Source organism: Pseudoalteromonas sp. PAB 2.2 (genome assembly GCF_001938575.1).
Classification (GTDB): domain Bacteria; phylum Pseudomonadota; class Gammaproteobacteria; order Enterobacterales; family Alteromonadaceae; genus Pseudoalteromonas; species Pseudoalteromonas lipolytica.
Window position 1 is genome coordinate 115,344 of record NZ_LYPI01000007.1, and the last position, 115,343, is coordinate 230,686.

Consider the following 115,343-nt stretch of genomic DNA (forward strand, 5'->3'; position numbering starts at 1 on the left):
TGTGCTTATTTGCTTCGCGAGATGTGTGGTTTGTAGTGGCACTGCCTGTGTATTTGGCAACGCAGTTTGGTTGGCAACACTGGTGGGTGAGTGGCTTTTTAGCGTGCTGGGTAATTGGCTACGGTTTAGTGCAAACTCAGGCACCGCGTATCACAGGCCATAAAAAAGTAGGTTTTTTGCCAACACGCCAAGCTGCAATGTGGGTAACGGCATTAACACTATTCACCTGTTTGTTGGCTAAGGCACTGACATTAAACGTGTTTATGCAACTAAGCTTATTGATTGGTTTATTGATTTTTGGCTTCATTTTTGCGGTCAATTCATCGTTGCACAGCTACTTAATTGTTAGTTTCGCTGACAACGATGGCGTGTCGCTCGACGTGGGCTTTTATTACATGGCAAATGCGTTAGGACGACTAGTGGGAACGGTGCTCTCTGGCTGGGTGTTTCAGGTGTTCGGGCTGGTTGCGTGTTTATGGGTGAGTGTGGTTTTATTAGCAATGGCATCTGTTACGACCTGGTCGTTGAATAAAAAGTAAAAACTCATACTTTTTTTTATGTTTGTTGCTGTTAGTTTAGCAAGATAGTCTAAACTATTATCAAATAAACAATAAAAACGGGAATATTCAATGCGGCAGTTAGCATTAGCAAAAAAGCTTTTATGGCTTACCGTAGGAAGCATTTTTATTACAGTGTTTGTACTTTCTAGTGTGCTCTGGTGGCAGCTTTCACAAAGTAATGAGCAACTTGCTGGGCAGTCTGAAAAATTAATTGTTGCCGAGGTTGAAGATAAACTTTCTTCCAATGCGGCAGCATATGGCGAACAAGTCGCTGGCTTTATAAATGAAGCTTACCGTGTGCCTTATTCATTTGCAGCTATCCTCGGTGATGAACAAGCTGCAAATGCCATTACGCGTGATGCTGTGGTTGAATTAAACCGCGCATTATTAGAAAAAAATACACTTCTTTCATCTATCTATACCCAATTCGAACGCAATGGTTTTGATGGCCGTGATGCGAATTTTATAAGTGGTTATGATCATTCAGTTGCAGGGGCAGGTACCCTAGAAATTTATTTTACGCGTAATCGTGATGGTGCTATTGAGCAGCAAGTGGTTGAAGACGAAGAAGAAAAATATGTAGATAAACTGAGTGAATTCGGTCAACGAGAAGCCGAATGGTACCTTTGTGCAAAAGACACGAAAGTCCCGTGCATTATGGAGCCGTACCTATACGAAATTTCGCCAGGTTATTCAGAAATGATGACCTCACTTACGGTGCCTATTATTAGAAACAGTGAGTTCATTGGTGTTGCAGGGGTTGATTTAACGTTACCTGTGTTCCAAACAATGACAGAAAAACTGTCAAAAGAGCTGTATAACGGAAAAGCGCGCGTAACCTTATTAAGCTCGCTTGATTTGGTTGTAGGGAGCAGTCATCACAAAGATAAATTAGGCCGACCACTTAAAGAAGTCGTGCCTAAAAATATGCTTGATAACTACAACAGATTAAAAAAACAAAACGGAATTTTTAAGGTCGAGGACGAGTATTTAGTTAACTACCCCATCACTATTAAGCTTGCTAAAAAGCAGTGGAATTTATTAATCGAAGTGCCGACTGAACTTGCTCTTGAAGGGCCGCAAGCATTAGCTGACAGCATGAGCGAAAATGCTAATACGCTTGGAGGATTGATTTTAGTCACCGGAATTATTATCGCAGGCGCTGCTTTTGTGATCATGTTGCTGGTGATCCGTACGATCGTTGCTCCTCTTCAGCAAATACAGCAACGGGTTGATAATTTGGCAAGTTCAGAGGGCGATTTAACACAAACATTGCATGTTGATACCCATGAAGAGTTGATTGCGTTGGCAACAGGGTTTAATGCTTTCTTAGCTAAGTTAAGAGATCTTATCTGTGAACTGAAAAATGTTTCTGCGCAGACAAAACAACAAGCTGAATTAGCGACGCATGTGTCGGTAGATACAAAACACAATGTTCAATCACAGTTCCAAGAGATTGAAAGCGTGGTTACAGCCATGAACGAAATGAGTGCGACTGCCCTTGAAGTGGCACGAGCTTCTGAGCAATCGGCACTGCAAGCAGACGAAATTAATAGCCTTGTTGTAAACAGTGAGTCGAGCTTATCGTCGGCGGTAACTCAAGTTAAAACGATGTCGAGTGAGATTAAACAAGCGAACCAAGCCGTTGAAAAAGTGGCTGCGCGAAGTAATGACATTACACAAATACTCGATGTGATCAGAACCATTGCAGAGCAAACCAACTTATTAGCGCTCAATGCCGCAATTGAGGCTGCGAGAGCGGGTGAGCAAGGTCGAGGCTTTGCTGTTGTTGCGGATGAAGTGCGTGCACTTGCATCAAAAACACGCGCGTCAACTGACGATATTAGTGGTTTAATCGACAGCTTACAGCTAGAGGTCGGCAATGCGTCAAAAGTCATTGAGCAAGGGGTTGTGCGTGCTCAAACTGCGGTAGACGAAACGTCTGTTGCATTTGATGCGCTGCATGAAGTAGTTGTTAAAGTAGATGAAATTACGCAACAGATCACCCACATTGCGACAGCAGCTGAAGAGCAAAGCTCAGTAACCGAGGAGATTAACCGTAATCTAACCCTAATCTCAGATGCTGCATCGCAACTAGCCGAGCTCTCGACTCAAGCCGGCGACGGTAGTCAAACGCTCAATGCGCTCGTGGCACAGCAGGATGATGAGCTTAATAAACTTAAAACCAAATAGCGGTTGAGTCGCACACTTCAAGCCGTCAGATTACTGAGTAACTGACGGCTTTTGTTTTTATACCGTACTTTAGCGTTTACTATTTAGGCAATTTATTAGACTAATAGTTAATGTGTTCAATTCTGACTTTTTACTGGGTATTAAAATTTAAAAACACTGTCTCATATTAATTTAATCCATTTAAAATCAATTGCTTAAGTTTACTTTTTCTGTTGTGCTTTTTGCTTGAAAGGTGTTTTTCAAAATTCATACCCTACCTTTTGCCTAATCGTGTTTTGTGTCTTGCTGCTTTACCCTAAGTACAAAATAAATACTCACACAATTTTTCAAGATAAGTAGTAGGAGAAGTCATGAATATGAGGCAGCATGAAGCGTCAAAAACGCCTGCTGATCAGGAATCAGAGACGCTTAGTGGACAAAAAAGCTATCAAGCACTTCATAAACCCAGCAGTGAATTTTCAAGTCGCGATGAATACCTAGAACACGAACTACAAATTATGCAGCCAAAGCGTTGGCGTCCAAACTTACCCTTTAGGGATTATCGCTTTGAGCTCGAAGATTCAATTCCAGCAATGGCCGGTACAATCGGTAAAGTAGTGATGGTGGGAGCCATTGCAGCTACGTTTGCAGCACCACTTGGTCTTGGCGAAGGTTTTATATTAGAAAATGTGCGCTACGAGCTATTAATTGTATCCATCTTTATTTTATTGTTTTCAGGATTCTTTTTACCAACGGCAAACTTAGCTGGAACGCATGGACCACTTATTCCTTTAATTCCAATTGTTGTTGCTGCGGGAGGTCATCCCATGGCATTTGGTTTACTAATTGGGGCGTTTGGCTTGCTATTAGCGCTCAGTAAAGGGGGGAGTTTACTCGCTGGGTTAACCAGTCGCGGTGTGTGCGGTGGTTTGCTTCTTTACCTTGGTTTTATTGGCACTATTTCACAGGTTAAAAAGCTGTTTGCGTGGGCCGAAGGCATTGATATGACTCATATCGCATTTATCGTGATCTTATCAACCATTGTGCTTTATGCATTACTTGAGCATTATAAAAAGCGTTGGCTTGCTGTGCCATTAAGCTGTTTATTAGGGGGGTTACTTGCCTTTTCACTTGGCGCACCTTTTGAATTTAAAACAGCGCCGGGCTTGCCGAATATGAACCCAATGTATTGGTGGGGTGAAAATACAGGCTGGATGTTAGGCCTACCCACACTCGAAAGTTTTGTGGTGGTATTGCCATTTGCTGTACTGGCTGTGGCGATGTGGTCTCCCGACTTTTTAGGCCATCAAGTGTTCCAAAAAATTAGTTACCCAGAACGTACTGAAAAAGTACAAATGAATATTGACGACACAATGTTCAGTGCGTCAATTCGTCAAACGTTTGGCTCGCTTCTCGGTGGTTCGAACTTTACCTCTTCATGGGGCACCTATATTGTGCCAGCAGCCATTGCGAAACGCCCAATCCCAGCGGGTGCAGTTTTAACTGCATTATTTTGTATTATTGCCAGTATTTGGGGTTACCCAATGGATTTAGCTATTTGGCAACCCGTATTGTGTGTAGCCTTGATTGTTGGGGTATTTATTCCCTTACTTGAAGCAGGCATGGAAATGACCCGAGAAGGTAAAACCACGCAATCAGCAGCCATAGTGGTGTTTTCATCAACCTTGGTTAATCCAGCATTTGGCTGGTCATTAACGATGTTGCTCGATAATTTAGGTTTAATTGGGTGTAAAGAGCGAAGCGCTGAATTAAGCCAAATGAGTCGTTGGATTATTCCATTAGTGATGTTTATTATTTTAACGGGGGTTATGGCTCTTGTAGGAATGTTGCCTGGGATCCCTGCATTAATGGCTGATTTTAGACACTAACTGATTTACGGGGTAAGGCTAAGTCGCCTTACCCTAGTTTCTTTTAAATACTTAAATACGCGTTACTTAAATACCACCTGTTTATTACTACGGGTATAAGTGCGTGTTTCAGGTTTAGTCCATTGCCCTTTCTTAAGATACGATGTCGACACCACAAACTGGTTATCTTTAAATTCGCTGGTTGATTTAACTTTTGTAATTCCCTCTTTATTGCCAGTCACATTCTCGTAGGCAACAAACTGTGTCGGGCTCAAAACATTCATCGTACCTTGCGTGTAAAAACCTGCGGTGGTGAAGTAATAAAAAACCAGCGATTGTTTCTTGCTGTCCCAGAAAATCATCGATTCGCCACCGTATTCACCCTCGTTAATTGAGTGAAGTGTTTTAATGGCGGTGCCGTTTAGTGCTCGTTGCCACGTACTTACATCTTGTACTGCTGGTTTGCCAGCTGTTACGTTGAAGTCTGATTGCCAAGTGCCTAAGTAAGGCTCAAACACTTTTAGTTTTTCATCGAGAGGTTGCTCTGTTGCAAGTGCTGTTAAAGAGCAAAAGCACAGTGATAGTAAAAATGATTTTATATATGCCATAATACAGCCTAATAAATTTCGTTCGTTTAGCTGAGTATAGGCGATAGTTCATTGATTAAGAAAACATTAATTACATTTTCATTGTTGTTTTTAGCCTTGTTATGGCTCGCCTGTTGGCTGTTAAATATGCCATACCTTATCGCTGGGATTTACAGCGGTATAAGCTTAATTAGCTTTTTAGTGTATGGCTGGGATAAACGATTAGCAGTGCAACATGGTGAAGATGTGATCCGTGTGCCTGAACGCACATTACACCTCTTAGGTGTGTTTGGTGGCTGGCCTGGATCATTAATTGCGCAACAATGGTTCAGGCATAAATCAAAAAAGCGCAGCTTTATCGCCGTACTGTGGTTAACTATCATCGTTAACTGTAGTGCGCTGTTTTCACTGTATTATTTACAGTTAATTTAAATAGTCAGCGTAGAGAAAGACCATTGGCGTTAAAAACTTTAATCTCTTTCTAACAGCACAGCGCCGCTGTGCTCTTCGCCTAAATAATCGTCTTTATTGTAGATAGGGCATTTGGCCATTGATAAGCAGCCACAGCCGATGCAGCCATTAACGCGTTCGCGTAATCGCTGCATGTATTGAATTTTTTCATCTAATTGAGTTTGCCAGACTTTAGAAAGTGCTGCCCAATCTTGCTTTGTTGGCGTGCGTTGTTCAGGTAGAGTGCTTAATGTTTGCTTGATGTCTTCAAGAGTAATCCCCATGGTTTGCGCTGCTTTAATAACCGCAATTCGGCGCAGTACATCGGGCTTATAGCGGCGTTGATTTCCATTATTTCGCCAGCTGCGAATAAGTCCTTTTGATTCATAAAAATGCAAAGTCGATACTTTTACACCGCTGCGTTTTGCTACAAAGCCAACGGATAGGTTCGCTTCAACAAGTTTTTTCTCACACCCTGACATATTTTACTCCTAAGTATTGACCTAAAGTTAGCTTGAGGTTTTACGCTGCACCCATCATAAAAAAAGGAGTGACAGTAATGCAACAAAAACCGACTACAAACACGGTAATTATCTATTCAAGTGCCCGAAAACAAGGTAATACAAGTTTGCAAGTAAATGATTATAAAACACAATATGGTGGCGATGTGGTTTGCCTTGATGATTATAGTATCTCGCCATATTGCTATGACAAGCAGTACAAAAATGATGATTTTTATGCGGTGTTCGAGGCGTTATTAGGGTACGAGCATTGGGTACTTGCATCGCCTGTTTACTGGTATAACACGACACCCCAGTTCAAAGCATTTTTAGACCGCATAACCGATTATATGGATGACGAAACACTCAGACCAAAACTGAGAACACTGCGTGAAAAACAGTTTTCACTGTTATCAAATGCAGGCTCTGCTAAAGCGCCGAATGCGTTTATTGACATGTTTAAAAACACCTTTAATTATTTAGGTATGAGCTTTAAAGCACATCAACATATTGAGGCTAGTTAAACGCAGATAAACAGGGTAGGCTAGAGTAAAAAAGTAACAGGATTCTTTATGAAATCAACGCTATTAGGCTTATCGCTTACCTTGTTAACCACGTTTAGCCATGCCGAGCAAACTAAGCCTGCAATTGAAGGTTTTGGTTTTTATTATGATGTACCAAATCATGCGCCTATCGCAGAGCAAGCGACCTTCAAAGTCGTGTTTGATGTGGCCGATGCTGCACAAAAGGGTAAGCAAAATAATAGTATTAACTCGTTAGCACGCTTTATTAATATGCATATTGCCCATGGTGTAAAACCTGAAAATATTCAACTGGCTTTAGTTGTACATGGCGGGGCAAGTGTCGATCTACTCGAGAACAGTTTTTACAAGCAGCGTTTTAATAGCGACAATAAAAACCAGCAATTGATTTCACAATTATTAGCGCATAATACGGTTGTCTATGTATGCGGCCAGTCGGCAACCCATATGAAAGTTAAACAAGAGCAGCTGATCCCCGGTGTACAAATGGCACTATCAGCCATGACAGCGCATGCACTCTTACAGCAACAGGGTTATACCCTGAATCCATTCTAATGAATATTCTCTGTTTTGGTGACTCAAATACGTATGGGATCTCGCCTGTAGATGGCAAGCGTTTCAACGATAATGAGCGCTGGCCAAGTTTGCTGGGCATTAAATTAGGGGCGGGGTATCAGGTTATCGAAGCCGGACAACCTAACCGTACACTGACCAATGAGCCCCCGTTTAGTGGTGATAAATTAGGTGTGAAATATTTAGAACCTTACCTACGAGCCTATCATGTTGATACGCTTATTATTCAACTAGGTACGAACGATTTAAAGCGCCGATTTGCATTGTCGGTTGCTGATATTGCAAACGCACTCGACACGCTAATTATCGAAATAAAAAACCACTATCTGCACCGTGAATTGCCAAAAATTGTGGTGTTGAGTCCGCCAAAGATTTACGAGGTAGGGGCTTATCAGTCTATTTATGCAGGGGCTGCTAATAAAGTTAGACAATTGACTGCTGAGTATAAATTGATTTCTGAACGTCATAACTGTCATTTTATAAATGGCTATGAACTTATTTCCCCTTGCCCCACTGAGGGCATTCATTGGCCACAAAAAGAACATAAGTTACTTGCAGAACATTTATTTCAACATCTTTAAAGTAATGTTTGAGCAATTTCTTTAAAGGACTTACCAATTTTTAGAGTAGTGCCTGTGTTTAGCTCAACATGATCATGACTTATACTAATCACATTTTGATTGTTGACTAGTAATGATTTATGAATCTGGGTAAATGAATGAGATAGCTGTTCACTAAGCTGCTTAAGAGTGGCTGTCGCAAGTGTGACTTGCTGTGCTTGATGCAGCTTTACATAATTACCGTATGCTTCAATGTATTCAACAGAATTTAAATCAAACTTGCGCTTTTCTCGATCTACTTTAAGAGTAATATAGTTTGCGTTTGTAGCGCTGTATTTAGGCAAGCGATCACGCACTTTATTAAGCGCTTGATCAAGCCTTGGCGCCGACACTGGTTTCAATAGATAATCTGTTACATTCAATTCAAAGCCAGTTATAGCATACTCATGATAAGCACTCACTATGACGATTTGAGGTGGTTTAGCAAGTGCTTTTATCAACTCAAGCCCAGTAACTTCTGGCATATTAATGTCTAGAAAAACCATATCAACAGATGATTTAGCGAGTGCACATAAGGCATCTTTAGCACTATAAAATTGAGCAACTAACTTAATATCGGGGTGTTCTTGTAAGTGATGCTCAATAACTTGGTGGGCGAGAGGTTCATCGTCAATGATGATAGCTCTTATCATTTGATAACTCCAATATCAGTGTCGTTTGCCATAAATTTGATTGCTTTATAGTCGTGAGAGAATGTTTATTTGGGTAGAGTAGTTGAAGCCTTTTTTTTAAGTTGTTTAGCCCCAAACCCTGTTGATTTATTTTTTCTTTAACATTTATAGCGTTCTCACAGAAAAGTGTCAGCACATTGTCATCTACTGTGATTGAGAGTGTTATTTTTGTTTTATCTAATGCTGGTTCTACGCCATGTTTTATCGCGTTTTCTACGATTATAATTAGTAATAGAGGGGCAATATGCAGTGTTTCTAGTTTATTTGGCCATGTTAGGTTAAATGAGCATTTGTTTGAACTTCTAATTTTTTGTAGCTCAATAAAGTTCCTAATGTAGTTTAGCTCTTTCTCTAACAGAACATATGGTTTTTGGCCTTCGTATACTGTGTATCTTAATAAATCAGCCAAGTGCATCACCAACTGTGGGGCTTGCTCTGATTTTGTGAGTGTTAGCGCATATAAATTATTCAAAGTATTAAACAAAAAATGTGGATTCACTTGCTGTTGAAGAAGTTTTAATTCCATTGTGGTTTGTTGTTTTGCTATTTCATTAAACTTACTCTGCTGTTGTTGTCTTTCAAAAGCTAGGATTACTGGTGTGCTAATAAGTAAAAAGAAAAACATGAATTGATAATTATACTTAGAAAAAATGTTTTGGTTGCCACTCGGGGTCAAGTTTGCAATGTTATTTGGTAAATCATTAATGGGTAATGCTAATAAAATTGCAATAAGTAATGGGGTGAGAGTTACCATAAAAATAACGGATGCAACCACAAAAGTGAAAACGCCATAGTTTGCAAGTAAGTGGCGAATAAGTACGTAACGGTTGATTAAGTAGAGGCTATAAATAATGACTACATAAACGATAAGCTGAAGAAAATAAAATAAAAACTGATCAAATTCAGACAATAACTTACTGAAATCAAAAATTAATTCAAAAGGTTGATTTAATAATGGTTCTTCGTGACTATTTAGTATACCAGCTAGCAGGAAAGCCCAACATATGAGAATCGTTAAGGTTACGTTATCTAATGAAATGAAAGAGTTAAACCATTTTGTAAGGAAATCATTGTTCTTTACCATACCCTGTTGAGAAATAAGCCAAATCAGACTGGCTAATGTGCATAATAGCCAACATTCTACTCCGAGGTAATGCCACTGTGCATAGAGCGAAGAAATCATGCTAAGTGCATATACACTTAACGGATATAAAATGAATCCAGTAAGCCACACTAAAGTAGAGTTTTTAAATGTCTGCTTAAAAGTTAAAAAGTGAGCAGCTAAAAAGGGGGTGCATTCCAATAGTAACTGCATATTTATTTGCAAGTATAGAACTGGTGAGTCGAGTCTTAATGACAAGTAACGAGTATGACCTTCGAACAATATAGCTGCGAATAATGGCAGTAAGGCAATGAAGTACTTGCTATTAGTGCTATTCGACAGAAATGATAAAATAGCCCGCAAATGTCACCTCATTATCTTGTTTTAGCTTTTTAGTAATTACAATCTAGTAAACCTGCTTAGTACATCACGCCATACTAATATAGTCAAAACCATATTCATTTCAAGGCTTTATAGACTTTAAATCGAGTTTACTATTTTTGACCTTTATTGCACTAGTGTAATGATGAAAGTGTTATTTTTACTGATGAACGTCAAATATTGACTTTTATCCTGTGTTTTCTTGGGTTGATCATTACTTCCTCGCTAGTTTAGTAGCTGTTACTTAAGGTAACAGTCCGTTAATTAAGGAACGTAACTATGCTAGCACTAAAAAATATTAATAAGCGATATGCTGATGGTACACACGCATTAAATGACGTGACGATTCGTATCCCTAAAGGAATGGTAGGTTTACTTGGGCCTAATGGAGCTGGTAAATCGAGTTTGATGCGAACATTAGCGTGTTTACAAAACGTTGATAAAGGCCAAATAAACTTTGATGGTTTAGATGTTCTGAAGTATCCAAATGATATGCGTAAGCAGTTAGGTTATTTGCCGCAGCAATTTGGTGTGTACCCAACGATGAGTTGTCGAGCTCTGCTGGAACATATCGCTATTTTAAAAGGCCTTAATGCAAAGCAACGAAAGCAACAAATAAACGATTTACTGTCACTTTTAAACTTATCAACATTTGCAAATAAAAACGTAAGCCACTTTTCGGGTGGGATGAAACAGCGCTTTGGAATTGCGCAAGCCTTACTCGGTAACCCCAAGCTTATTATTTTAGATGAACCCACTGCGGGGCTCGATCCTGCTGAACGCGAAAGTCTTAATAATTTGTTAGTGGCTATTAGCAAGGAGCGTTTAGTCTTACTCTCTACTCATATTGTCGAAGATATAGAAAATCAGTGCCGATTTGTAGCAATGATCAATCAAGGTCATCTCATTCAACATGGAAATGTGGATGATTTAATAAATCAACTGGCTGGTAATGTCTGGTTATTGAAAAGTCTCCCATCAAATTTAGCTAAAGGTTCATTCGTATTAAGTCAAAGCTATCGATATGGTGAGCCTATTTTTCGTGTTTTTGCCTTGGAATGCCCCTCAGCCGAAGCAATAGCAGCAAAAGTGACGCTTCAAGATAAGTATTTTTATGAATTAAAATCACAAGAGGTAAAAAATGCTACTTCGTAATGACTTAAAGTATCTTTTTAGTCAGCCTATTATTTGGTTATGTAGTGTTTTTTCTCCATTATTTGCATTTACACTGTCTTCTGGTTTGGCTATTGAAGAGGGAAATACGCTTAAGCAGTTTTCTTTACACTTATTATCAATACAAATGATACAGCTCACTGTGCTGGTTGGAGTAATAGCCCCAGTTACTTTTTTGCGTGATCAAATACATAATATGGATGAGATTATCAGTACTACGCCTATCACATCTAAATATAGATCACTGCTTCGTGTAGGTAGCTTACTTATATGTCTTTTGATTATTTCAATGATGAGTTCGTTGGTAATTTGGCTCTATCAATGTCAAGTGCATGGCTTTGATTGGCAGGCAGTTAATCATCTATTTTTTAATAGCTTTTTTTTACTAATTCCAAATTGCTACCTTCTTATTGTGATTGCTTTTTGGATCTGTGACAGGTTTCAAAGTGCCTTGGTTAGCTATACTACTTTTGGCATTATATGGGTTGGTTACTTGTTTTTCGCTAGCATTACTGGCAATCCCATTTTGGCGGGTAGTGGGATCGTTAGCGAGTCTTTGTATCAGATGTCTTTATGGTTTGATCCCTTTGCATACACCGCTTTTATTGCTGGCTTTGCTGAGCCCCACCATTGGGAGCTTATAATTAACCGTTTGGTAATAATTGTACTTACAACGGTTATATATATCTGGGCAATACGCACCACTAAAAAAAATATAAATAAACCCGTACAGATCCGTGAGCCAGTATTGAATTCGGTTATGCATTACAGGTCCGTAGTGCCCAGAGGGAACGATTGGTTTATGCTGGGAACACTCTATCAGCTATCACTTGCATATATACTAAAACAACCAATAACGTCACTCATTTTATTTCTCTGGTCTGTCGTGGTATTTAACAGTGTCGCCTCATCATTTGAATATGCTGAAGCGATGAGTATTGTTAGCCCGACGAGTATAGATGCAATCAATCACTACGCATTTGATATGCATATACTTTTTGGTTGTTTACTGCTTGCTCTTTGGAGTTGGCAGGTAAGTTGTTATGCAAAACGATTTAATATGGCGGAGCTTATTGCCGCATTGCCTGTAAAAACAGTGACACTTTTATATAGTCAATTATTAGTGGTAGCTACTTTAGCGATAATATTTTCCGTGATGAGCTTTATCGGCACCTCCTTGGCAGAGTGGTTCAGTGGCAGTGAATATCAGCCTAGTCAGCATATTTATATATTAGCTTTAATGTTATTACCGCTTATTTTAGTTGCTTGGGTGACAGTATGTATTTTCAACATATGCTCTTCTTTAGTTGCTGGCTTATTTGTCATTGTTATCTTGTTGCTTAAATTTACGCCAGTAATGACTTTCTTTGGTTTCACTCATACTTTTTGGAGTTTAGCTTGGACACCTTTACAAGCGCCCAATGAATTTTGGGGATATCGTGCTAGTTTAAATAATTACTGGCCGTACATGAGAGTTTGGCTTATTGCAGTGTTTAGCTTTGTTGCTGTTAGTCAAATTTTTAACCACCGTGGTGTAGGGGTTGGTCGGCGACAGATAAAAGTAAAAGATACTTGGGTATTGGTTCCCATTTTTCTATCACTTAGTTTATTTGTGCAATTACACATAAATTTAGTTTCTGAAAAGCCGCTAACTAATTCTCATAAGCGAGAGTCATTTAAGGCAAACTACGAAAAAACTTTTGTTGATTGGAAGCATAAAAAGCAACCAGTTATTAGTCATATTGATGCTAATGTTGATTTTTACCCCTACAAGCAGTTTGCGCATTTTGAACTCACATATACACTTACTAATCCTCATTCAGTTGATATAAAACACGTTTTAGTTGGTAGATCTGGCTTTTATAAATGGGCAAACATAAAAATTGCAGGTGCAAGGCAAGTTCGCTTTTATCCAACATTGAATCAAGCAGTGTATGAGTTTGAGCGTGCTATTAAACCAAATGAAATACGGCAACTTTCGTCTCGATTTGAGGTTCGGCAAGCAAAGCTGTGGCCAGCAGTAGGACATCATATGTTAACTCCTGAGTTTAATTATATTCGCTCTGTGCCTATGCTGCCAACGGTTGGCTACCAAGCTAATTATGAGCTAATAGATATTAATCTTCGAAAACAATATGGCTTACTTGATAGGAACGTATCCCTCCCTTCTAAGCAGTTTGCTTCTGAGAAAAATAGACCAGATAGATATGATCACATAACAATGTCGAGCACAGTTTCAACTGCGGTTGGTTACCACGTTGTTACACAGGGCAAACAAATCGCTCATCAGCGTGAAAATGCTCGGGAAATTTTTAAGTTTGAAGCGGCATCAGCATTCAATAATTTACCAGCCTGGCTGTCTATTCCTTACTCACCAGTAATAGAGCAGTTTGGGGATGTTAAATTGCAGGTATTTGCAAAGCAAAAAACGTTACAACAGTCGCCAAATTCAATAGTCATTCATTTACAGGCAATGAAAGATACACTGACTTGGTTCAAAGACAATGTCGTTGCTTATAAAGCAAAACAATTGAGTTTGGTTGCAGCCCCTAAGTTTGGAGGAACTGGTTTTGCCTTACCGCAAATTATACTCATTGAGAATAAAGTAGGCTTTAGGGCAAGCCCAAGTATTGATGCAGGTTTTGATCAGCGATATCGACGTGCAGTGCATGAAACGGCCCATCAGTGGTTTGGTCACGATATAGGCAATAGCGTAAATGAAGATAGTGCCTTTTTAGTCGAATCAATGGCTAAATATATTGAATTAGTGATGATAGAAAAACGCTTTGGGAAAGCCGCTATGAATTCTCTTATTGAGTATGAAACTAGGCGATATGAGCAAGCTTTACGTGTGGACATTTCAGCTAAACAGTCGCTTGTAGACTCAACTAAAAGTTATGATCAATACTCTAAAGCAACGATAATCTTTGCAAAACTAAGAGATAGGGTGGGTGATGAAATCATTATTAAAGCACTCAAGTCAGTCTGGGAAAACTATGCATTTCCAAACCGACCTGCGACTTCTATGGATTTAATACGGGCTTTACAGTTACAAGTCAATACTCAGGATAAGGCACTGATTAATCAATTTTTCTTAGAGCCTTAAACACAAGATTTTATGGTCTTAAAATAACCCATTTAATTATGAAAATTTAAATAAATTGAGCAAAAAAGCCACAGGTAATGAAACACGGTGGCTTGGGCTTTAACCTTTAAATTGAAAGGGGAATAAACCATAAACCCAGATAACACTTTTTCTTCTGTGATATGTAATTACGATAGCTTATTGTTGGATAACAGTTAGAAAAATGACTTATTTTAGCTATCAATCTTTTATCCATAACTTTCTACTCAGTCGTTATATTTAGTTTTTTACACTGCTTATTTGTAATACAAAATGAAATTCACCTAAAAGCCATGTATAATTTGCGCCCTTTAAATAACCTCTGTGGCTTGTGTAACGTCATAGTGGGTTTTTCATTATATGGGGTCTTTTCGTGAAAACGTTGCTCAAGCAGCATGGTGTTATTTTTATTCTTCTCAGTATGTTAACAGGCTTAATGGGCGCGTTTGTAAACCCATTAATGAGTTTATTTATTGTTGAAGGCCTTAATTCGCCCCCTATATATTTAGGTGTTTACATGGTCGCGGTTACCTTAACGGGTATAGTGATTAGCCAATGGCTGGGCGGTTTGGCTGATAAAGGCACAAGCGCACGTTCACTGTTTATGGTGGCTGTTTCAGGAATGGTGTGTGCGCTCATTACATTTGCCAATGCAACCGCATTTTGGCAAGTAATGCTTGCTGGAGTGCTGTTTTTATCGATGGGTAATGCTGCAATACCGCAAATGATGACCGTCGCTAGGCAATGGGCAGCTCGACAAGATAACATTGATATAACAAGCTTTAATTCGCGTCTGCGTGCTGCCATTTCATTTGCTTGGGTCGGTGGGCCGCCCCTAGGTTATTTGTTAGCATCGGGTGGGCAATTTAGTTTGTCTTTTTATTTTGCTGCTGGGTGTGCATTACTCGCACTCATTTTTGCTTTTCTATTTATTCCAGACTACAACAACAAAAAGCGCACCGGCCTTGGTGAGCAAGCACCAGTGACCCCCAGTTCGTTTTGGTGTTTAGGTTTAGCCATTATGTTGGGTTCTACAGGCAACATAATGTATTCCTCAGCGCTGCCTCTTTACAGTATTAATGAACTGGGTTTTGCACAGCACACACCAGGCATATTTATGGGGGTGGTGGCTTTTTTAGAAATTCCAATTATGTTGTATAGCGCTAAACTTGCTAGAACACACAATAAAATAACATTGCTTGCAGGGGCTTTTTGCTGTGCGATCGTGTTTTATGTCGGTGTATTTTTTGCCTTTGAAGTATGGCACTTAATCGCTTTGCAACTGTTAAATGGTGTGTTTTACGGTATTTTTGCGGGGATTGGTTTAACGGTTTTACAAGACCAATTACCAGATCGTATTGGCTTTACATCTGCATTTTATACCAATGCAATTAAGCTCGGGGTAATGTGCGGGGCGGGTGCTACAGGTATTATTGCACAGTTTTATAGCTTCCGGTTTGCAACACTTGGCTCCATTACAACCGCATTGTTTGCTATGTTATGCCTAGCGCTTTTTAGGTTGCTGAAACAAAAAGAAGCGCAGACCGAAAAGCGGTTTGTTGAACACTCAGCAATTTAGTTAAGCGTCATGGTATTAAACTGAAAAAGCCCAGTAAATACTGGGCTAAAACAAGGGAGTGTTTATTAATTAAATAAATATTTTAATGTTAGTGATGTTGTACGGCCATTGATTGTACGAGCACGAATAATGTCGTTATCAGGCACTGACCCTTCTTCTGCTTCGGTAATACCCACTGTATCAAATAGGTTATTTACATTTAGCGATAAGTTTAAGTTTTCAGATAAGTCATAGCTTACAAAGCCATTTACTTGCGTGTATCCATCAAACTTCAGGTCGTTATTATCTTGTGCGTACGCATCCGTTGTGCCGATAAAGCTTAAGCCAGCAGAACCTTTATCAAAGTTATAACGCGCCATTAAAGAGTAAATTAGATCTGCTTGGCGACGCGGTGTATTACCAACAAGTTCTGGCGAAAGCGCGTCTTTTGCAATTTCGGCATCAGTCCAAGTTAAATTACCACGGAAATCCCATGCATCGATAAAGTAAGTCGATTCAATCTCAATCCCTTTAGCCTCGTATTCGCGGTCAAAGAACTTTTGTGATGTTGCTTCAAAGTTTTGCTCTTCGGTTTCAGCATAGAAAGCGGTTGCAAAGATTGACAGTGAATCAAAACGTTTTTTAACACCGATTTCGTACTGGTTTACTTCATCAATCGCGTCTTCTTTTGCAACTGAACCATCAGCTTGAACCTTACCAAATAGTAGACGGTCAGCATTCGCACGTCCGCCTTTGCTCAGGCGGGCAAAAGTCGCAAAACTTGGATCAATTTGATAGTTCGCACCGACAGAATATGAGCTGTAATTCCAGTCATAGTTAACGATGCTTGGGTTTGCGTTATCGATACCCGCTACATTTTGTTCTGGAATCGAAATAACGCCGTCATTATTCATATCGACAGTAGATGTTACAGCGCCGGCATAGTTACCACGAGCTTCACCGCTGTCATAACGAGCGCTTGCGTCAATACTTAAATCACCGAACTTGGTAGCAACGTTTATATAAGGAGCACGCGTTTCGTACTCGGTATCGTAATTACGTTGGCAGCAATTTCCCCAATAGGGTGTCCCGTATGCGTATAACCCGTTTTCTGAGTAATTGTCGCCATTGGCTGCTACCACATCAAGCAGGGCTGCATTATCGCCTTTAAGCTCCATAACATATGAGTTCCAAAGCCACGACATGTCAATTGACTGGCTAGATGCAAAGTAACCAAAAGTAACACTGGTGTCATCAGAGAATGACTTCGTTAGTTTTAGGTCATTAACGATAGAGCCCATGTCGTTAAGCGTTACATCAAATGTGTGGATACGCATGGCCAGATTATCACCATAGTTTTGACCAGCTGAGCCACCATTAGCATAAATCAGTGATGCTCCGTCGCCTGCAATGCTTGAAGCGATTGAGCTTGCGCTGGCAACTTCGGCAGGAATAAGAGAAATAAAGTTACCGCTAACAGATGATTTTCTAAAGCGATTTTCAATACGCCAATCGTTTTCTAAATCGAATGCAGCTTCAAACCCTAGCGATGTTACTTCAGGGTTCATACCATTTGTCATGTCACCGGTGCTAATTTGGTTATCACCATTTAGGCGCAAGGTTTGTGTAAATAATGCTGAATGTGGTGTGTCTGATTGTGCGTCAAAGCCTGGGATTGAGTCGCCATTTGAATACATTGGCATTGGCAGGTAACCCACGCTTTTATCATCTAAGTGCTTAAAGTATACACGCACGTACCCTGTATCAAACTCTTTGGTTAGGTTAGCCTTGATTTGACCGCCTTTGTTTGATGTGTAGCCAGTTTCTCGCGGACCTTCACCTTGGCGAATAAAACCACCAATATGATAGCGAACACTGTCACTTAGATAAGTACCGTATTCAAAGTCTGTGCGAATAGAGTCGTAATCAAGGCCCACTGTCGTTGACACGCTGCCTGACTCATTTTCACCTGTTTTAGAAATAAAGTTAATAATACCGCCAGGGGCGTCACTTGCAGCGGTAGAGGCTGAGCCACCACGGATAGATTCAACGCTTTGTACGGTAGAATCTAAGCGCATGAAAATGTCTGCGTTACCAAAGGCAATATCGCCAAACTGCATAACGGGTAAGCCATCTTCTTGTAGTTGTAAGAACTTAGCACCCCCCGATGCGACAGGTAAGCCGCGAACTGCGATATTTGCATTACCTTCGCCACCCGTTGATTCAGAGCGCACACCCGGAATGGTTCTAAATGCTTCTGCTGTTGAGCGAGGTGTTGATACTTCAATTTCAGCCAATGAAACACTGCTGACCGAAGAGCTAGATGCCATGATGGTTGTGCGGCGGGGTACACCCGTCACAACAATTGTTTCAAGGCCTGTTTTTTTTGCTTCCTGCGGTGCTTGTTGCTCTTCAGCATACAGATTGTGGCTGATAGCAAGCGCTAAGGCGCTTAGAGTGTATAGGGCGTGTTTGTGTGTTGTCATAATGTGCCTCATCTCAATCCAAAGGTGACTTTGTTGTCTTAAAATTTAATCTTAATCGATTAAGTTAAGATAGCAATTAATTTACATAGTGCAAGTATTTTTAAACAAAAAGTTGCACGTTTTCTATTCAAACGTTGATTTTAAATAACTTTTTAATGGCTCAACGCGCTGTGTTGAGTTAAAGCGTGCTCTGCAGGGTTGCGTAAATAGTTATAGAGCATGGCTAAAAATAGTAAACATGCGAACCCTGTCGCTAAGTAAAAGCCATAGCGGATATGCCCGAAGTAATCACTGATCATGCCCATTAAAAGGGGGGCTGCGGCGGCTGATAGGGCGGTAAAGAATAAAATAACGCCAGCCACAGCTCCATGCTGCTGCACTGCAAAACATGAAATTCCCTTAGAGTTTAAAGTAGGGTAGATCATTGACATAAACAGGCCTGATAGTGGTAATAAAAACACAGCCCACTCAACGCCGCCTAAAATTAGCCCTATGTAACACAGTGCTATTCCTAAGCTTAAGTACAGCATTACTGCTTGCCAGCTAAAATGATTTAATAACCACACTGCCATAAAGCGCCCTGCGGCACGCAAAATAAAGAACAATGTAAGTGCATAGGTCGCTAACAATTGCCATGGACCCTGATAGTCACCTAAAAGTGTCGGCATCCAAACGTAAATCGCCACCTCGGTTGCAACATAAAGTGCAATCGCTAGCGAAAATCCTAGTGCGTATGGGTTTTTCATCATTTCCATGGTTGTCGAAAGTGAGGCTGGCTTTGCATGCTTGTCTTGCTTTTTAGGTTTAGGGTAGTCAGCTCGCCAAGCGGTAATAGTGAGTATTAAGCACATTATACCCGCGATAAGGTATAGATAGGTCCAACTGACTTTCTGGGTGATTAAAAAGCTAACTAACGCAGGGCCGACAATGGCGCCAACACCAAAGAAACCTTCGACTAAATTCATTGTTTTGGTGTGTTCTAAATTATTTTTAGAAATATCACCTAATAAAGCCAGTGCACCTGTTTTAAATAAGCCTATGGCAAGGCCAATACAGCTTAACAACAGGACAAACACCATGAAACTACTGCTCACTGCAAATAAAAAGCAGCTAATTGTAAACAAACCCAGTCCTAGCATAATTGTTTGTTTACGGCCTAAACTGTCGGCAAGAAAACCTAAAAACAGTCCGCTAAACGCAATTAAAGCCATCGGTGCATAATGAAAAGCACTGGCTTGCGTCATACTGAGATCAAATTCTTTAATAAGCTCTGGAATGATCATACCGACGGCATCTGATGTCATAGCAAACATAAAAAACATCATATATGTCAGCCATCTAATCGTTTGCAAAGGATCGTGTGTTCTATTCATGGTTGTATCCTCACATGAAGGCTTGCGCCTTTACTATGTATCTTAGTGTATAAAAGTTATAAAAACTGCTTGAATAATTTGCTGTCGTGGTTAAAGATATAACTTAATCGATTAAGTTTCAACTTGGTATTAACAATTATGATCAACAATAAAGTGCAATTAATCACCTACGCAGACCGGATTACTGGTCAAGGTATTGATGAATTAAGTAATTTATTAAATGGCCCACTTAAAGATGTGTTTGCAGGTGTACACTTATTGCCATTTTATAACCCGATTGACGGCAGTGATGCTGGTTTTGATCCCATTGATCATAGTGAAGTGGATTCACGCCTTGGCAGTTGGCAAGACATTCAAGCATTAGGTGCAAATTATGACTTAATGGCTGACCTAATCGTCAATCATGTGTCTGCTCAGTCATATCAATTTAAAGATGTATTAGCGAAAGGCAAAGAGTCTGAATTTTGGGATTTGTTCTTAACCAAAGACGATGTTTTCCCAAATGGAATGTCTGAAACAGAACAAAAAGCCATTTATCGTCCACGCCCTGGTAGCTGTTTCACACCTATTAAGTGTGGTGACGGTAATACGTATGACTTTTGGACCACGTTTACCGATAACCAAATTGATATAAATGTTAAGTCATTAGCAGGTATTGAATACTTAAATAATGTATTAACTAAGTTTTCAGAAAACAACGTCAATATCATTCGTTTAGACGCTGCAGGCTATGCAATTAAACAAGCTGGCACAAACTGCTTTATGCTCGATGAAACGTTTGCTTATTTAGACAAGTTGTCTGCTCAGGCAAATGATTTAGGCATGGAAACCATTGCTGAAATCCACAGCCATTATCAAACACAGGTTGAAGTCGCTAAACGTGTCAATATGGTATATGACTTTGCTCTTCCTCCTTTGATTTTACATAGTTTATTCAGTAACAACGCTGATGCACTCGTAGACTGGTTGGCTATTTCACCGCGTAATTGTTTAACCGTGCTTGATACACATGACGGTATTGGCATTATTGATGCGGGTCCAATGGGTGAAAAGCCAGGGCTATTAGATGCTGAACAAATTGATAATCTTGTTGAAACGATACATGAAAAAAGCAAGGGTCAAAGTCGCTTAGCAACCGGTGCGGCTGCAAGTAATGTTGACTTATATCAAGTGAATTGTACTTATTACAACGCACTTGGCGCAGACGATTTTGATTATTTACTCGCTCGTGCCATACAGTTTTTTGCGCCGGGTATTCCACAGGTTTACTATGGCGGATTATTTGCGTGTGAAAATGACATGGATTTATTGGCTAACACCAATGTAGGCCGTGATATTAATCGCCCATATCTGAGCGCGGCTGATATTGATAAAGCGCTCGCTAAACCGGTTGTTAACGGACTTATCAAATTGATTAAGCTGCGTAACGAACACCCTGCATTTAATGGTGAGTTTAATGTTAAAGGCGAAGGCACTAGTTGCTGTTTAAACTGGCATAAAGATGATAGTTCAATTGAACTTAAAGTGAATTTTGCCAGCCGAGAAGTCCTCATTATTGATCAGCATGATAATGAGCAAGTTTTAATTTCTCTGGCTGACTTTATCGCTTAACCGCTTTGGCCTATTTGCAGCTGGTAGTCAATCTGCGCTACTTGCTGTTCTTTTGATAAAAATAAGGTCGCTGCTAAGCGGCCTTTTTCTTCGCTATTTTGATGTACTGTTGTAAGTTTTGGCACAAATCGCTGGCCTTCATCAATACCATCAAACCCGACAATTCTGACATCGTTTGGAATAGAAAGCCCCATTTTGATAGCCTCACGCATGGCTGCTAAAGCAATTAAATCACTCATGCATAACAAGACATTAGGTCGGGGAGTGCTGCTTAATGCCTCTTTAGCTGCAATACTGGCGAAGCGTTCACTGCTTTCAGGAATATTCCACGTTCTATCATCGCTAAGTGTGACGCCCGCTTCGTTAATCGCTTGGTGATAACCCCGCAAACGTTGGTGCGCGATAGATTGCCCTGCTTCAAACTCATGATGTTCATATACTCGGCACAACACATTATCATTAAGGAGTCTGAGCCCTAAAATTGCCACCCGATCATCACTATTTTCGAGGGCATGCATGGCAATATCAAAACTTGCTTGTTGATTATTCACATTGACCGACGCTTCACGGCCAATGTCAAAGTCTACAGTAACGACATGTTTTGGTACTTTTTTTAACTGTTCGACTAGCTGTTTATTTCGGGGTCTACCATAACAAATAAAGCCGTCAACAAAGTCAACGACGCTGTTAAGGTTGTCGCTGTTGCCAGAAAATAACAGCAAGTTAATGCCATTTTTCTCGAGTACCGATGACACACCGCGCATAAAACTACTCGCCACTGGATCTGACACCATATACTCAACGCTATCAGGTAGCACTAAGGCAACAATATTAAAGGTGCCACGGCGCAATGATTGCGCGGCTTTATTTGGCCCGAAATACCCGAGTTTTTTACACGCTGCTAAGATTTCTTCTCGGCGTGCTTTCGACAGTTGATCTGGACGATTAAACGCATTTGATACGGTGGCATTTGAAACCCCTAATTCATTGGCAATACTTTTTAAGGTCCAGCTTTTAGGTTTTGACATGGTGGCAACTTAATCGATTTACTTATCAGTAAATTACCATAGAAAGACCCGAAAAAAAGTGTTTTTAACGATAAAAATAAGCGTAACATACAGATTAACTGACTTTTTGTTTACGAAGGTGATGAGGTTTGATTTCAAAATTACCAAAATGGGTAGAAGTTGGCGCATTGATCCTTGCGTTAGTCGCGGGGTTTGTCAATGCGATTGGGTTGCTTAGTTTTGAACATCAGGCAGTCTCGCATTTATCGGGTACGGCCACCTTACTTGGTGTAGGTATGATTAAGGGCAGTGTATTGGGTCTTGTACATGTGCTCGGCGTACTTGTGTCTTTTTTAGTCGGATCATGCATTGCTGGTTTTTTACTGAACAGCTCGGCATTAAAGTTAGGGCGTCATTACGACACCGCGCTATTTATTGAAGCTTTTTTATTATTGGGAGCGTTATGGTTGTTGTCAGAGGGATCTGGCTATGGGCACTTTTTGGCTTCGGCGGCGTGTGGTTTGCAAAACGCACTAGCGACCACTTACAGTGGGGCTATTGTTCGTACGACCCATGTTACGGGAATTTTTACTGATTTAGGTATTATGTTTGGGCGCTTTTTTCGGGGGGAGCCGTTAGATAAACGAAAAGCCAAACTGTTTTTGCTGATCATCGCAGGTTTTATCATCGGCGGCTGTTTAGGGGCCTGGTTTTTTATCCAGTTTGCCTTTTTAGCTTTGCTGGTGCCGAGTACGATTTGTATTTTGTTGGCAGTGACTTACCGAGTATATTCGCACCGTATTACAGAGTAACTTAATGGCTGGCAATGCTTTTAGGTGTTGCCCCAAAGGTTTGTTTAAACAGCCTGCTAAAGTGACTAAGGTTATTAAAACCAAGTTGATAACACACACTACTAATAGACTCACCTTTTTCTATGCGTTTATAAGCCTTTTGTAATCGCAGCTGCTGTTGCCAAAGTGCGGGAGTAGAGCCAAAGGCTAGCTTAAATTGTTGATAAAATTTACTGCGACTCATACAGGCAATTTTACACAGTACATCAATGTCGATAGTGTGCGCTAAATGTTGCTCAATATACTGGATAACATGGCTGAGTGGTGTTGCAAGCTTGCCCTGTTTGCAACTCGCAATCATTAAATCACGGCTTTGTTGTTGTAATAGTCGAGTGATAAGTTCATTCAGTGAAAGATCGATTAAGTAGTCTCTGTGCTGCTCATTTTCACTAAATAAATTGATCATGCGTTCGAGTAGTTGTTGGGTTTGAATGTTGTGTTCTGCATGGACTAACTTAGGCTCATAATGAAAAAAATCATCATGGCTAATTTGCTGCTCAACATTCAAAGCATCAACCACTTGGCTAATTTTGTCGGTACTAATTTCAATAGCTAAACAGGTCGTAGGCTGATTAAGAGATGCGTTTGGAAAATCAATTAATACCCCTTGCTTTGGCGCTAGTACAAACGACTGGTGTGGTAAAAACTCTTTGTGGTAGTCACTGTCGGCAACATGCATAATTTTTTTACCGCTGATCATGCCGCAAAATAATAGTTCGCTGGAATGCAGCGCGACTTTTTGTGCATCAAGGTAGGTGTCGTAAATGCTTAATTCGGCATGCTCACCGGCAAAACTTACCTTATTTTCAATTAGCACATCAATACGTTGGCGTTTTTTATCTAAGCGACTGTTGATTAGTGATGTGTTCATTGTTACCTCGTGTTTTCCCTTAAATTTGGACAAATAGTCAAAAAATCTGGACTGGGAATCAAATGTGTTTTGTTGAACTAGGCTAACTTCACTAGTTAGCGGTTAAATAAACAATAACCTACCGCCTAAATAAAATACAACAATTTGAAGAGAGAACACATTATGATCTATGCAAATCCAGGCAATGAAGGTGCCAAAGTTAGTTTTAAAGCGCAATATGAGAACTATATTGGAGGCCAGTGGGTCGCCCCCGTTAACGGTGAATACTTTGACAATATTAGCCCAGTAAACGGAAAGGTATTTTGTAAAGTACCTCGTTCAAGTAAAGAAGACATCGAACTTGCACTTGATAAAGCCCACGACGCAAAAGCAGCATGGGGCACAACATCGGTGACAGAGCGTAGTAATATTTTGTTAAAAATTGCGGACCGTATTGAGCAAAACCTCGAAATGCTCGCAGTGGCTGAAACGTGGGATAATGGTAAAGCTATTCGCGAAACCCTTGCAGCAGATGTTCCGCTAGCGGCGGATCACTTTCGCTATTTTGCGGGGTGTGTGCGTGCTCAAGAAGGATCAATTGGTGAAATTGATGAAACCACAGTGGCGTATCATTTTCATGAGCCTTTAGGGGTTGTCGGGCAGATTATTCCATGGAACTTTCCACTATTAATGGCTGCGTGGAAACTCGCTCCAGCACTTGCAGCGGGCAACTGTGTTGTTTTAAAACCTGCCGAGCAAACACCCGCATCAATCCTTGTTTTGCTCGAAGTGATTGGTGACTTATTACCAGCAGGTGTATTAAATGTAGTGAATGGCTATGGTAAAGAAGCGGGTGAAGCGCTGGCAACCAGCACACGCATTGCAAAAATTGCTTTTACTGGATCAACGCCTGTTGGTTCACATATTTTAAAATGCGCCGCCGAGAACATTATCCCTTCGACTGTAGAGCTCGGTGGTAAATCGCCCAACATTTTCTTTAATGATGTGATGGAAAAAGATGATGCATTTTTAAGTAAAGCCATTGAAGGGGCTGTACTTGCTTACTTTAACCAAGGTGAGGTGTGTACATGCCCATCACGTTTGTTTATCCAAGAAGATATTTACGAGCAATTTATTGAACGTGTACTGGCGCGCACATTACAAATTAAACGGGGTAACCCGCTTGATACCGAGACCATGGTAGGGGCGCAAGCATCACAAGCGCAGTTTGATAAAATTTTAAGCTATATTGAAATTGGTAAAAAGGAAGGCGCCGAAGTACTTACCGGTGGTGAAGTAGAGCAGTTATCAGACGAGCTTAACGGGGGCTATTATATTCAGCCAACGCTATTAAAAGGCACCAATGATATGCGTGTATTCCAAGAGGAGATTTTTGGACCAGTGATTTCTATGTCTACTTTTAAAGATGAAGATGAAGCATTAGCGCTGGCCAATAGTTCTGAATTTGGTTTAGGAGCTGGTGTTTGGAGCCGAAATATGAACCGGGCTTATCATTTTGGCCGCAAGATTGAAGCTGGCCGTGTTTGGACAAATTGTTATCACATGTACCCGGCACATGCGGCATTTGGTGGGTATAAAAAGTCAGGGATTGGTCGCGAAACACATAAGTTAGCGCTTGACCACTACCAACAAACTAAAAATCTATTAGTAAGTTACAGTGAAAATCCACTGGGCTTCTTTTAAAAGCAATTTCTTATTGTTGTCGAAACTACCCAAACGCCACTTTAGTTAGTGGCGTTTTTTTATCTATTTGTAATGCGCTTTTTCTGCTATTAATCAATTATTAATAGCAGGGAGTAAGTTAATAATGATAAGAAATACGACAATAGATGATAGCGAAGCGATTGCTGAAATTTATAATTTTTATGTTCTTAATAGCACCGTGACCTTTGAAGTTGAGCCGGTTACTGGGGGCGAAATTGCAAAACGTATACAGGCCAGTCTTGATTCTCATTTACCATGGTTGGTTGCTGAGGTTAACGGCAAGATCATTGGCTATTGTTATTCAACACCGTGGAAAGCGCGTAAAGCATATCAACACTCCGTTGAAGTCTCGATTTATTTAGATGCGCAGTGTCAGGCACAGGGAGTGGGAACACAACTTTACACTGCACTTTTCACACATTTAAAGACGCGTAATCTGCATGCTGTTATGGCAGGTATTGCACTACCTAATGCTGCCAGTATTGCATTACACGAAAAGTTTAGTATGAAAAAGGTTGCACATTTTCAACAAGTTGGAAAAAAATTTGATGATTGGATTGATGTTGCATATTGGCAGGTTATTTTAGCTGACATAAAAAAGCCCAGCGAACACACAAGCTAGGCTTTCGACAACAATACGGCTGAGTGACCACGTGTGCAGTCACTCACAATAAAAAAGCCCAGCGAACACACAAGCTAGGCTTTCGACAACAATACGGTTGAGTGACCACGTGTGCAGTCACTTACAATAAAAAAGCTTAGAGAACACACAAGCTAAGCTTTCGACAACAATACGGTTGAGTGACCACGTGTGCAGTCACTCACAATAAAAAAGCTTAGAGAACACACAAGCTAAGCTTTCGACAACAATATGGTTGGGTGACCACGTGTGCAGTCACCCGGAATAAAAAAGCTTAGAGAACACACAAGCTAAGCTTTCGACAACAATATGGTTGGGTGACCACGTGTGCAGTCACCCGGAATAAAAAAGCTTAGAGAACACACAAGCTAAGCTTTCGACAACAATATGGTTGAGTCACCGCGTATGCACTGACTCGGTATAAAAAAGCTTAGAGAACACACAAGCTAAGCTTTCGACAACAATATGGTTGAGTCACCGCGTATGCACTGACTCGGTATAAAAAAGCCCAGAGAACACACAAACTAGGCTTTTGTGACAACAATTCGGTTAAAGAGCTAAGTTTTGCTTAGCGCGGTTTAGGTTGTGATTAACTAAATCATTACCTGAGATTTTCACCGCTTCATAAAAATCTGCTAGAGCAGCCGTGTCGTTTTTCGACATAATGCGCGCAATACCACGGTTACTAAAAGCGAATGATGTAAGTTCACGGCGCTTATAGCCGCGTACTTCGCTTTTGTTAAGAAGCTCAATTGCTTCTGTGCAAAGTGATTCTGCGTGACTGAAGTTCTTTGACTTCACGCTTGCTGCACAACGATTAAATGCAAGTTCATATTGACGATTTAAGTCAGTTGATTGTGTTGTGTCTGCTAACACAGCATCATACTGGCCTTGCATAATGGCTTGCGATGAATCTGAGTCATTGATAACCATTAATTTATAGTCACTCTGATCAGCGATTGCGAAAGCTGAACAAGTAAGTAATGAGCTAAGGGCAAGTCGTTTTAAAAGTGGTTTAAACATGGTTAGTTTCCTCGTTAATCGCAGCATCGTTTGCTGATGAGTTAAMTTTAGAGTAATCCATCTAAACCGACAAACGATTAAAATAAACCTGATAGATGAATTTTTTTAACTCATAGCCTGCTTGAGTAAAAGGGCGAGCGACATGAGTGTGTTTGATTTAAAGGTGAAATAAATAACGCTTGCAATTTCATATTTTAAATATACGATCTGTATATGTTTCATATATTGGTGATGTAATGGGTATTGTTAAAATTAGTGATGAACTGCATGAAGAAATCCGTAAAGCAAGTACGGCGATGGTGCGTTCAATAAACTCGCAATCAGAGTACTGGATTAAAATAGGTATGTTAGCCGAGCTCAATCCAACCATGACCTACAGTGACATTATTAAAGAACAGTTACGGCTAGCGGATGTTGCCGTTAAGGAAGGAATCGATGAAAAAAGTGGTAATTAAAACACAGGACGAGCTGGCGCTCATGCGTGAATCGGGGCGCTTATTAGCCAAGGTGTTCGCGTATTTAGACCCTCATGTCAAAGCGGGGGTAACCACAATGCAAATTAACAACCTTGTTGAGCGCTATATTGTTGATGAATTGCAGGCAAGGCCGTCGAGCAAAGGCCAGTACGATTATCCTTATGTGCTAAATGCCTCTGTTAACGAGGTGGTATGTCATGGTTTTCCAAATGAAAAGTGCGTTTTAAAAGATGGAGATATCGTCAATATAGATATCACACTTGAAAAAAATGGCTTTTTGGCAGACTCCAGTAAAATGTACATGATTGGGGCGGTTTCACCGCTGGCAACGCGTCTGGTTAATAAAACTCAAGAGGCGCTGTGGCATGCAATCAACATGGTAAAACCAGGTGTGCGGCTTGGTGATATTGGTAACGCCATTGCAAATTTTGCTCACCAACAAGGCTATAGCGTGGTGAAAGAATACTGTGGACATGGCATAGGGCAAGAAATGCATGAAGGACCCGATGTGCTCCACTATGGTAAAAAAAATACCGGATTAGTGCTTAAAGAAGGTATGACATTCACCATCGAACCTATGATAAATCAGGGAACGGCTAAAATAAAAACCAAACCCGATGGGTGGACGGTTGTTACTCGCGATAAAAAACTTTCTGCACAGTGGGAGCATACTTTGGCGGTGACATCTGCTGGTGTGGAGGTGTTGACCTTACGTGAAGAAGAGCAACACTTTTTAAATCGCCTAAGTTAGAACGACACTTCGGGTGTTGGCTCTTCGGATAACCAATTTAAGGCAGCCGTTTTTGATTTGAATATGTTCATTGTCATTCCGGCTTTTTTATATAAGTTGCGGTACGTTTCTCGAAGCAGGTTTGCGCCTTCAAGTTCATCTGAAATCACCAACGCGGTTTTTTTTGAGGCGACACCTTTACGTTTTAGTTCTGATAAATACACCATCAGTTTTTCAAGTGCCCCCGGTGTTGCCATACATGAGTTTTCAAATTCAACCAATTCATACCAGCCTCCGTAGGTATCAATCAATTTAGTAATGTAGGCTTGTTGTATAAATGAATGCGCGTCGATAATTTCTTCGTTAAACGGTCCAGTCGCTGTTGCAAAGAGTGTGTGCTGATGTTGATAAAACTCAACTAATCCATGAGGTTTAAAGTTTTTATACGGAAAATGTTTGGTCGAGGCTGTGCTGCGCATAAATTCAATCCCTGAAACACGAATATACTGATTTATTATTAGTTTATTGATAGTAGCAGTTAATTATCCAACTTCAACCTTTGTGATTACACCATTTTAAAACGTTAGATTTAAATTTTAGGTATAACTACCATGTTGAACCCGCCTGAATATAGATAGCATTTTGTTCTGGGCCATGCGCTACATCTAAGCCAATACTGATACCATAATGCTCGTCAATTAAGTAACGAAAGCCCGCGCCTACTATATTTACGGTGTCTGCTTTTGATAAGTCAGAAAAATTATCGGCAGCCCAGCCCATACCCGTAAATGCATTTAATTTTATTTTATGAGTGACCTTATAACTGGCTTCTGCTTCAGTGACAAATACATTAAGCCCTTGGTAACGCGTAGCCGATACACCGCGCAAACCAATACTGGGTGGAATATATACGGGTAAGCGTTTTTCGCCTCGGTTATTAACCGAATCGTATTGCATACGTAATGCAAAGTTAAACTTATCGGTATAACGCCAGTAATTAAGAGCGGTTAGTTTTAAACTGGTGTAATCGACTTTACTGCCAATCGCCTCATCGAAATATAAGTACTCGGCTTTATAGTTAAAGCCACGCTCAGGGTTAAGCGGGTTATCTCGGCTATCGTACTCTAATAAGGGGCCAATACCTGAAGTATTTACATCGAGTGAAAGGTGTTCTTTGATGATGCCATTCTCAAGCAAAAAATCTTCAATGGGGTTCTCTGCCAAGCTAATGTCCACCTGACGATAAATTTGTTTGAAGCCATAAAAAAAGTTGCTGTCTTGATACCGAAGTTTTAAATTTTGAAATAGGGCAGGGCCTTCAATATTGAGAGAAAGTGGTGTGAGTAGTTTTATTTCGTCAAAGGTGTAAAAGTCGAGGTTTATACTCGCCCAACCAATAATACCTTGGTAGCGAATACGGTCTTCATCCCAAAAGGTAATATGCCCTATAGCGGCTCCTTTGGTGCCATTTTTTGTGCCCATAAGGCCCACTAAGCTGATGCTTTGTGGCAAGGTCGACCCTTCTTTTTTCTGCTTTTTTTTCTTCTTTTCGTTATCGTGAAAAAATAGCCCAACGACACCTAATCCTGGCCCGACGGCAGGCTCTGTAATAAAAGTTGGAATAGGTAAAAAAGAAATCGGTTCATCCACTTTTTGTTGCTGATTACTTAATTGCGTTTCTGCTGGCTTTATCGCGTAGTCATCATAGCTGGAAGCAACACTATGGGTACTCACGAACCATGCAGCCGCTAAATTTATTAGTACAACGTTTCTCACTTCTTTTTTACCTCAGTTTTGTGTTTTGCTTCCTTGGCGTTCGATTATCAATGTTTTTATAGCTGGTAGTTAAACTCCAAGCGATGGTCACCGTCCATGAAATCGACATTTTCATTCCAGTTTGCAAAATACCGCAGATTCATGCGTGGATTAATTTGGTAACTTGCAGCAAATTCGTGGGTTAGGATATGACTTTGATCAAGGCCATAATAATGGTCTTTGTAGGTATCACTTCCTCCAATGGTTGTTAACCAGAAGGGGTTGTAGTTCAGCCAGATTTTGTCGGAGATAGTGACTTTCGCGTACATACCTATTAACCCATACGCTCCCATAATTGAGTAGCCACTGTCTCGAGAACCATCGTCCTCACGTGCATTTTCACCCAACGACGCACCAACCCCAGCTAATGGATAAAACGAGAAACGTCCCATAGGTTTGAGTGCCTTAATATAGCTGTAAGATATATCCATACTTTCGTCGGCAACCAAATTCGCATTCAGGTTATAGGTTGCGTCTATTTGAGTGGCACTCATGGTGGTTAAATCAACAGAAAAATTACGGAAACGAAATGAATCGATTGAGTCTGTAGTTTTGCTATCACTGTCCCAACCTAATGTATCTCCGTAGATCCCTTTTACTTCAATGACATTCATTCCTGCGGTAGTTGCAATACCGGTGTCGTATGCTTGACCTATTTTAAGGTTAAGGCCTTTATTGGTTGCACCTATACCCACCTGCGTATAAACAGCGAGTGGATCCGACATATCCTGTACTGCTTTTTCTTCAGCGGCAACCACGCTAAGTGGCACACTCAATGAGCATAAAAGAACAGAAAAGTACTGTGAGTTCATGTGTTGTCCTTACACAAAATAGAGATAAAAAATAGGTACTTTAAGTACTTATAGTCTATTTGCTCGATGAGTTCAATAATCGAGCTGATAAAGTTAGTCGGTTACAAGCGAAGCATGGGATAGATCAATTTAGGGCAATTTATTCATGTAAAGAGCGTAAAAAAACCAGTAAAAAATCCCCTCACCACACTGCCTACACCAGAGCCTTAAGTGCACGTTTAGCCGTTTATAAATTTACAAATAAGGGCTGCTAGCAGCGATATCCACTGTGCTGTCTCCTTCATTTCATACTTGATTGCTTATTTGGTTGCTGAATAGGCATTTATAAATATTTAAAAGTTAATAAAATCAACTTATTAATAAGGGCTGTGTGGGTAAAAGAAAAGTTGATTTAAATCGTGTTTGCCTAATTTAGAAACTAGAAATGGTGGCTTTTTCATCTATACTGATTGTTGATTCATCATGAGACTATGATGTTATTAACAATGAAAAAGGATGATTTATGAAAAAACTACTCGCGGCGGTTATTTGTAGCTTGGTGTCCACCGTAAGCCTTGCTGCAGATAAACCAAACGTGTTGGCCATTATGGTTGATGACGTTGCCCCAATTTCACTTAGTGCATATTCGCATGGTATGACTTACCCGACCCCAAACATCGACCGAATTGCTAATGAGGGTGCGCTTTTCACAGATCATTATGCGCAACCCAGTTGTACAGCAGGGCGAGCGGCATTTTTAATGGGTCAGTTACCAATTCGTACAGGTTTAACAACGGTAGGCCAGCCCGGTAACCCGTTAGGAATTAAAGAAGCCGATCCTACATTGGCTGAATTCTTAAAAGACCGTGGTTACATGACTGCTCAGTATGGTAAAAATCATTTAGGCGATTTGGATGAACACTTACCAACTAAGCATGGCTTTGATGAGTTTTACGGTAACTTGTATCATTTAAATGTTTCTGAAGAGCCAGAACAAGCTGATTACCCTAAAGATCCGAAGTTTATAAAACAGTTTGGGCCACGAGGGGTTATTGAGTCATATGCTAATGGTAAAATTACGGATACAGGACCACTGACGCGTAAACGAATGGAAACGTTTGATGAAGAAGTGTTAGAGCGTTCGCTCAATTTTATGGAACGCGCTGTTAAAGCTAAAAAACCATTCTTTATTTGGCATGCCACTAGCCGCATGCATGTTTATACGCACTTAAAACCAGAAAGCCGTCATTTAGCAACCGATATTAGCTCGGAAGAAGATATTTTTGGTAGTGGTTTAATGGAGCATGATGGACATGTTGGCAAACTGCTGGACAAACTGGATGAGCTAAAAATTGCAGATAACACCATTGTTATTTACACCAGTGACAATGGTCCAGAGCAATCAAGCTGGCCTGATGCAGGCACAACCTCGTTCCGTGGTGAAAAAATGACAACCTGGGAAGGGGGTGTTCGCGTCCCATTTTTGGTTCGTTGGCCTAACAAAATTCCGAAAGGCTTAAAGCTCAACGGTATTTCATCACATGAAGATGTTTTTCCGACTATTGCCGCTGCGCTCGGTGAGAAGAACTTACGTGAGAAACTGAAAAAATCAGATAAAGTTTATATCGACGGTGAAAATAACCTTGATTACTGGACTGGTAAGGCTGATAAATCTGCGCGTAACTTTTTCTTTTATTACTATGAGTCGCAGTTAACTGCTGTTCGTTTTGGCCCTTGGAAAATGCACTTTGCAACGAAGCCAAAGGGGATTTACTACGATGATATGATCACTCACAGTATGCCCAAACTATTTAACTTACGTAAAGACCCTTTAGAGCATTACGACGGGGTAACGGGTTTTCACCAAATCATGCGTAAGAGTTGGTTATTGCAACCTATTATTGCCAAGTTAAATGAGCATGTAAAAACGTTTGTTGAGTTCCCGCCTCGCCAAGAAGCAGCCTCACTGAATGTAAACGAAGCAATAGAAAAAGCGAAGTCATTAAATTATGGCCACTAAAGCCAAACAGAGTCTGTAATAAATAGGGCCTTTTTAGGCCCTTTTTATGGCGTGTTTATTTACCAATACTGTTCATCATTTCTAGTTGTTGAATAAACTGTTGAACTTGCTGATTGCCCGGTACAAGGCGCGCTAAGTTTCGTGCATAGAAGAGTGCTTGAGCGTAGTTTTCTTCACCAGCATACCACTGGGCTAAACTGTAACTGATGTCTGGGTTATTTGGTGCGAGTGTGAATGCATGTTCAAGGGCTGAAATGGCATGTGGCATGTCACCCAAGTCTTGCAACAACAACGCATAAGTAAAAGAGTAATTGGCATTGTTTTTTGCAAAATTAGCGGCATTTTTTAAGTGACCTAACGCAGCCTCTTTTTGCTTGGTGCGAATTAAGCTCATTGCCAATGCATAATGCAAATCGGCACTTTCATTATTTACAGCTAAGCCTTGTTTCAAGGTTTTCTGGGCGGCCTCCTCATCTCCTTGATTTCGATATAAGTCGGCTAAGTTAACATAGGCAGGTGCAAAAATTGGCTCAATGCTGATTGCTTGCAGATAATGTGCTTTGGCTTCCTCTGGTTTTTGTAGAGTAAGGGCGAGATTACCTAAGTTGGTATGTGCGTACCCGCGCTCAGCTTGATACAGCTGGGTTTGTTTATATTCATTAAGGGCTTTATTCAGGCGCTCAGAGTCTGGTTCATTCAATCCACTTGGAAAAGCCTCCATTAGCATAGGCGCTAAGGCGCGGGCTGCTTCTGCTCTTATGGGAAGGTGCGTGTCATCAAGCAGTGGATTGAGCATTCGCCAGCGTTGGTTGATGTCAAAAGGCATTGCCGCTTCAATAGCTGCTTGGCGTTTCAGCGGCTCAGGATCTTTTACTGATCGCGCAATCGCAACTACGGCATTGTTATCGGGGCTGCTTGATAAACGGCTCAGTGCCGATGCGCGAATAATGTCAGGAAATGATTTGTCTTGCACAATTTTTGTCAGCATGGCTGATGCATTGGGTAACCCATTATCAGCGACATGGAACGCCTGTGAAAAGTGCTCTTTGCCTAAATGTGCCGAATTTGGGTGCCAGTTTCGTATCTGCTTTTCTGCCCACTGAGGTGTTTTATCTTCATGGCAGCTATTACAGGCATTGGGTGCATTGGTTTTAAGAGTTAGGTCTGGACGAGGTACGCGAAAACTATGATCGCGTCTGGCATCAACTTGCATGTACGTAGTAGCGGGCATATGACAATCAACACATTGGCTACCTTCACTTTCGAGTTTATGACCGTGGTGCTCGGGTGTGTCGAAATCGACTTGGCTGTGACACTGTGTACAGGTTTGGTTGCCGGGTAGTTTTAGCTTTCCTGAATGCGGGTTATGGCAATTACTACAGGTTACGCCTGCATTAAACATTTTACTTTGTAAGAATGAGCCCCACACATAATTTTCATCCCACACTTGGCCATCAACATGATAGAGCTCAGGCGTAAGCAGCGATCCGCGAAAATCCTGTAAAAAGCTATGGGGATCACTTCGGTCGTTAAGTTGCGAACGACGAGCATGACACGTTGCACAGACTTGAACTTGGTCGCTTTTTACGAGAGGTTGCACGCTTTTCATGCTGCCGTCTTTTTGGGTAGTGAACAACGGCGTTTGCGTATTTATATTGTTAGCAAAGCCTTTATCTGTTCTTTTTTTATCACCATTTGCCCATTTTAAGTGTTCAGTTGTATCGCCATGGCACGCTTTACAGCTGACGTTGATAGCGCTGTAGGTTGAATTAAAGCGGTTGGTGTTAAGATCGAATTGCTTTTTAAATTCAGTTGAATGGCAATCGGCACACATGTGATTCCAGTTTTGTCCTTTTTGTGACCAGTGAAATAAATCATGTTGTTTTTGCTCAGGATGAAGCACAAACCAGCGCTGCCCGCCGTTTTCCTTACTACGAGAATCCCACGCAAACGGAAAAAGCTGAATGTGGCCTCCTCCCATATCAAACATATATTGCTGCAGTGGCTCGTAACCAAATGTATATAAAACGGGATAGTCAGTCAGTGTGCCGTTAAGGTTTGGCATAGCAATAAATAGCTGTTGGTCGCGTGTATAAAAGCGTGCTTTTTGATCTTGGTATTCAAGTGTTTGATCATCAAAGTTGCCAAGCACTGTGGCCGGTGTGGCTTTTTCCATTGCATGAAAATGGTGTGATGTTTGCCAATCCTCGACCTGACTTTGATGACAATTAATACACGCAGGTTCTGCGAACACTTTCACAGCAACGAGACTGATAAAAATCCAGATTAGGCGCATCACTGAACAATTCCTTTTTATTTTTTTAGTAAACCTATTAATGAGTTATATCAGTTTGAGCTGCATAATCAAAGTACAGTATTAAATTAAAAACGCCCTGCTTTTTAAGGACAGGGCGTATAGGGAAGTGCTTTATTCTGCTGCTTGTTTACGTGCTTTTAATTTTGCAGCATGGTCAATTTCAAATTCAGGCATGTCTTTATTACCCTTCATTAAATAGTTATCCATCCAGCGCATTAATCGTAAGCTGTAATCGTATTGAGCAGCCACTTTTCGGTTGCCGTGGCCTTCGCCTGGGTAATACACCAAACGCACATCTTTACCTTGTACTTTCATGTAGCGATATAGCTCCATTGATTGAGCAGGGTGTACGCGAGGATCATCTTTACCGTGCATAATAAGTAGCGGTGTTTTAGATTGACCAGCCCAATATATTGGGCTGCGCTCTAAGTACCACTGCCATTTATCCCACGGGTAAGAACGCGCGTGAACAAGGTTCATTTCATTCGAAATATCAGTTGTACCAAACTTAGAGAGTTGATTTGAAACACCCACAAACATGACGCTGGCAGCAAAGTGCTCGGTGAGCTTAGTTGCAGCCCATGCAGAGGCATAACCACCGTAAGAGCCACCGGTAATACCCACACGTTTGCTATCAACTAACCCCATTTCAACTAAATGGTTTTTAAAGTCGACAAGGTCATCAAACTCTTTACCTGCATAGTCGTTTTGGCCAAGCTTAGAGTAGTCAACCCCTTTACCTGTTGAACCGCGGTAGTTTGGATAAAACACTGCATAGCCGCGTGCTGCACCCATTTGCCCTGGGCGAGAGTAATTGGTTAACCAGCCATTTTTGTCATGACTTTCAGGCCCACCATGCACCGACATAATGAGTGGGTAACGGGTTCCTTCTTGGTAATCTAGTGGGTAAATTAGTACCCCTTCAATGTCTACACCGTCGCGCGCTTTTAGCGAGATAGTCTCTTGCTTTGCAAAGCGTTTATCGCTTAACCAGCTGTTTGAATCGGTTAAGCGGGTGGCTTTATTACCGCGAATAATAAAGACTTCGTTCGGGTGCTGCGCCGTATTAGCGCGAACAGCAAGTGTTTTGTCTGAGTCAGATACGCTTAGGTTTGTGGCAATAAATTTGCCTTCTTTGATAATCTTTTTGTACTTATTGCTACCAGTTTTAATACTCGCAATAAAGCTTTCAGTGCCCACATTGGCTATAAAATTAAGTGTATTGCGTTTATGAGACCACTCAAAGTCAACAACATGCCCCATAAAGTTTGGCAGCCATTCAGTGATTTCGGCTGTATCAGTGTCGGCTATAAATAAGCGACCTGTGGCTGGGTCGTGTTTGTCTTCGGCCCCTAAAATAGCAATATATTTACCATCGGCAGACAGCTCAGCATCGCCTAGCTTGCCTTCTGTTTTAAAAGACAGAGTGACTTCATTGCTTGCAATATCATACAAGTGCCACATTGATTTAGTGTATTTATCATCAATAAGCGCTGTTGGTTGGGTTTTAACAAGTAGTTTTTGACCATTTGCAGACCAATTCATATCACTGACGTAGTCATTTACATTCAGTGCTGTAGGCTTTAATGGGGTGTTAGAGTTCGCTAAATCGACAATAAACAGCGCTTTATTATCCAGACCTAACTCATAAACTTCAGCCATAAAACCAAGTTTTTTTAGTTCTTTTTCAGACTTGTCTTTTGCTGGTAATGCCAAAATAGCCACATGTTGGTTATTTGGGCCTAATTTATAGCTTGAAATAGATGTGCCTTTTAACGACAACACTTTTTGCGCTTGGCCACCATCAACAGGGATTTGGTACAGTGAAGTGTATTCGTCATCATTCAATTTAGCTAAAAAGTACACCGTTTTGCTGTCGTTAGACCATTGAATGCTTTTGATATTGACCTTACCTGTAATGTAAGGACGTTCAACGCCTTTGTCGTCAACAATGAAAAGCTCACTGTAATTGTGGCCATTTTTATCTTTATATAATGTGCGCGGGACCGAGCGTGTAAAGGCAACATTATCGCCATCTGGGCTGACACTGGTTTGAACGACAGATTGAATCAATGGGATATCATCAATCGTGATAGTATCGTTGGCTACAGCAAATGTGCTAGACAAACCAACGGCTAAGGCTAAAACTGACTTTAGCATAGTGTTTTCCTTCGCTTGTTTTATTATTGTCACCGATTATAGCAATATGAAACAGGATTAGTAACGAATGCGGTTAATGACTATACCGAATGCCTAAATAGAAGCGACGACCATTTTTGTATATGCCTGTTGGAGCATACTGATTGCGCTCATAGGTATAGGTTGTTTCATTGGTGAGATTGATAGCATCAAAAATAATATCAAACTGTGTTGTCAGCTTAATAGTTAAGTTACCATCGAGTTGCCCAAAATTGTCCATTCTCTTGAATTCGAACTTATGTTTTATTATTTAGTTTTAAGTGCTTAGTTGCATACACAGAGCACTTAACGGGTGTCAAACTAACGCAACGTATAGCGTGTTAGTATTAATGAGTTAAATTTACTTATTGTTTTTTAGATAATTAAATAGCGGACATTCACAACTTTCAGATGAAAAAGTGGGCAAATTTAAAAACGATTCGATACTGATTAAAAGAAGCTGAGAATAAACACGAAGAAGGAAATTTTAAATTGTCGCGGGGCACCTAGGTATTTTGTTTGTATCAGTTATGCAGTAACCTCGTTTTTAATGCGAAGCTTTAATCCATGGCGAACTTGGTTTCCTTTAGAAGGGGGGGGGTCTTGACTTTACACGCTTGCTTACGACTGCCGATAACCAAAAAGCCCGAGTAAACTCGGGCTTATATAAATTACAAACTCTTTTTCGGTGGCAGCGCAACGTTGGCGAAAATTAAACCCGCTACTAACGACATAAAAATCAAGAATGTTTGCTGACCTATGTGCTCGGCGTACACAAAATCTTGACCTTCAATCAGCGAGTTTAGGCCAATGTAGGTCTTGCTCCCCGGGACTAACACGATTAATCCTTGCATGGCGACGATAGAAGCAGGTGCATTCGCAACACGGTTAAACAGGTTACTAAAAATACCAACCGATAATGCCCCTACAAATGTACCCAAGGTGTAGTCAAGATACATTGCTGAGCCAATGCTTGTACCATATGCAATAAAACCTGATGCAATTGACCATAGCGCATGTTTAAGCTTGGTTCTAAATATCACGATTAAGCTGCTACATAACATGAAAATAGCCAGCCATGCGGTCCACTTGGGTAATGGTTCTGGTTGCACAAAATCGGCTTGTCCGAAAATCGCAAACCCGATACCAATACCAATAAAAGCACCAAAATAGAGTTTAAACAGCAACATAAAGGAATCCATGACTCTGGCTGTTCCCGACACCAAATGCCTCGCTGCAAGTTCGGCAAAGCCTAACGCTAAAGCAAGCCCCGGTATAAACACAATAATGGCAGAGAGAACAACTAACCGAATATTAATTTCGGCATCGAGGTACACACTCACTGCACACGCTAAAATAGCGGAAACAATGGCCACTAATGGTTCAAGCATATGAGCAACGCGCTTAGAACGTGTTGACCAAAGAACAAATAAATACACCACTAAAGTCAGCAGTGCAGACCAAAATACATCATTCCAACTGGTGCCCATTAGCATTGCAAATGCACCACCTGATGTTGCAAACGCAACGCCAGTGGTAAATTTGTTGTAAGGGTTTGGCATGGTGTAAATAATGTCGAGCTGTTTATCAACCTCTTGCAAGGTTAAATCGCCATTGAGCATTTTATTTACCAGATCATCGGTATCAGCAAGCGAGCCTAAGTCATGATCACCCGGATCAACGCGTGCAACATGGGTGTACTCTTCTTCGTGGCCATCTGTCCAGATCACAAACGTCACTGAAGTAGGCGACATGACGAAGGAGGATTTTAGGCCAAGATATGTTGCGACTTCCATTAAGTGCGCTTCAAGTCGATATGCTGGTGTGCCATATTTATGGAGCATTTTACCCAGCTTAACGATAAATTTTCGTTTTTCAGTAAACGTTGCGTTTTTCAAAGGCGTTTTGAACCAAAGGTTAAATTGTTCAGTTAAGGATAGACCAAATTTCAATAAGATATAGTCTGCAAAGCAGACTATAAAGCTTAAATTTACCAGCGCGATTTTAGCGACAAACGCTACTATGTCTAGTGTTATTTAGGGGTAATTTACTTATTTTTTGCTTCAATCCATTGCGCCATATATTGTGTTGAACGCATTGTGTGATGTTTCAGCATTTGCCCTGTGAAATTGTTGTGTCTATGGCTTATCAGTGACTCACTGACGTGTTCAATTTTAGCCATTAATTGCGCTTCAAGTTTTGATTTATCATAATATTTTTGCAATAACTGTTTGCCATATTGCTGAGCTTGAATAAACGCAGATTCATCTTTGTAAAGTGCTACGGCGGCGTCGGCAAATTGCTCTGCATTTTCGCAAACTGTACCTGGCCACGGCTCGTTTAGGTGCATGCCTTCACTGCCAATTGGGGTGGTGACACTCGGCGTTTGCATGATCATCGCTTCCAGTAACTTACCTTTAATACCGGCACCAAAGCGCAGTGGCGATAAGCATACGCGAGCATCTTCCATCACTTTATAGGCATCATCTGCCCAGCCTTTTATTAAAAATCCTGTTTTAGGGTTATTAAGTGCCGTTGCTTTAGGCGGTGGGTAAGAGCCATAAATATGTAATTCGGCGTCAGGTAACTGCTTGCGGATCAACGGCCAGATTTGTTGTAAGTAAAGGACTGCATCCCAATTTGGGGCATGGCGAAAGTTACCAATCGTCATAAAATGCTGGCGCTCATTAAAGGGTTTTGTGTTGGTCGGAAGCGCTTTTAAGTCGACTAAAAATGGCAAGTGATGCAATAACGCACTATCAACGTTGAATACATCGTTTAGTAATTGCATTTCATAGTGCGAGATGATCAAACTAATATCTGAGCGCAAAATAGCGGCTATTTCACGTTTGGCAATATCACTGTGTAAGTCTGCAAAGCTGAATGCACGTCCTGCTTTATGTGCCTCGTGGCGAGCGTTTCTTAAGCATTGCAAGTCTTCTGTGTCGAGGATTTTTAAAGCATTGGGACAGTATTTATCTACACGCCAACCAAATTGCTCTTCCATCATGAAGCGATCAAACATCACGATATCGGGATTATAAGCTTGTACATACTGATCAAAGCTGGCGCAGTTTAGGGCAATGACTTGGCTGGTTATGCCTTCGTTTGCAAGGTCAATCATGTGCTCTGTTTTTTGCGCTGGGCTGGCAAACTCGACCTGCCAGTTTTGTGCTCGAAAGGCGCGCAATAGCGACATCATGTGGGTGCCGGCGGCAGAGGAGTTTGGCTCTGGCCATACATAGCCGATCACTAACACTTTTTTCATTGACTTGAGTCTCGTATTTGTAAATTGACATCCACCAAAGTGCGGACAGGTGGTGTCGATTGATTAAGAAGTTCTTTTAAAACTTGGCAAGTGCGCTTACCAATTTCATCGGCATTTATTGCAATGGTTGAGAGCGATGGTAGCATTAATCGCGAATCTTCAAGATCATCAAAGCCAACAACTTTAATGTCTTTGCCCGGTTCTAATCCATGTTGGCGCATTGCTTCAATGGCACCATAAGCAATCACATCGTTAAAGCAAATAATCGCTTTGATATGCGGGGATTTTTTGATCAAACTGTTGAAGGCTTCGCGGCCACCTTGACGATTTGTTTGTGCCTGAATAACACGTTTGTCTTCGCTTATATTAAATTGTTTAAGCGCCGATAAAAAACCACTCAGTCGCTCATGGTAGTCTGATATTTCATCTACACCACCTAAAAAAGCAATTTCTTCAATACCTTGCGACAGGATATGGCTGGTAGCAATATGAGTGCCTTTTTTGTTGTCGGGTAAAACGCACGGAGCTGCCGAAAAGGGAACCTCACGCATTATATTAATTACAGGAAAGCCGCTATTAATCAGGTCATCTTGCCAGCTTTGTTCGGTGCCAGGGGCCGGGCACATAATAAAAGCAGACACATTGTATTCTTTTAGAGTTTTTACAACTTGCTTTTGTCTTTCTACACATTCGGCAATATTTACCAACATAGGCAACATCCCTAAATCGTAAATATGCTTCTCCAAGCCTACTGCTAGTTGCGCTGAGTAGGGGTTGGTTAGGTCATTAATTACCAGTGCGACAAGATTCGAGCGCTTACTTCGAAGTGCTGCGGCGTCTCGGTTATATACATAACCAAGCTTATCGATGGCAGTCAGCACTTTTTCTTTACTTTTATTACTGACTTTATCACTGTTAGTGAGAACCAAAGACACGGTAGATTTTGATACTTGCGCTTCTTTGGCTACGTCCCAAATAGTGACTTTGCCCGTTAATTTTTTCATTTTTGTCTAGCGAAAAGTAGCGAATATAGTGTGCTTATATTAGCGTAATTTAGTGATTTAAGTCACTGATTAGCTGCCAAAAGAGTCGAAACTCTTTATAAAATGTCTTAAACTATTTTCTTAGTCGGAAATAAAAACGAAAAAAGGAACTAACATGAAAGCATTAAAATTGCTTTTTACGCTGATGATTGGCGTGTCAGTTTGTACTTCAAGTTTTGCCAATGAAGGGTATCAAACACCTTCACCTGCCTTGGCTTCGGTTGTTGATGCTAAATTAGCCCCCAGTAGTTATTTATCAAATGATGCCGAGTGGTTGGCATTATTTGATAGAAAACGTATTGATACCCTGCAAGATCTTGCGAAAGAAGAACTAAAACTCGCCGGAATTAAACTCAATCCTGCCAATTTTTCGCGCTCACGTGAGCGCGCTATATTTACGTCTCTGGTGCTAAAGCATGTTGAAACAGGGAGTGAAATTACGGTATCGGGTTTACCCAATGGTTTAATTCGCTCGCCCAGTTGGTCAAGTGATAGTCAATACTTAGCCTTTGTAATTGAACAAAAAAATAGTGCCAATTTATGGGTTTATAACGTCAGTACAAAACAAGCAAGGCAACTCAGTGATACGCCGTTAAACTCAGTATTAACGCGTACTCCTTACATGTGGTTACCCGATAGCAGTGCTATCGTTGCAAATGCGGCTGTTAATTTAGGTAAAACTCGTTTAACCAATGACAGCACGGCTGTCGTGCCGGTAATTCAACAAAGTACAGGTGAAAAAGCACCTGCGCGCACTTATCAAAATTTATTAAGCAGCCCCTTCGATGAAGCGCAGTTTAAGTTTTTTGGCCAAAGTCAGCTTACTTATATTCCATTGAGCGGCCAAGCGCAGCCAATTGGTCAAGCTGGGTTAATTAAGTCGTTTTCAGTATCGCCCGATTCAACCAATATTTTGGTGGGTATGATCGATGAGCCTTTTTCGTACCAAGTTCCATACCAACGCTTTGCTGCTACATGGCAAATTTGGGGAATGCGCGGTTACACCTTGGCTGAGCTGGCAAAACAGCCGCTAGCCGACAATATTCCCCAAGGTTACGACAGCGTTCGTACTGGCCGTCGAGATTTTCAGTGGCGTTCAGACCAAGGTGCCGAAGTCATGTGGGCAGAAGCACAAGACGGTGGCGATATGAAAACAGATGTAGCGCACCATGACTACCTTTATAGTCTGCGCGCTCCGTTTAAACGTGAACCTAAGCTATTTGCTAAAGTAGAGCGTCGCTTCGACTCAATAGAGTGGGGCAGTAACAATGTTGCCTTATTATCTGAATGGCGTTTTAGCGACAGACAAATACGCACATTTGTTATACAACCTCGAAATGCCGATAAAAATCGCGTGCTCTTTTCTGAGCGCAGTTACAATGATGCTTATAAAGATCCGGGTTACCCAATCTACGAGAAAAACGACTTAGGTGAAAGTGTCATCAAAGTGGTTGGCGGTCGTTATATTTATTTCCGTGGTAATGGGGCGTCTGAGCAAGGAAATATCCCATTCTTAGACCGTTACGATGTAAAAACAAACTCAACAACCCGTGTTTGGCAATCAGCTGCACCTTATTACGAGCGTGTGCGTGCGATGTTAGACGATGAAGGCGAGCGTTTGATCACCATACGTGAATCAAAAACGGAGCAACCAAATTTCTTTATTCGTGATTTAGATAACGACAAACTCACTCAATTAACTACGTTTGAGCATCCTTACCCTGAATTTAAAGGCGTAACTAAAGAGCTTATTCGTTATAAAAGAGAGGATGGTGTTGAACTGAGTGGCACACTTTACTTGCCGCCGGACTATGACAAAACCCAAGGAACGTTACCTGTACTGATGTGGGCTTACCCGCTTGAATACAAAGATAAAGCGGTGGCATCGCAAGTGCGCGAATCACCGTATGAGTTTACTTACATTGGGTATTGGGGGCCTATGCCGTACCTTGCAAAAGGGATTGCGGTATTTGATGACCCTAAAATGCCAATCGTAGGTGTCGATGGTAAAGAGCCGAATGACCTTTTCCGTACTCAGCTCGTATCGAGTGCGCAAGCCGCTGTTGATGTATTGGTTGAAAAAGGCATTGCCGATAAAGACAAAATAGCGATTGCTGGTCACTCGTATGGTGCTTTTATGGTGGCTAATTTACTAGCACACAGCGACTTATTTAAAACGGGTATTGCCCGCAGTGGTGCTTACAATCGCACATTAACGCCATTTGGTTTTCAAGGTGAAGAACGTGATTTTTGGCAAGCTCAAGATGTGTATGCCGCAATGTCGCCATTTTTCCATGCTGAGAAAATCAATGAACCTATGTTGATGATACACGGCCAAGAAGATCCAAATTCAGGCACGTTTCCAATGCAAAGCGAGCGCATGTACGCCGCATTAAAAGGCCTTGGCAAAGAGGCTCGTTTAGTTATGTTGCCTTATGAGGCGCACGGCTACCGTGCCCGTAAGAGCTTATTGCATGTGCTTTGGGAGCAAGAGCAATGGTTAGATAAATACTTATTAAGTGATGAAAAGCAAGTAGAGCCTGTTGCTGCTGAAGGTGTCACTCAGTAATTAGCAAAATACGTATATTAAGAATCCCCGCCTTTTAGCGGGGATTTTTTTGAGCGGCTAAAGCTGAAGTTAATGGTGGTCAGTATTACCAATTACGATTTAACGAGTTTGAGCTGCATAGAATTAATTGTTGAAAAAATTAATCACTAATTTTTTAATTTTTATCAACGAGATATTTTTAAAGTCGCTAACTTAATTAATACAATTTATATAACGGTCGTTTTATATTTTTGGCGAACTTATCTGAGCTAAAAAATAAATTGGTTAATAGCGTGTTGAAAAAATAATGCCGCTTAGAAAGCGGCATTGACTCTTTAATTGTTATTTACATAAAGTTGTAATCTAAACGTATGCCAATGCTACGCTCGGGTAAAAAATCTATGTATTTTTGAGCGGTTGTTCTATTACTACGACTTCGATCTCTTTTATACTTAATCGCATCATTATCGAAGACATTATTTAAGTGAACGCTTAATTTCACGTTTTCGTTGACCTCATAACGAGCTGATAAGTTAAATACTTCATAACCAGGCACTTCATCTCCAGGTTTGGTATCAAAGTGCGTGTTGTATTTACCATATGCTGAGACGTCACCACGAATAAAGAATGGCTTGTTATTAATGTCAAATTCCTTATCAATTGCGATATAAGCATTATATTTAGGCACCATCGTCATTTCTTGACCTTTAACGCCACCGATTGTTTCATTATCTTCAGTAAGTTCAGAGTTGGTATAAGAGGCATTTACAATTAATGCTATAGTATCTGTTAAGCTTGCTTTTGACTCAAACTCAAGCCCTCTAGAACGTGCTTTTCCTGCATTTGCGGTATAAGAGAACCCACAAGAATCCATGTAAATACTCGTCTTAATATCACTCCAGTTTATTTGATAAATAGCAGAGCTAAAGTTGAACTTACCATCGAATAATGAGCCCTTTAAGCCAACTTCATAGTTATCGATTGAATCAGATGTGAAGCGAGCTTTACGATTTTTAGCATTAACATCATTTACACACGCTGCGGCTAGTGGGCTATTGTTACCACCTGGGCGGTATCCTTCAGAGTAAAGAGCATAAATTGAATAATCATCAGTAGGTTGCCAAGAAGCGCTAAATTTAAAGCGATTTCCTTGTTCTTCACCGCCTATCAGTGTTTTATCGTTTGACCACACACCAATTTCTTCAGTGCGTTCAAAATCTTCTAAATTGAAATGGCGAATACCCGCATTTAACTCAATATTGCCAAAATCGTCTGTTTCAATTTGGTACGCTACATCTGCAAACAGCGCAAACTCTTTTGCCCACTCGCTGAACACATGATAATTCCAAATTTTATTAGGATCGTCAAAGTTATCTAAACCGATTTGCTGGGCATCGTCCCCCCACCAGTAAAGTGCAGCAGCTGCTGTCCTGTCACCGCTTTCAATATATTGCCATTGATGACCTGGAGAGTCAGGTCGCCATGATTTATCCCAATAAGCACCGACAGTCCAACTTAAATTGCTATTTAAATCGAAGTTCTGAAGCCTAATTTCATGGGTAACGCGGGACAGCTCTTGATCGTTTATTATCCATGTTTTAAACATATCAGAAGCATCTAAACGAGACCAATCATCCAGCGAATCAGATTTTACTTTTCGGTATGAACCAGCATAAGTTAATGAAGCAACGTCGGCTATATTATCAACATCAACAGTTAAGCTATATAAATTTGTAGACTCTTTATCCCAACCATCGAGTAAATTATAGAGAGCATATTTATCATCAGCATCATGAATAAATCCACCACCTTGAATACAATCTGGGCGATTAAATGTCGGATCACATGTTATTTTAGTGTCTGAGATATCATAACCGTACTTAGCTGAAGCATCTTCATCATAAGATAATTCATAGTAATATCCTGGCTTTGAGGTATCTCCCAATGTTGCGCCATTAGCAGAATACTCATCATGCACATAGGTGAAGTTAAGTGCTAAATTATCAATTGGTTGCCATAATAATTGACTTCGAATAAAACTACTTTGACTTTTACTCTGTTGGCCTGTTGCTTGATTGACATAAGGACGGACATCGTTGGTTATATTACCTGTCACTCTTAATGCAAGGGTATCTTCTAATAGAGGTACATTAACACCCAAAGATAAGCTGCTGTCAAAACCATCTACATTATTTTCACTTGAGCCTTCAATCGTACCAAATAACTCAAATTCATCTAATTGTGGTTTTTTAGTGATAACGCGAACCGTACCACCGATTGCATTCGAACCGTATAATGTACCTTGTGGGCCGCGTAATACTTCAACTCGCTCAACATCTGTGAGGTTTGTAAATTCATACGGGATATCATCAGTGAATATGGCTGTTGTATCTGGCGATGCGCTATTCCCTCCGCTTAACCCTCTTAAAATTAACTGACCACGAGGTGCTGCAGCACCAGCTAAAGTACGGTAAATATCAGATGCATCAAGGTAGTTTCGATTGGCAATCTCAACTGCAGATACCGCTGAAATACTCATAGGTATTTCTAGGATTGTTTCAAGTTTTTTACGCGAAGTAACCGTTATTACTTCTAGATTTTCCTCTTTTTCAATTTTATCTTCTGTATCCATGGCTATTGCTGGAACTGCATATAAATGACCTAAAATCACAGTGGTTAAAATAGTTTGTTTTGTTAATAGAGTGTTTTTCATTGATGTTCCCAGTGTTTTTTTTGTTGATATTCTATTAACGACGTTAATTTAAATATTGGTATTGTTCAATCTATTTAACCCTTTTTTGGGGAATTGTTTTTCTAATTGGTTTTTATTCTGGAATTAATTATGTCTTTTTGTTTATTTTTACATGCTAAATAATGAGATTGACCAACGTGTATATTGTTTTTGTGAGTCGTTAGTCGTGCTTACGGAATTGCTCATCAGGCAATGGTCTTTTTTAGGTGATGAGTTTTTTTAATTGTTCTCTCAAACTGCACATTCGAGTCTTTCTTCAATTAAATTATCCCGTCAGATAAAGCTACAGAGCACTCATAGGTATTTTACAGAGAAGGTAAAAGCTCAGCGCAACAAGTTTGCAGTGATCACAGGGGTCATTGCTGTTTAGGTAAAATACTAAATTCAGTTTCACGTGGAAAATTAGTTATAGTGTCTGTACTTATCGAAGCTATAAAGTAGAGCTGAGTTAAGCAAAGTTGACTGAAGATGAAGCGCTTGTGCAATAGCCATCGCTATCACAATAGATGGAGTCCGATACAATGACTACTCGTGGTCGCGCTGTACGTAATAATGATCTGGCTTGATTATTTGCTGCAATAGAATGTGTTGCCCAACCTAATGGTATAGGCTTTTTTGTAGCTTATATTTTAGTAACGAAGATCGTGGGCTAACTAGCTCCCTATATTAATATTGCATTACCAGTTTTCATGAGCTTTAGCGCATTGAAATGTGAGTAATCGCGTGTTTGTTTATTTAATTGAATGTGTTTAAATCGCTTTTCTATTTTTTCAGTATTCATGATGTGATTGGTTTATGCTCGATTTAGCAGTACTTGCGGTTTTTATTCCTACCTTCTTTTTTGTGTCTATTACACCAGGTATGTGCATGACTTTAGCGATGACTCTGGGTATGAGTGTGGGGGTAAGGCGCACATTGTGGATGATGGTGGGTGAAGTGCTTGGCGTGGCAACGGTGGCAATTGCGGCTGTTGTGGGGGTTGCCAGTATTATGCTTAATTATCCTGCGTTGTTTGCGATACTAAAATATGTTGGCGGTGCGTACCTTATTTATCTTGGAGTCAATATGTGGCGCGCAAAAACCAGTTTTAAGCCCGAAAATGAAACCGAGCAGCAAATAGGGCGCGGACAACTGTTTTCACAAGGTTATATCACTGCCATCGCAAACCCAAAAGGGTGGGCGTTTATGATTTCACTCTTGCCCCCTTTTATAAATGTAGATTTAGCCGTTGCCCCGCAGCTTGCTGTATTAGTAAGCATTATTATGCTGAGTGAGTTTATCTGTATGTTAATTTATGCCACGGGTGGTAAAAGCTTGAGGTTATTTTTAGATAAAGGCGACAATTTAAAATGGCTAAATCGTATTGCCGGTGCGCTTATGATGTGTGTAGGTGTTTGGCTCGCACTTGGATAATACCCACGCGCTTATTTTAGCGAATTGGTATTATCCATACTGGCCTTAATCAACAAATTCAACCTGTTTCGATACATCATTAAAACAGTGTTTTATGGTTTCTATCGCTGTTTTGGTTTTTGCAGCTAAGCTGTCTCTTGCTGGGGTAACTGCATACACGGTGTAGTTTGGCATGGCCCATTCGGGCGCGATTTCGATGAGTTCTTTTGTTCTTAATAAGTGCCTCACTTCAGGCTCTGGCAACACGCCATAACCGACCCCATCACAGACCAGCGCAATTAAACTTTGCATGTTATTGACGTTTATTTTTGCCTTGGGCAGCGGTTTACTTTCAAGCGTTAGTGGATTAAATGCATTGCTGTCGGCGTATGTATGTGAAATACGGGAGAACTGATGTAAATCATCCCAACTGACTTTTTTAAACTTAGCGATAGGATGATCTCTGTGGGCGCAGAGCTTTAACGGCCAGGTTGCGAGCTTTCGTGCAATCAGATTTGAGTTTGTTAATGGGCCTATTGCAATGGCTAAATCTGCGCCACTTTTTATCATATCGATTGGCTCATCAGTTAAAATTAACTGAATACGTAAATCATCAAACTCGTTTATTAGGCGCTCGAGCGGTTCACTTAAAAGCCCTCCCCCAAAACCGACGGGGGCCACTAACTTTAATTCGCCACTGGGTTTACTTTGTAAGTGTTGTAATTGCGTGCTGGCTTGATCTGCAAGTGCCAGCATCTTTAAACAGCTTTGATAATACAAATGACCGGCTTCGGTCAGCGTCAACTCTCGCGGGCTGCGATTAAATAAACTTAACCCGATTTCCTGTTCTAATTGCTTTATATGTTGGCTTACAGCCGATGTCGTCATTGATAACTCAGCAGCAGCACTGCTCATATTGCCTGTTTCAACAGTACGAGAAAATACGCGTAGTGTTTTGATTAGCTTGGAATTCATTGTTCAGGCCTTCTTAATTCAGTTTTAAGAAATCGTAAATTGTTAAAACGGGGACTTCTCATTAATATTGCAAACGCTAATTATTATCATTTATAAACAAAAAGTCACGGAGTATTATTATGACGAGGGTTGTTCCTTCTGTTTTACCTCTCACCGCTGCTGTCTTAGCAGGCCTATCTCATTTTGCATACGCTGATGATAAAAAACAAGACATGGAAGTGATTGTTGTTTCTGCATCTGGGTATGAGCAAATGCTAAAAGAGGCACCTGCAAGTATTAGCGTGATTGATCGTGAGCAGCTAGAAAAGCGTTTTTACCGTGACTTAACAGATGCCATGACCGACGTACCCGGTGTGGTTGTGACCGGTGGTGGTGATAGAAAAGATATCAGTTTGCGTGGTATGGCAAGCCAGTACACTTTGATTTTAATTGATGGCCAACGTCAAACCTCTCGCGAAACTCGTCCAAATAGTGATGGCCCAGGTGTTGAAGGGGCATGGACACCCCCTATTTCAGCCATTGACCGAATTGAAGTTATTCGTGGCCCTATGTCATCACTGTATGGCTCTGATGCCATTGGTGGGGTTATCAATATTATAACCCGTAAAACACCCGAAAAGTGGTATGGCGAACTGCGTTTAGACAGCACCATTCAAGAATCAAGCGAATCTGGCAACATTAATCAAGGTAGCTTTTTTACCGCGGGTGGCTTAATTCCAGAGTTGCTAGGAGTTCAGCTTTCAGGGCAGTTCTCTGAGCGTGATGAAGATGACTTTGTTGCTGGCTTTCGAGGTAAAGAGCAAAGCAATATCAAAGCGAAGTTTATTTTAACGCCATCAGATAACCACGAAATTATGTTTGAGGTGGGCTCGGCAAAACAAAAACTGGATGAAACTTTAGGTAAAACTGTCGCGCCTTTAGCGCAAGGTGAAAGCTGTGGCCGACGGGGGTGTCCTGAGTCGTCAACCACAGAGTACGACCAAGAAACTTATTCGCTTAGCCATAATGGCTTCTACGATTTTGGCTCATCGCGCAGCTATCTAAAATACGATAAGTTTGATAACACCTCGCGTGAAATGTATGTCGAAAATACCGACGCGCAAACAAGCTGGACACTGCCATTTACCAATCATAATGCAAGCGTTGGTGCGGCGTATTTAAAAGAAGAACTGGATGATTATACGAGTAATAGCATCAGTGATTTAACGCATGTGGAAAACGAGCAATGGTCGGTGTTTGCAGAAGATGAATGGTCTGCATCAAAGCAATTTAAACTGACCACAGGGCTTCGTTATGATCATGATGGTAACTTTGCGGGTCACCTTAGTCCGCGTTTATATGGTGTATACAATGCCACTAAGTCGCTGACTGTGAAAGGGGGAATTTCAACAGGCTTTAGAGCACCGAATATTCGCCAATCTACTCCAGCGTGGGGACAGGTAAGCCGTGGTGGTAATATTTATGGTAACCCAGACTTAATCCCTGAAAAGTCCGTAAACTACGAAATGGGGATTTATTATGATATCAGTCGCGATTTATCGCTCTCAAGTACGGTGTTCTACAACGAGTTTAAAGATAAAATTACGCGTATTTCTTGCCCATTAACGCAATGTACAGATGGTCCGAATCAGTTTGGTTCTCTGCCTACAACTTATATCAATGTTGATGAAGCAGTAACACAAGGGTTTGAGCTGTCGGTTTCTTACGAAATTACCAGCGAGCTTGATGTGAGTGCTAATTACACCTACACCGATTCTGAGCAAAAAACCGGTGAATACAAAGGCAGTCCACTTAATCAATTACCTAAACACATTTTACAAACCTCACTTAATTGGCGCCCAGTAGATAAACTAGGAACGTGGCTGCGTGTGCATTATCGCGGTGAAGAAAGCCAACCTACGACAGGTCCATCACAAAGTAGCTTAATTGCGCCAGACTACACTTTGGCAGACATGGGGGGTAACTATGATTTAAGCCGACGAATTACACTTGGCTTTGGTGTGTATAACCTATTCGATAAAGAAATATCAGAGGCAGAGTATGGTTATGTAGAAGATGGTCGTCGCTACTGGTTGTCAGTGGGTGTTAACTTCTAAATGTGATGAGTAATATGAGTGTGGCGTAATTATGCCACACTCATATTTATCGAACGAGGTTGAGTGCATACCTGTGAGAGGTGAGTAACGATATAACTTACAGTGACATTGAAACCCAAAGCATGCACTCTAAAGTTAACGCAACTTATTTCAACTGAAATGCATCAGTTTTAAAATTTTGAGTAGCCAGCTGTTGTTCCAGCATCTGCAATTGTTGCTTGGGCTGCCATTCGCCTTTGAAAACCCAGTCAACAAGGTTGTTTTCTTCTATATTGAGCTGTTTCGGTTGGAAGTTATCATCTAACCAAGCATACGGGGCTTTGTTATTGGCGAAGAAATAACGGGATCCCCAACGATTTGGTTGGTCTCTTTGCTTATCCGCATAGGTTTTTTTAAAGATAGGTTTATCTGCCAAGTTATCAGAAAACTGATTTCCTAATAAATAAAACTGGGCATCATAATGATGTCTGCCAAGCCAAAAGCCTTCTACGCCATTAAATTCACTATTAGCAACAACAAACTTTTGTTCGCTACTCAATTCGCCATCATGCCAAAGAGTCGCGGTTTGTTTTAAGTTGTAAAATTGAGAATGCTCAATGAGGGCGGTACCTCTTGGGCAAACCATATCTGTAGCCCCAGTGAAAGAGCAGTAAGAGTGGTAATAAAGACCCTCTTTTTTGTTCCAAAGACTCACTGTATCAGCACCATAGGCCTGTACGTCACATTGATGAAAGATGATTCGTGATGCGTTTTCAAAGCCGCGGATCGCAAACTGATGTTCAAGTGTGTTATGAATTTTTCCGTAATCATTGATAACGGAGATATTGGCGAGTGTTATGTCACTGCCAGTGATATTAACCACGGCAGCTCCCCAGTCACTGTCATTGTGTTCTCGCCAACTATTCCTCAACTGTGCGTAACGAATGATAGTATTAGCGGCGGATTCACCGACAATACTGAGGTTACTGCGGGTGATATACAGTTTTTCGTTGTACTCACCAGCTGCAACAGTGATCACCACCTCTTTATAGGGGCTACTCGCATTAATTGCAGCTTGAATGCTGTTATAGGCATGCTTATTATTTTTTTCTACATGCATAAATGTGACAGGCTCGGTGCCAATTGCAGGCGTCGCAGCAAAAACACTCTGCGCAATAGATAACACCACGAGCAATGATAAAAATAAACGCATACTTGTCTCCTAAAGTGTGCTGTTTAGTATTGAGTTATCTATTGGGACGATGGCCCCTCGTTGTTGAATAACCTGTCCTGCAACGAGATTTCCAGCCTCTGCACAGCTTGCAATGTCATGGTCTAGCAACCAATAACTTAAAAACCCCGCATTAAATGAATCACCTGCTGCAGTGGTATCAACAACATTATCTACCAGTCTGGCATCATACTGATTGACAATACTGTGACTATTTTCACTGTATTGACATCCCTTTTCACCGGTTTTAATGACCAGCTGCTTTACACCTTGTTGATGCAAGTGCTCACGACATTCTGTGAGGTTGTTAAAGCCCCAAATTTGGGCTTCATCTTCAAATGTCACCAAGGCTAAATCAGCAAGCTGATACATACGGTTGTTGCTCTGTTGGCAATGAGATTGAGATGCCCAAAGCGTTGGCCGGTGGTTACTATCGTAGATAATTTTAACACCATGAACTTTTAGATCAGCCAATACATTAAGTAAAATATTACAATCATCGATGGGCAAAATTGCGAGTGAAATACCCGACAAATAAACTGCATCGACTGCTTTTAACTGGCTAACAATATCAGCAAATTTAGCGTGGCGAACGAGGTATTTTGCCGCAGAATCATTGCGCCAATATTGAAAAGTGCGTTCGCCATGGGCGTCAGTTTGGATCATGTATAAACCAGCATGCTTGTTACTGTCGGTTAATACGGTGTCACAGTTAACCTGGTAGTCTTGCCAGCGAGCAATCATTGCTTGGCTTAACGCATCCTCTCCCATCACAGTGACGTAATTGACATCAATGCGTTCGCTTGCCAATTTTTTCATGTAAATGGCTGTATTCATGGTATCGCCACCAAAGTTTTGTTGCATTTCGCCAAAAATAGCCCCTGACAACTCCACCATACATTCCCCAATAATGGCAATTTTCTTTTTTGACATTAGAGGGTTACTCCTTTTTTCCAGATGGCTACTTCGCGAATATCATTTACTTCATTACAGGTCGGTTTACCATTCACTACATCCACCAACAAATCGACAAATTCTTGATGAACTTCAGGCATGGATTTGCCATTCACCAGCACACCAGCATCGAAGTCGATCCAGCGGGTTTTCTTTTTCGCAAGCTCTGAATTAGTGGCTATTTTTAAAGTAGGCACAAAACCACCGTAAGGCGTACCTCGCCCGGTGGTAAAGAGCACAATATGACAGCCCGCAGCTGCAAGTGCGCTGGTGGCAATGGGGTCATTGCCGGGGGCGTTGAGTAAATTGAGTCCTGGAGTACTTAATCGTTCACCATAATCAAGCACGGCCTGTACTTTGCTGGTACCTGCTTTTTGAGTACAGCCCAACGATTTGTCTTCTAATGTAGTTATGCCGCCTTTTTTGTTACCCGGAGACGGGTTTTCATAAATGGGTTGGTTATGCGCTTTATAGTAACCTTTAAAATTATTTACCATGCTGACAAGCTGGTTAAAGGTGTCTTCATCTTTACAGCGAGACATTAGTAAGGTTTCTGCACCAAACATTTCGGGTACTTCGGTCAGTACGGTCGTTCCACCTTGAGCAATTAAGTAATCAGAAAAATAACCTAGCATTGGGTTTGCTGTGATACCGGATAAACCATCACTGCCACCACACTCAAGACCAAACTTTACTTCACTCAGCAGACCGGGTTCACGTTTATCATGTTTAATTACATCGTAAATTTGTTCTAGCAGCGCGACACCATCTTCTACTTCGTCATCGGAATGCTGAGATACTAAAAATTTTATTCGATTCTCATCAATATCACCTAACCCCGCTTTAAAGGCGGCAAGCTGATTATTCTCGCATCCTAAACCGACAACTAATGCACCACCGGCATTAGGGTGTAATGCCATATCTTGCAGTAAAATTCTCGTGGTTTCTAAATCGTCACCTAACTGTGAACACCCAAATTGATGAGGAAATATATGAACCCCGTCAATGCCAAGATCGGGGTGATTTCGTAGAAACTCATCTTTCATTTGTTTGATCATACCGTTGACGCAGCCAACCGTTGGAATCAACCAAATTTCGTTACGTATACCAATTTCGCCATTCGCTCTGCGATATATATTCACGGGTGGAGAGGGCTCAGCAGGAGCTTGACTGACAAATTCAGGCTGATATTGATACTCTAACTCATCATGCAGGGTCGTTTTAATGCTGTGGGTATGAACCCAAGCACCTTGCTTTATATCTTCAAGAGCAAAACCAATTGGAGCGCCATATTTTATAACACGGTCATCTTTTGAAATTGGCTTTAACGCAATTTTATGTCCTTTTTCGATGTCGTCTAATGCGGTGAACGAGAAGTCTTCAAACTCAATGTGTTCACCCGCACTAATTGGGCTCAGGGCAATAGCAACATCATCAGTATTATGAAGTCTTAATAACTGTGCCATGATTATAATTCCACTTGTTTTGATAGTGTCTCTTCAACAGAGGTCGTAAGCATGCTGTTAAGCTGTTCTGTTACTAGGTCAGTCAATCCTGTCAGTTCATTGAGATCCTTATCCCAATGCCACTTAGCGCCAAGCACACTGCTGACAAGCTCTTTCAATGTTATCGCACCACCTTGGTGCTGTTGCCACAGGGATTTGAATAAAGTGATCCACTCAGGACTATCTGAAAGCTCAATGGGTTGACCATTCCGCTCGCCGCGGTAAAACAAAATTTGCCCCGCAATTGCTGTCGCAATGAGTGCTGGAACGGTTTTATTATCTACAATATATTGCTCTAACTGCGGCAGTAATCGCGTTTTAAATTTGGTCATACTATTCAGTGATATCGACATAAGTAAATGACAAATATACGGATTTCTAAAGCGATTAAGCACATCATTGGCAAATACCTGCAATTCATCTTTAGGTAAAGATAGTGTGGGAATAATCTCGTCAAAAATCAGTTTACTTACATATTTCTCGATTAATGGTGAGGCGAGCGCTTCGCCCACAGAGTCGATATTTGCCATATAGGCCAAAGGCACCATCGCAGTATGTGCACCGTTTAAAATGGCGACTTTACGTTGTTTGTAAGGGGCTATATCGTCAACAATTTTAATATTGACATCACTGCCTTCTAAACATAATACGTCAGCTAAATGTTGCGGCCCTTGAATAACAAATAAATGAAAATATTCAGCTGTGACCATGAAGTTGTCGTAGTAGCCAAATTGTTCTTGCAAGTGTTGATGTTCATCACGTGGGAAGCCCGTCACGATGCGGTCAACCAACGACGAGCAAAAATAATTATGCTCGTTAAGCCAGCTAACAAACTCGCTGGGTAAATCCCATAGTTGGCAGTACTTGAGGACAATTTCTTTTAATTTTTCACCATTATAATCAATTAGTTCACAAGGAATGATGATCATGCCGCGATCACTTGCACCGTTAAAGTGATTAAAGCGGTGAAATAACCATTGAGTTAATTTCGCAGGGAAGGCTTTTGCTGGCTTATCAGTGAGTGAGTCTTCGCTAATGTACTCGATGCCTGCTTCGGTTGTATTAGAAAAAATTAACTTTAGATCTTCACTTTCTGCGAGCTGTAAATATTTATCGAATTCTTTATAAATAGGAATTTCTTCGTTTACACAGCTAATAATGCGTTCATTAGATACCGATTCACCTTGCTCATTAATGCCTCGAATAATACTGGTATAGAGACCATCTTGAGTATTAAGTAGCGGTAATGTGTCGTAATCAATTGGTCTAATAATGGCGACACCCGCGTTTAAACCTGTTTGTTCATTTAATTTGTCGATTTGCCAATCCACAAAAGCGCGTAAGAAATTCCCCTCACCGAATTGCATTATAGTCGTCGGGTATTTGTTTTTATTGACGTTTTTTCTATTTAGTGTGTACATACATTTGACCCATTTTTAACCTTAATTGGCGTGTTGATTTTTACATCTTAGACATATTTGCCACCGGTGGCAAATAAAATTTGACAAATTGCCACCGGTAGCGAAGAATGGCTATTAACAACTTTGTGAATGTTTTTACAACTTGTTTATTAAAGTGGTGTTAAAACAGGCATTCAAACTTTTGTATCATCTTATTTGAAGAGGCTGATACAGAGAGTTAGCAGATAAAAAGGTTAATTTTATGACAACACAGCTATTCGATTTAAAGGGGAAAACGGCTTTAGTAACAGGCGCGAGCCGTGGCTTAGGAAAGCAAATTGCAATGGGATTAGCCGCTGCTGGGGCTGATGTGATCTGTAGCAGTAGTCGTGAGCATGGTTGCGAAGAAACATGTAGCGAAATAGCTAAAAGCGCATCGAAAACATGGGATATTGCCGCTGATTTGAGCGATGCCAAAAGCGTGTCAGCATTAGCAGAAAAGGCGTTGTCGGTTAATGATGGCATCGATATTCTGGTCAATGTGGGTGGCACCATTTTTAGAAGTCCCGCTATCGATTACCCCTACGATGAATGGCAAAAGGTGATAAAGGTTAACCTTGATGCCAGCTTTTTACTTGCTCAGGCATTTGCACCGAAAATGATCGAAAAGGGTCAAGGTAAAATTATCAATATTGCATCCATGCTGTCATACAGTGGCGGAATGACTGTGCCCGCTTACACAGCAAGTAAACATGCTATTGCAGGCGTTACCAAAGCCTTAGCAAATGAATGGGCACAATATAACATTCAGGTTAACGCGATAGCACCTGGGTATTTTAGAACAGATAACACGCAAGCGCTTCAGGATGATCCTGGGCGCAATAGCGAAATAGAAAAACGTATCCCAGCAGGGCGCTGGGGAGAAGCTGAAGATTTAATTGGTACCGCAATCTTTTTATCATCACGAGCCAGTGATTATGTCAATGGACATATTTTGGCAGTTGATGGCGGATGGTTAGCACGTTAGTAGGAAAATAAAACAATGAACACAGAAATTGAATCACGTTACGCAGTAGGCCCAAATGAAGTAAAAGGGTTTGACACTGAGCAATTGAGAAACGAGTTTTTAGTCGACAAATTAATGCAAGCCGACAAAGTGTATTGGCTTTATACCCACTATGAACGTTTTATGGTTGGCAGTGCAGTACCTTTAAATAACGCATTAACGCTTGAAACATTAGATAACTTAAAAGCGGCCCATTTTCTTGATGGTCGCGAATTGGGCATTATCAATGTTGGGGGCAAAGGCAGTATTACAGCGGATGGTGAAACTTACTCATTAGACTATAAAGATGCACTTTACTTAGGTCGGGGTAACAAATCAGTGTCTTTTCGCAGTGATGATGCTAAAAACCCAGCTAAATTTTACTTAAATTCAGCACCTGCGCATCACAGTTACCCAAATAAACACGTTACTAAACAAGATGCTAATGTACTTCATTTAGGAAGTTTAGAGACATCGAATGAGCGTAATATCAACCAAATGCTCATCAATACAGTGGTACAAACGTGTCAACTGCAAATGGGCTTAACTGAACTTAAGCCCGGTAGTGTGTGGAATACCATGCCAGCTCATCAACATGATCGTCGTAACGAAGTGTATTTTTATTTCGAAATACCTCAAGAGCAAGCGGTCTGTCACTTTATGGGTGAGCCAACAGAAACGCGGCATTTATGGATTCATAATGAGCAAGCTGTGGTCTCGCCACCGTGGTCAATCCATTCTGGTGCAGGGACACAGAATTACAGCTTTATCTGGGGGATGGCTGGTGAAAACTTAGATTATGACGACATGGACAAGTATCAACCGCAACAATTGAGATAGTCCACATTTAACAGAACACACAATGAAGAAATAATAATGAATAGAAATCTTCTTTACAGCGTTTTTGTGGTTTTTACGCTTGGTTTTATAACCAGCTGCAGCAATGACAACAAAACCACACGCTTGACGCTTGCCCACACGCTGGATACCCGGCATGTGGTGCATCAAGCGATGGAGTATATGGCAAAACGTTTAGATTACTATTCCAACGGAAGTATGGAAATAGTGATCTATCCCGGTGGTCAATTAGGGTCAGAACGAGAGCTTATCGAGTTGCTACAAATAGGTAGTCTCGCTATTACCAAAGTGTCTGCGAGTCCGCTTGAGGGTTTTGTGCCAGAAATGAAGGTGTTTGGTATTCCTTATCTGTTTAATGACAGTGCGCATTTTTGGCGCGTATTAAACAGTCAGTTAGGTCAAGACATGCTTGATAAAGTATCTTCAGCAAGACTCAAAGGGTTAGGTTATTACGATGCAGGCAGCCGAAGCTTTTATACGACCCAAAAACCCATTCACACGCCTGAGGATTTAATTGGTCAGAAAATTCGTGTATTAAATAGCCCCACGGCCGTTGCGACGGTACAAGCTCTTGGCGGTGCTGCAGCACCTATTGCGTGGGCTGAGCTGTATTCGGCTCTGCAGCAAGGGGTTGTTGACGGCGCTGAAAATAACCCACCCAGTTATTACTTATCTCGCCACTATGAAATTGCGAAGTACTACTCGTTAGATGAACATACCTTTGTACCTGATGTTATTTTGGCCAGCCAAGAAGTGTGGGAGTCCTTGAGTGAACAACAGCAAACATGGCTAACTAAAGCCATGGCTGATTCTGTTGAATACCAACGTTCACTCTGGCAATCAGCATCGGATGAAGCGCTTAAAGCGGTTATTGAGGCCGGCGTTGAAGTTACCTACCCCGACAAAAAAGCGTTTCAGGATAAAGTCGCCGATTTTCATGCTTCATTTGCAGGTACGCCTGTTGAGCAACATATCAAGGCTATCAAAGCGATGGGGGAGGCAAAATGACAAAGCTAAATTCACATCTTAACTCATTAATAGAACGGATTTTGATAGTAGCGATGATCGCCATCGTGGCCGTCGTGACTTGGCAGGTGTTTTCGCGTTTTATTTTGCGTTCGCCAAGTTCATACACAGAAGAGTTAGCACGTTTTTTATTAATGTGGATTGGGGTTTTAGGCGCATCGTACGCATACAGAACTCGCGCCCATTTAGGACTTGATCTGTTCTATCAAAAAATGGTTCCGACACTACGCAGAAAATGCACCTTTATTATTGAATTATCGGTATTGATAACCGCATCTTGCATTTTAGTGTATGGCGGCAGTTTGTTAATGATGCTGAGTTTTGAGCTTGAACAAAGCTCGGCAGCTCTGGGTATTAATATGGGCTTTGTTTATGCTGTATTGCCGTTAAGTGGCCTATTAATTGTATTTAACTGCGTTGAAAATATTGTTAATTGCTTAATGAATGTGATGGAGGAATCATAATGGAAATGACAGCCATAATTCTAATTGTGTGTTTTTTCATCTTACTGTTTATTAATGTCCCTATTTCTATTTGTATCGCATTATCTACACTGATTGCGCTTACGCTACATATGGATTTTACGCCAGCAAGTATTACGATTTCCCAACAGATGATGGGCGGTCTGGATAGCTTTGCCTTGTTAGCCATCCCATTCTTTATTTTGTCTGGTTTAATTATGGGCCAAGGAGGCATAGCCAAGCGTTTAATTGAGTGTGCTATGGCAATGATTGGCTTCTTACCCGGTGGTTTAGCGCTTGTGAATGTAATGTCGTGCATGATGTTTGGTGCTATTTCGGGTTCTGCTGTTGCAGCTACGTCGGCTATCGGTAGTTTTATGGTACCAGAAATGAAAAAGCACGGTTACAGCGAAAACTTTGCAGCAGCAGTCACAGCAAGTGCGGCAACAACAGGTATGCTAATACCCCCGAGTAATATTCTTATTATTTACGCTATTGCGAGTGGGGGAGTATCGATTGCAGCCTTATTTATTGCGGGTTATTTGCCGGGTATTTTACTCGGTTTAGCACTGATGATGGTGTGTGCAATTTATTCTATTAAGAACAATTACCCTGTGACAGCGCGACTGCCTTTTTCGGTCATGTTCGAAAAGATAATCGCAGCATTGCCCAGTTTATTACTTGTTTTTATTGTGATTGGGGGCATTATTGGTGGTGTTTTTACGGCGACAGAAGCCGGGGCCGTTGCCGTGATTTATGCTCTCGTCCTTGCTGTGTTTGTGTATAAAGAAATTCGTTTAAATGAAATGCCTCAGTTATTACTTAAGGCCTGCGAAACAACCGCCATTGTGATGCTTATTATTGCTGCATCTTCGGCAATGTCGTGGCTTTTGTCCTATACGCATATTCCACAAATGGTCAGTGAATTCTTTTTAACATTAAGTGATAACCCAATAATTATTTTGTTATTAATTAATTTAATTTTGATACTTGTGGGCGCATTCATTGATATGACGCCAGCTGTACTGATATTCACACCGATATTTTTACCGGTGGCAATGCAATTTGGTATGTCTCCTGTTCAGTTTGGTATCATGATTGTTCTCAATTTATCGATAGGATTAGTGTCTCCGCCAGTGGGGAGTGTATTATTTGTAAGTTGTGCAGTCGCAAAAACAGCGATACATAAAATAATAAAACCCATGATGCCACTCTATTTAGTGATGTTTCTGGTACTAATGTTGGTTACGTATGTACCTGCAATTAGTGAATTTTTACCACGCTTATTCGGTTTATTAGATTAAAATCACCAAAGAGGTGCATGTCGCCTCTTTTGTCATTTATAATGTAACGAATTTGTGTACTTTTAATAATTAAAAGCTGAACACTACTGTCGCTAAGTAGTTGACTCTGGAATTTTATATGTCTGTAACAATCAACGATATTGCTCGTTTATCAGGGGTCTCTAAACGCACTGTTTCGAGAGTGATAAACTGCTCACCGGCGGTCGGTAAAGCAACCCGTGAGCGGGTGTTAGAAATTATTAAAGAAACAGGGTTCTCGCCAGATAAGCAAGCGCGCGGTTTGGCGTCGAGTCGTTCTTACTTACTGGGCTTAATCTATGATAACCCAGATGCACTGTATATTGATGAAGTGCAACGTGGCGCATTGAGTGTTTGTGCTGAGCTTGGCTATGAGCTTGTTGTGCACCCTGGATCATCAAAACGCGATGACTTCATTAGTGATTGCCTTAGTTTTATTTCGCGCTCAAAACTAGATGGCGTGATTATTTTACCTCCTGTCTCTGAAAATAAAGCATTGGCAGCAGCGCTTCGAGAAATTAATTGTCCTTATGTTCGTCTTGCGTCAGTTGATTTAGATGATGCAGACAATATTGTTGTGTCTGATGAGCGTGCTGCCATGCGTGATATGGCGACACATTTAGTCGAGTTAGGTCATACAGATATTGGGTTTATTTCGGGCCCTCAACATTACCGCTCGTCGATTGAACGTTTAGCAGGCTTTTTGGCTGAGTTGCAGGTATATAACGTTAAGCTACCAACAGACCGCATAGTTGAAGGTAAAAACAATTATGACAGTGGTTTGGCGTGTGCTGAGCAATTACTTAATACTTTACCAAGACCCACTGCAATCGTTGCAAATAACGATGAAATGGCTGCAGCGGTTCTTCGGGTTGCAAACAACTTAAATATTAGAGTGCCCGATGAGCTCTCAGTGGCTGGATTCGACGATAATATTTTGGCATCACGTATTATTCCCTCATTAACAACTATCCGACGCCCAGTGTTTAATATGGCGTGTTTGGCAGTCCAAAAGCTGATCAATAAATCCCGTAATAATCAGGAAAAGTTAGCCTTACAAAAAACAGTGACACCTAACCTCGTTACACGCGAGTCAACGGGAAGAGTCAACGGCTAATTGTTTATTAATAAACTCACTGATTAATTCAACCGTGTTATTTTGCCAAGGGTGAAATAGCCAAAAGCAATGGGGAGCCTCTTTAAACACATGCTCCTTGTTTGTAATGCCACGCTCAGTTAATTGTTCTTGAACTGCTTTTTTTCCTGCATAAAATCGCGCAAAGCCACCGTTGATAAATAAAGTCGCAGGGCTTGTGTTTGAGATGTAATTAATTGGGGATGCATGTTGCCAAATTGCAGGGACTTCTTCATAACGACCTCCTAGCCACTTACTGGCAGATGTAACCGCCTTATTTTTATCATTCTCGTAGCGCAGTGCCAAAGGGGTAGTGAAATCAGACAGGCCATCAATGTTGATTAACACGCGCGCATTCACTGCCAATGAGGCACTTTGATTCGATAACTTGCCATGACTATAAGCCAGTAGGGCAGCTATTTGCCCGCCTGCTGAACTGCCTGCAAGGGTCAGTTTTTCAGCGTTTAAGTGAAAGCGTGAAGCGTTACTTTTTAACCACTGTGTTGCTAGTGCAATATCGTGAATCGATGCAGGGTATTGCGCCTCATCCGAAAGTGTATAAGCAGGGGTTGCCACAACAAAGCCCTTAGCGGCAAGTTTTGCTGCGAGGGTTTGTAAAATGGCCGGTGAACCCGAGCCCCATCCACCACCATGCACCAATACAATCAGTGGTAATACGGTGTTGTTATTAGGTCGAATAATAGTGATTGACTGGGAGCGCAATTTACCTGGGTACGTATGTTGTTCGACGTTTAAATTACTTATTGGGCTGTCATCTGGTAGATGCAACTCGCTGTAGCGTGGTTTTAACTTTTTATATGTGTTTTCAAGAGTATAAGACGCACTATGAACGTGGTTTGATATTCCACTTAATAGAAAAGCGATAAGGGGGAGTGTGTGTTTCATTTATCAGCTACCTTAGAAAAGCGAATATAATCGTAATGTACAGAGTGAGAATTGCGACTGAACAACTTATTGACATTGAATAAGCCCACTTTGGCACCAACCCAACGGCCTTTTTTGGCACTAAAATGCTCTCCGATGGCCCGATATTGTGAGGCTTCTGACGTTTTATAACTAAATACCGCATGAGCGCCAGGTTGCACCAGTAATCTTAAATACATTGTCTCAGTGGTGACCTCTGTAATGATTGTTTTATGTTCTGTACATCCTTTTCGTGCTCCTTTGCATTGGCTATAAACAAGGTGGAGTGCGCCTTCATCTGAACGCGATATACCGATCCACGCATAGTCTTCGCCAAACAATAAAAGACCGCTGTCGCCCTGGTAAGTTTCTGGATTAAAGACTAATTTTGTTTCAACGAAAAAGCGCTCTGCCGGTAGTTTTTGCAATAACAGCGAAGGAGTAAGCCACAAACTGTCTGCTACTTTTTGCTGTTGGGATAGTGTTAAATAGCCAGCACTGTCAGTTAAAGAAAACCAGTGTGGCTGTGGATTTGCGTTCCATTGCCATTGTAAACCAAGTTGCTCAGCATTAAATTCATCGCTGTTGGGTATTTGAGTGCTTAAGAACCGTTTAGCTTTGGGTTTTCGATACTTTAAAACCGGCTCGCCGATGCCATCTTTATCGGGATCTCGGCCAATCACGGGCCAATCATTAAGCCATTGAAGCGGTTGTAAATGCACGATACGGCCGTAGGCATTTTTAGATTGAAAATGAACAAACCAATCTTGGCCATATGGCGTGTTGATCCAACTTCCTTGGTGTGGGCCGTTGGTTAGCGAGTTTCCTTGTGCCATTACAATTTTGTCTTCATACGGGCCTAGTATGTGTTTACTTCTAAAAACCGACTGCCAACCTAAATCGACTCCGCCTGCAGGAGCAAAAATGTAATAAAAGCCATTACGCTTGTAAAACTTAGGACCTTCTAGGGTACGATATGAGGGCAGGGTATTGCCATCGACGATATGCTGGTATTCGTCACTTACCCAACTGGCGTCAGCACTCATTTCACGAATTGAGAGAACATTGTTAAATCCGGCCCTGCTTTTTGCCCACGCATGAAGCAAGTAAGCTTTGCCATCATCGTCCCATAAGGGGGTTGGGTCGATAATTCCTTTCCCTTTTAGAATTAATGTGGGTGTTGACCATGCTTTAGCGGGGTCTTTGGCTGTAATAACATAGATCCCAAAATCTGGGTCAGGGTAAAAAATCCAAAATAAGCCATTATGATAACGAATATTGGGTGCCCAAACGCCATTACCATGTTGTGGCGTGTTGTAGTGCTCACGCGGTTGTTGAATAGGGAGTGCGTAATTTATGAGTTGCCAGTTAACTAAGTCGTTTGAATGTAAAATAGGCAACCCCGGCGCAGAGTTAAAACTTGATGCCGTCATGTAATAATCATCACCCAGGGCAACGATATCAGGATCTGAAAAGTCAGCATGAATGATAGGGTTTTGGTAATACCCATTTTCTAAATCTGCCTGCCAAATGAGCGGCATGTTATTTTTTTCAGTGGGGAACTCTATCAGTTCAATAGCCGGTAAAGTAACACTGACAAAAAAAAGGGTATTTATTAAGACATAAATCGCTTTCACTTGATTTCCTTATCTGCCTAATAAAAGACTCGCTAAAATAAAAGGCCCAACTGCTTTAGGGTCATTATCTCGGATATTTTCGCTTAAGTAATAATCATAGCTACCATCACGATATGGCTTGCCGCCAAGCCCTGCGACTTCACAGGCTGATGTGATTGAAATACGTTTTGTTTTTTTGTCGACAGCAATGAATTCATCGATTAATCCAGCATAACTTTGTTCTGCGTACACTAAGTAATAGGCTGGTAAGGCGTTATCTAATACTCCTTTGATGATTGCGTAGGTAAACATGCTGCTTCCAGAGGATTCAGGATAATTACCAGCTTCACCGCCTTTATCTGTGACTTGATACCAAGTTCCAGTGTCATTTTGATAATGTAATAAGCGATCGATTAAGTGTTTAAAGCGGCGAGATAACCATGTTTTTTCAGGATAATCATCTGGCAATTGCGCTAACACATCAACCATCGCCATGGCATACCAACCTATTGAACGTGACCAGTGATTTGCTGATTGTCCTGTGATTGGGTCAGCCCATTTTTGACTCTTTAACTCATCCCAGCCGTGAACAGGGAGTTGGGTATCAGGTCGGTATAAATGCTTTTCAATAAGTTGGAATTGCTTGATAACATCGCTAAATTGCTCTTTTTGACCATAACGACGAATGTACTCAGCGTAGAATGGTGCGCCCATGTATAAACCGTCGAGCCACATTTGTGAGGTGTAGCGTTTTTTATGCCAAAATCCCCCTTCTGTAGTGCGGGGATGCTTTTCTAATTGCTTTACTAGTATGTCGATGGCGAGTCGATATTTTTTGTTGCCTGTTTCGTCATACATGAAAAACAATAACTTACCAGCATTAAGCATATCGATGTTGTATTTACTCTGTTGATAAGTCTTAATCGTGCCATCGTCCATAACGAGGCTATCAACATACTCTTTTATGTAATTGAAATAGCGTGTATCGCCTGTTTTTTGATAAAGCTTAGCAAATGCCATAAGTTCTAAGCCATGGGTATAGTCCCAGCGAGCAGCAGTGCGCCAGTCAATCAAATAGGCATGCGGATGACGTTGCATTTCTGATTCAGCCATCCATATCGACCACATAATCGGGGGGGGTTTAACATTGCTTGCAATGCTGTTTACTGACCAAAAAACGCTTAAAATACAGGTTAATAAAATCGATAAGTAGCGAAATGTTTGCATGATTATTTACTTTTCTGACGAAGCAATTTTACCATTTCTGTGCCAGCTAAAATATACGCCGCGTTGCCTTTAGGGTCGTTTGCAACAACAGGTTCACTCATGTAGTAGTCATAGCTCCCATCACGGCCAAAGCCAAGCCCCGCTACATAACATTGGTTAGTCATAGACACAGTGCCATCTTGGTGCAATAAGGTAAATTCGTTTAATAATCCCTGATAGGCCTTATATACAGTCGCAAGGTAATCGGTGCTTAAGTAGCCCTTATTTATTGCTTTTGCATAGAAGTAGGTAAACATCGCCGTTGCTGATGACTCTCTATAATTACCTATCGCATTGGGTTTATCCATTACCTGCCACCAAGTGCCGGTTGCTGGGTCTTGCGTTTTTTCTAGACTGTCGGCAATTTCTTCCACCATGGTAAGTAAGTGTTTTCGTTGCTGACTATTTTGTTCAGGAATATAATCAAGTACATCGACAACGGCCATCGCAAGCCAGCCCATTCCGCGAGCCCATACCTCGTGTGAAAGCCCCGTTGATTTATTAGCCCATGCCTGTTGTTTAAGCTCATCCCAGCCGTGATAGTAAAGCCCTGTTTGTGTATCTTTTAAAAACTCGCGGGTTAAGTTAAATTCGTTCACCACTTCGGCAAAGGTTTCTTGTTGTTGGTGACCCGATTCAAATAAGGCTGCGTACTCAGCTAAAAAAGGCATACCCATATACACACCATCAAGCCATACTTGGCCTTGGTATTTTTTCTTATGCCAAAATGCCCCTGTCGACGTGCGAGGGTGTTTATGTAATTGCTCTCTTAGCGCATGAATTGCTTTTAGATACTTTTGTTCATTTGTTTGCTGGTATAGCGTAATTAAATTGCGACCAGGCGGAATATTATCAATATTAAAATTGCTTTGTTTATAGGCTGAAATAAGGCCATCTTCAGAAATAAAGCTTCCGGTTACTTTTTCAATGACTTGTTTATATTCCGCATTATCTGTGAGTTCACCGAGTGTGTAATAAGCATACGGTTGAATACCAATAATGTCATATTCAAACTTTGGAGATCGCTTACGGTTAACATCCCATCCATTATAGTGGTAGCCTAGCGTTTTACGCGCCAGTTCAGAATCTGCGAATGCTTGTGTCCACTTAAGTGCAGACTCTGCGGAGATAGACGCTTGCATTGCATTCTGTGTCAACGATGTTTTGAGCTGAATTCGAGGCTTAATGGTCAGCTTTTGCGCTTGTTGTTTAATATAATGCTCAAATTGTTCTACGGTATTAATACCGCTTTGTGCTTGCCATAAAGATGCAAAATAATAGTGAACTTGCTGACTGCCTTGCTGGCCTTTTGGCGTTAATTCTACTAAGTAGTTTTTATCATCTTGGCGTACTGTTTTTACATCCCCTTTTTTGAAAAAAACCACCATGCCTAGCGCCTTACCGTCGAGACTTTGTTTGCCCCAACTAGCAATATACCCATAGCCATAATTGCTCATGCTTTGTAAATCGGCTTTTAAAAAGGTCGTATCGGGATGTTTTACAAGGCCTGCGGTGATGTTATCAAGTGGTTTGTCGAGTTTTAAGGTGACTTCTGCCAGTGGAGAACCCGCTTGCATACTGATAAATGCACTGAGGTCTTGTTGCTGTTCGCTGTTTTGCCAGCCATGGTAATCAAGTTGAATTTGGGCGAATAGATCGCCATTCGCAGTGATGCTTGCAGTACGAGTATCTACTTTGCTGACATGTTCAAGCTTACCTTTCTCATTGGTATAGGCAAAACCACCTGCACCTAGCGATCCTCCTACTTTTAATAAGTCCATTCCCCAATCTTGCAGCGAATGATACGACTTATAACCATCTAAACCAACGTTGTGCAATACGGGTTCTGGAGTCAGTTTTCCGAAGATATCAAAACCATTACGCCAATCGAGGTAAATGCGATAACCGACCTTATCTGATTCGATCCCCGGTCCTTCATAGCGGATCCAGTTTGAATGGTCTGTGTAATATTCAGGAGGGGTTATGGATTGAACATTTTTAAACTGGCCACCGACATATTCTTTCATTCCAGCATTTTGTTGGTGTTTTGGTGGGCGAGTATGAGGTACCCATTCACCACCCACTTTATGGGCTAAATCTGCTTGTACACGCTTTTTGGAAGGTGCGAGACGTGTTGTTGAGATTATCTCTGCGTGTATATTTTCACCTTTAGAAAGATCAGTAACGAACAAAATACCATCGTTCTTTCCATCCAAATCTTTATCAATCGCTTGATTGGCAACTTGATTATCGCCGATATTTACCGCAAGCGTTGTATTAGGTGCTACACCTAAGTCGTAGTAGCTTAAATAAATAGCTTCATCTTCGCGATTAAACGGGCTGGGATTAGCAATATCAACAGTGGCAACAGAACCTGTCTGTGCTTCTTTTATGCTGTGATGCTGGGGTTGTTCTGCTTGTTGGCAAGCGGTAACAGACAAAGCAGCGAAAGTAATCAGTGATGTGTGTATCAGGTGACGTGAGGGTAAATGTTTCATTGTTGTTCTCCCCTGAAAAGGCCAAAGCAAAGCTTTGGCCTAAGTGTTTTTATTATAAGTTGTATGCTTTTTTCACTAAACCATAGGTTAACTGATAAGCGAGTTCATGCGCTGACTCAATACTAATTTGGTGATTAGCAACAAGTTCAGCTAAATAGCGACAATCCACACGACGCGCGACATCGTGGCGGGCCGGAATAGATAAAAATGCACGCGTATCATCATTAAAACCAACAGTATTATAGAAGCCCGCTGTTTCAGTGGTTTGTTGACGAAAACGCAGCATACCAGCCGGACTATCATGGAACCACCATGCAGGCCCTAGTTTTAGGCTAGGGTAGTGGCCTGCAAGTGGCGCAAGCTCGCGGCTATAGGTGGTTTCATCGAGGGTGAATAAGATGATTTTTAACTTTGGATGATTACCGTATTTACTCAATAGTGGTTTAAGCGCGTTTACATATTCTGTTTGGCTTGGGATATCTGCCCCTTTATCACGACCGAATTGATTGAAAATCGGTTGGTTATGGTTGCGGTGTGCACCTGGGTGGATTTGCATTACTAAACCATCCTCGATACTCATGCCTGCAAGCTCGGTCAGCATTTGTCCACGAAACAGTTCTTGTTCTTGCTCATTTGCGTGACCAGTTCGGCATTTTTCGAACAATGCTTCACATTCACTCAGTGACAAGTCGGCAGTTATTGCACTGGGGTGCCCATGGTCAGTGGCTGTTGCGCGACCTTCTTTTTTAAAGTACTCACGGCGAATACGTATAGCGTCTAAATACCCTTGCCATGTTGTGGTATCTTGCTCGGTTAGCTCCCCTAGTTTTGCGACATTATCAATAAAGTCTTCGCGACTTGCATCAACCACATCATCTGGTCTAAACGTTGTAATAACTCGCTTTGCCATGTTTGTGCCAGCCATGCCACGATGATGTTCGAGCGAGTCTAGCGCACCTTCTGTGGTTGCAATTAGCTCAATATTGAAACGGTCCATTAGCGCATGCGGTTTATAGGCATCAGTCGCCAGCTCTGCGGTGATTTTGTCATAATAGTCTTGCGCATTGTCTGAATTTAATTTTTCAGTAAAACCAAAAACATCGCTAAATACAGCGTCTAGCCAATAGCCACTGGGTGTACCTGCGAACAAGTAATAATTGTCCGCAAAAATTTGCCATGCTTTTTTTGGATCAACGCTTTTAGAACGCGCCATATCACCTTCTAAGCCATGCTCAGGAATTCCTAACGTTGTTAAGTCGATGCCTTGGCTGTAGAGCATTCTAAACACATAGTGATCTGGTTTTATGAAAAGCTCAGTAGCGTTACCAAAATGAGGGTTTTCATTAAACCATTTAGGGTCTGTGTGGCCATGAGGGCTTACAATAGGGAGATCTTTAATTTCATTGTAAAGTTCACGGGCAATGTTTACGACAGCGGGATCGCTTGAAAATAGGCGATCAGGATGTAGTTTAAGAGACTGTGATTGACGAGTCATAGTGTTTCCTTTATTCATTTACTTATTAGCCACCGGTGGCAAAATAGGCCAATTTATTTTGTTAGTACGTTAGCGCAGGCTTGAGTGATACTTTGCCAGTCTTTTGTATTCACCCAATCAGGTTTTGCGACCCACGTTCCACCCACAGCAAATACATTATCTAATGCTAAAAAATCTTTGAAATTTTGAGCATTTACACCGCCTGTAGGACAAAAGCGTACCTCTTGAAAAACACTCGAGACAGCGTGTAAAAAATCGATTCCGCCACACAATGAAGCTGGGAATAACTTGTGTTCTGTAAAGCCATATTCACTGGCGAGAAGAATATCGGCATTATTCGATACGCCTGGTAAGCATGGTTTGCCACAACTTGCTAAAGCATCTAGCAGGCGAGGCGATACTGCTGGCGTTACAATGTAATCAGCGCCTGCATTAATGGCGTTATTTAATGTGTCACTACGGGTAATTGTCCCCGCACCCACGATGAGATTTGGTAATGCCGATTTTATCGCTGTTATTGCAGCTAATGATTGCTCAGTGCGAAGTACAACTTCGACTAAATTAATACCAGCATCTTGCATAGCCCGAGCAACGGCGACTCCTTGCTGTGGATCATGTGCTTGGATGATTGGCAAAATCGGTTGTCCTGCCATTAATTTAGAAAATGCGCTCTGTGCCATTAGATTGACTCCGCTAATAATTGTTTTGCGCTAATTGATTGATTGTTCAAGGTGACGTTTTCAACATTGAAATCGGTGATATTTTTAACGATTGACTGTTTTGCGACGTTATCAAAGTGGCTATTTATAATTGTAAAATCTTTGATAGGTGCCCGCTCAAATCCATTTAAATAGAACGCTTTATCAAGCACGTTATTACAGTGCAGATTGTCTATAACGATATCGCGTACGGTGGGGTCAAATTGGCCTGCATCACCTTCTTCGTAAAAGAAATTAATAACAATTGCATTTTTTACTGTGCCAACTTCAACATTACGAATGCGAATATGCTCAATTAATCCACCGCGGACAGAATTGGTTTTAATACGGATGGCACGTTCTAAATGTGGACTGTCCATCGTGCAATCTTGTACGTAAACATTGTTCACACCGCCTGATATTTCACTGCCAATGACGACACCACCGTGACCTTCTTTCATGTGACAGTTTTCGATCACTATATTGGCAGATGGCGTGTTGACGCGACGACCGTCAGCATTTCGCCCTGATTTAATTGCAATACAGTCATCACCTGTATCGAACGTACAGTCTTTTATATGCACATGATTGCAGCTTTCTGGATCGCAACCATCGGAATTTGGCCCATGGCTTGAGAACGTGACACCACTGACTGTCACACTGTTACATAACACGGGGTTTACTAACCAAAAAGGAGAGTTTTTGATAGTCACTCCCTCAATTAACACATTATTACAGCGGTAGGGTTGAATGAAAGGGGGGCGCAGATATGCACCATCAGCGTAGATTCGCTCAGTAACAGGTAAGGCGTTTTCAGCATCAACCATTAATTGTTTACGTGCTGGTTTTTGATCCATCAATTGACCATTTTCTTGGTATTGTAATTCCCAGTGTTTTTCTTTGTGTGGACCTTTCCATGGCCACCAAGTGGTATTATTCGCATTACCCTCTAGTACACCTTCGCCAGTGATAGCTATATTTTGTTGGCCATACGCATAAATTAAAGGGGAATACCCCATCATCTCGAGGCCTTCCCAACGAGTGAATACTGCAGGTAGGTAGTCATCTGGATTAGTACTAAAACTTAGCACTGCGTTTTTTTCAAGGTGTAAATTAACGTTCGATAATAAGTGAATCGGGCCGGTATAAAATACACCCACAGGAATAATAACTTTTCCACCACCTTGCTGGTGGCAGGTTAAAATAGCCTTTTTTATAGCATGGCTATTATTAAACGTACCGCCACTTTGAGCGCCAAAGTCAATGATATTAAAAGCACTCTCGGCGAACTGTGGTACTTTAATGTTCTTTTTAATCGCTTCGGCTGCTGACCAATCATTATTATCTGTTGGCGTCAGTAACGTATTTACACTCGCACTTTTGCAGCCCATTAATGCAGCAGTACCTACTAAACTACTCGAGGCGAAGGCTTTAAGAAAAAATCGGCGATTATTGTTCATACTCAAGGTTCCTGTAGTCACAACGTGTGTGCTAATTGTTTTTATAGTTGAAGTACTCTAGCAACAATTGCCACCGGTGGCAATTGTTGCTAGAGATTTTATAAAAAATAACCAACCACACAGTATTGGTTATTTGGAGGGGAGTCATTTGTTAAAATGATCCGCGCAAGCCGACTAAAAATTGGCGTCCTGATGATAAGCTTTCGTATGGGCGAGGTGTGTAAATATCATTCCACATCTCTTGCTTTTCATCAGTTAAGTTAACTGCTTCAAACGACAAGCTCATATTTTCTGTCAGTTCATAGCGAGCAGAGAAGTTGAGTTTTGCTTTGTCATCATAGCCACGTACAAACGTTGATTCATCTTTGTATTCATCGAGGTATTGTTTGTTATAACCACCACGATAGTTGTATGAGAAACGTGCTGACCAATTATCTACTTCATAATACATCGTTACATTGAAAGTGTTTTTAGACGTTTCTTCTTCGACTAAATTCAAAGGTGTACCATAAAAAGGATCTTCGATATCGCGGGTATAGTCGATATATGTGTAGTTTGCTTGGATCCCTAAGTTATTAAAGGGCTCAGGCAAGAACGTAAATGGCTGCTGATAAATAAACTCAGCACCCCACATATCTTCAGCGTCGGTATTAGTAAGTTGGGTTACGGTCCAGGTAATATCTTCTGCGTTCATATCACCAATGTCGATACCCAAGCGATCTAACTCAGCCTGACTTAACACTTCATCACTACTTTCAGATGAAATACCGGTGATATTTTTAAAGAAAACAGAACCCGCAACCAGAGATTCATCTGCAAAGTACCACTCTAGACCTATATCGTATTGTTTTGCTTTGTACGGCTCAAGTGACGGACCCGCACCACGTTTAATTGTTGCGGTAGGGTCTTGCTCATCAGGGGTATTAACACTTATTGATGAACGTAAGTCAGATAGTTTTGGTCGGGTAATAGCGTGTGAGTAACTAAAACGACCGACTAAATCTTCAGTGATATCATAAGCTAGGTTAAGCGAAGGTAACCATTCATCACCTGTGCTAATCGATTCTCGCCAACCATAACCATTTTCAAAGTTAGCGCCATCACCTTTGCCTGCTGTGTAGCCATCTTTGTAAATATGATCCAGATTTACAATTCGGCTCGTGTTTTTGTTATCAACATAGCGAAGACCTAAATTACCCCTTAGTTCTGAATTGAATATATCTTTTCTAAAGTTAAGTTGAAGGTAGGCTGTGTTTACCTCTTCTTTTATATAATAGGCACGTTTGTACTCTTCCTTCGCTTCAAAAAAGGCGGCATTAGAAAATGCATCCATCATGGCATTGTAGTCAGGTGTTAGCCATGTAGAGCCAAATAGTGTTGAAGTGCTCGGTACTGAGGCATTATTACCAAAGTGAATACCGGTCTCATTAAGTGTGGTAGAAAATAAGTCTCCCGCTATTTGATCGGCATCTAAGTCAATAACTTGTGTTTCAGCTGATTTACCGCTGGTTTTGTTCGTTTCTATATCTAGGTTTTTCCACGCGTTGCGGAAGTCGTGTTGTTCAGTTTCAAAGCTACGCTGCCCTACACCAAATTTCACTGTGTATTCATCATTAAGTTCGTAGGCAAAATCAAGTTTAATGGTTGAGTTTTCGCTCTCAATAGTTTGTGCGCGGTTACGAACGAGCCCAGCACTGTAATTGCTAGCGTCTAGCATGGTGTTTTGTAATTGCTCTTTGGTAAACGCGTTTCCAGGAGCTTGTCCTGCTGCAAAAGCAAATGATGGCATTGTTGTGTTTAACTGCGCACTGCCTATCGCTTCACCACCGGGATTATTAATTAGAGAAAGTGGGTCAATATTACTGTCGTAACTGTAAGCAACGGTTGAGCCCTCTGCATCAAGTGCAAAAGTGCGAAGATAAGGTACATCCAAATCAGATTTTCCTTTACCTACTAAAAAGCTCATTTTTAAACGATCATTAATGTACCAATCACCCGTAAAGCTTACTTGATCAAAGTTTGATTCAGAGGAATCTTGTCGTGCTTCTGAACGTATAATTGCATTTGAAAATGCACCAGCAACAATTGTATTGTTAGGATCTGTATAGATGTTTTCAGGTACGATATTTTTTTGATCACGTAACAATACTGAGTATTGATATTCATCCATTGTCGTGTCTAGCTCTGCATGGAGAATATCTAAGTTCATTGAAAGATTATCAGTAGGAGCGTACTGGAAGGCGACGGTTGCACCTAGGCGTTTTTGCTCTTTTGAAAAGATAGAATAACGAGGTATACGGGGTAAATATAAACCATCCAGATTATCGTTTATGTAATTGCCATTTTCTAACAAAATGGTCTTAGGTGCAGCTGATAGGTAGTTTGTACCTCCTTGACCAACAGGTGAACCGCCATCAACATAGTTTGGATTATTGACGGTCCAGCGAACCGTTGATGAACCTTCACTTTGGACGGTCCCATCACTGTATGCAACAGAGGCAAGTACACCGAATTTATTATCCCAGTTATTACTGAGCATAAATGACACGCGCGGCGATACATCCTCAGAAATATCGTTATAGCGGGCATTGACATTGTATGAGCCTTTAAAGCCTTCATATTGGAAAGGGCGCGCAGTCTGTAAATTGACATTACCTGAAATCCCGCCATCTTCTCTTTCTGCAGACACGGTCTTATCGATGTCTATTTGTGTAAAGAGTTCTGAAGCAAACACGTTATAATCAAAGGCGCGTGAAGTATTAGAGCCACCAGCCGCATCGGTTGCTGCTCCTGCTGAAGCTGATTCCATGCCATTAATCGTTGTTTTTACAAACCGAGAACCAAGACCCCTAATTGTTATTTGACGTCCTTCGCCAGCATCTTCTTCAATAGAGATACCGGGTACTCGAGCCAGGGAGTCGGCAACGTTTAGATCTGGAAACTTACCAATATCTTCAGCAATGATAGTTTCGCGTGTGCCTACCGCCTCACGCTTAGACATTAGCGCTGCATTAATACTGCCACGGTAGCCTTTAACCTGAATAATTTCGATGCCATCATCTTCTACTGCATTATTTTGTTGCTCTTGTGCATTAGCAGCATAACTTCCCATTACGCCACTGAGTAATAGTGAGGTCATAAGACAGCTTAGTTTGAATGTTTGCTTACTTGTTGTCATTGCTGTTCCAGTTGTAGTTTATTGTTATAAATTACATGACTTTCAAACGGCATAAGTCATATCCTGTTATTTTTTTATGCGATTGTGTGTTCAATTACGCAAAGAGTAAAATGCCACTTTAATCCTTGTTTTGCTACCGGTGGCATTTAGGTAGAAATTATACGTAAAAATTCGTGCTGTCAAACCAAATAAACCAAAAATATTAATATTTCCTTTACAAATTAACGTTTTTAAAACCGCCGCAAGTTACATGGTGGTGCAATAGTGGGTTGATTTTATTTATTTATTTGCCACCGGTGGCAGTGTGTGCTAGGGTCATTTTTATTGAGTTAATTTTCTACAGTGAGAGTTCAATGTTTAAACATTTTTTAAGGTTTCTATACGTCGGTGTTGCGCTTTCGTCTACTGCTCAGGCTGATGAACAGATCAACGTTTTTATGGCGGGAGACTCTACAATGTCAATAAAAGAAGTGAAAGATTACCCAGAAACAGGGTGGGGAATGCCTTTTCAATACTTCTTTAATGATCAAGTACAGGTAATTAACCTGGCTAAAAATGGTCGCAGCACACGGACTTTTAAATCAGAAGGTCGTTGGCAAATGATTATGGACGAGATTAAGCCAGGGGACTATGTCATCATACAGTTTGGTCATAATGATCAATCAAAACAAAAAGTTGACCGCTACACATCCGTACCCGACTTTAAAGCAAATTTACTTGGCTTCATCAAAGATGTGCGCGAAAAGCAAGCTCACCCCCTGTTAATGACACCGATAACGCGCCGCTATTTTAATGAAGACGGAACGATTAAAGAGACGCACCCGCTGTATGCAGATGCGGTAAGAGATGTTGCTAAACAAACAAAGGTTGATTTTATTGACATGGAAGCAATTACTAAACGCTACTTTCAAGCGCTAGGTGATGACGGCTCTGCATTACGTTTCATGCATATTGCCCCTGATTTGCACCCTAATTACCCGTTAGGTGTAACAGATGACACCCATTTGAACCAACTAGGTGCAACGGAGGTTGCTCAACTTGTGTTAACAGAATTAAAGAAGATGAATCACCCCTTGGTTGCAAAAGTTAGGAAGCCAGACCCTAAACACCTAAAGCGTTAAATTTGAGCGTTAAGTTGTATTTTTTACTGAAAGCCTAACAATAAGATTGTGAGGCTTTTTTATTGGGTTTTGTTAATCGGTTTTGGTGTAATTTCACATATTGATATTATAAACGCGTTGCTTCTTTTGGCTTTATTGTCCTTAATTTTATAGCACTATAGTTATGGTTCGCTTTTTTAATTGCTCTACCACATTGGATTAGTCATCAACTGACAGCATTAGTTTTGTCATCGATGCTGGGGTTACTGGCGATTATATGTGTACAGAGACGACTTCAAGTAACTATGCACATGTACAGGCTAATCGTGCGACGACGAATGGATCATACGCTTATGCGTTGGGCTCAGGTGATAACTTAGGTCTTTACAACACTTTTTATACCAGCACCTTAGCGCAAACTAGTGCGGGGTATTACGAGTTAGGCAGTTGCCCTAATTAATAAAATTGTGTCGCCCCGATGGGCGACACATCCACCCAGTTAAAACTTATAAGTTAAGGTTAGGCTGCCGTTTGTAGGCGCACCATAATAACCCACGGTTTGTAAACTATTAATGTACTGCTCGTCAGTGATGTTGTTGACGTTTGCTTGTATGTCAATGTTGTCGTTGATATTCCATCGAGCAAAGGCATTAAGTAAGCCATAACTCCCTTGTTTTACATTGTAGTCAGTGCTTTCGATTTTAGATTGCCAACGGCCATTTAAGCCCACAACCACCGCATCGGTCACCGCATAATCTACTGTTACACCTACAACATCACGAGGCGCCCATTTATTGGTATCATCACCATTTTCATCAGTTACATCAATATGTGTATAAGAAGCGACGATATTGATGTTGTCGGTAATCTTTCCAGTGACTTCAAATTCATAGCCTTCTGACTCAATAGACACGCCTTTATAGTAATAAATACCATCTTCTGTCAGGCCCGCGTATTGAGCAAAGTTATCTTGCTCAGCAGTAAAATAGGCAAACGTTGTCATTAGTGCATCGTCAAACCAAGAAGCCTTAACACCTGTTTCAAAGTTAGTGCCTTTGGTGGGGGCTAAGTATTGGCCGTTGTAATCTGCTTGCTCTTGCGGCTGATAAATATCAGAGTAACTTGCATATAAGTTTAAATCGTCGTTTAACTTATAAGTAAAACCAACATAGGGGCTCGTCTCGCTCTCGTCATTATCAATTGATGCACCGGCATTCATGCCTGAGCGCTCAAATTCAATAGTGTTAAAACCAACTACGGTAAATAATTTATCAGTAATGTTTAACTGAGCAGAGCCAAAGTAACGCGTTAGCTTTTGTTCGATATCAGAATATAAAACAGGCGCTAACCAATCTGGCTCAGGTATAGCATCTAAGTCATATGGAAATGCTAGGATTGGACCATAGGCCGGTGTGTTTGCAAAATCAAATGGGTGTTGATACATCACGTCATCACTTTTTGCATGGCTTACACCAACGCTTGCCTGATGTTCTTTACCAAATAATTCAAAGGCACCAAATGCTTTGATTTCAAATAAGTCTGCATCTATATCACTGTCATAACGACCCGGCCAACCACTTAAGCCTAAGTGCGTGTCTTTATCAATCTTGCCGCTGGCATAAAATAGCTTGTCTTGCTCTTCAAAACCGCGGAAGTTATAGCTTGCTTGCAGTTGCCAAGCGTTAGCAAAAATATAGTTGTATTCAATAAATGCAGAAGTGTTGATGGTGTCCCACATTGTCCATTCTTGGGTGGTTGTGTCGCTCACATCCCATTTTGCTTGGCTGCCATCAGTGTAGTTATACACCAGCCCACCCCATGTATTACCATCGGTATCAGCATCTTGATAAGAATAACCAGCGGTAACAGTGGAGTTATCTGTTAATTGACCATCAACAATAACAGAGAAAAACTCACGGTTATTTCCAAGCCCGTCAAGGTAAGATTCTTTATCTTCAGCAGCCGCAACAAAGCGGGCTGCCCAGCTCCCCGAATCAGTTAAAAGCAAAGAGTAATCTGCTTGAAGACGTTTAAAGTCCCATGAGCCAAATGAAACACCTACTTCACCACCATTTTCATTTTTTGGGCGCTTACGAACATAGTTAATCGTGCCCGATGCATTACCAACACCCGTTAAAAGGCCATTTGCTCCACGGATAACTTCAATGTTTTCGTAGCCATAGGCTTCCATAGCCCCGGTTACAATGCCCCAATCATTTGGCAAACCAACCCCATCAATTTGGGTGTTTTTAATTTCAAAGCCACGCGACGTGTAGTTAGTACGATTTGTTTCCCATTCTTCAACATTGATGCCTGGGGCTAAACGTAGCGCATCGTTGATATTAAAGGCTGAATAGTTTTTTAGTTGCTCTGCGGAGATGATACTGATTGATTGTGGTGTTTCATCAATCTCTAGTGCAAGGCCAGTTGCGCCTTCACTTATACGATTTTGGCGAACACCCACAATCTCAAGTGTTTCAATATTCGCTTCAGCCTCAGCAGTTTGCTGTGCGAAACTGAGTTGTGGATTCAATGCATAAATAATAGCGGTTGCAAGTGGCAACTGAGTTAATTTCATTCTTATCTCCGCGTGTTGTGAGCAGTAAATGGCAATGGTTGATTATTGTTTTGATTAAAATAATTCGCGGTAAACCTATCACAACTGATAATAATTATCATCAAGATTTAAATCTAAAGTGTTATGTTAATACAAATAAATGTAACAAAATATGTCAGTTTATTTTGTAAGAGGGCAGCTTATAAGGCGTATTTCATTTTGTGCTTACCGTCTATTTTAATAGTGGCTTATCGCTGCTTAGCAACATGTAAAATTATGAGTAATTTTAAGGAGATATCACCATTTTATTCTTGGTCCAAATGGTTAGCGGAACAACGTGTGGAAGAGGGGGTATTGCGTGTGCTAAATGATGACATTATAAAATAAGCCACTGGCATAAAATCGAAGCCGTTGTGTAGGCTAGGTAAATAAAGTGCGGCGTCCAGAGTCGCTATTTTAAAGTTAATTCAGTATGCGTTATAAGGTTAATAAAGTGGGGTCATACAAAAATTGGGTATTTGAGGAGTAAAATCGTCTTTATGTACTAGTATGAAATAACAATCTTCATTATAAAAGGAATAGGCATGCTCAGCGCTTATCAAAAACAGTTAGTTCAAAATAGCTTTAAAAAGGTAGCCCCCATAGCCGACGACGCAGCAGCCATTTTTTATGCCAAATTATTTGAGTATGATCCTAAACTTAAAACACTCTTTAAAAGCGACTTAAGGTCACAAGGAAAAAAATTAATGATGACCTTAGGTATTGCAGTTAAAGGGCTCGATAATTTAGATGAGCTCGTGCCAGTACTTGAACAACTTGCACGAAAACATATTGACTACGGTGTAAGCGTGGATGATTACACACCGGTAGGAAATGCATTGTTATATACGCTAAAAACAGGCTTGGGGGATGATTTTACCCCTGAATGCAGAAAAGCATGGGTCATTACTTTTAAGGCCATTGCTGATGTAATGCGAACTGCGGCATACCCCAGTTTTGACCCCGCAACTTACAAAAATGTTAAGTATTATCACAAATAATTTTATTGAATCGGGTGTATTGATATAAAGCCCATTGCTCATGGGCTTTATAGTGAAAGTTTTAAGCGTTACTTTCAACTTTTGTTTGTTTTGAGGTCGACATTGAGCTTCCGACCGATGCGGTGATAACGAGCAAAATGGCTAACCATTGCCATACACTTAAAAACTCAGCCAAGATAATAAAGCCAGCGAGGGCTGCTACCGCAGGCTCCAAACTCATCATGATACTGAAACCCTGTGCGGGCATATTTCTAAGTGCAACCATTTCAAGTGTATAAGGCAGGGCACTTGACATAATGGCAACTAGAATACCTAAAGGTAAAACGTCCCAACTTAATAGCGCCATGCCTTGTGAAGCTGCACCATAGGGAACAAGTACAATAGCTGCAATGCTCATACCTAAAGCGACGGTCATGCCACCTGAGCCCTGATTGCCCGTTTTTTTACCGAATAAAATATAAAATGCCCAACAGGCTCCTGCCGCTAGCGCTAAAATGACCCCTACAGGGTCGAGACTTTCCTCACCTTTCATATCAGGTAATAACAGCACAATACCTGCTATGGCGCAGGCAACCCAAAATAAGTCGCGCTTTTTACGAGATGATAAAAGTGCGACCGCTAATGGACCAGTAAATTCCAGTGCGACACCAATACCCAGCGGAATACGCTCGATAGCGTAGTAAAAAAGTATATTCATACCCCCTAAGCTTAAGCCGTAAATAATAATCGGCATGCGCTGGCCAATAGGAGGAAAGGCTCTCCAAGGCTTAAAAACTAAACACAGAATCGCCGCCGAAAAACCGAGGCGCAATGCAGTGGTCCCTTCAGGGCCAATCAATGGGAATAATTGCTTAGCGACAGATGCACCTGACTGAATGGTGACCATGGCTAATAACACGCAAATAACAGCAATCAAAAACGGGGGGATGGTACGCTGCATCACTGTCCTTATGAATAAATAAGAGCTGAAGTTTGGGGGCGATTTTACTGATGTTTTGATGATTAAGAAATGTTTTTCGTTAAACGGTAGCCGATTTTCGATGAAACCTAAGTTGTGAGGCATTCATAACTGTAATGTATTGATTATCAGAGATAAAGTGCATTTTAAGGTGCTCAGTCGCAACGGACTGAAAAACGCACGTCAGGTGCGCAAAAATTTACCTCAAAACACTCGGCAGTATTTATTGTGATTATTTACTCGTGAACAAGCGATGTCTGAACAATGCGTCATTTCTAATTATAATATGCTAGTAAATTGGTATGAGGTTTTGCTTTGTTTGAGGGTGTTGATGCCAGTGCGGGTTCTTTAACAATTGATGGTATTACCATAAGCAGCGAAAATTTAGCGCAAAATGCAATAACGAGAATAGACACCGCATTGTCACGTATTGGCGGCTTTAGGGCTGAAATAGGCGCAAAAATAAATGCGATTGAATCGACCATCCGTAATGAATCAAACCAGTCGTTGATGCTAAGTTCAGCGAATCAGCGTATTGAAGACACCGATTTTGCAAAAGTCATGGCTGAGAAAATATCACTCGATATCGTTCAGCAAGCGGGAGTAAGTGTTGCCATGCAAGCTCGCAATATTACAAAAGAGGGTATTTTGAGTTTGCTAGGGCAACTAGAGTAGTTGCCCTCAGACTTATTAGTCATTATCAGCAGGATACACGACACCTAATTGAGCTCTCGCTGTATCCAGCACGTCCATAACCTGTTTTGATAAGGTGTGTGTGTTTACAGCAGACTCAATGTGTCCGGCTTTGGCTGCTGCTATAAAGTGACTTACTTCATAGCGCATAAAATGCTCGTCAAATGGCTGAGCAAGTTCTTCAACCGTGCCATCATTACCAATAAACTGCATACGTTTTAACAAAGAAACCGCTTCGATTCTAATGCGGCCTTTTTCACCTTGAATTTCGGTAAAGTTGTCGCCTTGAGAGATTTTAGAATAACTAATAACTGCTTGTTTATCTGCATAATTTAATAGTACATCACCCGCACCATCAACCCCAGTTTCCAGCAAAACTCCACTAGCTTGCACACTCTGTGGGGCGCCCCAAAGAGCTAACAAAACATACAAAGGATAGATCCCTAAATCAACCAAAGCGCCGTTAGCAAATTCAGGCAAAAAGGTATTGGGTCTGTCCCCATTTTTGTATTTGTCGTAACGCGAAGAGTACTGACTATATTGACCTATATATTTGCGCGGCGTGCCTATTTTGGTAAGTGCGTGTTTAAGAATGGCGAAATTAGGCAGGTGAGTGGTCATCATCGCTTCCATATACAGGTGCTGATGCTTTTTTGCCGCGAGAATAATTTCATTTAACTCAGTACTATTTGCCGCTGATGGTTTTTCACCCAGTACATGTTTGCCTGCGGCTAAACACATAACCGCGTAGTGTTTATGCAGACTATTTGGCGCAGCAATGTAAACAGCTTCAACCTGATTATCGTGGCACACTTCGTCGATACTCGTGAAAACTTTGGCATTATTGCTGGTATGTTTAGCTAAAAACGAACGAGCAGTGCTCTCTTCACGAGAACATACACCGTATAAATCGAATTCTTCAACATGGGTTGCTGCGTCTAAAAAAGTGTCGCTGATAAAATTAGTACCCACAATGACAAATTTCATGTTTACTCCTCGCTATTAAGTGCAAGCCAAGCCTGCCAGTCTTGTTCAAACTTTTCCATTTGCAGGTGTTTTTTGCTGCGCAAATGTTTGTCTTCGTCTTCTTTTGCCATGTAGGGACCCACACGACACAATGCACAGTGTTTTTCACCCAAGTATGGCGGAATCGTTAGCATTGAGCAGATGTCGTTGTCTTTTTTACTGCTAAACACATACGTGATGCCGCTGGTGTCTTTTACATGCTTATCACGGTCGACGTTGCGAATTTTGTAACCTGGGAAACGGCTAATATCAAACGGCATTTGGCCAATATAATGACACGGTAAACCTTGGTTTAAACTCCCTTCAATGTTCCATTCTCGGTAAGGTTTAACGTCTTTTGAAGTAATAAAACACAGCATAGGGCCGTTTTTATCAAGTGCAAAGCGATGCGCATATTTTAAGTATTGATAAAGCAATGCGCGATTCAGCACATTCATGCTTCCAGAGCCTGTTTGTGCTTTAAAGGCGGCTTCACCTTTGAATGCAGGAATGAGTGGAAATTGAAAAATAACCACATCAAAACGTTGTTGGTCAAGGCGTTGCCAAGCACTGGGTTTCGTTACATCAAACTCTGTGAGCACACGAATACCTAACTTACGCAGTTGTGAAAGGGCGTTGTCGGCGTATTTATCTTCTATTGTCTGTGCTGCATCATAGGTTGAAGCAGTAAGCTGTGCTGGTTTTACATGCTTGGCAATGGCATGCGAAAACGATAAATCGCCATCACCGACCGTTAAAATACGCCACGTTGGATCCAAAAACATTGACTCAGTGACCTTGCTCAGCGAGGTCGCTATTTTCTAGTTTAGGGCACAAGGCTAAACGTGTTTTTAAACCCTCAATAGCGATTTGCTTTAAGATGAGGTTAAAACTTAACAGCACCGCAATCACGATATGAATAGGCCCGTGCGTAAATCCTGCATCAGTATCGAAGAGCATTAAGCCAAACAATAAAAACATAACGGCTAAGAATATTTCGATAAGTTGATTCGAGTAAAAGGTGATGAGCCCCTGATTTTTATGATCTTTCTTTATATGGATTGCACAAAAAAAAGGGATCACCTTTATTTTAAAGTGTGCACCTTTTTCAACGTAGTTCTCACCAAGATGGTCTAGTTTAGCGCGTAGTTGATCTATCATACCAAGTCCTTAAACAACTGAGCCGCGGATGTTACCGCAAACACACTGAAAGGGCTACTCAGGATAGACGCTAATACCAATTACAAATATATGGCAGACAAACACCACGCCGGTAAGTACAAAGCGCATTTTTTGATAGTCAACGTGGTAGTTTTGCCATTGAGGTGTGCTCTTTTCAAATAATAACACCAGCCAAAAGCTGGCTGCGAGCCAAGCCAGAATCCATGCTGGCGGTAGAAAGCTCAAAAAGGCAATAGGTATAATAGGCAAAACGGCTTTGATGGCATCGGCATAAGTTTGCTGGCCCGCATGCCATAAATTACCGGCCATAAATGCCAAAATTGCTATGCTGTAGAAAGTGAAAAATTCTAAATTAATGGCACTACTGCCCGTGATCAGCGGCCAGCCTACGCAGCCTAAAAACGGAAGTAGACCTAAGTAACCAAGTTGAATGTGATTGATGAACTTTTCCATAATTGCCTTTTAAACCGACATAAAATAAGTAAAAGCATACCTGCGGGTATGCTTTTTCTTTTAATCAAACTCGTTGTATTTTATACCAGTTAAGCGCCTAAAACGATCGCTTTATTATTTACGTAATTCACGACGCAATATTTTGCCAACCGTTGACTTGGGCAATTCTTCCATAAAAATAATCGACTTGGGTACTTTATAAGCACTTAAGTTTTCACGGCAATAGTCTGTTACTTGTTGCTCATCAATTGGCTCTTTTAAAGTGATGTAGGCACACACTCGCTCACCTGTTTTTTCGTCTTGAGCGCCAATCACAGCCGCTTCACAAATGGCTGGATGCTGACAAAGTACGTTTTCAACCTCGTTAGGGTAGACATTAAATCCAGAGACAATAATCATGTCTTTCAAACGGTCGACTATTTTGTAATTACCACTTGGCAGTTGTAATCCCACGTCACCGGTTTTGAAAAAACCACCTTTCATACACTTATCTGTTTCATCTTGGCGTTGCCAATAGCCCATCATGACTTGTGGGCCTTTCACAACAATTTCACCTGATTGACCTTCAGCCACAGGCTGATCGTTTTCATCCCAAATCTCTACAACGGTATTAGACAATGTACGGCCGATACTGCCGATTTCTTCTTTCTTGAAATCATTTAAGGTCGCAACGGGTGATGTTTCTGACAGTCCATACCCTTCGGTAATTGTGCAGCCAGTGACCTTCATCCATGCATCTGCAGCAGCATGGGTCAGCGCAGCTCCTCCGGAAACGGTCATTTTTAATTGTGAAAAATCAAGCGCTTTAAAGCCTGGATGCATGCATAAACCAATAAATAGCGTATTAATTCCTGAAAAGTAATTAATGGTGTGAGGCTCTACTTGTTTAACTAAAGCATCTAAATCACGAGGATTCGGGATCAGTACGTTAAACTGACCCATCGCGAATAAGCCAATCATATTCACGGTGAATGCGTAGATGTGATAGAGCGGCAACGGACAAATTCCCGTTTCTTGGCCTGGCTGCATGATCTCAGCAAAACGCTCATTCATTTGTTCAGCGTTGGCTAAAATATTGCCGTGACTAAGCATGGCTGCTTTGGCAACCCCAGTGGTTCCACCTGTGTATTGAAGTACCGCTATATCATCGCGGTTTGCGTTGTGTACTTTAAGGGGGGCTAGTTGTTCACCTTGCTCAATAAGCTCAGGGAGAGAGAGTTGTGTGCCTTTGACTGCTGGTAAGCCAACCGCTGCGGTCACTATGACGGTATTAATGGATGTTTGGTCAATGATAGTCGTGAGTTTATCTGCTAAGCCGTCGAGGAGCACAATCGCTTTAACGCCCGCATCATTAAATTGGTGCAGCATTTCTCTTGCTGTGTAAAGTGGGTTGGTGTTTACAACAATTAAACCAGCGCGAAGAGCTGCATAGGTGACGATAGGGTAGTCGACAATATTGGGTAACTGAATCGCAATACGGTCACCTACTTGCAGGCCGCTGTGTTGTTGAAACCATTGTGCCAAATAGCGAGATTGCTGCTCTACATCACTAAAAGTTAATGTTTTACCTGCACTATTGTAGGCCGGTAAGTCAGCATAAGTTTGACAGGTATGGTCAATTAGCTGTGTGAGATTATCGTGTGTGTTCATTCGGACTCCTTAGCATATTGTTCTTATTAGAGTGTTTGATGATGCGCTTCATTACAGGGGTCATCATCCAAGAAGGTAAATAACGGCTTAAGCTATAAGATAGTCTAGATTGAAAGCCGAGTATCACCATAAATTTTTGCTTATCTAATCCACGCATCAGTCTGGTGACGCGACGGTCTTGTGTTAAGTAACGACTTACTTTATTGATGATTTTAGTGTTTGTGTGTGCGCAGTTGTGTTGGTCACACTCACTTAAATAAGGGGTCTCTGGTGCATAAATTACACTGACTTTAATGCCATCCGGTTTTAATTCTTGGCGTTGTGTTTTGGCAAAGTTCAAGATTACATCGTCAGCAATACGTTGATCTTGCACGTATTCAAAAGGGGTCATGGGGGCATGTGAAGTGATAAGTGCAAGGTGGCTATTCATGGTGAGGTACTGACGAATTACGGCGCTAAAGTTAAGAGTGCGAATGATATTAGCTTGTAGGCTACAATGATTGTTAGTGTCAGAGTGCTTTGCTAAAGACTCGATATTCTTAGTTCTGGGGCAGTATATCGCAACCTCAGGCTCACCAATGGCCACGACCGCATTGTTAACTTGAACAGCCAACGTTTGCGTATCGGCCATATCAACAGCAAAAAATTCAATGTATTGAGAATCATCGCTCAGTGTTCTAAGCGCATGTTTACTTTGCTGGCTAAAGCGTATATCAAATAATGCGACATCATCACCACGCTTTATGTATTGTTTAGCAAGTTCAAAGCCTAAACCACTATTTGCACCCGTAATAAACACCCTTCTTATCATTGCACGACCGCTTATCAGTGAAGTTAGCGAATCAATATATATAAATTGTTAACGCAATAATTAGCTTTTAGCGACCTATTTTTAACTTTTTACGCCATTATGCAGTAATGACTTACGGTAGTCTTTCGGAGGTACGCCATACCAACGCTTAAATGCGCGGGTAAATTCACTGTAGTTCGAAAAGCTTAAAATATCTGAAATATTCGACAAGCTTAAACTTGATTCTGTTAAGTACTGGTGCGCAAGATTACAGCGTATGTCATCAACAAGCTCACGAAAGGTTGTCCCTTGCTGAGTTAAGTGCCTTTGCAGGCTGCGGGAACTCATAGACAGTTTTTCAGCAATTAAGTTAACGCCAAATTGTTCGTGTAATAAATACTGTTTTATTAACACTTCAACGTGATCAGAAATATTTTCTCTTTTTGAGTCATTAAGGTGACCAAGTTGTTGGCTCAAAATTGAAAATAGTTGTTTATCAGAGTTCTTGATGGGTAGCTTTAGGTATTTTCTGTCAAAGATTAGCGCGGTGTGCGGACAATTGAACACTGGCACTTGCCCGAGTGCTTGACGATAAACACTGGTATTTGTATTGGCGCTGTGAGGGAGCTCGAGGCGGTGTAACTTTATCTGATCATCCGTAAGCTGTTTAAGTAAGTTAACGCCAACACTTAATGCTAAATCGGCTCCATGATACACACTGACCTTCAGTTTGCTGCGTACTAAAAACGACAGTTTCACGTAATCTTGGCCGATTTCGAGCAAAAGATCGGCGCTATTTTGATGGACATGATAATACTTAGTTAAGTTTTTTAGTGCCATTTCTAAGCTGTCACAGTTACCCATTAAATACCCAACCGAGCCGAGTATGTTTAAACTCTGCCAGCGACCAAGTTCTAACCCAAAATAAGGAAGGTCGAGCTCTTTTGCTGTGATTTCTAGCAGTTCGATTAATTGCTGATACTGAATGAAGTTGTTGGGCTCTTGTAATTGTTTTCTGTCTAACCCAACGCGCGATAATAGTGCATCAGGGTTAATGAGCTTGCTTTCAATTATTTCGATGTATCCATGTAGAGCCGATACTCTAATTAGGTCAGGTGTGTGGGGTGAACGGGGCATAATGTGCTCTTTTTTAGTGCGCTGGCGTAAAAAGTAAAAAAAATTGCGTGAAAAGTAAAGTAAATACAGCGATTAAAGTTTAACAATGTATTAACGATGATGGTCTACTATTTAAAATTAGGTCATTAACAGTACTTATAGGAATACGCAATGAATTACACAAAAGTCTTTATAAGTGGCGGTAATGGTTTTATTGGTCGCAAACTTGCGCAGTATTTTAAAGATAGAGGCGTACAAGTATGCGGTGTTGACTTGATGCCGTGTGATGAATTTAACATTGTGTCGGGTAATTTAAGTGAGCCAGCGAGCTTTAGTCACTTGATCAAAGACTGCGATTTAGTCATTCACACTGCGGCTATTGTGTCTAATGCATTGAGTTACAAGCAAACATGGCAAGCAAACGTCGGCTGGACAAAAAATTTACTTGATGCCGCAGTACATGCTGGCACGGTGATGCGCTTTATTCATATTTCTTCAACGGCCGTTTACGGCAGCGATTGGCAAACAGCGATCAGCGAAGATGCGCCATTACTCCCTGATGGGCGTGCTTATAACGATTCTAAAATGATGAGTGAACACTTATCTTTAAGTTATCACGCCAGTAAAAAGTTGAATGTAACAATTATTCGACCTGGCGATGTCTATGGTCCAGGGTCAAAACCATGGATAGCTTACCCCTTGCAAGAAATTGCAAAAGGAACCTTTATGGTGCCACAGGGTATGTTTGGGCCGGTTTATATTGATGACCTCGTTAAAGGAATTTATTTAAGTGCGATGAGTGAGCAGGCTAGCGGCGAAATTTTTAATTTGTCAGGGCCTGAACAAGTAACAAATCAAACATATTTTAACTATTTAGCGCAGGCACAGGGTCAAAAGCACGTGAAGGTTGTTAATTTAAAGCTGGCATTGAAACTGACCGGCTTCATTGAGTGGTGTTATCACTTAGTTGGTAAAACGACAGATATTAACCCGTCGACAATGCGCATGCTTAGCCGTAAAAGTGCCGCTTATAGTAATGAAAAAGCAGAACGTTTATTAGGGTATAAACCTGAATTTAGTTTGCAGCATGGTATGCAGAGCGCACTGCAATGGGCATTTGAGCAAGGACTTTGTAAAGCGGCTCCAGAACAGCCTGCTGTCAAAGTTAACTAAACAATTAACAACATTTAAAGCAAGTGAAAAGAGGACACACACATGGCATTACCAGATATTATTAATCATCAAGACTTTCTATTAACGATTCATACCAATGATGAAAAACTTATAAAAAATGCATTACCGGGTGTTCATATTTACCCATTGATGCTTGATTCTGAAAACGGGGTATGGGTATTACGCGTTTTATTTGAACCCGGTACAGTATTACCAAAGCATTTTCACACTGGTGTTGTACATTTATATACTTTGTCTGGTAGCTGGCATTACACAGAGTACCCAGATGATGTGCAAAAAGCGGGTAGCTATTTATTTGAACCAGGTGGTTCTATTCACCAATTCCAAGTGCCTGAAGAAAACACCGAAGTTACTGATACGTTCATGGTGGTTATGGGCTCAAACATTAATTTTGATCCCGATGGTAACTACATGAACATTATGGATGCAGGCTGGATTGAACAAGTCATGTTAGCGGCTGCAAAAGAACAAGGTTTTGAACCTAAATATATTAAACCAAAGAGTTTGTACGGTTTTAATAAGTAATTTCGTTCCCACGAAAAGAAGCCCTCATTCATGTAAGTGATTGAGGGCTTTATTCTTTTTAAAGAATTTAGGTTTGCAATCTAAAAAATCAATTAATTTAATCTAAACAATCAATTTTATTTTAATCGCTCAGACCTCTATTGTATTAATCAAGCAGACGCAAGGCTGCGTTAATTAAACTTTTAAATACATCAATGAGGAAAACTATGAGCACTTCATTAATCAACACAAAATTACAACCATTCAATGCAACAGCTTACCACAACGGTGAGTTTGTAGAGCTAACAGAAAAAGATGTGCTAGGTAAATGGTCTATCTTCTTCTTCTACCCAGCAGATTTTACGTTTGTATGCCCAACAGAGTTAGGTGACGTTGCAGACTACTACGCACAACTTCAAGAAATGGGCGTAGAGGTTTACTCAGTATCAACAGACACTCACTTTACTCACAAAGCATGGCACGATACATCTGACACGATTAGTAAAATCAAATTCCCAATGATCGGTGACCCAACAGGTCGCATTACACGCAATTTCGGTGTGATGATCGAAGATGAAGGTCTTGCTCTTCGCGGTACATTTGTAATGAACCCTGAAGGTGAAATCAAAGTGATCGAAACTCATGACCTAGGTATCGGCCGCAGTGCAAAAGAGTTAGTACGTAAAGTACAAGCTGCACAATACATCGCGAACCACGACGGTGAAGTATGCCCTGCATCATGGCAGCCAGGTGAAGAAACATTGGCTCCTTCACTAGACCTAGTTGGCAAAATCTAAATTGCGACTGCACGTAAGTGCTTAAGCGAAGCCACGCTTCGCTTAAGCGAGCAATACGAATTTAATTGCCCATCACAACTCACACACATTAAGCACATTAGCGGGTGGTGGGCAGTTAATCCTGTCATTTTTCGAGATTATTTATTCTGAACTCAAGGGCTAAGCCATGTTAGATACAAATATCAAAAACCAATTAGCAAGCCACTTTGCTTCTATTACCAGCCCTGTTGAGCTGCTTATCGCCTTGGATGACAGCAATAAATCAACAGAACTAAAAAGCTTAGCGACTGATTTAGCATCGTTAAGCGACAAATTTTCGGTGCGAGACAACCCAGACCAAGGTGTACGTCGTCCTTCAATGGTGGTGTCTTCACCTGTAAACAATACGCAAATCATTTTTGCCGGTGTGCCAATGGGCCACGAATTTACTAGCTTGGTTCTTGCATTACTGCACACAGGTGGCCACCCAAGCAAAGCGTCAGACGCTGAAATTGAACAAATTAAATCATTAACTGGCCCGCTTAATTTCGAAGTATATATTTCATTAAGCTGTCAGACGTGTCCGCAAGTAGTACAAGCACTTAACTTAATGGCGGCGCACAATCAGAACATAACAGCCACAATGATTGATGGTGCTTTGTTCCAAGATGAAGTGAACGAGCGCAATATTCTGGCGGTACCGGCTGTTTATTTAAATGGTGAATTGTTCAGCCAAGGTGCTGTGAACTTAACCGACATTTTAAATAAAGTAGACACCAAAGCTGCAGCACGACAGGCTGATGCGCTGAACGACAAAGCGTTATTCGATGTATTAGTTGTAGGGGGCGGCCCAGCGGGGGCTTCTGCGGCTATTTACTCAGCGCGTAAAGGTTTAAACACCGGAGTGGTCGCAGAGCGATTTGGTGGTCAGGTTGCAGACACATTAGCCATTGAGAACTTTATCTCTGTAAAAGCAACTGAAGGCCCTAAGTTAGTTGCGCAACTTGAAGAGCACGTTAAAGAATACGGTGTTGATGTGATGCAAAACCAACGTGCTGCGTCATTAACTAAACAGGATAACTATCAAATTACCTTAGAAAATGGTGCGGTATTAAATGCCAAATCGGTTGTATTGGCAACGGGTGCCCGCTGGCGTGAAATGAATGTGCCGGGCGAGAAAGAGTATCGCGGCCATGGCGTTGCATACTGCCCGCATTGCGACGGCCCGTTATTTAAAGGCAAAGCAGTCGCAGTGATCGGGGGGGGTAACTCAGGCATTGAAGCAGCTATTGACCTTGCTAACATCGTTGAGCATGTCACCGTGCTTGAATTTGCTGACACATTACGCGCCGATGAGGTACTTATTCGTAAAGCGAAAAGCTTAAGTAACATCACAATCATTAAAAACGCGCAAACAACCGAGGTTGTTGGCGATGGCAAGCGTGTAACAGGTTTAAGCTACATTGATCGTGTCTCTGGCGATGAAAAGTCGCTTGCACTGGCTGGCATTTTCGTTCAAATCGGTTTAGTACCAAACACTGAGTGGTTAAAAGACTCAGATGTGTCATTGACTCGCTTTGGTGAAATTGAAATCGACAGTAAAGGGGCGACTTCTTTACCCGGTGTGTATGCTGCGGGTGATGCCACGACAACACCGTTTAAACAAATCATTATTGCCATGGGCAGTGGTGCAACGGCAAGTTTAGGTGCATTTGATTATTTAATTCGCCACAGTGATGAGGCTCAACACACTGAAAATGCAGCCTAAATGGATAAATAAAGACTCTTGATTAGGCAGCTCAACACCCATAGCTGCCGCTTTAAAGCCGCCCTCTCCAAAGGCGGCTTTGTTTTGCATACTATTTATTGATAGCGCGCTGCGGTAATGAACTCATTAAAGCTTTCGCACCAAATAATGACGGTGTTGTATTCGCTAATATTTACGCCTTGCGGAACACGTATTTTAAAGCCATTAAATGAGCGTACTTCGGCTATTCGTTGCATTGTGCCTTTATAGGAAAGGAAGTCTTTTTCGTTATCAATAAATTGGTGAGATAAATACAGTTGATAATCAGGCCCAGGGGCAAGTTTACCTTGCATAGAGATTGCGTCATTACTTAAATACACCATCCCATCACCATAATGCAGGCTGTCAGAGCCTTTTAGATTAGTTTTAAACTCACCCTTAAACAAAGCACGGTTAGCATGCTGTTGTAATGTGGTGATAGCGGGGGCTGGTGTCGCCGTAAGAATAGGTAAGGTATAAATACCCACCATAAAGCCTGCAATAAACACCGCAATAAAGCTAAGCAAGAGAATGAGCTTTTTAATCATTGTAGTGCCGTTTTTTCAAGTGTAATGGTAAGGCGTTGTTTGAGTTTAAGCCTTTTTTCGACGTCGCCAAAATAGTGCAAATAAATACGCTCTAATTCACCTGAACGCTGAAGTTTTTGCATTCCTTGCTCGAGTAATTCCGCGATATGTTGGTTTTCTTTACTCAAATAAAAGTAGTAATTGCTGGGATATTGCAGCATGAGAGAGGGTTCAATGATCAAATGAAATTGCTTTAGTTTGACAAGCTCAGATTCTATAGCCAACACCGAACGCGGGAAGTAATCGCCTAAACCTGTTTCTAGCGCCTTGATCATGCCTAAATAGTCCAGATCCCCATTAACAGTTAAGCCGTTGTTTTTCATAACCGTGTAATCGTACCAACTCTGTTGTTGTAATCCGATTAACTGTTTTAGAGTGTCAAGGTTATTCACTTTGTGAAAAGTCGCTTCATCGCCTTCACGAATAATTAGCAGACGCTTTCCATGCAAGCCTTTGTACAAGGGAGTAGTTGTTCTAACCAAAGAGTCAGGTATTTCGCCAGGGAGCGATAGCCACGCTAATGTAACGGCTTTATTATGAGTCAACTGCTCTACTATTCGTTTATCATTCATAGGCTTAACGTTGTAAAGTAGGGTGGCATCTACTTTCATTACTGCAAAGCTCTTTTCTAGAACATCATGAATATACTCATTTTTTTGAACTAAAGGGTAATCGGGCCGAGCAAGTTTTATAACAAGCTGCTCATCTGCATAATTTGCAAAACTAACCATGACACATAGTATAAAAGACACACGTCTTAGGGTATTCATCTGTGTATTTCTCTATTAAGTGCACTGTGTTTACGTTTACACTTTAAAAACATGTACCTGCTGTTGTAATCGAGAAGCAAGCGATGCAAGCTCTTGGCTCGCTTGAGCATTTTGTTGTGAGCTTTCGCTGACCAGTGAAATACTGCTACTAAATTCATTAATATTACAACTGAGTTCATTAGCAACGGTCGTTTGTTCATCCGTTGCAGTAGATACTTGATTGTTCATATCGGCGATTTGTGCCATTTCTTGTGTTATTTCAATTAGCAACTGCGATGACCGTTCAGCAAATTCAACACTTTGCTTGGCGCTTTCATCGGCATTGCCCATTGCTGTAACTGCTTGCTGTGCCATTGATTGCAGTTTACTAATCATTTCATTGATACTGGCTGTCGCTTTTTGTGTATTGTGCGCAAGTTGCCTCACTTCATCGGCAACGACCGCAAAGCCGCGCCCTGATTCGCCAGCACGTGCCGCCTCAATTGCTGCATTTAATGCCAGTAAGTTTGTTTGTTCAGCAACACCTTGGATCATCATCACCACTTGGTTTATGTCGGTCGATTGGGTGTTAAGTTCATTGATTAGCTGCGTATTTGCATTAACGATATGTGACAAACGATTGATTGAATCAATGTTTTCTTGAACTGATTGCTGCCCCATTTTTGCTGTTTTGTCGGTGTGTGAGGCTTTTTCTGAAGTAGCAAGTGCGTTAGCTGCTACTTGCTCAATCGCACTACTCATTTGCGTAATTGCTGTTGCTATCATTGCAGATTGGTGCTCTTGTTCCGTGGCTGTACTGGCGACTTGATCACTAATTGAATTCATCTCTTCGGCCGCCGAAGACAGAGTGAGTGTTGCACTTGTTACGTCATTCACTAGCGTATGAATACGTTCCATCATGGCATTAAAATGGCTGGCTGCTTGGGCTATTTCATCGTTACCATGGGTTTTTGCTCTGAGCGTTAAATCTGCATTTTTAGAAATTGAGCCAATGGTTCCACTCAATGAAAGTAATGGATTATGAATCGAGCGATAAATCATAAAAGCGACAATTAGCAAAATAATGATGAGAATGATGACGGAGGCCGTCATGGCAATGCTGACTTTTTCAAAGCTTTTGTCTGCCGTGTTTTTAAACTTATAAGCCTCTGATAGTTGTAATTCAATTAACCCTTGATAACTCTCGCTAAGGGGATCGAATACAGCGTAGAGTCTTTTCACAAACTGATCGTCTGGAATTGACTTCAATTGATTATTTTTAACCGCAGTGAGAAGCGTATCGAGTTCTGATTTAACATTGTCTAAGTTCTTTTCAACATTGTTGACTAAGCGTTGCTCTTCGCTGGTGAGTTTAGTGCTTAAGTAGCTCTGCCATTTACTGTCTGCTAAGGATTCGGCTTCGTTTACAGACTGAAGAAATGCTGTTTTAGAAATTTGTTCTGCTCGGTATTTATGAAATAAATCGACAATACTTACGGCGTAATTGTCCGATACTGTTTTTATTTGTTCTAGCGGCACAACGCGATCGTCATACAAGCTGTCGATACCTTTTACCATGCTATGCATCATGGATATGGTAAAAATAGACGTGATCACAAAAATCGACACGGGTAACAGCGCTAACACAGCGAGTCGAGAACGAACAGAGTAGTTATTTAACATGATAAAATGAACTTTTATAGTGGCTTAATATTAAAGCTAATAAGAGAAACGTATTTAAGCAAGTTTTTGCAATAGTTTATAGTTATCTTTTGCTTGAATTTGTGCAAATAGTTGATTTACATCATTGTGTGTAACGTTACACATAAACGCTTGAGTCTATAACAGCTTATTTTTCTGTGAGTGTAATTATTAAGTTTTAAATAATAATGAAGCCCGAATATTAAATCGGGCTTCATTTTAAAGGGGGTATTATTAGTGACCTCGGTTGGGCATTTGTCGTGGCATTTGTTTAGGTAAATTACGACGCATTTGTTGCCTTTGCATGCCAAGTTGGCGAGCACGGTTAGCTTGATTTAGTTGTTGCATGCGATTTGTTTGCTGAGTATGTGATTGCTGGCGCTGCTGTAAAGTGTGTTTAGCTTTACTCTTATCAATGGTTTGCAATTTATTCTGCACATGTTGTCGGTCAGTATTTTGTATGCGGTCTTTAATCTGCTGTTGTTTATCGCTAGGTACATCTTGCCACTTATCTGAAACACGTTGTTGCCACTTTCCGTCGTCATGTTTCAGTACATTCCCATTACGATCGGCAAATATATTGTTCGCTTTATCGCGCTGACTGATGGCTGTTTTTAAATCGCGCTTTACCTGCGTTTTTGAGGCTAAGCGTGTTTTTATTTGACTGCGTTTATAAATATTATGAAGCGGACGTTTGTTGTTAAGGTTATTTAATTTATTGCCAATATTAACGCTATTGCCAATGTTTATATCACCAGTATTAATGACTACGGGGCCTCGGTAGCCGCCGCCATACCAACCATTACAGCAATGGTAAGGACGGTAATGTGTGGGCCAACCTAAATCCCAATTCATTCCTAAGCTTAAAAAACCATTGCTCCAACTTACGCCGAACGACCAGCCAGTCCAGTTGTTATAGCCAATATTAAAGCCCCATGTTGACGGCCTAGGGTAATAGTAACCACCTCCCCAATATGCTGGGTAATACCACCCAGTGCCATAAACAGGCGCGCCGTAATAAGGATAAGACCATACATAACCCGGGTAGTAACCTGTGTACACAACGTCTGGGGTTGATTCATAAATCTCGACATAGGTAAGGTTATAAACGGGTGAACTGGGTGGGATTTTGGCGATTTCATTTTTTGGAATGCTGTCAGCCACTAACCACGGCCCTTGCGCTGAATCAGCTTTAAACCATACTGCGTTATCGACAGCATAATATTTTCCTTTTATTTGTAGCACTTGTGCATCGGTATTGATGGCGTACGACACGTTAGTTCCTGGAATGCGCTCAAATTTAGGCTTACCATCATAGTACACGGTCAAACGCGCGTCTTTACGACTGATCGCTGCTGTTTGTGGCACTTTTGCATCAAGCACCGCTTCATTTGCCTCTTCGGTGCCCGCGACAGAGTCACGTAAGCCACCAAGGTCTGATTCTGGTGGGATACTTGCGAAGCTTTGAGGCAGCTCGTCTGCTCGTACAAATGTCCAAGGGCCAGTGTGTTGTTTCGCCCTAAACCAACGTCCAGAAAGCAATACATACATGTTATTGGTTTGCATTTCTCTTAGCCACGGAGTTTCTGTATTAAACACGTACATTAATTCTCCACCGCTTAGGCTCTTCCATTTGGCTTCGCCATCGGTTACTACAAGCTCAGTGGGCTTGGTAGCAACAACAATCTCAGGGGGGGATGAAAGTGGTGATGTACTTGTGTTTTTGGGGAGCATGTTTGCTAAATCGGCAGGCACAGATTGGGTATATTTATAAGGGCCTTTTGCTTGTTTTGCCTGATACCAAAAGTGTCCATCGGTTAGGTAAAGCGATTTGTTCTTTGTATCTTTAATAACGGTCATCGCTGTATTTAATGCACGTTCATAGTGTGTGTCTTTAATAGCACTAAATTTAGGTTCACCGTCAAAGCTTAATAACACCGCAATTTTGTCTTTAAAAATAATGATCGGAGGGTCTGTTTTTAATTGCGCTAAGCTTTGCTCTGCAACTTCTGCGTTTTCTAAACTGGCGGTCAGTTGCGACAGCGAGGTATTAAATTGACTGGTTTTAATCGCTTGATTTACGACGGTGGTAAAGGTTTGTTCTCCCGCATCTTTAGATTCTGGCCAACGCACATCAATGACGCTCATATCGCGTACGGTGACGCTATCGTTTTCTCTGTCGGTATCAATTTTTGCGGTAAACCAAAAAACACCAAATATGGGCTCTTTGTTTTGTGTAAATGACATGGCTGCTCTGGCAGTAAGCGCATTGCCAATTAACTTTTCTGGTTGCGGCTGATAAACAATCAAAGTGCCCTCAGTCGTATGCACTTTTTGAGGCCACTCAATTGCATTGCTAGGAAAGCAGTATATTACACTGCTAAATAAGATGAATAATTTGAAAAAACGATAAAAAGGCGCGTCATGTTTCATGTTCAATCCTTGTCGAATACACGTCAAATAAGTGTAGCTCAACAAGAAAAAACAGCGTTAAATTTGTTCCGTTTATCGTAAAATTTTATCAACAATGCTCAGCAACAAATTGCGCCCCCGCATCGACCCCCATGTCATAGCCCGCTGATAATTTTGCAAATGACTTTGTTGTTCGCCCAACAGCAAACTGTGGCGGTGGGGCAATGATATTTATGTTGCAGTCATTAGGTGGGTTCATAATAAAATCAATGCTTTGATTATAGTTATTTGCTCGGCGCAACGTTGCTTCAGCAAGGGCGGGCGTGTCTTTGTATAACCGCTTAACGAGCCAAGGGGCTTTTGCAGGTTTCTTTTTATAACCCAGCGGTTGCGATAAAACGACCGTGATATCTTTATTACCCATTTCATATGCTTTTTGCACGGGGATTGAGTCTGCAACACCGCCGTCGGTCAGTTGAATATCATTAATAACGGGGTAGTGCCGATAGGCAATGGGTAAAGCGCATGATGCTTTAAGTTGCTCTTCCATTAATTGAGCATTTGCTTTTAAATACTCTGCGTGACCGGTTTTGATATTGGTTGCGACAATGTAAAACTCACTCGCTTGATTATTGAATGTATCTAAATCGAGGCGTATATCCCGAATAGTTTCTTGCCATAACCAATCTAAATCAAACAGGTGGCCGCCTTTAGCAAATCGGATAAAATTTATAAATTCGGGGCGACATGAATAATCGGTGATTACGGCATGGTTTCGTTTATATTGTGAGCATAAATACGCGGCGATATTGGTAGCGCCAGCAGACACACCATAACACTGTTGAAACGGCTGATAACAGGCTTTTAAAAAAGCATCTAGTACGCCTGTGGCAAAAATACCACGCATTGCGCCGCCTTCTACAACCAGCGCTTTGTTCTGTGTCATTGTATTCCATTTCCCTTGTAATCGTGTTTACTAAACCATAGCAAACACGATTACAAAACAAAATAGAGTTTTGGCTCTAAGTGTTAAATTGCTTCAACCCAGAGCACGCCTACTTGCTTTTCTGTTACTTTAACAGTACTACCTGCTGCAATAGGGGTATGGCTTTTGAGTTGCCATTGGATACCAGAGTATGGATGTGTCGTTAAACCTCTGTCATCAACATCTGAATTAATAACAAAGGTGATGTCGGCAAAGTCATTGTGCAATGGTTTGGTGTCTGTTTTATCTTGCAAACGTTTGAGTGGTTGCCAAAGCACCACGGCAAAACCAAGGGTAAACACAATATTGCTCCACAGTGCAGTAGTGTAGTTGCTATCAAGCAAGCCAATATTCATCAGTAGACCACTGGCAAATAAAGACAAACCTAAAAAAAGTAACACATAGGTGCTCATTCCAAGCACTGCAACTTCAATAATTAGCGCAAGCACGCCTAAAATCATCAGTGTTTCGGCTAAATAAGTATCTAAAAATGCCATAGGGAAACCTAACTTTTTTGTTTTTGGTTCAAAGAGTTAATAATAGACATGCCTTGTGCTACTAATGAACTGGCATCGGTGCCGCTATCAGGGAGTAATACCACTGATGATTCACGTGCAATAGCTTCTTTTGCCGCAATGGCTTTGGTTGCAAGATCAAGCTGAATTGCTTTTTGACCTTGCTCGGTATCGGCTGCTTCACCAACCTTGCGCAATGCATCTGCTTGGGCTTCTGCTACTGCAATAATGGCTTTTGCTTCACCTTCGGCTCGTAATATTTGCTCTGCTTTATCGGCTTCTGCGGCGAGAACTTGCGCTTGTTTTTTACCTTCTGCAACGTTGATATTTGCTTGTCTATCACCTTCAGACTCTAATATTTGTGCACGTTTTACACGTTCAGCTTTCATTTGAGCTTCCATTGCTTCCATAACGGATTGAGGAGGAACAATATCTTTAATTTCGTAGCGTAAAACCTGAATACCCCAAGGTTCAGCAGCTTGGTTAATGGCTGATACGATATTGGTGTTTAATAGGTCGCGCTCTTCAAATGTTTTATCAAGCTCCATTTTACCAAGCTCAGAACGCATTGTTGTTTGTGAAAGCTGAGTTACTGCGAACACATAATCATCTACGCCATAGGTTGCTTTGTAGGGGTCTAACACTCGGAAATACAATACGCCATCAACAATCAATGAAATATTATCCTTCGTGATAGCTGACTGTGAAGGCACATCTTGTGCTTGTTCTTTTAAACTACGATCAGCGGCTATGCGGTCAATAAATGGCACAATAAAGTTAAGGCCGGCTTCTTTTGTTGATTGGTATTTACCAAACCGTTCTATTAACCAAGCACGGTTTTGAGGCACGAATTTAACGCTACTTTTCAATAGCACTAAAATGAAAATTAGAATAAAAACTTCGACATTCAATAGTAAATCGAAAATTTGCGATAGGGGATCCATGTACTTTCCTTAGAGACTGTTAATGTTATTTTTTTCCAATAACTACATTATCACTGGGAAGCATGTCGCGCCATAAATTTGTTAAATGAACAGCCAGCACCACACTCAGTTGTGAGTGGCTGGCTGTTGAGGGAGTATTAAACGTTTTTTATGAGCCGTGCTTGTCTATTGCTATGGGCGCTAAATAGGTAACAAAAAATATACCCTGTTAGAAACATAAATAAGCTGTATGTCGCACCGGGTATGGCCATCGTGGGATTATTTATGAGGGTGCTAGCAATTAAAATAGCAAGCGTACCATTTTGCAATCCAACTTCGATTGCAATACTCATTTGCTGTGGCTGCGATAATCCGGATATTTTGGCAAAGAACAGCCCTAGCATCAGTGTGGTTAGGTTTAAGGTAAGTGTAGCAAGGCCGCTGGTGGCAAAAAAACTAAACATTAGATCAGCATTTTTATGAATAATTGCCACGACAATAATGACTAAAAATACGCTCGAAAGTCGGCGAATTAATGGTTCAATTTTACTGCTAAGGTGGGGTTTAAGGTTGTTGAATAGCATACCAATAGTGACAGGCAATAAGGTAATAGCCAGCATTTGTATAATCGTTTTTACTATTGGTAACGTGAATTCATTCCCCGGCACACTAAATGATGACATAGCAAAGTGTACAATAAACGGCAAAGTAAAGGGGGATATAAAGGTTGCTAAAGTGGTTAAACTAATCGATAGGGCCAGGTCACCTTTAAATAGATAAGTATATAAATTAGATGTTACGCCGCCTGGACAACATGCGACTAAAATTAAGCCAATCGCAAGTTCAGAAGGAAGCTTTAAACCCATGGCAAGTAAAAAAGCCACCATAGGGAGTAATAACATTTGGCATGTTAGGCCTAAAATCAGTGCTTTGGGGCTTAAGAATAAAGCCCCAAAATCCTTCTTTTTGAGTCCTAAGCCCATACCAAACATAATGATAAACAGTGCTAATGGCAGCACTACTTTAGTCAAAATATCTATTTGCATGGTATGCCCTTATTGGTCGTAGCCTGGACTTTTAGAATCTAATAAGCGCAGCAGAGCAGGCCAAGCAATTGCACCGCCAAGTCCTTTAGTTGCGATTTCTGTTTGTCCTTTTATGCCATCAACAATGGCTTTAGGAACCCGTACTAAGTGTTCTGTATTTTGGGTCGTACGGGTTTGAACAGCGCAGGCCGCTTCAAATATATACATAAACAAAAAGGCGTCGGCAACGGTGCTGCCCACGGTTAACAAGCCGTGATTACGCAACATTAAAAAGTGATTGTTACCTAAATCATTGACCAAGCGACTTTGCTCCGCGGGATTAAGTGCTATTCCTTCATAATCGTGATAACTGAGACCTGAGTGAACAACCACAGCTTGCTGTGATATGGGCAGTAAGCCGTCTTTATTTGCAGACACTGCTGTGCCATTTAATGAGTGAGTGTGAATAACGCAATGAGCATCTTCACGTGCCATATGTATACAACTGTGAATATTAAAGCCCGCAGGGTTGACGGGGTATTCACTGTCGTGCAGCTTATTACATTGTTGATCAACTTTTATTAAGCTTGATGCTGTGATTTCGTGAAACATCATGCCATAGGGGTTTATTAAAAACTCGTTTTCAGTACCTGGTACGCGCATTGATATATGCGTAAAAATTAGGTCATCCCAACCATATAAAGCAACGAGGCGGTAGGCAGCTGCAAGTTCCACACGTGCATGCCATTCTTGTTCTGAGACTGAATGTTTCATGGTCATGATGATTTCCTAAAATGGCACTTTACGAACGATAATGTCTTTAAACATAACCCAGTCACCAATAAAGCTATAAAAAGGATGGGTAAAAGTGGCTGGGCGGTTTTTTTCAAAAAAGAAATGACCAATCCAAGCAAACCCATATCCAACAACAGGGCATAACAGCAACCAACTATAGTGCTGTTGGTATAAAGCAGCGAACAAAATAGCTAACACTAACCAGCTACCAACGAAGTGTAAGCGTCGGCAGACTTTATTTTTATGCTCTTGAAGATAATAGGGGTAAAACTCTTTGAAGCTTGTGAATTCACGTTTACTGGCTACAGTGCCCATAATACTTTCTCCGTTGTTAATTACAGGTTAACAATAGGCTTTTATTTTTTAAATTACTTGATAATATGGGTCATTGAATTGTTTTTTGAGGACAGTGTGTGCGTACTCTTTCAAGCTGGTGGTTACGGGCTATGGCTGAGTCTTTTAAATGGCAAGGCTTACCGATTAACGAGTTATTTGAAAACGCGAATATTCGACTCACTGATCTGAGCAGTCAAAGTGCTCGGTATCCGCAAGCTCATGTCAGTTTGCTTTGGAAGCAAGCGCAAGCCATGTTGCCAAACACACACTTAGGCGTATATGTTGGTAGCAATATGAACGTACGCGCTATCCCTGTTGTGGGAATGGCTATTATTCAATCAACACAGTTACTTAGTGCGTTTAGACTTATATTGCGTTATCAAAAGCTGATGGGAGATACTCATAATGTGTCGTTAATTGATCATGGTGATGAGTATGAGCTGCGCTTTAACTTTAGTGACGGCGAGCGTGATATGTCATTATTAAGTTACGAAGCCCCCATGGCTTTTTGTTTAAAAATAGCCCGTACAGTGAAGGGTAAAGACTGGTGTCCAACACGTATTTGTTTACAGCGTAAAGAGCCTAACGCTGAAATTGACGAACACTTTAATTGCCCGATTGAATACGCTGCGAAAACACATAGTTTGTTTTTTAGCGAGCAAGTACAAAGCCAGGTACTTTTATCGAGTAATATAAAGTTAGCATCACAAAGTACAGTAACTCAGATTTTGCGTATTCTGTTGGAAGAGCATTTAATTCAAGGTCAGTTTAGTTGTGCTGTGCTCGCTAAAGCATTGAATATGAGTGAAAAAACATTACAACGTCGGCTAGCTAAGGAAGGCACTAATTTTAGCAAAGAATTGGCGTTACTCAGAAAGCAAAAAAGTGTGTCTTTACTGACAGAAACGGATTTATCACTGACTGAAATAGCTTTTTTATGTGGTTATTCTGAGCTAAGTGCATTTCATCATGCTTTTAACCGCTGGTATGGTGTGTCGCCTAAAGTGTACCGAGAGCAAATGATAGCCCTTGCTTAATAAGAAAATAGGTTATTAGTTTACTGAAGATAATTTACGTAATAACAATTGTAAAAATATAAATAGTAATTGCTTAACAAAGGGTTATTGCCTAAAATCACCCCTAAGACGCAAGGATGATCTTAACTATTTAATTTACATATAAAGTCTGAGGTCTACTCACATGCGTAACTTGTCACTTCGCACCATTTTTATAAGCTTTGTTTTCTGTACTTTGCTTATTGTTACAACGATAAGTGCATTGATAAATACAAGCCAATTTTCAAAACTGTATTATCAGCAAACAGAAACCCAATTGTTACCTGATGCGGTGGGTAAAGTTGCAGCGCAAATTGATGCACAAATGCGCTACCCTATTTCAGTATCTCAGTCATTTGCCGAAAACTTGATGTTACATCAGTGGATGAGTGAGGGAGAAAAAAACTCAAATATCCATCATCGTGTTATGGATTATTTTGCTGATTTAAAAGTTAAAAGTGGCGCCTCTTCTGTCTTTTGGGTTAGTCGCAATACCTTAAGTTATTACACTCAGGCAGGTTTTTTTAAAGCTGTTTCGGCAAACGAACCACGCGATAACTGGTTTTTCGATTTCCTAAGCTCTAATGAACGTCAGGCACTTGCATTAGATGTTAGTGAAGAAGGAGGGCAACTTACACTTTATGTAAATACTTTAGTGCAAATTAATGGTGAAAAAGTGGGGGTTGCAGGCCTTGGGTATGACATTTCAGACATATCGAGCATTGTGACGTCACGCAAAATAGGTGAACATGGTTATTTATTTTTGATAGATGATAGTAACCGTGTTATTGCGCATGAGAATAATTCTTACATTGGTAAACAAGTATCAAATATTAATGAATTGAGTTCATTTAAAAATATTACGAATGCTAACAAAAATAGCTTTACACTTTCGCAAATTAAACTTGATGGCAATGATGTTTACGCCGGATTGATGCCCATTTCAGGCATGGGTCTAACGTTGGTTGCGATACAGCCAAAAGACGAAATTTCATCGGCTATAAATGCAGTGGTTATCATGTCAATCATTGTTAGTATTGTCCTTGCCGCAATTTTCCTCGTACTAACTCTGTACTTTGCTAATTGGTTGAGCGCAAAAATTCGTGGTGTGGGTGACGAACTGCTCGAAATGTCTGGTCAAGGTGGTGACTTACATAAGCGCCTAGACGACAGCGTTGATAATGAATTGGGACACCTTGCTAAAGGTTTTAATGCAATCATAGGAAAAGTGGCTGAGCTAGTTGATGAAATTAGCATAACGGAAGAAGCGATGCGTAAAGGGATTGATGAACTAGCCGTTTCAGCTGATAAAACGTTTGCAGCTACCGATGATCAAAAAGCGCAAACCGATCAAGTCGCAACGGCTATCACTGAAATGGGGCAAACTATCAATGAGGTCTCTGATATTGCTCATCGGACTGCAAGCGATACAGAAGAAGCGGTTAAAGAAACGGCTGAGACCACTCAAAGTATGGCAACCACAGCTAAGACCATGACAGAACTGAATAATATTTTAATGGATGTCGATAAAAGTATCGGTGAGTTCGCAGCTCAAGCAGCTGAAATTAACTCGGTAGTAGAAGTAATTAATGCAATTTCTGAGCAAACTAACTTGCTGGCATTGAATGCTGCTATTGAAGCTGCAAGAGCGGGAGAGCAGGGTAGAGGGTTTGCTGTCGTTGCAGATGAAGTTCGTTCACTTGCACAGCGCACACAAAACTCAACATCTGAAATTCGTGAGCAAGTGTCTCGATTGCAAAGCTCTTCGCTACAATCGCAAGAGGCGATAGCCCAAGGTACGTTGAGTAGTCAAAAAGTAACAGAGTTGACTCAGGTTGCGTTGTCATCTTTGCAAGCTATTCAACATAAATTTGAAATGATTAGTCAAGGCAACCATCAAGTTGCCGCAGCAACAGAAGAACAAGGCACAGTTGTTGAGCATATAAACCAATCTGCTCATGAAATTTCAGGGAGTGCAACTGAGATTCATAATAACGCTCAACAGCAACAACTAGGCACACAAAGTTTGTTATCGCGAGCTCAGCATCTAAAAGGTTTGGTTAGTCAGTTTAGAGTGTAATTTGTAAGGTAGTTGAGAATTTCAGCACAGTTTAAAGTGCGCTTATCTAATCAACTGAATTATACGATATAGAATATTAATCGAAGCGGGTTACTCTTAGCCCATTTCGATTCTATTTCGGCCATTTTGCTTGGCTTTGTACAATGCTTTATCGGTTATATCGAGCACGGAATCTGCTGTTGTCTGTTTATTGGGTGTGCATGTATAAATGCCAAAACTCATGGTTAACAAAGGATCTATGTTCGAGCTTGGGTGTGCAATAGCGGCCTTCTTTATTGCTTTTTGCAGTTTTTGGCAAAATGTCAGGGCATGCTGGCTATTGGTTGCAGATAAAACGATGGCAAATTCTTCACCCCCGTACCGTGCGGCTAAATCACCTTCACGTTGGCACTGTTTTGCTAAAATACTTGCAACGTCTTTTAATGCTAAATCACCTTGTTGATGACCAAGTGAGTCGTTATAAAGCTTAAACGCATCAATATCACAAAGGATCAAACTCAGTGGTAAATCGCTTCGAGCACAACGATTGAGCTCTTGCTGGAGTACAAGGTCGAGCTGTCGGCGGTTTGCGATGTTTGTTAAGCTATCAATGTGAGCTTGTTGATGCAGCTCTTTATTCGCGGCAATCAGCAATTGCTGAGTGTGCTCAAGTTTATGTTTGTATTGCCAGCTTTTTAACGCGTTGGCGATCATGTCGCCCACTAATTTGATCCGCAATAAGTCTGTTTGCGACCACTGGCGTGCTTGTTTTACGCAATCACAGCCTATAAAGCCAAACAGTGTTTGCTCACTTACTAAGCCAATACATAATACTGATTGAATGCCTTCATTGGTAAACTCGGCTTTTTCGGCCGCAGCTTCATCGGGCAGCTCAGCGGTATTAGATGCATTAAATACATGACGAGTTTGCATTTGCTGAAAAAAGTAAGGCAGGGAGTCGCGTGGAATATTTTGTAAGTGCTCCTTAAAAGGAACAATGTCCGTATTTACCCACTCGTAAGTGTTACTCATTGATAAGCCATCATCACTAAACTCAAATATATAGGTGCGATCAGCTTGGCAATTTAAGCCAATGGTTTTTAGCGCTTTTCCTATTTGCTTATCCATACTTTCGTTTTGAATATCGATAAGTTCTGTGGAAATTTGTGAAATTAGCTCATCAAAGTCTTGCCTTTGATCGTGGCTTTTAAATGTCCGAGGTTCACAAATAGTAATAAATAAAGACTGACTGAGTGAGGCAAATTTGAAATCAAGTAACTTAAGCGTATTGTTTTTACTGTTTGCCAGCGTAATACTCAGTGGTTTGCTTTTTTGTGCGCAAGGTAAAAAATCATCGTAGGATAACAGACGGCTCGAGTGTGTATCGCTTAGGCTTAAGTGATCGACATTTAAATCGTGTAAATTAGCGTATTCTTCAACTGAGAATAACGATTGTGCAAGTGAATTAAAATAAAAGCGATTCTGCTCTTCATTAAACATGATTATTGCAAGCGGCAGAGCCGATAACGTTTGCCATGTTTGCTCACTTGAACCCATCGTACACTTTACCCTATATAAACGAACAGCATAAGTTTACATATTTTAACAAATAATTGATATAAAATTTTCCTTTGAGGTCCTCTGAAAGCCATAAATTAGTTTAATAGGTAGGATGAATTAAGTTTTTAGTGCGTTTAAAGGCGTCACGTATTACAATTGAGACTGTATATCATTACTTTTTATCCAGCGAATAGGTTACTCTCTTCTTCATGACAGATATTACAACACACCAAGCATCAAGACGCCGTTTATTGATCGCGCTAGCCATAACCTGCTCGTTTATGGTTATTCAGATCATTGGCGCCTATTATTCAAATTCGCTTGCTGTTCTTGCTGATGCTGGGCATCTGTTTGTTCATAACAGTTCATTATTTATAGCTTTGATAGCTTCAAGCATGGCAATTTATTTTGCAAAAAACTTTAATGATGGCTATCAACGAGCTGAACTAACAGGTGGGTTGATCAATGGTATTTTATATTTAAGTATCAGTTTGGTGATTCTATACGAAGGTGGAGAGCGATACTTTCATCACAGTGATGGCCATGAGTTACACATCAATAGTTACCTAATGTCTGTAATATCGGCGATAGGCTTTCTGTTTCATGGTGCAGCAGCATGGGTACTGTATAAAGGCCGAAAAGCCAGTATTAATGTGTATGCAGTATTTTTGCATTCATTTTTTGATTTGATTTCAACCGTTTCTACGTTCTTTGCGGGTATTCTGATTTATTTAACAGGGTGGGCAGAGGTCGACATTATTTCGAGCATGTTGATTGCCATGTTTGTATTATTCACGGGTGTCAAAGTTATTATTCGGTGTTTAAAAGGTCTATTTGAAAACAGCGGAAAGCTCCCAGACGTAAATGAAATAGAGCAAAGTATTGCGTCAGTTGAACATGTTGAAAATGTTCATAATGTGACCGTGGTTCGCCAAGACAAAGAGTTAGTTGTAGGGGCTCACGTGGTTTTAAAGCAACATTGCACTGTTGAAAAGCATGATGAAGCTTGCCGCTTAAAGGTCGAAAAGCTATTACTGTCTCGTTTTAAAGTCGCAAAAAGCGTGCTACAAATTGAAAGCCATGAATGCCACCATGATATACCATTCCGCAAAAATACTTAATCATTTTGAGTGATTAAACCAGTCGCTACCTGCGTTAAAAATTTCTGATTTAGAACAACTAAATAACTAAATTTTTGCCTTGTTATCAACGCGGTTTTATTGCCTCAAAATAGATCACTAAATTAAGCGGAATGGTATTAATTAAGGTGGCTTACCTGTCTGTATAATACGAATTCGCAATGATACATAATCATTTTAGAGATTTAAGCTGTCGCTAGCTGCGTTAACATTTCTGATTTACGACTGCATGGATGCAGGGCAATGCAGGAGCAATTGCCGAGAGCCACTAAATAACGAAAATGTGCCTTGTTATCAACGCGGTTTTTTCAGCTCTAAAGAGCCCACTTAATCAAGCAAATTGGGTATTACAGTTTGTTTAGGCGCTCGACAATACTTTGAATAGTCTGCTGTGCAATCAGTTCATCGGCTAACATGGGTTTAGCAAAATAATAACCTTGCAGGTCATTACAGCCCATATTTCTTAAAAAGTTTATTTGGTCGAGAGTCTCCACCCCTTCAGCAATACAATATAAACCAAGGTTTGATGAGAGTGCATGAATAGTACGAATGATTGATTCGTTGCTTTTATCTAAGCCAATGTTGCGTACGAAGCTCTGATCTATCTTAATCACATCAATAGGGAACTGGCTTAAGTAAGTCAGTGATGAGTAACCCGTACCAAAATCATCTAAAAGAAGTTTAAACCCTGCATTTTTTAGCATTTTTAATTGTTTTGATGCTTTTTCTTTATCTTCGAGTAGCGTGCTTTCTGTTATTTCAAGTCGTAACTGAACAGGTTTAATTAAATGATTGCTCAGAATCATGAGTAATCGCTCAGTTAAGTTAGACTTTAAAATGTGCATTGGCGATAAGTTCAACGACAAGTAAAAGTGCGGGTTTGCGCGAAGTAGTGGCAATAACTCAGTCAGAGCGCGATCGAGCGCTTGTTCAGTTAATAATTCTATTAAACCAATTTCTTCTGCAATGGGAATAAATTCAGCAGGCGAAACAAATCCTTGCTCGTTTCTCCATCGCATTAATAATTCAGCCCCATGTATTTCTTTCGTTTTCGCATTAACGATAGGCTGATAATTATTAAATAGCTCATCATCTTTAAAGGCATCTTTTAATGCGTTTTCGAGCAACAGTTTTTTTGTCAGCTGATTATTCATTTGCTCGGTAAAGTACTTAAAGTTATTTCTGCCAGATTGTTTCGCATGCATCATTGCTATATCAGAATTACGAATTAAGTCGTCTGCCGTTTTGGCATCAAATGGGTAGAGTGCAACCCCGATACTGGCTGAAATATTAATAGAAAAGTCATCGATAATTACTTTGCTCGCGAGCTCTTCGGTTAGCTTTTTAACCAGTTCACTCAGACTTTGAGGAGAATGCAGATCTTTGACCAACACTAAGAATTCGTCACCACTTTGGCGGCCAATAACAGCGTTTTCAGGCAAAATTAAGCTTACGCGTTGAGTAATATTACACAGTAATTGGTCACCCACAGCGTGACCAAATGAATCATTAACCGGTTTAAACTTATCAAGGTCAATAAACAACAGTGCTGCTAACTTGTTACGTTTTTTAGAGCTGTTTATACAACTATTAATTTTAGAGTGCATTAATGTGCGATTAGGAAGCCCTGTTAAAGGATCGTAATTTGCTAAGTAGCGAAGTTCATCTTCAGCTCGTTTTTGCTCTGTTAAATCTGAAATAACAATAACATAATAGTTAATGCTTTGGCTGTCTTTGGCCACCGCAGTGACACTGATGTGGACTGGATGAGCAGGGCTTTTTAGTGTGCGAATATAGGCTTCTGTTTTCCAGTTTTGTTTAGGTTTAAGTGTTTTTAGTACATTTAAGTATTCGAGATAATGAGATTTGCCAATCGCACCGATAAAGTCTTTAACTGTTAAGTCAGTAATATTTTTAGGTGTTGAAAAGGCTTCGCTAAAGCTCGTATTTGCTGAAAACGGTTTAAGTTGGCTATCTAAAATAAGTAACCAATCGTTAATTTGACTAAAGGCCTCACCTAGCACAGCTGCTTGTTGAGCATTGGCTCTTTGCTCTGTGATATTGGTGTAAATACCTGAAATTTTTAACGGCTTATTATCATCATCTGTTTCAACAACACGGCCAACATCTTGGTACCAAAGCCACTCTCCATTTTTGTGCTTTAATCGGTATGTTACATTCCATTGTTCATTATTTAATTGTTTAGAAAATGATTCCCATTGGCTGATAACTAATCGGCGGTCAAGAGGGTGAATAAGTTGTATGAAATCTGCAATGGGCAGACTGTCTTTAAATTCACTGTAGCCAAGCTCCACTGCACAGCGGCTATTAAAAAAGGTTTGCTCGGCCAAGTTAGCCTCCCATACGCCACTTTTATTACTGCTTAAAGCTAATTCAGTTTGTTGTTGAGACTTTAATACTTCATCGTGCGCTTTACGAATCGCTTTTTGACGGGCTTGATATTGCCAGAAAATAAAAAACAAAATGGCCAGTGTTATCATCGTATAACAGGTATAAGCAAGGGGGGATGACCACGTTGCATAGGCAACTTTAAAGCGTAATTGCCTACTTTCAGAAATAATATTATTAAGGTCAGACGCTGAAGAAACAGATAACGTATAATCGCCAGGAGGTAATTTTGTGAAAAACACTTTGTTTGTTGTTAGTCTGTCGTAATGAAGTGATGTAGGGCCTTCAAGCGTAACTTTGTACACCGTTTTGTCTTTATTTATAGTGTCAAAGTTAGAAAAATTGACCTCTAATCCCATATCATCAGCGGTCAATTGTAGCGGATCATCGACGTATTTATAGGGATGATAATTTAATTCTCGAGAAAGCAAAGACACATTAGTAATTTCTGTTTTTACATTACCAGGCTCTACAGGTGACGATAAGAAATCTTCAGGAGACACAAGCAGTACACCGCGCGTAGATCCAAAAGCCAACTGGCCATTATGTAATGTTGCATCAGCATCGTAATTAAATTCATTAACGGCAAGGCCATCACGAATAAAGTAGCGGTCGAGTTCTAACGAACTTAAGTCTAAACGGTATAAGCCATTTTGAGAGCTCATCCATAAAAAGCCAAAGCGATCAATTTGCAAGCCAAAAATTGATTTAGCTTTTAAACCTGATTGCGTATTTATGCGGTATTTTACTTCATAGTTTTCGGCATCAAGACCTATCAGCCCTTCATCTGAAGAAGCTAGCCACAGTGTGTTGTTGTAATCAATAATCCAATCAGTGGTAACAAAGAAGGCCGATGGGTTATAGTTTTCGACTTGGTATAGTAATGTCAGCTTTTGTGTTTCTTCGTTATAGCGATAAAGCTTGCCCGACATACTCAATAAGTACTCATTAGGGTGGGTTGGCAATGGCTTTAGAAAACCATTTGCATTAATAATTTCAACTTGTTCTTTTAGGCCTTCTATAACGCGTAGTTCACCCGTTTTACCATCGTATCTATAAAAATCATTATCGTTAATAAATGCGAACTGATCGGGTCCAATCACGTGAAACCCCCAACTTGTATAAGTTGTTAAAATACGTACTGTTTCTTCATCACCTTTTAATGGAACCAGCTTGCCTGTGAGCTTATCGAAAAGGACTAACCCCATGTATCTCATAACCCACAAATAACGTTTTGTATCTTCGATTTCTGCTTCTGCAACGCCAAAAATACCATATTCACCGTGGAATGCTTTTTCGTCGGCACTTGTTAAATATGCTTGAGCTCGTTTGGTTAGTTGGTTGTATTTCATTAGACCATTATCGGTCCCGATCCAAATGGTGTGGTCTTTATCTTGTACAACAGACCATACATTATTGTTAAAGTTATTGGTGTCGTTTTTTAACTCTATATGCTTAAACCGTCTCGCTAGGGTGGACCATGTGAATACCCCTTGTGAGCGAGATGCTAGCCAGAGTAACCCTGTTTTATCAACCATCATGTCAGGGATGGTGTTGTCGGTCATGTTGAATTTACTTTGATCGAAGCGAAGAATATATTCAACTGACAAAGTTTGACGGTTGAATTCATATAACCCTTTTTCTGTAACTATATACTCACCAAAAGAGCTTGCCGAGTAGTCCCAAATATTTAGCTCAGGAATTAATAACTTAACGCTACCAAATGCGAACAAACGGTTGTTATCAAAGGGGATGGCATACATGCCCTCAACAGTGCCAACAAGTAACCCTAGTTGGGGATCTACATGCAATAATTTTACGTTTTTGTTGTCATCCGTGACTTTTTGTTTTTCTGTTAATGGAATATTTGAAATATGGTCATCGGCTAAGTTTTTAGAAAACAAGCCATTAGATGTACCCATATACAAAAAGTTATCATGTATGATGAGGGCTCGTACAATATGCTCTTCTTTGTTTATAGAAAACTCATGTAAGAACTTTTTTGATTGCTTGTGGTAAGAGTAAACATGCTGAGCAATAGCAAAATAAAAATAACTATCGTCTTCTGTTAAAGCGAGTATAGGTGAGAAAAACGCGTCTTCTGGGTCGAGCTTTCCAGCGTAAATTTTTTCTACCTTGAGTGTTTTAGGATCGATAAAAAAAGCGCCCGAAAACTCGGTACTTACAAATATTCTTCCGTCGCGAGTTTTGGCTAACGTATTTATCTGGCGCTGATCGAGAATATGTTCTCCCGCAAACGCCGCCATTTGGTAGCCATCATAACGGTTTAAGCCTTGGTAAGTACCAATCCAAATAAAGCCTAAATCATCTTGAATTACTTTCGTTACACTGCCTTGTGTGAGTCCTTCATCTGTTGAAATACGTTGCATTTGCAGTGCATAGTTTTGTGCATACGCGTTAGGAATAAGCGCTAAAAAAAGATAAATGAAAACAAAATGGAAATGTTTAGGCACTGACTGATTAACCCTAAATTATTATTTGCGCAAAACTTTTAACAAAATATAGCACAATTATGGATGTAATTGAGGCCCCTGAAAAGATAATTTAGTAAATAGTCGCACGCGAAACATAAAATGAGTGTATGTGCTATAAATACCTTAGTTAAAGTACGTTAAGGAATGAAATGCGCCATTCGTTTATTTGCCAAAAAAAGCAGGCCATTCTATTAGTTATTGATGAACAAGCAGGGCTTGCTCCTGTCATTACTGACTTTGCCGTTGTTGTTGAAAATACATCAAAGTTATTAAAGACAGCGTCATTATTGGATATACCATTTATATTTACTGAACAAAATCCAAGCAAACTAGGGAGAACGAGTCCTGAGTTAAAGTCCTTTATCCGTAGCACGAATATGTATGAAAAAATGCATTTTAGTGCCTGTGTAGAGCCTGGGTTTATTCATATGCTCGCTGAGTATCAAAGACCGCAAATTGTTGTGACTGGGACTGAATCACATGTCTGTGTGTTACAAACAAGTCTTGATTTAATCGCGGCCGGTTATCAGGTGTTTGTTGTTGAAGATGCAATAGCATCGCGTAATAAACAGCATAAAGCATTAGCCATTAAACAATTGAGTGCAGTGGGTGCAATTGTTACCTGTGCTGAAAGCGTGTTATTTCAATGGTTAGAAAAAGCGGGAACAACGCAGTTTAGAACTGTTTTACAGTTAATTAAGTGAACTATGTTGCAGGTTTCTTCGTAAGACGGAGTCTGCGTTTTATTTAGTGAATTAGTTTAATTTTTAAGGCTTTAGTTATGACCAGTGTTAGTCGCCTTTTTACCTATTTGTTCATCCTATTATTTTTAGAGTCATTAATTTTAGGGGTTGTGTTTTCTACTTTGCTATCTGGTGTGCTCACTGGCCTTATCTTGCTTTCACTGCCTTTATGGATGTTACACAAACACCCCGACAGCGCATTAACAGCGCACATAGTGGCTGCGGGTTGTATGATGTTTTCATTTTTACATATTCAACAAAGCTTTGGTCTCATAGAAGTTCATTTTGAAATTTTTATATTGATGGCTGTTCTTATCATGTTTGTTGAGTGGCGCGTGTTTATAACCGCTTTAGCGTTTGTAGCTGTTCATCATTTGAGCTTTTATTATTTGCAAATAAATGATGCGGGCGTTTATGTATTCGACCCAGACAGGCTGTTTTTTAGCACCGTACTTATCCACGCAGCCTACGCTATTGTTGAAGCAATTGTAGCGGGTTACATAGCCAAAACGTTACAACGAGAACGCAGCGCTGGCTTATCGTTAAGTAACACAACCGAACAAATCATGGCGAACGAAAATAGCATTAACATCGGCTTAAGAGCGGATGAAAGGCACAGTGAAGCTGTGGCAGGTTTTAATAGACTCTTAGGGTTTTTTTCGCGTGTTGTTGGCGATGTTAAAAGCCAAAGTAGTGTATTAAAAGATCAATCTAATCAACTTGTAAAAGTACATGATGAGTTGCATGAGCTTGCAACAAAGCGTGAGCGACTCTCTTTAGATATTGCTGAGTCTGGCGAGCGAGTAGCAGAGGGGTTTTCACAGGTTGAACATGAAAGTACAGAACTGCAAACACAGTTTAAACACTTACATTTAAGTGCAAAAGAAGCGTTAAATGAAGTTGCTAATACCGACAGTAAAACTGCTGAGCTCGCAAATAATTTGCACCAAGCCGATAAAAATATTTCTCAATTAGTCAGTGCTTGTAGCCATATATCTGACTTATTAAATGAGATTTCATCAATAGCAGAGCAGACAAATTTACTGGCACTTAATGCCGCAATTGAAGCTGCGCGGGCAGGTGAACAAGGAAGAGGCTTTGCCGTTGTTGCAGATGAAGTCAGAAATCTTGCCACACGGAGTAAAAATACCA

At 40.9% G+C, this 115,343-nt stretch carries 92 protein-coding genes (2 of these 92 cut by a window edge); 39 read left to right on the forward strand and 53 right to left on the reverse strand.

The window, feature by feature from the left end; genetic code table 11:
* From arsJ to BWD47_RS00980, 3 genes are all read left to right on the forward strand, one after another.
* On the forward strand, positions 1-539 hold the 3' portion of the coding sequence (arsJ, locus tag BWD47_RS00970) for an organoarsenical effux MFS transporter ArsJ (RefSeq protein WP_074988706.1). 679 nt of this gene lie to the left of the window's left edge; only the last 539 of its 1,218 coding nucleotides appear in the window; its start codon lies beyond the left edge, outside the window; it ends in the stop codon at positions 537-539.
* Positions 540-629: 90 nt separating this feature from the next.
* Positions 630-2,753 (forward strand): methyl-accepting chemotaxis protein, encoded by a 2,124-nt coding sequence (locus BWD47_RS00975; protein WP_075593198.1) that lies wholly within the window; start codon positions 630-632, stop codon positions 2,751-2,753.
* Between the two features lie 350 nt (positions 2,754-3,103).
* Positions 3,104-4,621 carry a DUF3360 family protein gene (locus tag BWD47_RS00980; RefSeq protein ID WP_036972331.1) on the forward strand — a complete coding sequence of 506 codons (1,518 nt, stop codon included), beginning with the start codon at positions 3,104-3,106 and terminating at the stop codon, positions 4,619-4,621.
* A 62-nt stretch (positions 4,622-4,683) separates the two neighbouring features.
* Here the strand turns inward: BWD47_RS00980 and BWD47_RS00985 are convergent, their stop codons facing one another.
* Complete coding sequence (locus BWD47_RS00985) at positions 4,684-5,208, reverse strand: hypothetical protein (protein ID WP_065978941.1); 525 nt, start codon at positions 5,206-5,208, stop codon at positions 4,684-4,686.
* Positions 5,209-5,259: 51 nt separating this feature from the next.
* On the opposite strand from BWD47_RS00985, the gene BWD47_RS00990 reads away from it, so the two are divergent.
* Entirely contained in the window at positions 5,260-5,619 is a 360-nt protein-coding gene (locus BWD47_RS00990) for a DUF1294 domain-containing protein (RefSeq protein ID WP_036972329.1), read from the forward strand.
* Between the two features lie 38 nt (positions 5,620-5,657).
* Here BWD47_RS00990 and soxR read toward each other — a convergent pair whose 3' ends face one another.
* Positions 5,658-6,119, reverse strand: a complete 462-nt coding sequence (gene soxR, locus BWD47_RS00995; protein ID WP_036972328.1) for a redox-sensitive transcriptional activator SoxR — start codon at positions 6,117-6,119, stop codon at positions 5,658-5,660.
* Between the two features lie 77 nt (positions 6,120-6,196).
* Here soxR and BWD47_RS01000 point away from each other — a divergent pair, with 77 nt between their 5' ends.
* Genes BWD47_RS01000 through BWD47_RS01010 form a run of 3 tightly spaced genes read left to right on the forward strand, consistent with a single transcriptional unit; the run spans position 6,197 to position 7,833 of the window.
* Positions 6,197-6,661, forward strand: coding sequence for a flavodoxin family protein (locus BWD47_RS01000; RefSeq protein ID WP_036972327.1), 465 nt, complete (start codon positions 6,197-6,199; stop codon positions 6,659-6,661).
* Between the two features lie 48 nt (positions 6,662-6,709).
* The gene (locus BWD47_RS01005; RefSeq protein WP_036972326.1) at positions 6,710-7,234 is read left to right on the forward strand and encodes a DsrE family protein; all 525 of its coding nucleotides are present in this window, start codon (positions 6,710-6,712) and stop codon (positions 7,232-7,234) included.
* A complete protein-coding gene (locus BWD47_RS01010; RefSeq protein WP_074988708.1) occupies positions 7,234-7,833 on the forward strand; it encodes an SGNH/GDSL hydrolase family protein in 600 nt (199 codons plus the stop codon). The genes BWD47_RS01005 and BWD47_RS01010 overlap by 1 nt, the downstream gene beginning before the upstream one ends.
* Here BWD47_RS01010 and BWD47_RS01015 read toward each other — a convergent pair.
* Positions 7,830-8,504, reverse strand: coding sequence for a LytTR family DNA-binding domain-containing protein (locus BWD47_RS01015; RefSeq protein WP_036972324.1), 675 nt, complete (start codon positions 8,502-8,504; stop codon positions 7,830-7,832). The genes BWD47_RS01010 and BWD47_RS01015 overlap by 4 nt on opposite strands.
* Entirely contained in the window at positions 8,482-9,858 is a 1,377-nt protein-coding gene (locus BWD47_RS01020; RefSeq protein WP_081759758.1) for a sensor histidine kinase, read from the reverse strand. The genes BWD47_RS01015 and BWD47_RS01020 overlap by 23 nt, the downstream gene beginning before the upstream one ends.
* Positions 9,859-10,305: 447 nt before the next feature.
* On the opposite strand from BWD47_RS01020, the gene BWD47_RS01025 reads away from it, so the two are divergent.
* The 3 genes from BWD47_RS01025 to BWD47_RS01035 all read left to right on the forward strand — a co-directional run bounded on the left by BWD47_RS01025 (position 10,306) and on the right by BWD47_RS01035 (position 15,902).
* Positions 10,306-11,181: an ABC transporter ATP-binding protein gene (locus BWD47_RS01025; RefSeq protein WP_036972323.1), complete on the forward strand. Its 876-nt coding sequence runs from the start codon at positions 10,306-10,308 to the stop codon at positions 11,179-11,181.
* Positions 11,168-14,305 (forward strand): M1 family aminopeptidase, encoded by a 3,138-nt coding sequence (locus BWD47_RS01030; protein WP_036972322.1) that lies wholly within the window; start codon positions 11,168-11,170, stop codon positions 14,303-14,305. The genes BWD47_RS01025 and BWD47_RS01030 overlap by 14 nt, the downstream gene beginning before the upstream one ends.
* Positions 14,306-14,696: 391 nt before the next feature.
* Positions 14,697-15,902: a sugar efflux transporter gene (locus tag BWD47_RS01035; RefSeq protein ID WP_036972321.1), complete on the forward strand. Its 1,206-nt coding sequence runs from the start codon at positions 14,697-14,699 to the stop codon at positions 15,900-15,902.
* A 65-nt stretch (positions 15,903-15,967) separates the two neighbouring features.
* Here the strand turns inward: BWD47_RS01035 and BWD47_RS01040 are convergent, their stop codons facing one another.
* Both BWD47_RS01040 and BWD47_RS01045 read right to left on the reverse strand, forming a co-directional pair.
* A complete protein-coding gene (locus BWD47_RS01040) occupies positions 15,968-18,367 on the reverse strand; it encodes a TonB-dependent receptor (RefSeq protein ID WP_074988709.1) in 2,400 nt (799 codons plus the stop codon).
* Between the two features lie 152 nt (positions 18,368-18,519).
* On the reverse strand, positions 18,520-19,740 hold the full coding sequence (locus BWD47_RS01045; protein WP_075593199.1) for a sugar MFS transporter: 1,221 nt from the start codon (positions 19,738-19,740) through the stop codon (positions 18,520-18,522).
* 138 nt (positions 19,741-19,878) lie between these two features.
* On the opposite strand from BWD47_RS01045, the gene gtfA reads away from it, so the two are divergent.
* Positions 19,879-21,351, forward strand: coding sequence for a sucrose phosphorylase (gene gtfA, locus BWD47_RS01050; protein WP_065978950.1), 1,473 nt, complete (start codon positions 19,879-19,881; stop codon positions 21,349-21,351).
* Here the strand turns inward: gtfA and BWD47_RS01055 are convergent.
* A complete protein-coding gene (locus BWD47_RS01055) occupies positions 21,348-22,379 on the reverse strand; it encodes a LacI family DNA-binding transcriptional regulator (RefSeq protein ID WP_036972316.1) in 1,032 nt (343 codons plus the stop codon). The two genes, gtfA and BWD47_RS01055, sit on opposite strands and share 4 nt — an antisense overlap.
* A 128-nt stretch (positions 22,380-22,507) precedes the next feature.
* Here BWD47_RS01055 and BWD47_RS01060 point away from each other — a divergent pair, with 128 nt between their 5' ends.
* Positions 22,508-23,170, forward strand: a complete 663-nt coding sequence (locus BWD47_RS01060; RefSeq protein ID WP_036972315.1) for a YoaK family protein — start codon at positions 22,508-22,510, stop codon at positions 23,168-23,170.
* Position 23,171: 1 nt separating this feature from the next.
* On the opposite strand, the gene BWD47_RS01065 is transcribed toward BWD47_RS01060, so the two are convergent.
* Complete coding sequence (locus BWD47_RS01065; RefSeq protein WP_075593200.1) at positions 23,172-24,080, reverse strand: AraC family transcriptional regulator; 909 nt, start codon at positions 24,078-24,080, stop codon at positions 23,172-23,174.
* 162 nt (positions 24,081-24,242) lie between these two features.
* Here BWD47_RS01065 and BWD47_RS01070 point away from each other — a divergent pair, with 162 nt between their 5' ends.
* Together BWD47_RS01070 and BWD47_RS01075 are read left to right on the forward strand one after the other, a co-directional pair.
* Positions 24,243-25,763 (forward strand): aldehyde dehydrogenase family protein, encoded by a 1,521-nt coding sequence (locus tag BWD47_RS01070; protein ID WP_075593201.1) that lies wholly within the window; start codon positions 24,243-24,245, stop codon positions 25,761-25,763.
* 124 nt (positions 25,764-25,887) lie between these two features.
* A complete protein-coding gene (locus BWD47_RS01075; RefSeq protein ID WP_075593202.1) occupies positions 25,888-26,406 on the forward strand; it encodes a GNAT family N-acetyltransferase in 519 nt (172 codons plus the stop codon).
* Between the two features lie 567 nt (positions 26,407-26,973).
* Here BWD47_RS01075 and BWD47_RS01080 read toward each other — a convergent pair.
* Positions 26,974-27,447: a hypothetical protein gene (locus BWD47_RS01080; RefSeq protein WP_075593203.1), complete on the reverse strand. Its 474-nt coding sequence runs from the start codon at positions 27,445-27,447 to the stop codon at positions 26,974-26,976.
* A gap of 236 nt (positions 27,448-27,683) precedes the next feature.
* On the opposite strand from BWD47_RS01080, the gene BWD47_RS01085 reads away from it, so the two are divergent.
* Complete coding sequence (locus BWD47_RS01085; protein ID WP_074988714.1) at positions 27,684-27,902, forward strand: ParD-like family protein; 219 nt, start codon at positions 27,684-27,686, stop codon at positions 27,900-27,902.
* A complete protein-coding gene (map, locus tag BWD47_RS01090; protein ID WP_074988715.1) occupies positions 27,883-28,674 on the forward strand; it encodes a type I methionyl aminopeptidase in 792 nt (263 codons plus the stop codon). The genes BWD47_RS01085 and map overlap by 20 nt, the downstream gene beginning before the upstream one ends.
* Here map and BWD47_RS01095 read toward each other — a convergent pair.
* The 3 genes from BWD47_RS01095 to BWD47_RS01105 form a co-directional block, all read right to left on the reverse strand.
* Positions 28,671-29,132 carry a hypothetical protein gene (locus BWD47_RS01095; protein ID WP_036972305.1) on the reverse strand — a complete coding sequence of 154 codons (462 nt, stop codon included), beginning with the start codon at positions 29,130-29,132 and terminating at the stop codon, positions 28,671-28,673. The two genes, map and BWD47_RS01095, sit on opposite strands and share 4 nt — an antisense overlap.
* Before the next feature lie 127 nt (positions 29,133-29,259).
* Complete coding sequence (locus BWD47_RS01100) at positions 29,260-30,429, reverse strand: BamA/TamA family outer membrane protein (RefSeq protein ID WP_256719140.1); 1,170 nt, start codon at positions 30,427-30,429, stop codon at positions 29,260-29,262.
* A gap of 56 nt (positions 30,430-30,485) precedes the next feature.
* Positions 30,486-31,280 carry a hypothetical protein gene (locus tag BWD47_RS01105; protein ID WP_074988716.1) on the reverse strand — a complete coding sequence of 265 codons (795 nt, stop codon included), beginning with the start codon at positions 31,278-31,280 and terminating at the stop codon, positions 30,486-30,488.
* Between the two features lie 502 nt (positions 31,281-31,782).
* On the opposite strand from BWD47_RS01105, the gene BWD47_RS01110 reads away from it, so the two are divergent.
* On the forward strand, positions 31,783-33,279 hold the full coding sequence (locus tag BWD47_RS01110; RefSeq protein ID WP_074988717.1) for an arylsulfatase: 1,497 nt from the start codon (positions 31,783-31,785) through the stop codon (positions 33,277-33,279).
* 55 nt (positions 33,280-33,334) lie between these two features.
* Here the strand turns inward: BWD47_RS01110 and BWD47_RS01115 are convergent, their stop codons facing one another.
* The 6 genes from BWD47_RS01115 to BWD47_RS01140 form a co-directional block, all read right to left on the reverse strand.
* Positions 33,335-35,575 carry a tetratricopeptide repeat protein gene (locus BWD47_RS01115; RefSeq protein ID WP_074988718.1) on the reverse strand — a complete coding sequence of 747 codons (2,241 nt, stop codon included), beginning with the start codon at positions 35,573-35,575 and terminating at the stop codon, positions 33,335-33,337.
* A 132-nt stretch (positions 35,576-35,707) separates the two neighbouring features.
* Positions 35,708-37,756: a S9 family peptidase gene (locus tag BWD47_RS01120; protein ID WP_036972302.1), complete on the reverse strand. Its 2,049-nt coding sequence runs from the start codon at positions 37,754-37,756 to the stop codon at positions 35,708-35,710.
* Positions 37,757-37,829: 73 nt separating this feature from the next.
* Positions 37,830-38,015 carry a TonB-dependent receptor gene (locus tag BWD47_RS01125; RefSeq protein ID WP_036972301.1) on the reverse strand — a complete coding sequence of 62 codons (186 nt, stop codon included), beginning with the start codon at positions 38,013-38,015 and terminating at the stop codon, positions 37,830-37,832.
* A 430-nt stretch (positions 38,016-38,445) separates the two neighbouring features.
* The gene (locus BWD47_RS01130; RefSeq protein ID WP_074988806.1) at positions 38,446-39,672 is read right to left on the reverse strand and encodes a threonine/serine exporter ThrE family protein; all 1,227 of its coding nucleotides are present in this window, start codon (positions 39,670-39,672) and stop codon (positions 38,446-38,448) included.
* Positions 39,673-39,821: 149 nt separating this feature from the next.
* Positions 39,822-41,042 (reverse strand): glycosyltransferase, encoded by a 1,221-nt coding sequence (locus BWD47_RS01135; protein ID WP_074988719.1) that lies wholly within the window; start codon positions 41,040-41,042, stop codon positions 39,822-39,824.
* On the reverse strand, positions 41,039-42,046 hold the full coding sequence (locus BWD47_RS01140) for a LacI family DNA-binding transcriptional regulator (RefSeq protein WP_065978959.1): 1,008 nt from the start codon (positions 42,044-42,046) through the stop codon (positions 41,039-41,041). Before BWD47_RS01140 ends, BWD47_RS01135 begins: the two co-directional genes overlap by 4 nt.
* Before the next feature lie 184 nt (positions 42,047-42,230).
* Between BWD47_RS01140 and BWD47_RS01145 the strand changes: the two genes are divergently transcribed.
* A complete protein-coding gene (locus BWD47_RS01145) occupies positions 42,231-44,654 on the forward strand; it encodes a prolyl oligopeptidase family serine peptidase (RefSeq protein ID WP_371915634.1) in 2,424 nt (807 codons plus the stop codon).
* A gap of 325 nt (positions 44,655-44,979) precedes the next feature.
* Here BWD47_RS01145 and BWD47_RS01150 read toward each other — a convergent pair whose 3' ends face one another.
* Positions 44,980-47,346 carry a TonB-dependent receptor gene (locus BWD47_RS01150; RefSeq protein ID WP_075593205.1) on the reverse strand — a complete coding sequence of 789 codons (2,367 nt, stop codon included), beginning with the start codon at positions 47,344-47,346 and terminating at the stop codon, positions 44,980-44,982.
* Between the two features lie 834 nt (positions 47,347-48,180).
* Here BWD47_RS01150 and BWD47_RS01155 point away from each other — a divergent pair.
* Entirely contained in the window at positions 48,181-48,798 is a 618-nt protein-coding gene (locus tag BWD47_RS01155) for a LysE family translocator (protein ID WP_075593206.1), read from the forward strand.
* A 45-nt stretch (positions 48,799-48,843) separates the two neighbouring features.
* Here the strand turns inward: BWD47_RS01155 and BWD47_RS01160 are convergent, their stop codons facing one another.
* On the reverse strand, positions 48,844-49,752 hold the full coding sequence (locus BWD47_RS01160) for a LysR family transcriptional regulator (RefSeq protein WP_036972294.1): 909 nt from the start codon (positions 49,750-49,752) through the stop codon (positions 48,844-48,846).
* A 119-nt stretch (positions 49,753-49,871) separates the two neighbouring features.
* Between BWD47_RS01160 and BWD47_RS01165 the strand changes: the two genes are divergently transcribed.
* Positions 49,872-51,848 (forward strand): ligand-gated channel protein, encoded by a 1,977-nt coding sequence (locus BWD47_RS01165; protein WP_075593207.1) that lies wholly within the window; start codon positions 49,872-49,874, stop codon positions 51,846-51,848.
* A gap of 145 nt (positions 51,849-51,993) precedes the next feature.
* Here the strand turns inward: BWD47_RS01165 and BWD47_RS01170 are convergent, their stop codons facing one another.
* From BWD47_RS01170 to BWD47_RS01185, 4 genes are read right to left on the reverse strand one after another with little or no spacing between them, the layout of a single operon-like run.
* Entirely contained in the window at positions 51,994-53,040 is a 1,047-nt protein-coding gene (locus BWD47_RS01170) for a pectinesterase family protein (protein WP_075593208.1), read from the reverse strand.
* A 9-nt stretch (positions 53,041-53,049) separates the two neighbouring features.
* A complete protein-coding gene (locus tag BWD47_RS01175; protein WP_074988726.1) occupies positions 53,050-53,991 on the reverse strand; it encodes a sugar kinase in 942 nt (313 codons plus the stop codon).
* Positions 53,991-55,478: a UxaA family hydrolase gene (locus BWD47_RS01180; protein WP_036972290.1), complete on the reverse strand. Its 1,488-nt coding sequence runs from the start codon at positions 55,476-55,478 to the stop codon at positions 53,991-53,993. Before BWD47_RS01180 ends, BWD47_RS01175 begins: the two co-directional genes overlap by 1 nt.
* 2 nt (positions 55,479-55,480) lie before the next feature.
* Positions 55,481-56,938: a tagaturonate reductase gene (locus tag BWD47_RS01185; protein WP_036972288.1), complete on the reverse strand. Its 1,458-nt coding sequence runs from the start codon at positions 56,936-56,938 to the stop codon at positions 55,481-55,483.
* 241 nt (positions 56,939-57,179) lie between these two features.
* On the opposite strand from BWD47_RS01185, the gene kduD reads away from it, so the two are divergent.
* The 6 genes from kduD to BWD47_RS01215 all read left to right on the forward strand — a co-directional run bounded on the left by kduD (position 57,180) and on the right by BWD47_RS01215 (position 62,746).
* Positions 57,180-57,944 (forward strand): 2-dehydro-3-deoxy-D-gluconate 5-dehydrogenase KduD, encoded by a 765-nt coding sequence (gene kduD, locus BWD47_RS01190; RefSeq protein WP_036972287.1) that lies wholly within the window; start codon positions 57,180-57,182, stop codon positions 57,942-57,944.
* 15 nt (positions 57,945-57,959) lie between these two features.
* On the forward strand, positions 57,960-58,802 hold the full coding sequence (gene kduI / locus BWD47_RS01195) for a 5-dehydro-4-deoxy-D-glucuronate isomerase (RefSeq protein ID WP_036972286.1): 843 nt from the start codon (positions 57,960-57,962) through the stop codon (positions 58,800-58,802).
* A 36-nt stretch (positions 58,803-58,838) separates the two neighbouring features.
* Positions 58,839-59,828, forward strand: coding sequence for a TRAP transporter substrate-binding protein (locus tag BWD47_RS01200; protein WP_036972284.1), 990 nt, complete (start codon positions 58,839-58,841; stop codon positions 59,826-59,828).
* Complete coding sequence (locus BWD47_RS01205; protein ID WP_036972283.1) at positions 59,825-60,310, forward strand: TRAP transporter small permease; 486 nt, start codon at positions 59,825-59,827, stop codon at positions 60,308-60,310. Before BWD47_RS01200 ends, BWD47_RS01205 begins: the two co-directional genes overlap by 4 nt.
* On the forward strand, positions 60,310-61,611 hold the full coding sequence (locus BWD47_RS01210) for a TRAP transporter large permease (protein ID WP_036972281.1): 1,302 nt from the start codon (positions 60,310-60,312) through the stop codon (positions 61,609-61,611). The genes BWD47_RS01205 and BWD47_RS01210 overlap by 1 nt, the downstream gene beginning before the upstream one ends.
* A 118-nt stretch (positions 61,612-61,729) precedes the next feature.
* Positions 61,730-62,746, forward strand: a complete 1,017-nt coding sequence (locus BWD47_RS01215; protein WP_036972278.1) for a LacI family DNA-binding transcriptional regulator — start codon at positions 61,730-61,732, stop codon at positions 62,744-62,746.
* Here the strand turns inward: BWD47_RS01215 and BWD47_RS01220 are convergent.
* The 8 genes from BWD47_RS01220 to BWD47_RS01255 form a co-directional block, all read right to left on the reverse strand.
* Positions 62,723-63,670 (reverse strand): alpha/beta hydrolase, encoded by a 948-nt coding sequence (locus BWD47_RS01220; protein ID WP_083633605.1) that lies wholly within the window; start codon positions 63,668-63,670, stop codon positions 62,723-62,725. The genes BWD47_RS01215 and BWD47_RS01220 overlap by 24 nt on opposite strands.
* Positions 63,667-65,325, reverse strand: a complete 1,659-nt coding sequence (locus BWD47_RS01225; protein ID WP_075593209.1) for a glycoside hydrolase 43 family protein — start codon at positions 65,323-65,325, stop codon at positions 63,667-63,669. The genes BWD47_RS01220 and BWD47_RS01225 overlap by 4 nt, the downstream gene beginning before the upstream one ends.
* A 9-nt stretch (positions 65,326-65,334) precedes the next feature.
* Complete coding sequence (locus tag BWD47_RS01230) at positions 65,335-66,531, reverse strand: glycoside hydrolase family 105 protein (protein ID WP_075593210.1); 1,197 nt, start codon at positions 66,529-66,531, stop codon at positions 65,335-65,337.
* Positions 66,532-66,533: 2 nt separating this feature from the next.
* The gene (locus tag BWD47_RS01235) at positions 66,534-69,068 is read right to left on the reverse strand and encodes a glycoside hydrolase family 88 protein (RefSeq protein ID WP_075593211.1); all 2,535 of its coding nucleotides are present in this window, start codon (positions 69,066-69,068) and stop codon (positions 66,534-66,536) included.
* Positions 69,069-69,120: 52 nt separating this feature from the next.
* Complete coding sequence (uxaC, locus tag BWD47_RS01240) at positions 69,121-70,563, reverse strand: glucuronate isomerase (RefSeq protein ID WP_075593212.1); 1,443 nt, start codon at positions 70,561-70,563, stop codon at positions 69,121-69,123.
* Positions 70,564-70,616: 53 nt separating this feature from the next.
* Positions 70,617-71,243 (reverse strand): bifunctional 4-hydroxy-2-oxoglutarate aldolase/2-dehydro-3-deoxy-phosphogluconate aldolase, encoded by a 627-nt coding sequence (gene eda / locus BWD47_RS01245; RefSeq protein WP_074988732.1) that lies wholly within the window; start codon positions 71,241-71,243, stop codon positions 70,617-70,619.
* Complete coding sequence (locus BWD47_RS01250) at positions 71,243-72,721, reverse strand: glycoside hydrolase family 28 protein (RefSeq protein WP_075593213.1); 1,479 nt, start codon at positions 72,719-72,721, stop codon at positions 71,243-71,245. The genes eda and BWD47_RS01250 overlap by 1 nt, the downstream gene beginning before the upstream one ends.
* A gap of 151 nt (positions 72,722-72,872) precedes the next feature.
* The gene (locus BWD47_RS01255; protein WP_075593214.1) at positions 72,873-75,899 is read right to left on the reverse strand and encodes a TonB-dependent receptor; all 3,027 of its coding nucleotides are present in this window, start codon (positions 75,897-75,899) and stop codon (positions 72,873-72,875) included.
* Positions 75,900-76,252: 353 nt separating this feature from the next.
* On the opposite strand from BWD47_RS01255, the gene BWD47_RS01260 reads away from it, so the two are divergent.
* Together BWD47_RS01260 and BWD47_RS01265 are read left to right on the forward strand one after the other, a co-directional pair.
* On the forward strand, positions 76,253-77,020 hold the full coding sequence (locus tag BWD47_RS01260; RefSeq protein WP_065978974.1) for a rhamnogalacturonan acetylesterase: 768 nt from the start codon (positions 76,253-76,255) through the stop codon (positions 77,018-77,020).
* A 256-nt stretch (positions 77,021-77,276) separates the two neighbouring features.
* Entirely contained in the window at positions 77,277-77,459 is a 183-nt protein-coding gene (locus tag BWD47_RS01265; protein WP_218158190.1) for a hypothetical protein, read from the forward strand.
* Between the two features lie 39 nt (positions 77,460-77,498).
* On the opposite strand, the gene BWD47_RS01270 is transcribed toward BWD47_RS01265, so the two are convergent.
* Positions 77,499-79,577 (reverse strand): TonB-dependent siderophore receptor, encoded by a 2,079-nt coding sequence (locus BWD47_RS01270; protein ID WP_074988735.1) that lies wholly within the window; start codon positions 79,575-79,577, stop codon positions 77,499-77,501.
* A 563-nt stretch (positions 79,578-80,140) separates the two neighbouring features.
* Between BWD47_RS01270 and BWD47_RS01275 the strand changes: the two genes are divergently transcribed.
* Entirely contained in the window at positions 80,141-80,596 is a 456-nt protein-coding gene (locus BWD47_RS01275; protein WP_036972258.1) for a globin family protein, read from the forward strand.
* Between the two features lie 61 nt (positions 80,597-80,657).
* On the opposite strand, the gene BWD47_RS01280 is transcribed toward BWD47_RS01275, so the two are convergent.
* Entirely contained in the window at positions 80,658-81,536 is an 879-nt protein-coding gene (locus tag BWD47_RS01280) for an EamA family transporter (RefSeq protein ID WP_036972256.1), read from the reverse strand.
* A gap of 333 nt (positions 81,537-81,869) precedes the next feature.
* Here BWD47_RS01280 and BWD47_RS01285 point away from each other — a divergent pair, with 333 nt between their 5' ends.
* Positions 81,870-82,229 carry a flagellin gene (locus BWD47_RS01285; protein ID WP_051501874.1) on the forward strand — a complete coding sequence of 120 codons (360 nt, stop codon included), beginning with the start codon at positions 81,870-81,872 and terminating at the stop codon, positions 82,227-82,229.
* A 15-nt stretch (positions 82,230-82,244) separates the two neighbouring features.
* Here the strand turns inward: BWD47_RS01285 and BWD47_RS01290 are convergent, their stop codons facing one another.
* From BWD47_RS01290 to BWD47_RS01320, 7 genes are all read right to left on the reverse strand, one after another.
* A complete protein-coding gene (locus BWD47_RS01290) occupies positions 82,245-83,234 on the reverse strand; it encodes a Gfo/Idh/MocA family protein (RefSeq protein WP_036972254.1) in 990 nt (329 codons plus the stop codon).
* A gap of 2 nt (positions 83,235-83,236) precedes the next feature.
* Positions 83,237-84,037 (reverse strand): class I SAM-dependent methyltransferase, encoded by an 801-nt coding sequence (locus tag BWD47_RS01295; protein WP_036972252.1) that lies wholly within the window; start codon positions 84,035-84,037, stop codon positions 83,237-83,239.
* A 4-nt stretch (positions 84,038-84,041) separates the two neighbouring features.
* Positions 84,042-84,413, reverse strand: a complete 372-nt coding sequence (locus BWD47_RS01300; protein ID WP_036972250.1) for a hypothetical protein — start codon at positions 84,411-84,413, stop codon at positions 84,042-84,044.
* Positions 84,414-84,467: 54 nt separating this feature from the next.
* Positions 84,468-84,887, reverse strand: coding sequence for a DUF3429 domain-containing protein (locus BWD47_RS01305; protein ID WP_036972248.1), 420 nt, complete (start codon positions 84,885-84,887; stop codon positions 84,468-84,470).
* 114 nt (positions 84,888-85,001) lie between these two features.
* The gene (locus BWD47_RS01310; protein ID WP_036972246.1) at positions 85,002-86,537 is read right to left on the reverse strand and encodes an AMP-binding protein; all 1,536 of its coding nucleotides are present in this window, start codon (positions 86,535-86,537) and stop codon (positions 85,002-85,004) included.
* Positions 86,521-87,348 carry an SDR family NAD(P)-dependent oxidoreductase gene (locus BWD47_RS01315; RefSeq protein WP_081759756.1) on the reverse strand — a complete coding sequence of 276 codons (828 nt, stop codon included), beginning with the start codon at positions 87,346-87,348 and terminating at the stop codon, positions 86,521-86,523. The genes BWD47_RS01310 and BWD47_RS01315 overlap by 17 nt, the downstream gene beginning before the upstream one ends.
* Positions 87,349-87,429: 81 nt before the next feature.
* On the reverse strand, positions 87,430-88,464 hold the full coding sequence (locus tag BWD47_RS01320) for an AraC family transcriptional regulator (RefSeq protein WP_036972243.1): 1,035 nt from the start codon (positions 88,462-88,464) through the stop codon (positions 87,430-87,432).
* Between the two features lie 150 nt (positions 88,465-88,614).
* On the opposite strand from BWD47_RS01320, the gene BWD47_RS01325 reads away from it, so the two are divergent.
* The 4 genes from BWD47_RS01325 (at position 88,615) to ahpF (ending at position 92,685) form a co-directional block, all read left to right on the forward strand.
* Entirely contained in the window at positions 88,615-89,616 is a 1,002-nt protein-coding gene (locus BWD47_RS01325) for an NAD(P)-dependent oxidoreductase (RefSeq protein ID WP_051501873.1), read from the forward strand.
* A 42-nt stretch (positions 89,617-89,658) separates the two neighbouring features.
* The gene (locus tag BWD47_RS01330; RefSeq protein ID WP_036972241.1) at positions 89,659-90,162 is read left to right on the forward strand and encodes a 2,4'-dihydroxyacetophenone dioxygenase family protein; all 504 of its coding nucleotides are present in this window, start codon (positions 89,659-89,661) and stop codon (positions 90,160-90,162) included.
* Positions 90,163-90,368: 206 nt separating this feature from the next.
* The gene (ahpC, locus tag BWD47_RS01335; RefSeq protein WP_036972239.1) at positions 90,369-90,938 is read left to right on the forward strand and encodes an alkyl hydroperoxide reductase subunit C; all 570 of its coding nucleotides are present in this window, start codon (positions 90,369-90,371) and stop codon (positions 90,936-90,938) included.
* Positions 90,939-91,104: 166 nt separating this feature from the next.
* Entirely contained in the window at positions 91,105-92,685 is a 1,581-nt protein-coding gene (gene ahpF / locus BWD47_RS01340) for an alkyl hydroperoxide reductase subunit F (protein ID WP_036972237.1), read from the forward strand.
* 95 nt (positions 92,686-92,780) lie between these two features.
* On the opposite strand, the gene BWD47_RS01345 is transcribed toward ahpF, so the two are convergent.
* From BWD47_RS01345 to BWD47_RS01390, 10 genes are all read right to left on the reverse strand, one after another.
* Positions 92,781-93,251, reverse strand: a complete 471-nt coding sequence (locus BWD47_RS01345; RefSeq protein ID WP_074988736.1) for a DM13 domain-containing protein — start codon at positions 93,249-93,251, stop codon at positions 92,781-92,783.
* Positions 93,248-94,060: a hypothetical protein gene (locus BWD47_RS01350; protein WP_074988737.1), complete on the reverse strand. Its 813-nt coding sequence runs from the start codon at positions 94,058-94,060 to the stop codon at positions 93,248-93,250. The genes BWD47_RS01345 and BWD47_RS01350 overlap by 4 nt, the downstream gene beginning before the upstream one ends.
* A 36-nt stretch (positions 94,061-94,096) precedes the next feature.
* Positions 94,097-95,722, reverse strand: coding sequence for a methyl-accepting chemotaxis protein (locus BWD47_RS01355; protein WP_065978983.1), 1,626 nt, complete (start codon positions 95,720-95,722; stop codon positions 94,097-94,099).
* A 252-nt stretch (positions 95,723-95,974) separates the two neighbouring features.
* The gene (locus BWD47_RS01360) at positions 95,975-98,173 is read right to left on the reverse strand and encodes a carbohydrate-binding family V/XII (RefSeq protein WP_074988738.1); all 2,199 of its coding nucleotides are present in this window, start codon (positions 98,171-98,173) and stop codon (positions 95,975-95,977) included.
* Positions 98,174-98,261: 88 nt separating this feature from the next.
* Positions 98,262-99,098, reverse strand: coding sequence for a patatin family protein (locus BWD47_RS01365; protein WP_065978985.1), 837 nt, complete (start codon positions 99,096-99,098; stop codon positions 98,262-98,264).
* 83 nt (positions 99,099-99,181) lie between these two features.
* Positions 99,182-99,634 carry an NfeD family protein gene (locus BWD47_RS01370; protein WP_036972229.1) on the reverse strand — a complete coding sequence of 151 codons (453 nt, stop codon included), beginning with the start codon at positions 99,632-99,634 and terminating at the stop codon, positions 99,182-99,184.
* 8 nt (positions 99,635-99,642) lie between these two features.
* Positions 99,643-100,596 (reverse strand): SPFH domain-containing protein, encoded by a 954-nt coding sequence (locus BWD47_RS01375; protein ID WP_065978986.1) that lies wholly within the window; start codon positions 100,594-100,596, stop codon positions 99,643-99,645.
* 137 nt (positions 100,597-100,733) lie between these two features.
* Positions 100,734-101,621 carry a bile acid:sodium symporter family protein gene (locus BWD47_RS01380; RefSeq protein ID WP_074988739.1) on the reverse strand — a complete coding sequence of 296 codons (888 nt, stop codon included), beginning with the start codon at positions 101,619-101,621 and terminating at the stop codon, positions 100,734-100,736.
* Between the two features lie 9 nt (positions 101,622-101,630).
* A complete protein-coding gene (locus tag BWD47_RS01385; RefSeq protein WP_256213570.1) occupies positions 101,631-102,386 on the reverse strand; it encodes a class II aldolase/adducin family protein in 756 nt (251 codons plus the stop codon).
* 3 nt (positions 102,387-102,389) lie between these two features.
* A complete protein-coding gene (locus BWD47_RS01390) occupies positions 102,390-102,710 on the reverse strand; it encodes a DUF962 domain-containing protein (RefSeq protein WP_036972220.1) in 321 nt (106 codons plus the stop codon).
* A 98-nt stretch (positions 102,711-102,808) separates the two neighbouring features.
* Here BWD47_RS01390 and BWD47_RS01395 point away from each other — a divergent pair, with 98 nt between their 5' ends.
* Positions 102,809-103,768 (forward strand): AraC family transcriptional regulator, encoded by a 960-nt coding sequence (locus tag BWD47_RS01395; RefSeq protein ID WP_143474465.1) that lies wholly within the window; start codon positions 102,809-102,811, stop codon positions 103,766-103,768.
* A 163-nt stretch (positions 103,769-103,931) separates the two neighbouring features.
* Complete coding sequence (locus tag BWD47_RS01400) at positions 103,932-105,866, forward strand: methyl-accepting chemotaxis protein (protein WP_074988742.1); 1,935 nt, start codon at positions 103,932-103,934, stop codon at positions 105,864-105,866.
* Positions 105,867-105,962: 96 nt separating this feature from the next.
* Here the strand turns inward: BWD47_RS01400 and BWD47_RS01405 are convergent, their stop codons facing one another.
* On the reverse strand, positions 105,963-107,402 hold the full coding sequence (locus BWD47_RS01405; protein ID WP_036972214.1) for a diguanylate cyclase domain-containing protein: 1,440 nt from the start codon (positions 107,400-107,402) through the stop codon (positions 105,963-105,965).
* 212 nt (positions 107,403-107,614) lie between these two features.
* Between BWD47_RS01405 and BWD47_RS01410 the strand changes: the two genes are divergently transcribed.
* On the forward strand, positions 107,615-108,526 hold the full coding sequence (locus tag BWD47_RS01410) for a cation diffusion facilitator family transporter (protein ID WP_075593215.1): 912 nt from the start codon (positions 107,615-107,617) through the stop codon (positions 108,524-108,526).
* Positions 108,527-108,891: 365 nt separating this feature from the next.
* Here the strand turns inward: BWD47_RS01410 and BWD47_RS01415 are convergent, their stop codons facing one another.
* Positions 108,892-113,427 (reverse strand): EAL domain-containing protein, encoded by a 4,536-nt coding sequence (locus BWD47_RS01415; protein WP_305954733.1) that lies wholly within the window; start codon positions 113,425-113,427, stop codon positions 108,892-108,894.
* 170 nt (positions 113,428-113,597) lie between these two features.
* On the opposite strand from BWD47_RS01415, the gene BWD47_RS01420 reads away from it, so the two are divergent.
* Complete coding sequence (locus BWD47_RS01420; protein WP_036972211.1) at positions 113,598-114,152, forward strand: isochorismatase family protein; 555 nt, start codon at positions 113,598-113,600, stop codon at positions 114,150-114,152.
* Between the two features lie 77 nt (positions 114,153-114,229).
* Positions 114,230-115,343: the 5' portion of a methyl-accepting chemotaxis protein gene (locus tag BWD47_RS01425; protein WP_074988743.1), read on the forward strand. The gene runs 353 nt beyond the window's last position; the window shows 1,114 of its 1,467 coding nt (coding positions 1-1,114); the start codon lies at positions 114,230-114,232; its stop codon lies beyond the right edge, outside the window.

Excerpts from the sequence above, each read along its gene's own strand:
- BWD47_RS01030 (WP_036972322.1), top strand. The coding sequence starts at position 11,168 with ATGCTACTTCGTAATGACTTAAAGTATCTTTTTAGTCAGCCTATTATT.
- BWD47_RS00985 (WP_065978941.1), bottom strand. The coding sequence starts at position 5,208 with ATGGCATATATAAAATCATTTTTACTATCACTGTGCTTTTGCTCTTTA.
- BWD47_RS01215 (WP_036972278.1), top strand. The coding sequence starts at position 61,730 with ATGTCTGTAACAATCAACGATATTGCTCGTTTATCAGGGGTCTCTAAA.
- BWD47_RS01250 (WP_075593213.1), bottom strand. The coding sequence starts at position 72,721 with ATGAACAATAATCGCCGATTTTTTCTTAAAGCCTTCGCCTCGAGTAGT.
- BWD47_RS01020 (WP_081759758.1), bottom strand. The coding sequence starts at position 9,858 with ATGCAGTTACTATTGGAATGCACCCCCTTTTTAGCTGCTCACTTTTTA.
- BWD47_RS01275 (WP_036972258.1), top strand. The coding sequence starts at position 80,141 with ATGCTCAGCGCTTATCAAAAACAGTTAGTTCAAAATAGCTTTAAAAAG.
- soxR (WP_036972328.1), bottom strand. The coding sequence starts at position 6,119 with ATGTCAGGGTGTGAGAAAAAACTTGTTGAAGCGAACCTATCCGTTGGC.
- BWD47_RS01300 (WP_036972250.1), bottom strand. The coding sequence starts at position 84,413 with ATGATAGATCAACTACGCGCTAAACTAGACCATCTTGGTGAGAACTAC.
- kduD (WP_036972287.1), top strand. The coding sequence starts at position 57,180 with ATGACAACACAGCTATTCGATTTAAAGGGGAAAACGGCTTTAGTAACA.
- BWD47_RS01405 (WP_036972214.1), bottom strand. The coding sequence starts at position 107,402 with ATGGGTTCAAGTGAGCAAACATGGCAAACGTTATCGGCTCTGCCGCTT.
- BWD47_RS01165 (WP_075593207.1), top strand. The coding sequence starts at position 49,872 with ATGACGAGGGTTGTTCCTTCTGTTTTACCTCTCACCGCTGCTGTCTTA.
- BWD47_RS01160 (WP_036972294.1), bottom strand. The coding sequence starts at position 49,752 with ATGAATTCCAAGCTAATCAAAACACTACGCGTATTTTCTCGTACTGTT.
- BWD47_RS01350 (WP_074988737.1), bottom strand. The coding sequence starts at position 94,060 with ATGAATACCCTAAGACGTGTGTCTTTTATACTATGTGTCATGGTTAGT.
- BWD47_RS01170 (WP_075593208.1), bottom strand. The coding sequence starts at position 53,040 with ATGCGTTTATTTTTATCATTGCTCGTGGTGTTATCTATTGCGCAGAGT.
- BWD47_RS01110 (WP_074988717.1), top strand. The coding sequence starts at position 31,783 with ATGAAAAAACTACTCGCGGCGGTTATTTGTAGCTTGGTGTCCACCGTA.
- BWD47_RS01310 (WP_036972246.1), bottom strand. The coding sequence starts at position 86,537 with ATGAACACACACGATAATCTCACACAGCTAATTGACCATACCTGTCAA.
- BWD47_RS01420 (WP_036972211.1), top strand. The coding sequence starts at position 113,598 with ATGCGCCATTCGTTTATTTGCCAAAAAAAGCAGGCCATTCTATTAGTT.
- BWD47_RS01080 (WP_075593203.1), bottom strand. The coding sequence starts at position 27,447 with ATGTTTAAACCACTTTTAAAACGACTTGCCCTTAGCTCATTACTTACT.
- BWD47_RS01325 (WP_051501873.1), top strand. The coding sequence starts at position 88,615 with ATGAATTACACAAAAGTCTTTATAAGTGGCGGTAATGGTTTTATTGGT.
- BWD47_RS01280 (WP_036972256.1), bottom strand. The coding sequence starts at position 81,536 with ATGCAGCGTACCATCCCCCCGTTTTTGATTGCTGTTATTTGCGTGTTA.
- BWD47_RS01145 (WP_371915634.1), top strand. The coding sequence starts at position 42,231 with ATGATTGGCGTGTCAGTTTGTACTTCAAGTTTTGCCAATGAAGGGTAT.
- BWD47_RS01200 (WP_036972284.1), top strand. The coding sequence starts at position 58,839 with ATGAATAGAAATCTTCTTTACAGCGTTTTTGTGGTTTTTACGCTTGGT.
- BWD47_RS01150 (WP_075593205.1), bottom strand. The coding sequence starts at position 47,346 with ATGAAAAACACTCTATTAACAAAACAAACTATTTTAACCACTGTGATT.
- BWD47_RS01390 (WP_036972220.1), bottom strand. The coding sequence starts at position 102,710 with ATGGGCACTGTAGCCAGTAAACGTGAATTCACAAGCTTCAAAGAGTTT.
- BWD47_RS01140 (WP_065978959.1), bottom strand. The coding sequence starts at position 42,046 with ATGAAAAAATTAACGGGCAAAGTCACTATTTGGGACGTAGCCAAAGAA.
- eda (WP_074988732.1), bottom strand. The coding sequence starts at position 71,243 with ATGGCACAGAGCGCATTTTCTAAATTAATGGCAGGACAACCGATTTTG.
- BWD47_RS01180 (WP_036972290.1), bottom strand. The coding sequence starts at position 55,478 with ATGGCACAGTTATTAAGACTTCATAATACTGATGATGTTGCTATTGCC.
- ahpF (WP_036972237.1), top strand. The coding sequence starts at position 91,105 with ATGTTAGATACAAATATCAAAAACCAATTAGCAAGCCACTTTGCTTCT.
- BWD47_RS01125 (WP_036972301.1), bottom strand. The coding sequence starts at position 38,015 with ATGGACAATTTTGGGCAACTCGATGGTAACTTAACTATTAAGCTGACA.
- BWD47_RS01305 (WP_036972248.1), bottom strand. The coding sequence starts at position 84,887 with ATGGAAAAGTTCATCAATCACATTCAACTTGGTTACTTAGGTCTACTT.
- BWD47_RS01315 (WP_081759756.1), bottom strand. The coding sequence starts at position 87,348 with ATGATAAGAAGGGTGTTTATTACGGGTGCAAATAGTGGTTTAGGCTTT.
- BWD47_RS01070 (WP_075593201.1), top strand. The coding sequence starts at position 24,243 with ATGATCTATGCAAATCCAGGCAATGAAGGTGCCAAAGTTAGTTTTAAA.
- BWD47_RS01365 (WP_065978985.1), bottom strand. The coding sequence starts at position 99,098 with ATGACACAGAACAAAGCGCTGGTTGTAGAAGGCGGCGCAATGCGTGGT.
- BWD47_RS01155 (WP_075593206.1), top strand. The coding sequence starts at position 48,181 with ATGCTCGATTTAGCAGTACTTGCGGTTTTTATTCCTACCTTCTTTTTT.
- BWD47_RS01255 (WP_075593214.1), bottom strand. The coding sequence starts at position 75,899 with ATGACAACAAGTAAGCAAACATTCAAACTAAGCTGTCTTATGACCTCA.
- BWD47_RS01205 (WP_036972283.1), top strand. The coding sequence starts at position 59,825 with ATGACAAAGCTAAATTCACATCTTAACTCATTAATAGAACGGATTTTG.
- BWD47_RS01120 (WP_036972302.1), bottom strand. The coding sequence starts at position 37,756 with ATGCTAAAGTCAGTTTTAGCCTTAGCCGTTGGTTTGTCTAGCACATTT.
- BWD47_RS01330 (WP_036972241.1), top strand. The coding sequence starts at position 89,659 with ATGGCATTACCAGATATTATTAATCATCAAGACTTTCTATTAACGATT.
- BWD47_RS01000 (WP_036972327.1), top strand. The coding sequence starts at position 6,197 with ATGCAACAAAAACCGACTACAAACACGGTAATTATCTATTCAAGTGCC.
- BWD47_RS01010 (WP_074988708.1), top strand. The coding sequence starts at position 7,234 with ATGAATATTCTCTGTTTTGGTGACTCAAATACGTATGGGATCTCGCCT.
- map (WP_074988715.1), top strand. The coding sequence starts at position 27,883 with ATGAAAAAAGTGGTAATTAAAACACAGGACGAGCTGGCGCTCATGCGT.
- BWD47_RS01055 (WP_036972316.1), bottom strand. The coding sequence starts at position 22,379 with ATGTCAAAACCTAAAAGCTGGACCTTAAAAAGTATTGCCAATGAATTA.
- BWD47_RS01265 (WP_218158190.1), top strand. The coding sequence starts at position 77,277 with ATGTGTACAGAGACGACTTCAAGTAACTATGCACATGTACAGGCTAAT.
- BWD47_RS01380 (WP_074988739.1), bottom strand. The coding sequence starts at position 101,621 with ATGCAAATAGATATTTTGACTAAAGTAGTGCTGCCATTAGCACTGTTT.
- BWD47_RS01295 (WP_036972252.1), bottom strand. The coding sequence starts at position 84,037 with ATGTTTTTGGATCCAACGTGGCGTATTTTAACGGTCGGTGATGGCGAT.
- BWD47_RS01185 (WP_036972288.1), bottom strand. The coding sequence starts at position 56,938 with ATGTACACACTAAATAGAAAAAACGTCAATAAAAACAAATACCCGACG.
- BWD47_RS01410 (WP_075593215.1), top strand. The coding sequence starts at position 107,615 with ATGACAGATATTACAACACACCAAGCATCAAGACGCCGTTTATTGATC.
- BWD47_RS01045 (WP_075593199.1), bottom strand. The coding sequence starts at position 19,740 with ATGAATAGAACACACGATCCTTTGCAAACGATTAGATGGCTGACATAT.
- BWD47_RS01230 (WP_075593210.1), bottom strand. The coding sequence starts at position 66,531 with ATGCAAACATTTCGCTACTTATCGATTTTATTAACCTGTATTTTAAGC.
- BWD47_RS01175 (WP_074988726.1), bottom strand. The coding sequence starts at position 53,991 with ATGTCAAAAAAGAAAATTGCCATTATTGGGGAATGTATGGTGGAGTTG.
- BWD47_RS01270 (WP_074988735.1), bottom strand. The coding sequence starts at position 79,577 with ATGAAATTAACTCAGTTGCCACTTGCAACCGCTATTATTTATGCATTG.
- BWD47_RS01355 (WP_065978983.1), bottom strand. The coding sequence starts at position 95,722 with ATGTTAAATAACTACTCTGTTCGTTCTCGACTCGCTGTGTTAGCGCTG.
- BWD47_RS01400 (WP_074988742.1), top strand. The coding sequence starts at position 103,932 with ATGCGTAACTTGTCACTTCGCACCATTTTTATAAGCTTTGTTTTCTGT.
- BWD47_RS01375 (WP_065978986.1), bottom strand. The coding sequence starts at position 100,596 with ATGGATCCCCTATCGCAAATTTTCGATTTACTATTGAATGTCGAAGTT.
- BWD47_RS01005 (WP_036972326.1), top strand. The coding sequence starts at position 6,710 with ATGAAATCAACGCTATTAGGCTTATCGCTTACCTTGTTAACCACGTTT.
- BWD47_RS01065 (WP_075593200.1), bottom strand. The coding sequence starts at position 24,080 with ATGAACACATCACTAATCAACAGTCGCTTAGATAAAAAACGCCAACGT.
- BWD47_RS01085 (WP_074988714.1), top strand. The coding sequence starts at position 27,684 with ATGGGTATTGTTAAAATTAGTGATGAACTGCATGAAGAAATCCGTAAA.
- BWD47_RS01360 (WP_074988738.1), bottom strand. The coding sequence starts at position 98,173 with ATGAAACATGACGCGCCTTTTTATCGTTTTTTCAAATTATTCATCTTA.
- ahpC (WP_036972239.1), top strand. The coding sequence starts at position 90,369 with ATGAGCACTTCATTAATCAACACAAAATTACAACCATTCAATGCAACA.
- BWD47_RS01095 (WP_036972305.1), bottom strand. The coding sequence starts at position 29,132 with ATGCGCAGCACAGCCTCGACCAAACATTTTCCGTATAAAAACTTTAAA.
- BWD47_RS01320 (WP_036972243.1), bottom strand. The coding sequence starts at position 88,464 with ATGCCCCGTTCACCCCACACACCTGACCTAATTAGAGTATCGGCTCTA.
- BWD47_RS01040 (WP_074988709.1), bottom strand. The coding sequence starts at position 18,367 with ATGACAACACACAAACACGCCCTATACACTCTAAGCGCCTTAGCGCTT.
- BWD47_RS01025 (WP_036972323.1), top strand. The coding sequence starts at position 10,306 with ATGCTAGCACTAAAAAATATTAATAAGCGATATGCTGATGGTACACAC.
- BWD47_RS01235 (WP_075593211.1), bottom strand. The coding sequence starts at position 69,068 with ATGAAACATTTACCCTCACGTCACCTGATACACACATCACTGATTACT.
- uxaC (WP_075593212.1), bottom strand. The coding sequence starts at position 70,563 with ATGACTCGTCAATCACAGTCTCTTAAACTACATCCTGATCGCCTATTT.
- BWD47_RS01220 (WP_083633605.1), bottom strand. The coding sequence starts at position 63,670 with ATGAAACACACACTCCCCCTTATCGCTTTTCTATTAAGTGGAATATCA.
- BWD47_RS01210 (WP_036972281.1), top strand. The coding sequence starts at position 60,310 with ATGGAAATGACAGCCATAATTCTAATTGTGTGTTTTTTCATCTTACTG.
- BWD47_RS01370 (WP_036972229.1), bottom strand. The coding sequence starts at position 99,634 with ATGGCATTTTTAGATACTTATTTAGCCGAAACACTGATGATTTTAGGC.
- BWD47_RS01260 (WP_065978974.1), top strand. The coding sequence starts at position 76,253 with ATGTTTAAACATTTTTTAAGGTTTCTATACGTCGGTGTTGCGCTTTCG.
- BWD47_RS01290 (WP_036972254.1), bottom strand. The coding sequence starts at position 83,234 with ATGAAATTTGTCATTGTGGGTACTAATTTTATCAGCGACACTTTTTTA.
- BWD47_RS01115 (WP_074988718.1), bottom strand. The coding sequence starts at position 35,575 with ATGCGCCTAATCTGGATTTTTATCAGTCTCGTTGCTGTGAAAGTGTTC.
- BWD47_RS01015 (WP_036972324.1), bottom strand. The coding sequence starts at position 8,504 with ATGATAAGAGCTATCATCATTGACGATGAACCTCTCGCCCACCAAGTT.
- BWD47_RS01075 (WP_075593202.1), top strand. The coding sequence starts at position 25,888 with ATGATAAGAAATACGACAATAGATGATAGCGAAGCGATTGCTGAAATT.
- kduI (WP_036972286.1), top strand. The coding sequence starts at position 57,960 with ATGAACACAGAAATTGAATCACGTTACGCAGTAGGCCCAAATGAAGTA.
- BWD47_RS01345 (WP_074988736.1), bottom strand. The coding sequence starts at position 93,251 with ATGATTAAAAAGCTCATTCTCTTGCTTAGCTTTATTGCGGTGTTTATT.
- gtfA (WP_065978950.1), top strand. The coding sequence starts at position 19,879 with ATGATCAACAATAAAGTGCAATTAATCACCTACGCAGACCGGATTACT.
- BWD47_RS01105 (WP_074988716.1), bottom strand. The coding sequence starts at position 31,280 with ATGAACTCACAGTACTTTTCTGTTCTTTTATGCTCATTGAGTGTGCCA.
- BWD47_RS01135 (WP_074988719.1), bottom strand. The coding sequence starts at position 41,042 with ATGAAAAAAGTGTTAGTGATCGGCTATGTATGGCCAGAGCCAAACTCC.
- BWD47_RS00975 (WP_075593198.1), top strand. The coding sequence starts at position 630 with ATGCGGCAGTTAGCATTAGCAAAAAAGCTTTTATGGCTTACCGTAGGA.
- BWD47_RS00980 (WP_036972331.1), top strand. The coding sequence starts at position 3,104 with ATGAATATGAGGCAGCATGAAGCGTCAAAAACGCCTGCTGATCAGGAA.